Annotated in this window: 97 protein-coding genes and 1 pseudogene (1 of these 98 running past the window's edge); 64 read left to right on the top strand and 34 right to left on the bottom strand. The window is 72.5% G+C overall.

What is annotated here, in order from left to right:
• The 4 genes from ACH4VO_RS27115 to ACH4VO_RS27100 all read left to right on the top strand — a co-directional run.
• Window positions 1-1,082, top strand: partial view of a serine/threonine-protein kinase gene (locus ACH4VO_RS27115; protein WP_360997235.1) — the 3' portion only. It extends 619 nt beyond the left edge of the window; only the last 1,082 of its 1,701 coding nucleotides appear in the window; its start codon lies beyond the left edge, outside the window; it ends in the stop codon at window positions 1,080-1,082.
• A 99-nt stretch (window positions 1,083-1,181) separates the two neighbouring features.
• A complete protein-coding gene (locus tag ACH4VO_RS27110; RefSeq protein WP_360997237.1) occupies window positions 1,182-2,849 on the top strand; it encodes a serine/threonine-protein kinase in 1,668 nt (555 codons plus the stop codon).
• A 151-nt stretch (window positions 2,850-3,000) separates the two neighbouring features.
• Window positions 3,001-4,638, top strand: coding sequence for a succinic semialdehyde dehydrogenase (locus ACH4VO_RS27105; RefSeq protein ID WP_360997239.1), 1,638 nt, complete (start codon window positions 3,001-3,003; stop codon window positions 4,636-4,638).
• A gap of 124 nt (window positions 4,639-4,762) precedes the next feature.
• Window positions 4,763-6,601 (top strand): GMC family oxidoreductase, encoded by a 1,839-nt coding sequence (locus ACH4VO_RS27100; RefSeq protein ID WP_360997241.1) that lies wholly within the window; start codon window positions 4,763-4,765, stop codon window positions 6,599-6,601.
• Between the two features lie 848 nt (window positions 6,602-7,449).
• On the opposite strand, the gene ACH4VO_RS27095 is transcribed toward ACH4VO_RS27100, so the two are convergent.
• Window positions 7,450-7,752, bottom strand: coding sequence for a chorismate mutase (locus ACH4VO_RS27095; RefSeq protein WP_360997243.1), 303 nt, complete (start codon window positions 7,750-7,752; stop codon window positions 7,450-7,452).
• Window positions 7,753-8,067: 315 nt separating this feature from the next.
• Here ACH4VO_RS27095 and guaA point away from each other — a divergent pair, with 315 nt between their 5' ends.
• The 5 genes from guaA (at window position 8,068) to ACH4VO_RS27070 (ending at window position 13,206) form a co-directional block, all read left to right on the top strand.
• A complete protein-coding gene (guaA, locus tag ACH4VO_RS27090; protein ID WP_360997245.1) occupies window positions 8,068-9,660 on the top strand; it encodes a glutamine-hydrolyzing GMP synthase in 1,593 nt (530 codons plus the stop codon).
• Between the two features lie 116 nt (window positions 9,661-9,776).
• Window positions 9,777-10,385: a Uma2 family endonuclease gene (locus ACH4VO_RS27085; protein WP_360997247.1), complete on the top strand. Its 609-nt coding sequence runs from the start codon at window positions 9,777-9,779 to the stop codon at window positions 10,383-10,385.
• A 60-nt stretch (window positions 10,386-10,445) separates the two neighbouring features.
• Window positions 10,446-11,201: a class I SAM-dependent methyltransferase gene (locus tag ACH4VO_RS27080; protein ID WP_360997249.1), complete on the top strand. Its 756-nt coding sequence runs from the start codon at window positions 10,446-10,448 to the stop codon at window positions 11,199-11,201.
• Window positions 11,202-11,330: 129 nt separating this feature from the next.
• A complete protein-coding gene (locus tag ACH4VO_RS27075; RefSeq protein ID WP_360997251.1) occupies window positions 11,331-12,599 on the top strand; it encodes a hypothetical protein in 1,269 nt (422 codons plus the stop codon).
• A 100-nt stretch (window positions 12,600-12,699) separates the two neighbouring features.
• Window positions 12,700-13,206 carry a DoxX family protein gene (locus ACH4VO_RS27070; protein WP_360997253.1) on the top strand — a complete coding sequence of 169 codons (507 nt, stop codon included), beginning with the start codon at window positions 12,700-12,702 and terminating at the stop codon, window positions 13,204-13,206.
• A 156-nt stretch (window positions 13,207-13,362) separates the two neighbouring features.
• Here the strand turns inward: ACH4VO_RS27070 and ACH4VO_RS27065 are convergent, their stop codons facing one another.
• Window positions 13,363-14,694 (bottom strand): PspC domain-containing protein, encoded by a 1,332-nt coding sequence (locus tag ACH4VO_RS27065; RefSeq protein WP_360997257.1) that lies wholly within the window; start codon window positions 14,692-14,694, stop codon window positions 13,363-13,365.
• A 218-nt stretch (window positions 14,695-14,912) separates the two neighbouring features.
• Here ACH4VO_RS27065 and ACH4VO_RS27060 point away from each other — a divergent pair, with 218 nt between their 5' ends.
• Complete coding sequence (locus tag ACH4VO_RS27060; RefSeq protein WP_069171104.1) at window positions 14,913-16,199, top strand: ATP-binding protein; 1,287 nt, start codon at window positions 14,913-14,915, stop codon at window positions 16,197-16,199.
• Entirely contained in the window at window positions 16,196-16,891 is a 696-nt protein-coding gene (locus ACH4VO_RS27055) for a response regulator transcription factor (protein ID WP_360997258.1), read from the top strand. Before ACH4VO_RS27060 ends, ACH4VO_RS27055 begins: the two co-directional genes overlap by 4 nt.
• Before the next feature lie 178 nt (window positions 16,892-17,069).
• Here the strand turns inward: ACH4VO_RS27055 and ACH4VO_RS27050 are convergent, their stop codons facing one another.
• Complete coding sequence (locus tag ACH4VO_RS27050; protein WP_360997260.1) at window positions 17,070-17,831, bottom strand: GNAT family N-acetyltransferase; 762 nt, start codon at window positions 17,829-17,831, stop codon at window positions 17,070-17,072.
• A gap of 41 nt (window positions 17,832-17,872) precedes the next feature.
• Window positions 17,873-18,943, bottom strand: coding sequence for an NlpC/P60 family protein (locus ACH4VO_RS27045; protein WP_360997261.1), 1,071 nt, complete (start codon window positions 18,941-18,943; stop codon window positions 17,873-17,875).
• 365 nt (window positions 18,944-19,308) lie between these two features.
• Between ACH4VO_RS27045 and ACH4VO_RS27040 the strand changes: the two genes are divergently transcribed.
• A complete protein-coding gene (locus ACH4VO_RS27040) occupies window positions 19,309-19,662 on the top strand; it encodes a hypothetical protein (RefSeq protein ID WP_360997263.1) in 354 nt (117 codons plus the stop codon).
• Between the two features lie 138 nt (window positions 19,663-19,800).
• Here the strand turns inward: ACH4VO_RS27040 and ACH4VO_RS27035 are convergent, their stop codons facing one another.
• Window positions 19,801-20,967, bottom strand: coding sequence for an NlpC/P60 family protein (locus ACH4VO_RS27035; protein WP_360997265.1), 1,167 nt, complete (start codon window positions 20,965-20,967; stop codon window positions 19,801-19,803).
• A 764-nt stretch (window positions 20,968-21,731) separates the two neighbouring features.
• Here ACH4VO_RS27035 and pcrA point away from each other — a divergent pair.
• On the top strand, window positions 21,732-24,173 hold the full coding sequence (pcrA, locus tag ACH4VO_RS27030) for a DNA helicase PcrA (protein ID WP_360997266.1): 2,442 nt from the start codon (window positions 21,732-21,734) through the stop codon (window positions 24,171-24,173).
• A 67-nt stretch (window positions 24,174-24,240) separates the two neighbouring features.
• Here the strand turns inward: pcrA and ACH4VO_RS27025 are convergent, their stop codons facing one another.
• On the bottom strand, window positions 24,241-26,031 hold the full coding sequence (locus tag ACH4VO_RS27025) for a peptidoglycan DD-metalloendopeptidase family protein (protein WP_360997268.1): 1,791 nt from the start codon (window positions 26,029-26,031) through the stop codon (window positions 24,241-24,243).
• 334 nt (window positions 26,032-26,365) lie between these two features.
• Window positions 26,366-27,283, bottom strand: coding sequence for an alpha/beta fold hydrolase (locus tag ACH4VO_RS27020; protein ID WP_360997270.1), 918 nt, complete (start codon window positions 27,281-27,283; stop codon window positions 26,366-26,368).
• A gap of 557 nt (window positions 27,284-27,840) precedes the next feature.
• Here ACH4VO_RS27020 and ACH4VO_RS27015 point away from each other — a divergent pair.
• Window positions 27,841-28,254 (top strand): cobalamin B12-binding domain-containing protein, encoded by a 414-nt coding sequence (locus ACH4VO_RS27015; RefSeq protein WP_360997272.1) that lies wholly within the window; start codon window positions 27,841-27,843, stop codon window positions 28,252-28,254.
• Window positions 28,255-28,401: 147 nt separating this feature from the next.
• Here ACH4VO_RS27015 and ACH4VO_RS27010 read toward each other — a convergent pair whose 3' ends face one another.
• Both ACH4VO_RS27010 and ACH4VO_RS27005 read right to left on the bottom strand, forming a co-directional pair.
• Window positions 28,402-30,177 (bottom strand): DUF5691 domain-containing protein, encoded by a 1,776-nt coding sequence (locus ACH4VO_RS27010; protein WP_360997274.1) that lies wholly within the window; start codon window positions 30,175-30,177, stop codon window positions 28,402-28,404.
• 63 nt (window positions 30,178-30,240) lie between these two features.
• Complete coding sequence (locus ACH4VO_RS27005) at window positions 30,241-31,659, bottom strand: SWIM zinc finger family protein (RefSeq protein ID WP_360997276.1); 1,419 nt, start codon at window positions 31,657-31,659, stop codon at window positions 30,241-30,243.
• A gap of 339 nt (window positions 31,660-31,998) precedes the next feature.
• On the opposite strand from ACH4VO_RS27005, the gene ACH4VO_RS27000 reads away from it, so the two are divergent.
• The 5 genes from ACH4VO_RS27000 (at window position 31,999) to sucD (ending at window position 39,454) form a co-directional block, all read left to right on the top strand.
• The gene (locus ACH4VO_RS27000) at window positions 31,999-33,114 is read left to right on the top strand and encodes an AAA family ATPase (protein ID WP_360997278.1); all 1,116 of its coding nucleotides are present in this window, start codon (window positions 31,999-32,001) and stop codon (window positions 33,112-33,114) included.
• Complete coding sequence (locus ACH4VO_RS26995; RefSeq protein WP_360997280.1) at window positions 33,111-35,450, top strand: DUF5682 family protein; 2,340 nt, start codon at window positions 33,111-33,113, stop codon at window positions 35,448-35,450. The genes ACH4VO_RS27000 and ACH4VO_RS26995 overlap by 4 nt, the downstream gene beginning before the upstream one ends.
• Window positions 35,451-35,650: 200 nt before the next feature.
• Entirely contained in the window at window positions 35,651-36,832 is a 1,182-nt protein-coding gene (locus ACH4VO_RS26990) for a VWA domain-containing protein (protein WP_360997300.1), read from the top strand.
• Window positions 36,833-37,341: 509 nt separating this feature from the next.
• Window positions 37,342-38,523 (top strand): ADP-forming succinate--CoA ligase subunit beta, encoded by a 1,182-nt coding sequence (gene sucC, locus ACH4VO_RS26985; protein WP_360997282.1) that lies wholly within the window; start codon window positions 37,342-37,344, stop codon window positions 38,521-38,523.
• 46 nt (window positions 38,524-38,569) lie between these two features.
• Window positions 38,570-39,454, top strand: coding sequence for a succinate--CoA ligase subunit alpha (gene sucD / locus ACH4VO_RS26980; RefSeq protein WP_307125363.1), 885 nt, complete (start codon window positions 38,570-38,572; stop codon window positions 39,452-39,454).
• 204 nt (window positions 39,455-39,658) lie between these two features.
• Here sucD and ACH4VO_RS26975 read toward each other — a convergent pair whose 3' ends face one another.
• A complete protein-coding gene (locus ACH4VO_RS26975; RefSeq protein WP_360997284.1) occupies window positions 39,659-40,954 on the bottom strand; it encodes a helix-turn-helix domain-containing protein in 1,296 nt (431 codons plus the stop codon).
• 125 nt (window positions 40,955-41,079) lie between these two features.
• Between ACH4VO_RS26975 and ACH4VO_RS26970 the strand changes: the two genes are divergently transcribed.
• Window positions 41,080-43,011, top strand: coding sequence for a DUF6350 family protein (locus ACH4VO_RS26970; RefSeq protein ID WP_360997301.1), 1,932 nt, complete (start codon window positions 41,080-41,082; stop codon window positions 43,009-43,011).
• A 16-nt stretch (window positions 43,012-43,027) separates the two neighbouring features.
• On the opposite strand, the gene ACH4VO_RS26965 is transcribed toward ACH4VO_RS26970, so the two are convergent.
• Window positions 43,028-43,969, bottom strand: coding sequence for a hypothetical protein (locus ACH4VO_RS26965; RefSeq protein WP_360997286.1), 942 nt, complete (start codon window positions 43,967-43,969; stop codon window positions 43,028-43,030).
• A 238-nt stretch (window positions 43,970-44,207) separates the two neighbouring features.
• Here ACH4VO_RS26965 and purN point away from each other — a divergent pair, with 238 nt between their 5' ends.
• The 3 genes from purN (at window position 44,208) to ACH4VO_RS26950 (ending at window position 48,121) form a co-directional block, all read left to right on the top strand.
• A complete protein-coding gene (purN, locus tag ACH4VO_RS26960) occupies window positions 44,208-44,864 on the top strand; it encodes a phosphoribosylglycinamide formyltransferase (protein WP_360997287.1) in 657 nt (218 codons plus the stop codon).
• A complete protein-coding gene (purH, locus tag ACH4VO_RS26955) occupies window positions 44,851-46,404 on the top strand; it encodes a bifunctional phosphoribosylaminoimidazolecarboxamide formyltransferase/IMP cyclohydrolase (RefSeq protein WP_360997289.1) in 1,554 nt (517 codons plus the stop codon). The genes purN and purH overlap by 14 nt, the downstream gene beginning before the upstream one ends.
• 172 nt (window positions 46,405-46,576) lie before the next feature.
• On the top strand, window positions 46,577-48,121 hold the full coding sequence (locus tag ACH4VO_RS26950) for a DUF2079 domain-containing protein (protein WP_398441531.1): 1,545 nt from the start codon (window positions 46,577-46,579) through the stop codon (window positions 48,119-48,121).
• Window positions 48,122-48,177: 56 nt separating this feature from the next.
• Here ACH4VO_RS26950 and ACH4VO_RS26945 read toward each other — a convergent pair whose 3' ends face one another.
• Entirely contained in the window at window positions 48,178-48,768 is a 591-nt protein-coding gene (locus ACH4VO_RS26945; RefSeq protein WP_360997293.1) for a hypothetical protein, read from the bottom strand.
• 235 nt (window positions 48,769-49,003) lie between these two features.
• Here ACH4VO_RS26945 and ACH4VO_RS26940 point away from each other — a divergent pair, with 235 nt between their 5' ends.
• The 3 genes from ACH4VO_RS26940 (at window position 49,004) to ACH4VO_RS26930 (ending at window position 52,168) form a co-directional block, all read left to right on the top strand.
• Window positions 49,004-49,876: a bifunctional methylenetetrahydrofolate dehydrogenase/methenyltetrahydrofolate cyclohydrolase gene (locus tag ACH4VO_RS26940; RefSeq protein ID WP_360997294.1), complete on the top strand. Its 873-nt coding sequence runs from the start codon at window positions 49,004-49,006 to the stop codon at window positions 49,874-49,876.
• 18 nt (window positions 49,877-49,894) lie between these two features.
• Window positions 49,895-50,728, top strand: a complete 834-nt coding sequence (locus tag ACH4VO_RS26935) for a DUF3017 domain-containing protein (RefSeq protein ID WP_398441528.1) — start codon at window positions 49,895-49,897, stop codon at window positions 50,726-50,728.
• A gap of 450 nt (window positions 50,729-51,178) precedes the next feature.
• Window positions 51,179-52,168 (top strand): malate dehydrogenase, encoded by a 990-nt coding sequence (locus ACH4VO_RS26930; RefSeq protein WP_360997298.1) that lies wholly within the window; start codon window positions 51,179-51,181, stop codon window positions 52,166-52,168.
• Between the two features lie 99 nt (window positions 52,169-52,267).
• Here the strand turns inward: ACH4VO_RS26930 and ACH4VO_RS26925 are convergent, their stop codons facing one another.
• Both ACH4VO_RS26925 and ACH4VO_RS26920 read right to left on the bottom strand, forming a co-directional pair.
• Window positions 52,268-53,002, bottom strand: a complete 735-nt coding sequence (locus ACH4VO_RS26925; RefSeq protein WP_360996685.1) for an isocitrate lyase/phosphoenolpyruvate mutase family protein — start codon at window positions 53,000-53,002, stop codon at window positions 52,268-52,270.
• A 142-nt stretch (window positions 53,003-53,144) separates the two neighbouring features.
• Complete coding sequence (locus tag ACH4VO_RS26920; RefSeq protein WP_360996668.1) at window positions 53,145-53,657, bottom strand: carboxymuconolactone decarboxylase family protein; 513 nt, start codon at window positions 53,655-53,657, stop codon at window positions 53,145-53,147.
• Window positions 53,658-53,704: 47 nt separating this feature from the next.
• Between ACH4VO_RS26920 and ACH4VO_RS26915 the strand changes: the two genes are divergently transcribed.
• The 3 genes from ACH4VO_RS26915 to ACH4VO_RS26905 all read left to right on the top strand — a co-directional run bounded on the left by ACH4VO_RS26915 (window position 53,705) and on the right by ACH4VO_RS26905 (window position 56,702).
• The gene (locus ACH4VO_RS26915; RefSeq protein ID WP_360996665.1) at window positions 53,705-55,102 is read left to right on the top strand and encodes a PLP-dependent aminotransferase family protein; all 1,398 of its coding nucleotides are present in this window, start codon (window positions 53,705-53,707) and stop codon (window positions 55,100-55,102) included.
• Between the two features lie 134 nt (window positions 55,103-55,236).
• Complete coding sequence (locus tag ACH4VO_RS26910; protein ID WP_360996662.1) at window positions 55,237-55,512, top strand: hypothetical protein; 276 nt, start codon at window positions 55,237-55,239, stop codon at window positions 55,510-55,512.
• A 5-nt stretch (window positions 55,513-55,517) separates the two neighbouring features.
• Complete coding sequence (locus tag ACH4VO_RS26905) at window positions 55,518-56,702, top strand: glutathionylspermidine synthase family protein (protein ID WP_360996659.1); 1,185 nt, start codon at window positions 55,518-55,520, stop codon at window positions 56,700-56,702.
• Window positions 56,703-56,873: 171 nt separating this feature from the next.
• Here the strand turns inward: ACH4VO_RS26905 and rocD are convergent, their stop codons facing one another.
• Window positions 56,874-58,079: an ornithine--oxo-acid transaminase gene (gene rocD / locus ACH4VO_RS26900; RefSeq protein WP_360996656.1), complete on the bottom strand. Its 1,206-nt coding sequence runs from the start codon at window positions 58,077-58,079 to the stop codon at window positions 56,874-56,876.
• A 167-nt stretch (window positions 58,080-58,246) separates the two neighbouring features.
• On the opposite strand from rocD, the gene trpS reads away from it, so the two are divergent.
• Both trpS and ACH4VO_RS26890 read left to right on the top strand, forming a co-directional pair.
• Window positions 58,247-59,260 (top strand): tryptophan--tRNA ligase, encoded by a 1,014-nt coding sequence (trpS, locus tag ACH4VO_RS26895; protein WP_360996653.1) that lies wholly within the window; start codon window positions 58,247-58,249, stop codon window positions 59,258-59,260.
• A gap of 103 nt (window positions 59,261-59,363) precedes the next feature.
• Complete coding sequence (locus ACH4VO_RS26890) at window positions 59,364-59,954, top strand: 2'-5' RNA ligase family protein (protein WP_360996651.1); 591 nt, start codon at window positions 59,364-59,366, stop codon at window positions 59,952-59,954.
• 9 nt (window positions 59,955-59,963) lie between these two features.
• Here ACH4VO_RS26890 and ACH4VO_RS26885 read toward each other — a convergent pair whose 3' ends face one another.
• Together ACH4VO_RS26885 and ACH4VO_RS26880 are read right to left on the bottom strand one after the other, a co-directional pair.
• Window positions 59,964-60,719: a decaprenylphospho-beta-D-erythro-pentofuranosid-2-ulose 2-reductase gene (locus tag ACH4VO_RS26885; RefSeq protein WP_360996649.1), complete on the bottom strand. Its 756-nt coding sequence runs from the start codon at window positions 60,717-60,719 to the stop codon at window positions 59,964-59,966.
• A gap of 149 nt (window positions 60,720-60,868) precedes the next feature.
• Entirely contained in the window at window positions 60,869-62,218 is a 1,350-nt protein-coding gene (locus ACH4VO_RS26880) for an FAD-binding oxidoreductase (protein ID WP_360996646.1), read from the bottom strand.
• Between the two features lie 128 nt (window positions 62,219-62,346).
• Between ACH4VO_RS26880 and ACH4VO_RS26875 the strand changes: the two genes are divergently transcribed.
• On the top strand, window positions 62,347-63,267 hold the full coding sequence (locus ACH4VO_RS26875) for a YihY/virulence factor BrkB family protein (RefSeq protein WP_360996643.1): 921 nt from the start codon (window positions 62,347-62,349) through the stop codon (window positions 63,265-63,267).
• Here ACH4VO_RS26875 and ACH4VO_RS26870 read toward each other — a convergent pair.
• Window positions 63,215-64,468, bottom strand: a complete 1,254-nt coding sequence (locus ACH4VO_RS26870) for a D-alanyl-D-alanine carboxypeptidase (RefSeq protein WP_360996641.1) — start codon at window positions 64,466-64,468, stop codon at window positions 63,215-63,217. The genes ACH4VO_RS26875 and ACH4VO_RS26870 overlap by 53 nt on opposite strands.
• A 121-nt stretch (window positions 64,469-64,589) precedes the next feature.
• On the opposite strand from ACH4VO_RS26870, the gene ACH4VO_RS26865 reads away from it, so the two are divergent.
• From ACH4VO_RS26865 to ACH4VO_RS26855, 3 genes are all read left to right on the top strand, one after another.
• Window positions 64,590-64,829, top strand: a complete 240-nt coding sequence (locus ACH4VO_RS26865) for an SCO4848 family membrane protein (RefSeq protein WP_360996638.1) — start codon at window positions 64,590-64,592, stop codon at window positions 64,827-64,829.
• 57 nt (window positions 64,830-64,886) lie between these two features.
• Window positions 64,887-66,242 (top strand): metallophosphoesterase, encoded by a 1,356-nt coding sequence (locus ACH4VO_RS26860; protein ID WP_398441523.1) that lies wholly within the window; start codon window positions 64,887-64,889, stop codon window positions 66,240-66,242.
• A 261-nt stretch (window positions 66,243-66,503) separates the two neighbouring features.
• On the top strand, window positions 66,504-68,057 hold the full coding sequence (locus tag ACH4VO_RS26855) for an ABC transporter substrate-binding protein (RefSeq protein WP_360996632.1): 1,554 nt from the start codon (window positions 66,504-66,506) through the stop codon (window positions 68,055-68,057).
• 58 nt (window positions 68,058-68,115) lie between these two features.
• Here ACH4VO_RS26855 and ACH4VO_RS26850 read toward each other — a convergent pair whose 3' ends face one another.
• The 7 genes from ACH4VO_RS26850 to ACH4VO_RS26820 all read right to left on the bottom strand — a co-directional run bounded on the left by ACH4VO_RS26850 (window position 68,116) and on the right by ACH4VO_RS26820 (window position 73,788).
• Window positions 68,116-68,880: a TetR family transcriptional regulator gene (locus ACH4VO_RS26850; RefSeq protein WP_360996629.1), complete on the bottom strand. Its 765-nt coding sequence runs from the start codon at window positions 68,878-68,880 to the stop codon at window positions 68,116-68,118.
• Between the two features lie 80 nt (window positions 68,881-68,960).
• Window positions 68,961-69,530 (bottom strand): hypothetical protein, encoded by a 570-nt coding sequence (locus ACH4VO_RS26845; protein WP_360996626.1) that lies wholly within the window; start codon window positions 69,528-69,530, stop codon window positions 68,961-68,963.
• Window positions 69,531-69,704: 174 nt separating this feature from the next.
• The gene (locus tag ACH4VO_RS26840) at window positions 69,705-70,475 is read right to left on the bottom strand and encodes a succinate dehydrogenase iron-sulfur subunit (protein WP_360996624.1); all 771 of its coding nucleotides are present in this window, start codon (window positions 70,473-70,475) and stop codon (window positions 69,705-69,707) included.
• Entirely contained in the window at window positions 70,475-72,229 is a 1,755-nt protein-coding gene (gene sdhA, locus ACH4VO_RS26835) for a succinate dehydrogenase flavoprotein subunit (RefSeq protein WP_360996621.1), read from the bottom strand. The genes ACH4VO_RS26840 and sdhA overlap by 1 nt, the downstream gene beginning before the upstream one ends.
• A gap of 29 nt (window positions 72,230-72,258) precedes the next feature.
• Complete coding sequence (locus tag ACH4VO_RS26830) at window positions 72,259-72,738, bottom strand: succinate dehydrogenase hydrophobic membrane anchor subunit (protein ID WP_360996618.1); 480 nt, start codon at window positions 72,736-72,738, stop codon at window positions 72,259-72,261.
• A gap of 5 nt (window positions 72,739-72,743) precedes the next feature.
• Entirely contained in the window at window positions 72,744-73,124 is a 381-nt protein-coding gene (gene sdhC, locus ACH4VO_RS26825; RefSeq protein WP_360996615.1) for a succinate dehydrogenase, cytochrome b556 subunit, read from the bottom strand.
• 166 nt (window positions 73,125-73,290) lie between these two features.
• A complete protein-coding gene (locus ACH4VO_RS26820) occupies window positions 73,291-73,788 on the bottom strand; it encodes a 2-oxo-4-hydroxy-4-carboxy-5-ureidoimidazoline decarboxylase (protein WP_360996682.1) in 498 nt (165 codons plus the stop codon).
• A gap of 424 nt (window positions 73,789-74,212) precedes the next feature.
• Between ACH4VO_RS26820 and ACH4VO_RS26815 the strand changes: the two genes are divergently transcribed.
• The 7 genes from ACH4VO_RS26815 to ACH4VO_RS26785 all read left to right on the top strand — a co-directional run bounded on the left by ACH4VO_RS26815 (window position 74,213) and on the right by ACH4VO_RS26785 (window position 81,845).
• A complete protein-coding gene (locus ACH4VO_RS26815; RefSeq protein WP_360996612.1) occupies window positions 74,213-75,808 on the top strand; it encodes a family 20 glycosylhydrolase in 1,596 nt (531 codons plus the stop codon).
• A gap of 100 nt (window positions 75,809-75,908) precedes the next feature.
• Complete coding sequence (locus ACH4VO_RS26810; protein WP_360996610.1) at window positions 75,909-76,736, top strand: DUF4328 domain-containing protein; 828 nt, start codon at window positions 75,909-75,911, stop codon at window positions 76,734-76,736.
• A gap of 446 nt (window positions 76,737-77,182) precedes the next feature.
• Entirely contained in the window at window positions 77,183-77,764 is a 582-nt protein-coding gene (locus ACH4VO_RS26805) for a hypothetical protein (RefSeq protein WP_360996607.1), read from the top strand.
• Window positions 77,765-78,106: 342 nt separating this feature from the next.
• The gene (locus ACH4VO_RS26800; RefSeq protein ID WP_360996604.1) at window positions 78,107-78,736 is read left to right on the top strand and encodes an RNA polymerase sigma factor; all 630 of its coding nucleotides are present in this window, start codon (window positions 78,107-78,109) and stop codon (window positions 78,734-78,736) included.
• Window positions 78,733-79,611, top strand: a complete 879-nt coding sequence (locus ACH4VO_RS26795; protein WP_360996601.1) for a hypothetical protein — start codon at window positions 78,733-78,735, stop codon at window positions 79,609-79,611. Before ACH4VO_RS26800 ends, ACH4VO_RS26795 begins: the two co-directional genes overlap by 4 nt.
• A gap of 420 nt (window positions 79,612-80,031) precedes the next feature.
• The gene (locus ACH4VO_RS26790; RefSeq protein WP_360996598.1) at window positions 80,032-80,715 is read left to right on the top strand and encodes an RNA polymerase sigma factor; all 684 of its coding nucleotides are present in this window, start codon (window positions 80,032-80,034) and stop codon (window positions 80,713-80,715) included.
• Window positions 80,715-81,845 (top strand): hypothetical protein, encoded by a 1,131-nt coding sequence (locus ACH4VO_RS26785; protein WP_360996595.1) that lies wholly within the window; start codon window positions 80,715-80,717, stop codon window positions 81,843-81,845. Before ACH4VO_RS26790 ends, ACH4VO_RS26785 begins: the two co-directional genes overlap by 1 nt.
• Window positions 81,846-82,078: 233 nt before the next feature.
• Here the strand turns inward: ACH4VO_RS26785 and ACH4VO_RS26780 are convergent, their stop codons facing one another.
• Entirely contained in the window at window positions 82,079-82,984 is a 906-nt protein-coding gene (locus ACH4VO_RS26780; protein WP_360996592.1) for a L,D-transpeptidase family protein, read from the bottom strand.
• A gap of 248 nt (window positions 82,985-83,232) precedes the next feature.
• Between ACH4VO_RS26780 and ACH4VO_RS26775 the strand changes: the two genes are divergently transcribed.
• The 3 genes from ACH4VO_RS26775 (at window position 83,233) to leuE (ending at window position 86,236) form a co-directional block, all read left to right on the top strand.
• Entirely contained in the window at window positions 83,233-84,813 is a 1,581-nt protein-coding gene (locus ACH4VO_RS26775; protein WP_360996589.1) for a methylmalonyl-CoA mutase family protein, read from the top strand.
• 90 nt (window positions 84,814-84,903) lie between these two features.
• A complete protein-coding gene (locus ACH4VO_RS26770; RefSeq protein ID WP_360996587.1) occupies window positions 84,904-85,512 on the top strand; it encodes a Uma2 family endonuclease in 609 nt (202 codons plus the stop codon).
• Between the two features lie 58 nt (window positions 85,513-85,570).
• Window positions 85,571-86,236, top strand: coding sequence for a leucine efflux protein LeuE (gene leuE, locus ACH4VO_RS26765; protein WP_360996584.1), 666 nt, complete (start codon window positions 85,571-85,573; stop codon window positions 86,234-86,236).
• A gap of 93 nt (window positions 86,237-86,329) precedes the next feature.
• On the opposite strand, the pseudogene ACH4VO_RS26760 reads toward leuE, so the two are convergent.
• Window positions 86,330-86,788, bottom strand: a pseudogene (locus ACH4VO_RS26760) (MarR family winged helix-turn-helix transcriptional regulator).
• Window positions 86,789-86,968: 180 nt separating this feature from the next.
• Here ACH4VO_RS26760 and ACH4VO_RS26755 point away from each other — a divergent pair.
• The 3 genes from ACH4VO_RS26755 (at window position 86,969) to ACH4VO_RS26745 (ending at window position 91,013) form a co-directional block, all read left to right on the top strand.
• On the top strand, window positions 86,969-87,934 hold the full coding sequence (locus ACH4VO_RS26755) for a glycosyltransferase family 2 protein (protein WP_360996581.1): 966 nt from the start codon (window positions 86,969-86,971) through the stop codon (window positions 87,932-87,934).
• A 3-nt stretch (window positions 87,935-87,937) separates the two neighbouring features.
• On the top strand, window positions 87,938-89,284 hold the full coding sequence (locus ACH4VO_RS26750; RefSeq protein ID WP_360996578.1) for a polysialyltransferase family glycosyltransferase: 1,347 nt from the start codon (window positions 87,938-87,940) through the stop codon (window positions 89,282-89,284).
• 580 nt (window positions 89,285-89,864) lie between these two features.
• Window positions 89,865-91,013 carry an acyltransferase gene (locus ACH4VO_RS26745; protein WP_360996575.1) on the top strand — a complete coding sequence of 383 codons (1,149 nt, stop codon included), beginning with the start codon at window positions 89,865-89,867 and terminating at the stop codon, window positions 91,011-91,013.
• 6 nt (window positions 91,014-91,019) lie between these two features.
• Here the strand turns inward: ACH4VO_RS26745 and ACH4VO_RS26740 are convergent, their stop codons facing one another.
• Window positions 91,020-92,369 carry a polysialyltransferase family glycosyltransferase gene (locus ACH4VO_RS26740; protein ID WP_360996572.1) on the bottom strand — a complete coding sequence of 450 codons (1,350 nt, stop codon included), beginning with the start codon at window positions 92,367-92,369 and terminating at the stop codon, window positions 91,020-91,022.
• Window positions 92,366-93,349 (bottom strand): glycosyltransferase family 2 protein, encoded by a 984-nt coding sequence (locus ACH4VO_RS26735; protein WP_360996569.1) that lies wholly within the window; start codon window positions 93,347-93,349, stop codon window positions 92,366-92,368. The genes ACH4VO_RS26740 and ACH4VO_RS26735 overlap by 4 nt, the downstream gene beginning before the upstream one ends.
• Window positions 93,350-93,557: 208 nt before the next feature.
• On the opposite strand from ACH4VO_RS26735, the gene ACH4VO_RS26730 reads away from it, so the two are divergent.
• From ACH4VO_RS26730 to ACH4VO_RS26670, 13 genes are all read left to right on the top strand, one after another.
• Entirely contained in the window at window positions 93,558-94,943 is a 1,386-nt protein-coding gene (locus tag ACH4VO_RS26730; RefSeq protein WP_360996566.1) for a DUF6716 putative glycosyltransferase, read from the top strand.
• Between the two features lie 41 nt (window positions 94,944-94,984).
• Complete coding sequence (locus tag ACH4VO_RS26725; RefSeq protein ID WP_360996563.1) at window positions 94,985-96,226, top strand: acylneuraminate cytidylyltransferase; 1,242 nt, start codon at window positions 94,985-94,987, stop codon at window positions 96,224-96,226.
• 12 nt (window positions 96,227-96,238) lie between these two features.
• Window positions 96,239-97,171: an N-acetylneuraminate synthase family protein gene (locus ACH4VO_RS26720; protein ID WP_360996560.1), complete on the top strand. Its 933-nt coding sequence runs from the start codon at window positions 96,239-96,241 to the stop codon at window positions 97,169-97,171.
• A gap of 11 nt (window positions 97,172-97,182) precedes the next feature.
• Entirely contained in the window at window positions 97,183-98,223 is a 1,041-nt protein-coding gene (locus ACH4VO_RS26715) for a hypothetical protein (RefSeq protein ID WP_360996558.1), read from the top strand.
• Between the two features lie 274 nt (window positions 98,224-98,497).
• Window positions 98,498-99,712, top strand: a complete 1,215-nt coding sequence (locus tag ACH4VO_RS26710) for an amidohydrolase (protein WP_398441558.1) — start codon at window positions 98,498-98,500, stop codon at window positions 99,710-99,712.
• 138 nt (window positions 99,713-99,850) lie between these two features.
• Window positions 99,851-100,903, top strand: a complete 1,053-nt coding sequence (locus ACH4VO_RS26705; protein ID WP_360996555.1) for a BMP family ABC transporter substrate-binding protein — start codon at window positions 99,851-99,853, stop codon at window positions 100,901-100,903.
• A gap of 318 nt (window positions 100,904-101,221) precedes the next feature.
• Window positions 101,222-102,805 (top strand): ABC transporter ATP-binding protein, encoded by a 1,584-nt coding sequence (locus ACH4VO_RS26700; RefSeq protein ID WP_360996676.1) that lies wholly within the window; start codon window positions 101,222-101,224, stop codon window positions 102,803-102,805.
• Complete coding sequence (locus ACH4VO_RS26695) at window positions 102,805-103,923, top strand: ABC transporter permease (protein WP_069171039.1); 1,119 nt, start codon at window positions 102,805-102,807, stop codon at window positions 103,921-103,923. Before ACH4VO_RS26700 ends, ACH4VO_RS26695 begins: the two co-directional genes overlap by 1 nt.
• Entirely contained in the window at window positions 103,920-105,185 is a 1,266-nt protein-coding gene (locus ACH4VO_RS26690) for an ABC transporter permease (RefSeq protein ID WP_360996552.1), read from the top strand. The genes ACH4VO_RS26695 and ACH4VO_RS26690 overlap by 4 nt, the downstream gene beginning before the upstream one ends.
• Window positions 105,182-105,595, top strand: coding sequence for a cytidine deaminase (locus ACH4VO_RS26685; RefSeq protein WP_360996549.1), 414 nt, complete (start codon window positions 105,182-105,184; stop codon window positions 105,593-105,595). Before ACH4VO_RS26690 ends, ACH4VO_RS26685 begins: the two co-directional genes overlap by 4 nt.
• Before the next feature lie 120 nt (window positions 105,596-105,715).
• On the top strand, window positions 105,716-106,993 hold the full coding sequence (locus ACH4VO_RS26680) for a thymidine phosphorylase (protein ID WP_360996546.1): 1,278 nt from the start codon (window positions 105,716-105,718) through the stop codon (window positions 106,991-106,993).
• Between the two features lie 98 nt (window positions 106,994-107,091).
• Window positions 107,092-107,682, top strand: a complete 591-nt coding sequence (locus ACH4VO_RS26675; RefSeq protein WP_360996544.1) for a Uma2 family endonuclease — start codon at window positions 107,092-107,094, stop codon at window positions 107,680-107,682.
• A 52-nt stretch (window positions 107,683-107,734) separates the two neighbouring features.
• Window positions 107,735-108,061, top strand: a complete 327-nt coding sequence (locus ACH4VO_RS26670; RefSeq protein ID WP_360996541.1) for an STAS domain-containing protein — start codon at window positions 107,735-107,737, stop codon at window positions 108,059-108,061.
• 7 nt (window positions 108,062-108,068) lie between these two features.
• Here ACH4VO_RS26670 and ACH4VO_RS26665 read toward each other — a convergent pair whose 3' ends face one another.
• The 4 genes from ACH4VO_RS26665 to ACH4VO_RS26650 form a co-directional block, all read right to left on the bottom strand.
• A complete protein-coding gene (locus ACH4VO_RS26665; protein WP_360996538.1) occupies window positions 108,069-108,383 on the bottom strand; it encodes a hypothetical protein in 315 nt (104 codons plus the stop codon).
• Entirely contained in the window at window positions 108,380-109,369 is a 990-nt protein-coding gene (locus ACH4VO_RS26660; RefSeq protein WP_360996535.1) for a sigma-70 family RNA polymerase sigma factor, read from the bottom strand. The genes ACH4VO_RS26665 and ACH4VO_RS26660 overlap by 4 nt, the downstream gene beginning before the upstream one ends.
• A gap of 97 nt (window positions 109,370-109,466) precedes the next feature.
• The gene (locus ACH4VO_RS26655; RefSeq protein WP_360996533.1) at window positions 109,467-110,186 is read right to left on the bottom strand and encodes a L,D-transpeptidase; all 720 of its coding nucleotides are present in this window, start codon (window positions 110,184-110,186) and stop codon (window positions 109,467-109,469) included.
• Between the two features lie 82 nt (window positions 110,187-110,268).
• Window positions 110,269-111,609: an MFS transporter gene (locus ACH4VO_RS26650; RefSeq protein WP_360996530.1), complete on the bottom strand. Its 1,341-nt coding sequence runs from the start codon at window positions 111,607-111,609 to the stop codon at window positions 110,269-110,271.
• A 62-nt stretch (window positions 111,610-111,671) separates the two neighbouring features.
• Here ACH4VO_RS26650 and ACH4VO_RS26645 point away from each other — a divergent pair, with 62 nt between their 5' ends.
• Window positions 111,672-112,625, top strand: coding sequence for a LysR family transcriptional regulator (locus ACH4VO_RS26645; RefSeq protein ID WP_360996527.1), 954 nt, complete (start codon window positions 111,672-111,674; stop codon window positions 112,623-112,625).
• A gap of 114 nt (window positions 112,626-112,739) precedes the next feature.
• Here ACH4VO_RS26645 and ACH4VO_RS26640 read toward each other — a convergent pair whose 3' ends face one another.
• Window positions 112,740-113,423, bottom strand: coding sequence for an alpha/beta hydrolase (locus tag ACH4VO_RS26640; protein WP_360996674.1), 684 nt, complete (start codon window positions 113,421-113,423; stop codon window positions 112,740-112,742).
• A 185-nt stretch (window positions 113,424-113,608) separates the two neighbouring features.
• On the opposite strand from ACH4VO_RS26640, the gene ACH4VO_RS26635 reads away from it, so the two are divergent.
• Window positions 113,609-114,763 (top strand): adenosine deaminase, encoded by a 1,155-nt coding sequence (locus ACH4VO_RS26635; RefSeq protein ID WP_360996524.1) that lies wholly within the window; start codon window positions 113,609-113,611, stop codon window positions 114,761-114,763.
• Window positions 114,764-114,898: 135 nt separating this feature from the next.
• Window positions 114,899-115,189, top strand: a complete 291-nt coding sequence (locus ACH4VO_RS26630; RefSeq protein WP_360996521.1) for a hypothetical protein — start codon at window positions 114,899-114,901, stop codon at window positions 115,187-115,189.
• Window positions 115,190-115,343 lie beyond the last annotated feature (154 nt).

Here is a 115,343-nt window from a genome sequence, read left to right as displayed (position 1 = left end):
GCGCCACCCTCTACACGGCCGTCGAGGGGCGCTCGCCCTTCCGCCGCTCGTCGCCGATCTCCACCATGCAGGCCGTCGTCACGGATGAACCGCCACCGCCGCTGCGGGGCGGCGCGCTGGAACCCGTGATCACGGCGCTCCTGCGCAAGGACCCGGCGGACCGGCCGACCGCCGAGGAGACGGAGCGGATGCTGCTGGACGCGATGGAGGGCCGCAAGCCCCGCGCCGCGCAGGCCCACGTGCCCACGCAGCGGATGTCCGGGGAGGATCTGCGCGCCGTCTCGTCCCCCGACGGGGCGACGGCCCACCTCGCCCATCCCCTGCCCCCGCCGCCCACCGCCCCGCACACCACGGTGCCCACCACCCGGCGCACAAGGGGCCGGTGGCGTACGGCCGCGCTCGTCGTCGCGGTCGCCGCGCTGATCGGCGGGGCGGCCGGCCTCCTCGCGATGAAGTACGTGGACAACGGCGGGGGTACGGACAACGGCTCGGAGGACCGGTCCGCCGCCGGCCCTGAGAAGCCCGGCCCTTCCCCCTCGGTCTCGGACTCCGGACCCTCGCCGGACGCGTCGGATTCGTCGGGCTCGTCGGGCTTGCCGGGCGGAGACGCGCAGCCCGTGAAGGAGGTACCGGACGGCTGGCACCGGGTGCAGGACCCGGAGGGCTTCAGCATCGCCGTCCCCGACGGCTGGACGCGGCAGACGGACGGCGGCCAGATCGACTACACCCCGGACAACGGGGCGCACCGCATCCGGTTCAGCGTCGATCCGCAGCCCGACTTCGACAACTCGTACATGCACATGCTGGGCATCGAGAAGGACCTCGCGGTGCGGCTGCCCGGCTACCAGCGGCTCACCCTGCACTCCAACGTCTTCCGCGACCGGCCCGGCTCCCTCTGGGAGTTCACCTGGGTCGAGTCCAAGGACCACCCGGGGCCGCGCCACGGGATCGACCAGATGTACTTCGGTGAGACGGGCGGTCCGGAGTACGCGATCTACATGACGGGTCCCGAGGAGGACTGGGCCGAGAGCCGGGAACGCTTCGAGACGATGCTCCGCAGCTGGCAGCCTCCGCCGCAGTAGGCGCACCGGGGCCGTCCGTCGCCTGTCCGACTGTCACGGCTCTGCACCCGGTGAGGCGTCCCTGTGGCAACTCGCGGCCCGTTTCGCCAGGATGTGCCCATGAACCACGATGGGGGACGGGCGAACGAGCCCACCAGCTACGAGCTCCGGCCGCCGCACGCCCCGCAGGGCGGCGCACCGGGGCCGGCTCCGGTGCCGCCGCAGACACCGCCCGGAGCCGCGTACGGGCCCACCCCGACCGTCACCGAACCGCACCCGGAGGGCGCGCCCCAACGTGTCCTGGGCGGCCGGTACCGGCTCACGGGGCGGCTCGGGCACGGCGGCATGGGGACGGTCTGGCGGGCGCACGACGACGTGGTGGACCGCGAGGTGGCCGTCAAGGAACCGCGGGTGCCGGACCACCTGGGGGAGCGCGAGCGGGCCAACGTCTATCTGCGCATGCAGCGCGAGGCCCGTGCGGCCGCCCGGATCGACCATCCCAGCGTCGTCACCGTGCACGACGTGGTGGTCGAGGACGGCAAGCCGTGGATCGTCATGGAACTGGTCAACGGCCAGTCGCTCGGCGACCGGCTGCGGGAGGGCACCCTCGACCCCCGCGAGGCCGCGAGGATCGGCCTCGCCGTCCTCGGCGCGCTCACCGCCGCGCACCGGGCCGGGGTGCTGCACCGCGACGTCAAGCCGGACAACGTGCTGCTCGGGCGTGAGAACCGGGTCGTCCTGACCGATTTCGGCATCGCCCAGGTCGAGGGCGAGCAGCGGCTCACGGAGACGGGCGCCTTCGTCGGCTCGCCCGAGTACATCTCGCCGGAGCGGGTGCTGGGCCGGCTGCCCGGCCCCGAGTCGGACCTGTGGTCGCTGGGCGTGGTGCTCTACGCGGCCGTGGAGGGCATGTCCCCGTACCGCCGTTCCCACACGCCGGCCACCCTGCAGGCGGTCCTCTCGGCGGAGCCGCAGATGCCGGCCCGGGGGGCCGGCGCCTTCGGGACGCTCGTCATGCAGCTGCTCCGCAAGGACCCGGCCGCGCGGCCCGCTCCCGCCGAGATCCGGGCGGCCCTCGAGGCGGTGGCGGCGGCCCCGGCCCCGGAGTTCACCCCGCAGTACGGGGACGGCTCCTCGGGCGGCAGCCGCTGGGTGCCTCCCGTGCTGCACGGCAACCGGGCCGCGCAGTTCGGGCTGGGCGGCGCGGTGCTCGCCGTCGCCCTGGCGCTGGTGCTGCTCCTCGCCAACCCGTTCACGGGTGGCGGGACGCCCGAGGGCTGGCAGATCAGACCGGAGAACGAGGTGCTCTCGGCGGACGTGGCGGTCCCCGAGGAGTACCAGCGCGAGCAGGGGGACGACGGCGACGCCGTCCGGTACAAGGACCCCAGTGGCGTCTTCGAGATCGACTTCCGGCACCGGGGGCTGCCGGACGAGGACGCCATCGGCGCGGACGCGGACGAGCCGGGGGCCGACCCCGTGGCCCGTAAGACGTACTACGAGAAGGGCGGGGCGAGCACCACGGAGATGAAGGACGCCACCGTCACGTCCACGAAGACCGAGCACCAGGGCCGCACGGCCTTCGACATGGTCGTGGAGTACACCCCCTACACCGCGAGCGAGGACGAGCCGCTGCGGTACCGCTTTCACGAGCTCCTGATCCCGGGGAAGACCGAGAGCGATCCGTACTGGCACGTCCGGGTGCGGATGCCCGCGGCGGGCCAGGCGGCGAAGGACGGCGAGGAGATCTACGACGAGGTCACCGAGCGCCTGAAGATTCACGGCTCCTGACCCGCCACCGGCAGATAGCCCCTGATCAGCGGTTATGTAGCCAGTGATCACTGGCCGGGTCGCCGGGGCCGGCGGCGGGGTGTGGCGGGGTCTGTGAAAACCTGTTACCGACGGGTACCCAAAGCGGGCGGGTGGACATACTCTCGCCCACATGACGGACTCGCAGGCCTCCACGACCACCTCCGCCGCCCCCGGCACCCGCGTCGGTACGAACCCGGTGGCCGCCGCCCCCGCCGGCGTGCGCACCGCGGCCGACGTGGTGACACCCGAGGTGGTCGCCCGGCTGACCCGCGGCGTCGTCGGCTCCGGGCGCACGGCCAACCACACCCCCTTCACCGGGGCGAAGCTGGCCGATCTCCCCGAGTCCACCCCCGAGGACGTCGCCGCCGCCTACGAACGCGCCCGCGCCGCCCAGCCCGCCTGGGCGGCGGCACCCGTCCGCGCCAGGGCCGCCGTACTGCTGCGCTTCCACGACCTGGTCCTCCAGCGCCAGTCCGAGGTCCTCGACCTCATCCAGCTGGAGACCGGCAAGGCCCGGCTGCACGCCCACGAGGAGGTCCAGGCCGTCGCCGTGTCGGCCCGGCACTACGGGCGCGGGGCCGCCGCCTACCTGAAGCCGAAGCGGCACACCGGGGTGGTGCCGACCCTGACCAAGGTCACCGAGCTGCGGCAGCCGCGCGGCGTCGTCGGCCAGATCGCCCCCTGGAACTACCCCCTCGAACTCTCCGTCGGCGACGCGCTGCCGGCCTTCGTCTCCGGTAACGCCGTCGTGATGAAGCCCGACACGGAGACCGCGCTGACCGCCCTGTGGGCCCGCGACCTGCTGATCGAGGCCGGGCTGCCCGCCGAGGTGTTCCAGGTCGTGCTCGGCGAGGGCCCGGTCGTCGGCCCCGAGGTCGTCAGGCACGCCGACTACGTCTCCTTCACCGGCTCCACCCGTACCGGCCGCGAGGTCGCCCAGGGTGCCGCCGCCCGGCTCGTCGGCGTCTCGCTGGAGCTCGGCGGCAAGAACGCCATGCTCGTCCTGGAGGACGCCGACGTGGAGAAGGCCGCCGCGGGCGCCGTCCGCGCCTGCTTCTCCTCGGCCGGCCAGCTCTGCATCTCCATCGAGCGGCTGTACGTCCACGAGTCCGTCGCCGACGCCTTCCTGGAGCGCTTCGCCGCCCGTACGAAGGCGATGCGGCTCGGCAGCTCCCTGGCGTACGGCGCCGACATGGGCTCCCTCGTCGGCGAACGCCAGCTGGAGACCGTCACCCGGCACGTCGCCGAGGCCGTCGAGAAGGGTGCCACCCTCGTCGCGGGCGGCGTCGCCCGGCCCGACATCGGCCCGCTGTTCTACGAACCGACGATCCTGGACGGCGTCGAGGCGCCCATGGCCGTCTGCACCCAGGAGACCTTCGGCCCCGTCGTCTCGGTCTATCGCTTCAGCGACGAGAACGAGGCCGTCGCCCTCGCCAACGCCACGCCGTACGGTCTCAACTCCAGCGTGTGGACCAGGGACGCGCGGCGCGGCCACCGGGTCGCCGCCCGGCTGCGGACCGGCACCGTCAACATCAACGAGGGGTACGCGCCCGCCTACGGCAGTGTCCAGTCCCCGATGGGCGGCATGAAGGACTCCGGCCTCGGCCGGCGCCACGGGTCCGAGGGCATCCTCAAGTACACCGAGGCCCAGACGGTCGCCCAGCAGCGGCTGATGCCGCTCGCGCCGGCCTTCGGGATGGACGACGAGAGGTACGCGGCATTCATGAGCCGCAGCCTCAAGGCGATGAAGGCCTTCCGGCTGCGCTGAACCCCGGGACGGGCGTGCCGCACCCTCGGCGGCACCCCGTCCCGCGCCTCATCCGCTTCGGCACCCGCCCGCTCTTCCCCGCATCTTCCTGATCCTTTCTGTCTCTTTCGTACCGAGGAGAGCCATGTCCCAGGACAGCCCTGCCCAGATACCGGCCGGATCCGCCGTCGAGGCGGCCGACGACGACGCGTACGACTTCGACGTCCTCGTCGTCGGTTCGGGCTTCGGCGGCGCGGTCTCGGCCCTCCGGCTGAGCGAGAAGGGGTACCGGGTCGGCGTCCTGGAGGCGGGCCGCCGCTTCACGCGCGAGACCCTCCCCAAGAGCTCCTGGGACCTCAGGAACTACCTGTGGGCCCCGGCCCTGGGACTCTTCGGCATCCAGCGCGTGCACCTGCTCGGCAAGGTGATGGTGCTGGCGGGGGCCGGTGTCGGCGGCGGCTCCCTCAACTACGCCAACACCCTGTACGTGCCGCCTGCCCCGTTCTTCGAGGACCGCCAGTGGGCGGACATCACCGACTGGCAGGACGAGCTGGCGCCGTACTACGACCAGGCGAAGCGGATGCTCGGGGTCAGGCTCAACCCGACCATGACCCCGGCCGACGTCCACCTCAAGGCGGCCGCCGAGACCATGGGCGTCGGCGACACCTTCCACCTCGCCCCGGTGGGCGTCTTCTTCGGCGACGGGCAGGACGCCGACGGCACGGCGCGGGCGAAACCCGGCGGTGAGGTCGCCGATCCCTACTTCGGCGGAGCGGGCCCCTCCCGCAAGGCCTGTGCCGAGTGCGGCGAGTGCATGACGGGCTGCCGCCACGGCGCGAAGAACACCCTCAACGAGAACTACCTGTACCTGGCCGAGAAGGCCGGGGCCGTGATCCGCCCGATGACGTCCGTCGTCGCCGTCACCGACGACCCGGACGGCGGCTACCACGTCTCCACCGTCCCCACCCACCGGCGCAGAAAGGCGCGGCCGGACGTCCTGCGGGCCCGCAAGGTGATCGTGGCGGCGGGCACGTACGGAACGCAGACCCTGCTGCACACCATGAAGGACGAGGGCCTGCTGCCGCGGCTCTCGCCGAAGCTCGGCGAGCTGACCCGGACGAACTCCGAGGGGCTGGTGGGCGCGCAGACGAGCGACCGCCGCTACCGCGCGAAGCACGGCACCGCGAAGGCCGACTTCACCCAGGGTGTCGCCATCACCTCGTCGATCCACCCGGACCCGAACACCCACATCGAGCCGGTCCGTTACGGCAAGGGCTCCAACGCGATGGGCGCGCTGACCATCCTCCAGGTCCCCTACAGCGCCCACCGGGTGCGCAGCTGGTTCGGCAACGTGGCGCGGCACCCGTGGCTGGCGATGCGCTCGCTGTCCAACCGGCGCTGGTCGGAGCGGACCATCATCGGACTCGTCATGCAGTCGCTGGACAACTCGCTGGTCGCCTACCGCAAGCCCGGTGGTGTCGGAAAGGGCCTGCTCACCGCCCGGCAGGGCCACGGGGCGCCCAACCCGACGCAGATCGCCGAGGCGACGCGGGGGGCCACCCTCCTCGCCCAGGAGATCAACGGCTTCGCGGGCTCGAACATCGGGGAGCTGATGGGCACCCCGCTGACCGCGCACTTCCTCGGCGGCTGCGCGATCGGGGCGAGCGCCGACGAGGGGGTCATCGACCCCTACCACCGGGTGTACGGCCACCCGGGCATCTCCGTCGTCGACGGTTCGGCGGTCTCCGCCAACCTCGGCGTCAACCCGTCGCTGACGATCACCGCGCAGGCGGAACGTGCGATGGCGTTCTGGCCCAACAAGGGCGACGCCGACCCGCGCCCGGCGCAGGGCGAGGCGTACGAGCGGCTGGCCGCGGTCGCGCCCCAGGCTCCGGCGGTGCCCGAGGAGGCCTTCGGGGCGCTGAGACTGCCGTTCCTGGGAATGCCCGTGGTGCCGCCGAAGGCGACCGCCTCCGAGTCCTGACCCCTCGGGACCTGCCCGTTCCGCCGATCCGCGACCGGGCGGGGAAACGGCCGACGGTCCTCACCAGCCCCACCGACGGGGAAGCGCCCGGGGGGCTGCACCCCCCTCCGAGTGCAGCCACCCACGCGTGGTGTTCGCCTGCATGACCTGTGAGCCCCGGCAACGGTTGCCCCCGGACGCGCGGATTCCTGATGTGGTCCTCGCCACACACGGAGGACGGCGCCCAGGGGTTGACGACGGCGGCTCCGGACCGGTGCGCGCCGGAACGGGCCGTCCGGCCGAGGAGGCCACGGCCGGCGGGCGGGGGTGCTGGGCCACGGTTCAGGGACGTACGGCGCCGGGGCCGCGGGCACGTCGTCCGCCTCGGGGCGACCGGGAGCACGGGCGTCCCGCTCCGCCTCGCCGGCCGGCGCCTTCACCGGTCGGCGCCTTCACCGGCCGGCCGAGCCGGCGGTCTCCGGCGCCGCGTCGTCGGCCCTGGCCGCGGGCGGTGTACCGGAGGCGGTGGAAGCGGTGGACCGGCGCCCGGAGGCGGCGACCCCGAACGGTCCACGCCGGCCGTCCGAAGACGGCCGGCCCCGGGCGTCCCCGGGACCGGCCGCGGGTGGGTGACCGGACGGCTGTCCCCTGCCGACCGGTCACACGCGCCGGGACGCGGTCCCACGACGCACCTGCGGTACGTCACACGTCCCGGCGGAGCCACGCGTGGATTCCTGCCGGTGCCGCCCCTGGCTGGCACGGCATCCGGACCAACGAGGCCGCCGGGGGACCGGTCACGCGCCGTACGGGTGAGACCGGGCCCGAACGAGGGTGCGGCCGTACAGCCTTCCGCCCGGCGCCGTCCGTCCTCACACCCGGCCCCGGCAGAGTTCCAGCAGCGTCATGGCGAGCGCCGTCCCCGGCTTGCCCAGGGCGTCGCTGTAGTGGGCCAGCACCTCCATCTCGCGCGAGAGGTTCACCCGGCGGCCGCCGGAGGTGATCCTTGCCTCCTGGATGACCGCGGAGACGGCCATCCGTTCCTGGACGAGACCGATGATCCGGTCGTCCAGCGCGTCGATGCGCGCACGGGCTCCTCCGATGAGGGAGGCGGCCTCCTCGGTGTGCGCGCCGGTCCGCTCGGTGGCCGTCTTCATGGGGGCGGTGCTGGTCATCTGTGACTCCCGGTCGGGTCGGTCCCCCGGAGCGACAGGCCCGGAAACGCCAGAACGCCCCGGGCCTGTCGGCCCGGGGCGTCTGGAACGTTGCTCGTCAGTTGCTCACGCAGCACGACCATGACACCCGGCGGGCCGGATGCCATAGGTAAAGACGAAGGTCGTGTGCTGACGCATGGCAGACAGTATGGCCCCGCCCGGGGGCCGCGGACACGGCGGGCCCGGATGGTGAGACGTGAGCCCGGAGGGGGACACCTCCACGGCCGGTAGAATTGGAGGACCGACCCCTCTTCTCCACCGCCGGAAGGCCGCCCCGTGCCAGCAGCACCCCCCGCCGCCGCCGACCCCACCACCGACGTGGTCCTCGTCGTCGACTTCGGCGCCCAGTACGCCCAGCTCATCGCCCGCCGCGTCCGTGAGGCCCGGGTCTACAGCGAGATCGTCCCGTCCACGATGCCGGTCGCCGAGATGCTGGCCAGGAACCCCCGGGCGATCATCCTGTCCGGCGGCCCGTCCTCGGTGTACGCGCCGGGCGCCCCCAGCCTGGACCGCGCGCTGTTCGAGGCCGGGGTCCCGGTCTTCGGCATGTGCTACGGCTTCCAGCTGATGGCCACCACCCTCGGCGGCACGGTCGACGACAACGGCGCACGCGAGTACGGCCGCACCCCCCTCGCCGTCTCCAAGGCCGGCTCGACCCTCTTCGAGGGCACGCCCACCGAGCAGTCGGTGTGGATGTCGCACGGCGACGCCTGCTCCGCCGCTCCCGAGGGCTTCACCGTCACCGCGTCCACGGACGTCGTACCGGTCGCCGCCTTCGAGAACGACGAGAAGAAGCTGTACGGCGTGCAGTACCACCCGGAGGTCATGCACACGACCCACGGCCAGCAGGTCCTGGAGCACTTCCTGTACCGGGGCGCGGGCATCGAGCCGGCCTGGACGACCTCCAACGTCGTCGAGGAGCAGATCGCCCTCATCCGTGAGCAGGTCGGCTCCAAGCGCGCCATCTGCGGCCTCTCCGGCGGCGTGGACTCCGCGGTCGCGGCGGCCCTCGTGCAGAAGGCCATCGGCTCCCAGCTCACCTGCGTGTACGTCGACCACGGCCTGATGCGCAAGGGCGAGAGCGAGCAGGTCGAGAAGGACTTCGTCGCCTCGACCGGCGTCAAGCTGAAGGTCGTCGACGCCGAGAAGCGCTTCCTGGACGCCCTGGCCGGGGTCAGCGACCCGGAGCAGAAGCGGAAGATCATCGGCCGGGAGTTCATCCGGGTCTTCGAGCAGGCCCAGGCGGAGATCGTGGCCGAGGCCGCGGAGGGCGAGGACGTCGCCTTCCTGGTCCAGGGCACCCTCTACCCGGACGTGGTCGAGTCCGGCGGCGGCACCGGCACCGCCAACATCAAGTCCCACCACAACGTGGGCGGGTTGCCCGAGGACATCGAGTTCGAGCTCGTCGAGCCGCTGCGCCAGCTGTTCAAGGACGAGGTCCGGATGGTCGGCCAGGAGCTCGGCCTGCCCGAGGAGATCGTCCAGCGCCAGCCGTTCCCCGGCCCCGGCCTCGGTATCCGTATCGTCGGCGAGGTCACCAAGGAGCGCCTGGACCTGCTCCGCGAGGCCGACGCCATCGCCCGCGAGGAGCTGACCGCGGCCGGCCTCGACCGGGACATCTGGCAGTGCCCGGTGGTCCTGCTCGCGGACGTCCGGAGCGTCGGCGTCCAGGGCGACGGCCGCACCTACGGCCACCCGATCGTGCTGCGCCCGGTCTCCTCCGAGGACGCCATGACGGCCGACTGGTCGCGCCTGCCCTACGAGACGCTGGCCAAGATCTCCACCCGCATCACCAACGAGGTCGCCGACGTCAACCGCGTGGTCCTCGACGTGACGAGCAAGCCGCCGGGGACGATCGAGTGGGAGTGATCCCCGCCCCCTGAGGTCAACGCCGGTGCCGTCGCTCATTCGTTTGGGCGGCGGCACCGTCGTATCCGCTGGGTACGCTGGCCGAGGAGACGAGACTCTGCCCCATGGGAGCCATCATGAGTGCCGCACCCCACGACGAGCTGACCGGGCCCTACCACTACCCGGTGCCTCCGCCCGAGGGCTGGGTGGCGGAGGACCTCGACCGGCTCCCGGATCTGCCGCGGCACACCGAGCTGATCGACGGGAGTCTCGTCTTCATGAGTCCGCAGACCAGATTCCACATGCGGACCATGCGTCTGCTGGAGCACTGCCTTCTTGATCAGGCACCGGACGATCTCGATGTCTTCCGCGAGTTCAGCATCAAGCTGGACAGCCGCAACCGGCCCGAGCCGGACCTCTTGGTCGTCCCCTCGGACGCGGACACGGGCCCGAAGGAGACGTATCTGCGGCCGGACGACGTCCTCCTGGCTGTGGAGGTCGTGTCGGAGGAGTCGGAGGCCAGGGACCGCGACGTCAAGCCCCGGAAGTACGCAACAGCCGGGGTCGTGCACTTCTGGCGGGTCGAGCGGGGCGCCGACGGTCTCCCCGTCGTGTACGTGTACGAACTCGACCCGGCTCTGCGGGCCTACACGGCCACGGGGATCTACCACAACACGCTCAAGCTCGGCGTGCCCTTCCCCATCGACATCGACCTCACCGCGGTCCACCGTCGGCGCATGCGTTGACCGCGGGCCGGCCCGAAATCCGGTGGCACGTCCTCCTCGGCCGTGGAAGGGTGCGCCGACATGTCCACCGAAGAAGTCCGCTCCCTCATGTCCGCCCCCGGGAACGACCGACTCACCTGGAACACCCCGCTCTCCGAGGAGCACGCGGCCCGGCTGATCACCGCCTGCGATCCTGCTCCCGGAGCCCGGATCGCCGACTTCGGCAGCGGCTGGGGCGAACTGCTGATGCGCCTCGTCGAAGCCGCTCCCGGCGCCACCGGGGACGGCATCGAGACGGACCCGGACGCCGTGGCGCGGGGAAGGCGGCTGGCCGAAGCGCGGGGACTCGCCGACCGGGTGCGGTTCTACGAGGTACCGGCCGCCGAACACCGGGAGGACGGCTACGACCTGGTCGTCTGCATCGGGGCCGCGCACGCCTGGCCCGGTGGCACCGCCGACGCCCTGAAGGCCCTGCGCGCCGCCGTGCGGCCCGGTGGCCGGGTGCTGTTCGCGGACGGGTTCTGGGAGTGTGGGCCGTCGGCCGCCGCACTGGAGGGGCTCGGCGCCGCGCCGGACGACTTCGGTTCGCTCCTCGGACTCGTACGGCAGGCGGAGGCCGCGGGGCTGCGGCCGCTCCAGGTCACGGTCGCCGATCGGCGTGAGTGGGACCTCTTCGAGTCCGCCGCCAACATCGGGCGTGGCGAGCGCTGGGCCCTGGCTCATCCCACGCACCCGCTGCACGCCGCGGTCACCGCGGCTGTGGACGCCCGGCGGACCGGATACTACGGGGGTTACCGGGGGACGCTGGGCCTCGCCTACCTCGTTCTGGGCACCTGATATTCGCACATACGGGCTCCGTGTGACCGCGGCCTGCCCCGATGCGGCTGACGCCCGCTCCGTACGGCACAATTCGCAGAAATCAGAGGCGAGTTGGCTGTACGAGTGCGGGAAAGGGCGGCGTTCCCCGTGGCGTTGGACGAGGCGAGGGCGCAAGGCGCGCACGGCGGTGGCTGTACGTGCGGCGACTGCCCGCACGGAGCACGCGAGGGGCACCGGCGCGCGGTGGCGGCCTTCCTCACCAAGCGGGACGAACTGGCCGCGGGCAAGGGCCTGCCCGCCGGGGTCGCCCGGTCCGCGTCCGCGTCCCGGCAGTGGGTGTCGGACGAACTGACGGGGTCGGCCCGGGACGTCGCCGAACGCGGCAGGGAAGCCGGGGACGTCTGGCTCCACGTGGTGTGGCGGCGCACGCTCGCCGTCGTCTGGGGCTGCGTCGCCGTGCTGGTCATCGGTGAGACCGCCACCGCCGTCGGCGCCGGCTGGTCCACCGCCCGGACCGCGGGCCTGATCGCCGGGCTCGTCACCGCGGTGCTGCTGACGGGCGCCGCCCGCCTGCACCGGGCCCGCGGCGGTCTGCTCGCCCCCCTCATCGGCGAGGACAACCGGCTCTCCACCTCACGCACCGTCGCCGCCTCCTGGGTGCTGCTCGCCGTCTTCGCCGTGCTCGTCCTCGCGCTGCAACTGGCCGGTGCCTCCCACCACGCCGACCGGGACGAACTGATCGAGGGCCTGGACCTGGTCCGCTCGGCCGGGGTGCTCACCGTGCTCGCCCTGGTGTGCGCCGTCGCCGTCCTCGTACGCCGTGTGGTGACCGTACGGGTCCTGGCGCAGCGTCTGCAGAAGTTGCGGGCCGACCGGCCGCGCGCAGCCGACCTTCTCACCGACGACTCCGGGCGCGGCAGCTTCACGGACGTGCAGTACGTGCTCGTCAGCACCGTCGCCGTGCTGTTCGCCGCGGTCCGCCTCGCGCGCCGCCCCGAACAACTGCCGGACCTGCCGTGGGGGCTCGCGCTCCTGGTGGCGGTGTCCGCCGCGACGTACTTCGCAGGGAAGTACGCGGAGGGCGGGCGCCCGGTCATCCTCTCGGTCGTGCGGGCCCGGGAGGCGGGGGACCTGGACGCCCCGATCCGGACGGGGGACGACATCGAGATCCGCGGCGCCGGCTTCGTGCCGGCCGGTGCGGGCAGCCCCGACCGGCTGGCGCGGGTGGTCGTCAGGATCGGCCGGGTGCACGTCCACGTGCCGCTGATCCCCGTCGCCGGAGGCTTCGCCAACCCGGCCGACACCGTGCTCACCGTGCCCGTCCCGGTCGAGGTCGAGCCGGGCGTCGTGGACGTGCAGGTCGTCACCGCGGCGGGTGTGGAGACCAACGCCTGCCCGATCGACGTCACGGACTGAACACCCCGGACCGAAGGCCCCGGAACGCACACCCTGGTGAGTCGCGCCCGACCGGCGTACGTATGGTCTGTTCGAAGGGCCGGCGGAAGGCGGGGCAGTGATGCACGGGTACGGCAACTCCTACGGTCTGCGGGAGTCCGGAAGTCTCCGGGACCGGGCGCGGCAGTACGCACTGCTGCCCCTGCGAATCTTCCTCGGCGTCACCTTCGTCTACGCGGGGCTCGACAAGCTGACCGACAGCGCTTTCCTGGCGGCGACCGGCCCGGGATCCCTCGGCGACCTGATGCGCGCGGTGCGCGACACGTCCGCGGTCCCCGCCCTCGTCGACCTCGCGCTGAAGAGTCCCGAGGGCTTCGGGTACGCCCTCGCGTGCGGTGAGCTCGCCGTCGGCCTCGGCACGCTCGTCGGCCTGTGGGCGCGGCCCGCCGCACTCGGCGGCGTACTGATCTCGCTGAGCCTGTGGCTGACCGTGAGCTGGCGGACCGAGCCGTACTACTACGGCAACGACCTGGTCTACCTCATGGCCTGGCTGCCGCTGCTGCTCGCGGGCGCCGCGGAGTTCTCCGCCGACGCCTTCCTCGCGTCACGGCGGCGGCGCAGCAGGTAACTCCCCCACGTCGCCGTGGCCGCGAGCCAGAGGCCCCCGAAGAACACCGGCGCGAAGAACGTCCACGAGGCGTTCCAGGCCCCCGCGGCGTCCGCCGCGTAACCGGCGGCCAGCGCCAGCATGACGACGCCCGCCACCGCGCGGCCGGGCCGGAACTCATGACGCGGCACGGGTGACCTCCACTACTCCGACGCCTACTTCCATGCGCAGTTCGACCGTGCCGGCCGGCGCGCTGCCCTTCACGGGCCCCAGGGTGCGCCGCGTGTGCCGGTCGGCCGCGATGTTCACGTTCGTGCGTACGTCCGACGGCAGCCGGATCTCCCCGACGCCCGCCTTCGCGTCCAGCTTCACCGTCATCCCCCTCGGTACGACGACGAACGCGCGGCCGGCCGAGACCTCGACCCGGGTGTGGAGCGTGCCACCCCGCGGGACCGTCACCCGGGACAGGTCGAGCTTCGCCGTCCCGGTGCTCACTTCGTAGGAGGGACGGACCGCCGCGGCCGAAGCCGGATTCCACTCCGTGCGGACCCATTCGGTGCCGATGTCCTTGGGCACGGCCGACGCGCCCGCCAGGAGACCCGCGGTGACCATCGCCAGCATGACCGTGCCGAACCCGGTGCGGCCGAGGACCGAGGCGGTCAGCAGGCCCGCGCCGAACACCCCGAGCGCGGCGGCGAGTCCGATCTGCAGGCTCGTGCCCAGGGGGTGCGACTCCCAGCTCAGCCCCGTGCCCAGTCCGCCCGCGACCAGGGCGAGCACGAGGACGAGCCCTCCGATCGAGCGCGGACCCCGGGTCCCTGGCGGGCGGTAGGGAGCGCGGTAGGGGGCGTCCGCGGTCGCCCTGCGGGGCCGCGCCGCCGGGTCGGAGACCGCGTCCGCGGGTCCCCACAGGTAGCCGGAGCCCGCCGGGCCCGTCGTACCGTCCTTGACGATCGGGTCCCGCCACCACGACGGCCCACCCGGGGTGGGGGGCGCCTTCACCTCGGGCGGCGCCCCGTGTCCGGCGGGGTGCGCCGCGCTTCCCCCCGGCGTTTGCGCGGCCGCGCCCGGCGGTTCCTCGGGGGCCGCCGCGCGGTGCTGGGTCCAGACGGAGAAGCCGATGACGGCCAGCGACAGCATCGCGGCGAAGGCCAGCATCCCGCCGTTGTGCAGCATCGACAGCAGCAGCCCGCAGCCCACCAGCGCGAGCAGCAGCGCGATCAGCGAGGCGCCCTCGACCCGGCCCGACAGCAGCCGGCGCGCCTCGTTCTCCTCCTCGCCGTCCAGGGGCAGGAGGAGCCAGGCGAAGCCGTAGAAGATCAGACCGATCCCGCCGGTCACCGAGAGGACGCCGAGCACGATGCGGAAGATCACCGGGTCCACGTCGCAGTACCGGCCGAGCCCGCCGCACACCCCGGCCACCACTTTGTGCCGCGGGCTGCGGCGCAGCCGTGGTCTCGGTTCCGGGGGCGGCGTGACGCCGGGGGCGGCGTCCTGGGGAACGGTCATGGCTCCATGGTGACGGCCCGTACGCCCTCCCGGGACCCGCGGCGACCCTGGGCGATCCCTGATATTGCTCCCCGGCGCCCCCTGAGGGCCCCGTCGGCCCCCTCTCCGCGGGGGTGTTTCCGCCCGGAGGACGGCGGCCGGGGCCGACGGCGGGCATCAGGGACGAGTCCGGGGCGATCCTGATGCCACCACCGGCCGGAACGTGTGACGATCGGTCCATGCCGACAGCCACGACCCGAGCCCCGAGCTCCCACGCCCCGGACCCGGAGGAGCCGCCGCTGCGCAAGCTGTACCGCAGCGCCGACGGGCGGCTGCTCGGCGGTGTGGCGCGCGGGCTCGCCGGGCACCTCGGACTCCCCGTCGCCTGGGTGCGGTTCGTCTTCCTCGGGCTGTTCTTCGCGGACGGTCTCGGCGCCCTCCTCTACGCCGTCTTCTGGATCGTCGTCCCCCTCGGGGTGGGTGGTGTGGAGACGACGCGTTCCGTCTTCGAGACGGCCCCCGACGGCCGCCGCAGACTCCGCAAGCCCGACAAGGGCCAGGTCTTCGCCCTGGTCGCGCTGCTCGTGGGCGCCATGGTCTTCGTCGGCAACGTCGACATGGGCAGCGAGGCCGACCGTTACATCTGGCCCATGCTGCTGATCGGCGCGGGCTCGGTCCTGGTCTGGCGCCAGGCCGACAACGCGCGGCGGGCCCGCTGGATCGAGGTCGGCCGCCGCCGCCGCGTGCTGCACCTGGCACGCGGGCTGGCCGGGGTCGCCCTCGTCGGCCTCGGCCTCGCGGTCTTCCTCGTGGTCCGCGGCTCGGCGGCCCAGCTCGGCAACGTACTGACCGCCGCCATCGCCGTGCTCACCGGCATCGCGCTCCTGGCGGGCCCCTATCTCGTACGGATGACCCAGGACCTCTCCGAGGAGCGCCTGATGCGCATCCGGGCCCAGGAGCGCGCCGAAGTGGCGGCGCACGTCCACGATTCCGTGCTGCACACCCTCACCCTGATCCAGCGCAGCGCGGACGACGGCGGGGAGGTCCGCAGGCTGGCCCGCGCCCAGGAACGCGAGCTGCGGAACTGGCTGTACAACCCGGAGGGCACCGGCAAGGACGAGGACGACGAGCCCGCGACCCTCGCCGAGGCGGTCAAGCGGGCCGCCGCCGAGGTCGAGGACAAGCACGGGGTCCCGCTGGAGGTCGTGGTCGTAGGCGACTGCCCGCTCGACGAGAAGCTGGCGGCACAGATGCAGGCCGCACGCGAGGCCATGGTCAACGCCGCCAAGTACGGTGGCGAGGGCGGGGCCGTCCAGGTCTTCGCCGAGGTCGAGGGACGCACCGTCTTCGTCTCGGTACGGGACCGGGGTCCGGGCTTCGACCTGGACGCCGTCCCGGGCGACAGGATGGGCGTACGAGAATCGATCATCGGCCGGATGCAGCGCAACGGCGGTACGGCGCGGCTGCGTCCGGTGCCCGGTGGGGGCACGGAGGTCGAGCTGGAGATGGAGAGGGCGAGCGAATGACCGAGAACACCGAAGCCACCGGGGGCCCGGAGCGCCGGGTACGGGTCGTGCTCGTCGACGACCACCGGATGTTCCGCACGGGGGTCCAGGCCGAGATCGGCCGTACCGAGGAGACCGGCGTCGAGGTCGTCGGCGAGGCAGCCGACGTCGACCAGGCGGTCACCGTGATCACGGCGACCCGCCCCGAGGTCGTCCTCCTGGACGTTCACCTCCCCGGTGGCGGCGGCGTCGAGGTCCTGCGGCGCTGCGCCCCGATGATGGGCGCGGTGGACAACCCGGTCCGCTTCCTGGCGCTGTCCGTCTCCGACGCCGCCGAGGACGTCATCGGCGTCATCCGGGGCGGGGCCCGCGGCTACGTCACCAAGACCATCACCGGCGCCGACCTGGTCGACTCGGTCTTCCGGGTCCAGGACGGCGACGCGGTGTTCTCGCCCCGGCTGGCCGGCTTCGTCCTCGACGCGTTCGCCTCGACGGACGCACCCCCGGTCGACGAGGACCTGGACCGGCTGACCCAGCGCGAGCGCGAGGTGCTGCGGCTGATCGCCCGCGGATACGCGTACAAGGAGATCGCCAGACAGCTGTTCATCTCGGTGAAGACGGTCGAGTCGCACGTCTCGGCGGTGCTGCGCAAGCTCCAGCTGTCCAACCGGCACGAGCTGACCCGGTGGGCGACGGCGCGGCGGCTGGTCTGAGCCCGGCGCACGCTCAGAGCCTGCCGGGTGACCTCCGACCGGGCAGCCACGCCCCGGCACGCACGCTTCCCGCGGTGCCGACATGCCCACATAGCTCCACTACGAGGGCTTTCCGGCGCTGGGGAACCGCACGCCCCGGACCGCGTCCGCTTTCCGGTCCCAGGTCACCGACAGGCTCTCAGGCGGGGTCGAGCGAGATGTTGAGCTTGTCGCCGATCCGGCGGTAGCCGATGCCCGCGTAGATCCGCTCGACGTCAGGGCTGCCGGGTTCCAGCCAGACGGTGCCGAAGCCGCGCTCGAAGGCCGTGCGGGTCAGCCACGCGGAGAGCGCGGCTCCGACGCCCCGGCGGCGGAAGGCGTCACGGACGGCGAGACCGGCGAGTTCGCCGATGCCGTCGACCGGGGTCGAGCAGCCGCCCGCGCCCGCGGGCCGGCCGTCCAGGGTGGCCAGGGCCGATACGCCGCCGCCCGCCGTCGCCCCGCGCAACCAGGCGATCTCGCCGTCGTCGGGGCCGCCCTCGCCGCCGAAGCCGGTGTGCTGGACCGCGGCGGCGGCCGTGAACTCCTCGTCGCCCGTGGGTTCGGCGATGCGCAGCCCCTCCACCGGCTTCGGGGCGCGGAGCGCGTCGGGCGTGCAGGCGAGTACGGGGGCGCGGCTCTCCACGGTGAAACCGGCGGCGACCAGGGCCGGTTCGACGGCCGGTGCCCAGGACGGCAGGAACTCCAGGCGGGGCAGCCGGTCGTGGGCGCGCATCGCCGCCACGAGGTCGGCGACGTCCCCGGCGGAGGGCTCGGCGTCCCGGTCGGGGATGGCGTAGTTCGCGAACTTCAGCTCCCAGCCCGGATTGTGGCGCACGGTGAAGGGGCCGATTCGGTAGTGGTCGGGGGAGAGCAGGGCGAGCGTACGCGCGTAACTCTGGACGGCGGTCTCCGTGGGCACGGCGGGGCCTTCTCTCTGGCGGCGTCCGGTCGGCGCGGAGCCTATGCCACCCGGGTCGCTCCCGCGAAAGGCATATCGCTGATGGAGGCGATGCGGACCGGGGCGCCCGGGCGCGGGGCGTGGATCATCTGCCCGCCCCCGACGTAGAGCCCGACATGGCTGATGCCCGAGTAGAAGAACACCAGGTCGCCCGGGGCCAGTTCGGAGCGGGAGACCCGTCGGCCCGCGTTGATCTGGGTGTACGTGGTGCGGGGCAGCGAGACACCGGCGGCCCGCCACGCGGCCTGGGTGAGCCCGGAGCAGTCGAAGGACGAGGGGCCGGTGGCGCCCCAGACGTACGGTTTGCCGAGCGCCCCGTACGCGAAGGCGACGGCCTGCGCCGCACGGGCGTTGGGGGCGGCGACGGAGCCGCGAGGGATGCCGCGGCCGGCCCGGACGGCGCCGCCGCCGTGCGCGGCGTCCGCGGAGCGCTCGTAGGCGGCCCGCCCGGCGGCGTTCAGCGTGGCCAGCAGCTTCTGGGCGTCGGCCAGCTTGGTGCGGACCGTGTCCTTGCGCTTGCGCAGTTCGGCCCGGTGGGCGGTGAGGCTGGCGAGCTCGTCCTCGGCGCGGGCGCGCAGTTGAGCGATCTCGCCGACCTGCCGGCGCACCCCGTTGAGCGCGCCGGCCTGTCGGTCGCCGGCCCGGTCCAGGTAAGCGGCCCGTTCGAGGTACTGGTCGGGATCGGAGGAGAGCACCAGCCGGACGGCGGGGTCGATGCCGCCGCTGCGGTACTGGGCGGCGGCGAACGAGCCGAGGGCGTCACGCGAGGCGTTGAGGCGCTCGGTCCTGCGGGCGGCCTCGTCGCGCAGGGCTTCGAGGGACTTCGCCGAGGCCGCGGCCTTCTCCTTCGCGCCGTTGTACTGCTCGGTGGCGACCTCGGCGTCGTGGTACAGCCGGTCGACCTTGGCCTTGACCTGCGCGGGGGTGAGCTGGGGCTCGGCCTGGGCGCCGCCTTCGAAAGCGGTCGCGGTCGCCGCTCCGGCGAAGGCCAGGGTGGCTGCGGTGCGGGCAGCAGGACCGGTGAACAGGCGCTGCTTGGGCTTGCGGTGAGCGGCTTTGCGGGGGGCGGCCACGAGGGCGTGGGTCCTTCCGTTCGACTGCCCGTCGGTGGGTGCCGGCGGGCCCGCCCGGTTCCGGCGGCGGGCCCCGACGGGGGAGTGGCCGACCGCCGGATCTTCCTGGCGGGGCGACCGGGGTGCCTCCCCGGTACGGGGCGGCGGTGGAGATCCGGTCACCTGGGAGGGACGCTAGACCTGGCGAACCGCAAAGAGGTGTAATGACGCCTATTGCCCACATGTGACGTTTCGTTGACCGTAAGTGACCGGAAAGTCGTTGCGTGTCCGGCGTTTCGGGCACGCCCGCGCGCAAACGCGGCACTCTCGTAGGGAAGTCGTACCTGGCCGAAGAGTGGTGATATGACCACGGCTAGGCTGCGGCCATGGACGTACTCATCAATGTCTTCGTGGCCCTGCACATCATCGGCATCGCCTCCCTGCTGGGCGGCTTCCTGACCCAGATGAAGGCCATGGGGGCGGGCACGGCCCGCTTCGTGCCCGCCATGCTGCACGGGGCGCTCACCATGCTGGTCACCGGTATGGCCCTGGTCGGGCTCAATCAGGCGGACGACCAGAGCGTCAACAACATCAAGATCGGCGTCAAACTGCTGATCCTGATCGTGATCCTGGCGCTCGTCTACGTGAAGCGGGACGAGGAGAAGGTGGACAAGGGCGCGTTCGCGGCCGTGGGCGGGCTGACGGTCGCCAACATCTTCATCGCCACGCTCTGGACCTGAGCGGCCGGGCCGCTCTCCCGGGCCCCTGGGCTTCACCGGCCGGGCAGGACACTGCCGCCGGACGGGGCGGGAGGCCCCTGCCCGGCCGACGGTCGTACGGTGCGCAGCGGTACCGCGGCCGGGTGCCGGCACCCCGGCCTACGCCGGACGCACGCTGCCGTAGATCGGCATGTAGTAGATCGACTCCTCGCGGACGTTCGCACCCGGCTTCGGCGCGTGGATCATCATGCCGCCGCCCTTGTAGATCCCGACGTGACTGATGTCGTCGTAGAAGAAGACCAGGTCGCCCGGGAGCAGATCGGCGGTGGCCACCCGGGTGCCGACCTTCACCTGGTCCCAGGTGGTGCGGGGCAGGTCGACACCGGCCGCCCTCCACGCGGCCTGCGTCAGCCCGGAGCAGTCGTACGAGGACGGGCCCGTCGCCCCCCAGACGTACGGCTTGCCGATCTGGGCCCGCGCGAAGGCCAGCACCTGGTCGGCCTTGGGCGCGTACCCGCTGTCCGTGCCGGCGCCGGTGCCGCCGCCCGTCGCCGTCCCGGAGCCGGCCCCGCCCTGGGCGGCCTCCCCCTTCGCGGCGCTGTCGGCCTCGGCCTTCGTGGCGGCCTGCCGGCGTGCCAGCTCCTTCGCCTTGCGCTCGGCCTCGGCCTCCTTCCTGCGCTCCAGCTCCGCCAGCCGGGCCTTCTCCTCGGCGGTCAGCTTCGACAGCAGCGAGCGCGCTTCGGTCAGTCTCTGCTGCACCTGCTGTTTGCTGGTGCGCAGGGTGGCCTGCGACTCGGTGAGCGTCTCCAGGCTCTTCGTTGCCTCGACCCGCTTCGCCGCCGCCTCCTTCTGCTGCGTGCGGAAGTCGGCGACCGTCTTCTGCTGGCGGCTGGTCATCCGCCCCATCAGCTGGTCCTGGTCGAAGTACGCCTGCGGATCGTCCGCCAGGAAGAACGTCGCCGTGGGCGCGATGCCGCCGCTGCGGTACTGCGCGGCCGCGTAGCGGCCCAGCTCACGCCGCGTCTCGTTGAGCTTGTCGGCCCGCTCGGCCGCGGCGTCCAGCAGGGCGTCGACCTTGGCGCGCTGGGTGGCGGAGGCGCTTTTCGCCTCGTTGTACCGCTGGGTGGCGGTGCCCGCCTGCCGGTAGAGGGCGTCGACCTTCTTCTGTACTTCCTCGACGGTCGGCTTGGGCTCTGCCGGTACCGCCGTCGCACTCTGCGTGGAGAGCAGGGTGACCGAGGCCAGCGCGGCCGTCGTGAGCCCGAGGGCAGGGGTGGTCGTGCGCACACGGGTGCGCGGCTTGCGATGCGATGCCAAGGCCGGCATCTCCTTCCGTGGACCGTCTACCGGGTTGGCGATGGGGGTCCCTCCAGGCCGTTCAGGGCACTGGGGGGTGGGTTCGGGCGGAACGGAAGGCTGCCCTACGGTCCGGTGGAGAAGGACCGATTCACCCCGGTGCTGCGTGTGGTCCCCGGTTCCGGACCTCCGTGAGGGCGGTACGGATTCGGCGGGGGCGCCCGCGCGGCGTGGTTCGCCTCTCGGGGGTACGGGCCGCCCGTCGGAGCACGCTAGCCAACCGGTGGTGCCCCTGGGAAGGTTGATGTTCGATATGCCCGATACGTTTTCGTGACCTTTCCGGATCGGCGGACCGGCAGGCGGAATCCGGCCCCGGATCCGTACGCACCGTGTGTGCGCGGTCTCCCTGCGCGCACGCGGTGTCCCCTTCGAACCCCCGCGCACGTGTCCCCGTTCCCGGAGCCCGGGGGCGCGTTTCCCCGGGTCCACGCGCGCTCCCCTCGCTCTCGGGACGCGCGCTCCCCCGCGGGAGCGGGCCCGGGCGCCGGCCGGTCCCCCGGCGCTTTCGGCCGGATCAGGCCATGGGGGCGCCGCACGGCCCGAGCGGTAGGCGCTCAGGGCTGTCCCCCGATTCCCGGAGGATCGGCGCGCGATGTCGAAAGCGGTGCGTCACAAGGCGGGCGTATGTCGGCATTCCGTACACCTGCGGATGTTTCCGGCGGGGTGGCGAGCCGTCGTAGCGGTTGTCACGCGCCCCCCGGGAACCGCGGGACAGCCCTTAGACTCGTGAGGCGATGAGCAGCCTCTTTGACGACAGTTTCCTGACCGGCCTCCAGCACGCGGAGGAAGGCCCCCCGCCGCCTCCCGAGGACCACGCGCCCGAACCGGTGCCGGAGGGCCTCTTCGGGGACGTCTTCGACACCCCTCCGCCGCCGCGCGAGACCTACTACCGCGACGGTGCGCCCCGCCCGGTCATCGACTCCGCAGCACTGCTCGACGGGCTGAACACCGAGCAGCGTGCCGCCGTCGTCCACGCCGGTTCCCCGCTGCTCATCGTCGCCGGGGCCGGGTCCGGGAAGACCCGGGTGCTGACGCACCGGATCGCCCACCTGCTGGCCGAGCGGGGCGTGCACCCGGGGCAGATCCTCGCGATCACCTTCACCAACAAGGCCGCCGGCGAGATGAAGGAGCGGGTCGAGCAGCTCGTCGGACCACGCGCCAACGCCATGTGGGTCATGACCTTCCACAGCGCCTGCGTGCGGATCCTGCGCCGCGAGTCGAAGCTCCTCGGCTTCACCTCGTCGTTCTCGATCTACGACGCCGCCGACTCCAAGCGCCTGATGGCCCTGGTCTGCCGCGATCTCGACCTCGACCCGAAGCGCTATCCGCCGAAGTCCTTCACGGCGAAGGTCTCGAACCTCAAGAACGAGCTGATCGACGAGGAGACCTTCGCCGGTCAGGCCGCCGACGGGTTCGAGAAGACGCTGGCGCAGGCCTACGCGCTGTACCAGGCACGGCTGCGCGAGGCCAACGCCCTGGACTTCGACGACATCATCATGACGACGGTCCACCTGCTCCAGGCGTTCCCCGACGTCGCCGAGCACTACCGGCGACGCTTCCGGCACGTCCTGGTCGACGAGTACCAGGACACCAACCACGCCCAGTACACCCTCGTGCGCGAGCTGGTGGGACCGTCGGGCGAGGCCGCCGACGCCCCCGGGGAGCTCTGCGTCGTCGGTGACGCGGACCAGTCGATCTACGCCTTCCGCGGAGCGACCATCCGCAACATCCTCCAGTTCGAGGAGGACTACCCGGACGCCACGACGATCATGCTGGAGCAGAACTACCGCTCCACGCAGACGATCCTGTCCGCCGCCAACGCCGTCATCGAGCGCAACGAGAGCCGCCGGCCCAAGAACCTCTGGACGAACGCGGGCGCCGGCACCCGGATCACCGGCTACGTCGCCGACACCGAGCACGACGAGGCCCAGTTCGTCGCCGACGAGATCGACCGGCTCACGGACGCCGGGGAGGCGAAGGCCGGCGACGTCGCCGTCTTCTACCGGACGAACGCCCAGTCCCGTGTCTTCGAAGAGATCTTCATCCGCGTCGGGCTGCCCTACAAGGTCGTCGGCGGGGTGCGCTTCTACGAGCGCAAGGAGGTCCGGGACGTCCTGGCCTACCTCCGGGTCCTCGCCAACCCCGAGGACACCGTTCCGCTGCGCCGCATCCTGAACGTGCCCAAGCGAGGCATCGGCGACCGCGCCGAGGCGATGATCGACGCCCTGTCGATGCGCGAGAAGATCTCCTTCCCGCAGGCACTGCGCCGCGTCGACGAGGCGTACGGCATGGCAGCCCGTTCGGCCAACGCCGTGAAGCGCTTCAACACGCTGATGGAGGAGCTCCGCACGATCGTGGAGTCCGGTGCCGGGCCCGCGGTCGTGCTGGAGGCGGTCATGGAGCGGACCGGCTATCTCGCGGAGCTCCAGGCATCCACCGACCCCCAGGACGAGACCCGCATCGAGAACCTTCAGGAGCTCGCCGCCGTCGCCCTGGAGTTCGAGCAGGAGCGCGCGGAGGAGGAGGGTGCGGGCACCCTCGCCGAGTTCCTGGAGAAGGTCGCGCTCGTCGCCGACTCCGACCAGATCCCCGACGAGGACGAGGACGGCTCCGGCGTCATCACGCTGATGACGCTGCACACGGCCAAGGGCCTCGAGTTCCCCGTGGTGTTCCTGACCGGTATGGAGGACGGCGTCTTCCCGCACATGCGCGCCCTCGGCCAGGTCAAGGAGCTGGAGGAGGAGCGCCGGCTCGCCTATGTGGGTATCACGCGCGCCCGCGAGCGGCTGTACCTGACGCGTGCGGCGATGCGCAGTGCGTGGGGGCAGCCCGCGTACAACCCGCCGTCGCGGTTCCTGGAGGAGATCCCCGACGCGCATCTGGAGTGGAAGCGCAAGGGCCCCATGTCGGCCCCGGCGGGACCCACGTCCGGGATCACGTCGTCGCTGTCCTCGGCCCGTTCCAGGTCGGGGCCCGCGGGCTTCGCGACCCGGCGTGCCTCGGAGAAGCCGGTGGTCACGCTGGTGGTGGGCGACCGGGTCACGCACGACCAGTTCGGGCTGGGCACGGTGACGGCGGTCGAGGGCTTCGGCGACCAGGCCAAGGCGACCGTCGACTTCGGGGACGAGCGGCCCAAGAAGCTCCTGCTGCGGTACGCGCCGGTGGAGAAGCTGTAGGCCCCGCCGGGGGCAGCCTTCAGGGCTGTCCCCGGGTCTCACCTCACCGGGGCTTCGAGGCCTCGCGTCAGTTGGGGTTGAGCCCGTGGCTGCGGAGCCACGGCATCGGGTCGATCGCCGAGCCGCCGCCGGGACGTACCTCGAAGTGCAGGTGCGGGCCCGTGGAGTTCCCGGAGTTCCCCGAGTACGCGATGACGTCCCCGGCCTTCACCTGACCCGAGCGGATCTTGGTGCTGCTGAGGTGGCAGTACCACGTCTCCGTGCCGTCGGCCGCGGTGACGATCGCCATGTTGCCGTAGGCGCTGTTCCACTGGGTGCGCACGGTGCCGTCGGTCGCCGCCATCACCGGAGTGCCGTACGAGACGGGGAAGTCGATGCCCGTGTGGACGGACATCCAGTTCACGCCCGCCTGGCCGTAGTACGCGCTGAGGCCGTGGCGCGCGACCGGCAGGACGAACTTCGGGCGAGCCGCCTCCCGGCGGGCCGCCTCCTCCTCGCGCTTCTGCTTCTCCGCCGCCTGACGCTCCTTCAGGTCGATGCGCTCCTGCGTGCGGCTGGCACGGTCGGCGAAGTTCTCGGCGTCGGCACGGAGGTTGGCGAGCTGGGTGTCCAGCTTGCTGTTGGCGACGACCGGGGCGACGGTGTCGGCCGCCGCCATGGAGGCGGTGTCGTCCTTCTTCTCCTCGCCCCCGCCGACACCGCTCACGGAAGCGGCGGCGATGCCGGCCACGCTCATGACGCAGGCGGAGGGGACGGCGACGGTGAGGAGGGCGGACCGCTTCGCCGGAGTGCGCCGACGGCCGCGACTGCCGCCGCCGCGCTGCCCGGCACGGCCGGCGGGGCGCGCCGCGACGGAGGCGTGGGTCGTCCTCACCTCGGTGAGGTCGACGGCCTCGGCGTGGCCGACGTCCTCCGAGGCAACGGAGTGGCCGGGGCCGGTCTCCTCCGCCGTGGTGTCGTGGGCGCCGGCCTGCACGGCCGTGCTGTCGTCGTCCGCACCGGAAGGGCCGCCCGAGGGGCCGTGGGAGCCGGGTGCGTCCGCTCCGCTCGGCTCCGCCTCGTAGGGCCGCGCCTCGTACGGCTCGGATGCGTACTGCTCCGCCGGGTACTGCTCCGAGGTGTACGGCTCCGCGCCGTACGTCTCCGCCGGGTAGGGCTCTGCTGCGTACGGTTCCGACTCGCCGGACTCCGCGCCGTACGCCTCGTAGGACGCAGACGGGTGTTCGTATGAGGTCTGCGACGTCTGTTCGGAGGCGTACGCGGGGCTCTCGGGCGTGGCGCCGGTGTTCCAGGCGGTCGCGTCGTAGGCGCCGGTGTCGGGTGTGCCGTAACCGGCGGTCTCGAAGGCAGGGGTCGCGTAGGTGCCGGTGGCGTAGGCGGTGCTGCTGAAGGTCGTGGTGGGGAAGGCCCCGGTGTCGCCGGTTGCCCACTGGTCGGCCGCGCCGGTGTGGTCCCAGCCGACGATGTTCCACTGGCCCGTCGCGTCCGAGGCGTGGCCGGCCGCCTGGGCCGGGAACGCGGCTTCGGGCATCCAGGTGGCGGTGGTGGTGGCGGTGGGTTCGTGCCCCTGTCGCGCCTGCGGGTGGGCCTGGGCGCCGTAGGTGTCGTAGGTGTCGTACGAAGCCTGCTGGTGTGCGCCGGTGTCCCAGGCGCCGGTGTGTGGGGGCTGCTCGGCGGGGTAGGCGTGGGGGTAGCCGCTGTCGGCCCCGTCCCAGGAGGTGGCGTGACCGCCGTCGTACGTCGTGTGGCCGTTGTCGGGGTGACCCGGCAGGGTTCCGAAGAGCGGGTCGGTATCGAAGCTGCCGGTTGAATGGCTGTCGTATCCGACGTACCCGGCGTGGGGGTGCTGGTCGTTCACCAACTTCTCTCTCGCCTCGGCAGCAGGACCTGTCTGGGGTCCGGTGGGGGATCCCCAGGGGGAGCAGTGGCCGCGACTGTACCCGGCGGTACGTGACGACGACAATCTTCGGCAGGTTCCGTTCCCGCAGGAAACGGGCAATCAGCGGTCTTTCGGTGGTCGGCGTGACGAGGCTTGGCTCTATTTTCGATTGTCGTTCGGTTCTCGAGGACCGTCCGGGAACCAGGAGTGGGCCCTCTCCGTCACCGGGCCACCCTCTTCGTCACTCACGGTCACCTCATGTGTCGCTGTCCTGTGCCGGGCCCAGGGTGGCGCGGGGCCGGCGCCGGCATCGTCAGGCGACGGAAGCGGCCCCCGGGGCGTCGATGACCCCGCCGTCGGACTCGAGCGCCTGGCGGATCGCGGCCGCCACGGCGGGGTGGACCGGCAGTGCGAGATGCCCGATGCCGGTGACGCGCACGTTGACCGCGTCGAGATCAGGGTGATCGACGCGCGCCGCCCCGACCGGGACCATCACCCTGTCCAGGTCGCTCCAGAAGCTGACGAAGCGGGTGCTGCAGCCGGGGGCGGGGCGGCGGAGCTCCTCGATCAGGTCGGACCCCGCGCGCATCTGGCGGACGATCGGCAGGGCGGCTGCCAGCGGGGCGACGGCGGTGCCGCCGTGCGGCGTACCGAGGGTGACGAGGGTGCGTACCCGCCGGTCGCCGCCGAGACACTGCACGTAATAGCGCGCGATCAGGCCTCCGAGGCTGTGCCCGACGATATCGATCTCGTGGTGCCGGGTCCGGTCGCAGATCTCCTCGACATGGCGGGCCAGCAGTTCGGCTGCCGTACGGACGTCGCAGGTGAGCGGCGAGTAGTTGAGGGACTCCAGGTGGTGCCAGCCGTGCCGCGAAAGATAGCGGCGCAGCAGGACGAACACGGAGCGGTTGTCGATGAAGCCGTGCAGGAGCACGACGGGTGGGCGGTCACCGGCGCCGCCGAGCGGGTCCGTCGGCAGCGCGGCCGCATCGGCCGAACGGGTGGACCGGGCGGTGGGGGCAGTGGTGCCCCGGGCGGTGGCGAGGGGGGTGTTCGGGGTGTTCCCGCCTGCCCCGGTGGGGGCGTCGGGCGCAGGGTCCGTACGCGTCCCCGGGCCGGGCCGGGCTGCGGAGGCTCGGCGCTCGGGCGTCATGCCGGACGGATAGACCAGTAGGTGCCCGGCGAGCACGGCCAGTTCCAGGACGGTGGCTCTGACCAGTGCGTACGACAACCGGTCCGGCCGCGACGGCAACCGGTCCGGCCGCGACGGCAACCGGTCGGGTTGCGATGAGGGCCGGGCGGGTTGCGGCGGCGGCCGGTCGGGTTGCGATGAGGGCCGGTCGGGTTGCGACGGCAACCGGTCGGGCCGCGGCGACGGCCGGCGCAGCAGGAACGACAAGGGGGACAGGACCCAGGGGGACGGGGCCGTTGTGTCCTTCATGGCCGACCTCCTGCACCGGCATACGGGGAGGCGGCTCCCTGCCCCGTACGCCCACACGGGGTGTCGCTGCCGAGGAGCCGGGCGACCTTCGTCGTCCGGCGATCGAACCACCCGGCCGTGCGGTTGACGGTGCGGTGATACGACGGCCTCGTCACGGCTCCCCTGGCGGCACTCCCCGGGTGGCGGACGGGGCCGCAGGGTGCGGGGGGCGACGCTCGGCGAACATGTCCCATGTGTGATTTCCCCCTCCCCGCCCACCGCGAAACGACACCGTGCGGGATGCTGTGGATAACGTTCGTTCACATCCCCGGGCTCATCCGGTACGGGAAACGCATGTGGAGGCAGTGATGGGTGTGACCGGTCCGATCCGTGTGGTGGTGGCCAAGCCGGGCCTCGACGGCCACGACCGCGGGGCCAAGGTGATCGCGAGGGCGCTGCGGGACGCGGGTATGGAGGTCATCTATACCGGGCTCCACCAGACACCCGAACAGATCGTGGACACGGCGATCCAGGAGGATGCCGACGCCATCGGCCTCTCGATCCTCTCCGGGGCGCACAACACGCTCTTCGCCAAGGTCATCGAGCTCCTGCGCGAGCGCGAGGCCGAGGACATCAAGGTGTTCGGCGGCGGCATCATCCCCGAGGCGGACATCCCTCCGTTGAAGGAGAAGGGCGTCGCGGCGATCTTCACGCCCGGCGCGACGACGGCCTCCATCGTCGACTGGGTGAACGCCCACGTCCGCCAGCCGGCCCAGGCCTGACCCGGGCCGGGACCCGGAAGCGGGGCGGAACCCTGACCTGGGGCGGGCCCCGGGCCAGGGGGCCGCTCCCGAGTAAGGGTTCCGCTCCCGGGTCCCGCCCCCGGACACCCCGGTCGGGTCCCGTCAGGGAGCCCCCGGTTTCCTGGGTCAGTCGCGTGGTGGACCTGTGCCTGGGGCCGGCCGCGGATCTGTGCCCGGGCGCGCGCCCGCGGCCGGATCCGGGGACAGCTCCACCTCGGGCGGTGGGCCCGCGTCCGGCTCGGGGGTCAGCTCCGCGTCCATGACCGCGCGCAGCCGTAGCGTGGAGACCAGCCGCTGGAACGCCTCCGACCAGTAGCCGCCCGCCCCGGGTGACGCGCCCTCCGGTTCGTCCGGGGTGGTGGTGAGCACCTCCAGCCGGTCGGCTTCGGCAGGGTTCAGGCAGCGCTCGGCGAGGCCCATCACGCCGCTGAAGCTCCACGGGTAGCTCCCCGCGTCGCGGGCGATGTCCAGCGCGTCCACCACCGAGCGGCCGAGCGGATCAGCCCATGGCACGGGGCAGACACCCAGCAGCTGGAACGCCTCGGACAGTCCGTGCGCCGCTATGAAGTCGGCCACCCAGACGGCCCGTTCGGCAGGGGGCAGGACGGCGAGAAGCTGCGCCCGCTCCGCCAGGGACGCCGTCCCGGGCCCGTTCGCCGGAGGCGTCGCGGGCGTGCCGAGCAGCGCCCGGGCCCAGTCGCCGTCCCGCTGGCGCACCGCCGCACGGCACCAGGCGGCATGGAGCTCGCCGCCCCAGCCATCGGCGACGGGCAGGGCGACGATCTCCTGAGCCGTACGGCCGCCGAACCGCTCCCGCCAGGCGCCCAGCGGGGTCGCCACCACCAACTGGGCGAGCCACCAGGAGCGTTCGCCCCGCCCGGACGGCGGTGTCGCGGTCACGCCGTCCCGCTGCATCCCGGCGTCGCACTCGTGCGGTGCTTCCACCGCGATGATCACCGCAGGCCCCGTGCGGTCGGGGTTCACACAGGAGGTGGCCCGGTCCGCCATCCGCCGGGCGAGCGCCGACCCCGGCAGCCCGGACAGCAGTTCGGCGGCCGTGGCCCGGACGTTACGGCTGCGGTCCCGGAGCGCCTCCTCCAGGAAGGCCTCGTCGGCGCCGGACAGGCCGGTACGCAGGGAATCCAGGAACATCAGCCGGTCCTCGGCACGCTCCGCCGGCCACGTGGAGGCGAGCAGGGCCCGCGCCGCACCGGGGTCCTGCGCCCGTACGGCTCCGAGCAGGGCGACCCGCTCCGCGAAGAGTCCCTCCTCCCAGAGCCGGTGCACCGCCTGCGGGTCATCGGTGTCCGGCCGTCGGGCCCCGCCTGACGAGGGCCGCAGCGCGAACCTCCACTCCGGGTTCAGGCCGGCCAGCCACAGCCCGCGCGGCCCCGCGAACGCCAGTGCCTGCGGGCGCAGGTCGGTACGCGCCCGGGCCGCGTCCAGCAGCGCGGGAAGCAGCTCGGCCGGGGCACGGAATCCGCGAGCGCCGGCGGTGGCGAGCCACTGGGGGATGAGTTCGGTGAGATCGGGAGCCGCCCCCCGGCGCCCGCCACCGGGAGGGGCTGAGCGGTCGGCCAGCAACTGGGCGAGCCGGCGGCGGGCTGCCGCGGGAAGCGGCGGCCGGGGATCGGCGGGTGCGGCAGGGGGCACGCCTCTCCCGGCGGCCGGCCGCAGTGCGGCCCGGCGTCGCACGGTGTGGACGGCCGCAGCGTCCAGCAAGGCTGTCGGCCCGTCCGCGGGGATGCCGGCCGCCCGTGGCGGGCGCCGGTCGGTACCGAGCAGCGCCGAGGTGACCAGCTCCTCCCACGAGGCGAGCACGGGGCCACCGGCCTCGGCGCAGGTGTGGGAGGAGGAGACGGACGCGGACGCGGATCGGGTGACGGGTGTGGTGGCGGACATCGGTTCCCTCCGGTCGTCGGTGAAGCGCGGGGGTACGGTCGGAGCTCGGGCCGTGCGGCCGCCTCAGCGGAGCGCCACGGTCGCACCCGCCACGACATCTCCGGACGGTTCCCCGGCCCAGGCGGCGAGCGGATCGAATCCCTGGTGCCCGCAGGTGCCGAACACCGTCACCGGACGGCCTCCGGAGAGGGCGACGAGCTTCCACAAGGCCGGCCGGGACAGCGCCCAGGAGGCGACCGGCAGGGCGGCCCCGTCCGCCGCGCCGACCAGCTGCCAGCCGTCCCCGCCCGGCACGGGTATGACCTCGCCCAGGACGACCGGCCAGGAGTCCAGCCATGGATCGTCCCGCAGGGCACGTCCGTACGCGGCGACGGCGTCGGCCGCCGTGCCACCCGGTGGCGGGGAAGCCGTGACGGCGGGCGCCCCGAACCGGCGGCCGAGATCGACCCGGAGCCGGCCGCCGCCCGGATACCGCGTCACCTCGGCGTCGATCGTCGCCCCCACCGGCAGGTCATGGCCGGGGGAGCGCCCCGCCGCTCCGAAGGACAGCAGCAGCGCCGTGCGGCCCGAGCCCTCGCCGTACAGCCAGGTACGGCGGGTGCTGATCTTGCCGTCCGGTGTGTCGTACTGCGCGAGGACCTGCCACCGGTCGCGCAGCGCTGCTCCCTGGGCGGGTGCGGTGAGCCCGATCCGTGTGCGGACCGTCGCCGCCAGGGGTTCCGGCAGCCGGTCGATCCGGAGCCACGCGGTGTCCAGCAGATGCAGCAGCGCGCACTCCTCCAGCAGCCGTACCGGCCAGTTCGGGCCGGACGCCGGAATCGATCCGAGCTCGCGGACCCGGCCGGCGAGCCCCGGTGCCTGGGCGTCGACCATCCGGGCCGCGGTCTCCTCCCACAGCGTGTCGCCCGGACCGCCGACCGCCGCGAGACCGCCCCGCAGCAGGTCGGTGAGGCGCTCCTCCAACTCCTGCGCGCCCCCGGTGATCCGCGCGGCCCGGCGTTCAGCCCGCCGCCTGGCCGCCTCCGGATCCGCCGGGCCCCTCGTGAGGCCGGCGCCCGTAGCGGTCTCCGGTCGCTCGGGCAGGCTGAACTGACGAGCCGTCAGTTGCTCCGTGACCCAGTCAGGAGCGGCACCCGCGCGCAACGCCGGGTCCTCGGCGGCCCAGAGGAGCAGCAGGCCCAGCGCGTGCCCGCAGGGAAGTCCGCGGCTCGGACAACCGCACCGGTACACAGGCTCCTTCGTGTCGATCACCGTGCGATACGACGTGTCGTCACCGTCACCGTCACCGCCACCCCCGCACACCCCCCACAGCACGCCCGCGCCGTCGCAGCCCGCCTCCGACCACCGGCCCCGCGCGCCGAGCTCCCCTCCCGCCGCGCGCGACGCCGCGTCAGGAGGCAGGGCCAGCACCTGCTCCACCGTCCAGCGCACCACCGGCCCGGCGGCGGTACGCGACGCTTCTCCCCCGTGCGACAGCAACATGGCCACGACGTTAGGACGCCCCACTGACAATCGCCCTCGACCTGCGGTTCCGCCCGCGGGCAGGCGTCCTGCCCGCTGCGTTCCGGGCGGCGCGCCGCGACGGACGGAGCGTTCGCAGCGGGAGCCTGGACGGCGATGCGGCGTCGCCCGCACCCCCCACCTCGGACGCACCCGTGCCGCTGTGGACGGCGACGGCGTCGCACCCCGGTCGTCGGCCGACCCGTTCCGAGCCCGCACCCCGGCGGCCCCCGAACGGCCCTGCAGGCGGCCGGGGTCGATTGTCAGTGCCATGGTGCACGGTGGAAACCACATCCGGTCGAACGATCTGGAGGGGGATCCATGACCGCGTTCGCAGACACCGCAGCCGCCGCCGTGGGCGAGGCCCTGAGGCCGCACGCCGAGCGCGCCTTCGCCGACGAGCTCGCGGCCCTCGCCGCTGCGGACGACCGTCCGAGGCCCGCCCGTTGGAAGCTCTCGCCGTGGGCCGTCGCCACCTACCTGCTCGGCGGGACGCTTCCGGACGGCACACTCGTCACCCCCAAGTACGTGGGCCCCCGCCGCCTCGTGGAAGTAGCCGTGAGCACGCTCGCGACCGACCGGGCGCTGCTGCTCCTGGGGGTTCCGGGCACCGCGAAGACATGGGTGTCGGAGCACCTCGCCGCCGCGGTCAGCGGGGACTCGACCCTGCTCGTCCAGGGGACGGCAGGCACCCCCGAGGAGGCCGTTCGCTACGGGTGGAACTACGCGCAGCTACTGGCCCACGGTCCCAGCAGCGAGGCGCTGGTGCCGAGCCCCGTCATGAGAGCCATGGCCGAGGGCATGACAGCCCGGGTCGAGGAGCTCACCCGCATTCCCGCCGACGTGCAGGACGCACTCATCACGATCCTGTCGGAGAAGACCCTCCCCGTTCCCGAGCTGGGACAGGAGGTCCAGGCCGTGCGCGGCTTCAACCTCATCGCCACGGCCAACGACCGCGACCGGGGGGTCAACGAGCTCTCCAGCGCCCTGCGCCGCCGCTTCAGCACGGTCGTGCTGCCCCTGCCCGCGACACCCGAGGCCGAGGTGGACATCGTGTCCCGGCGGGTCGAGCAGATAGGCCGCTCGCTCGACCTGCCCGCCGTGCCCGACGGCATCGCCGAGATCCGACGCGTCGTCACCGTGTTCCGGGAACTGCGCGACGGAGTCACCGCGGACGGCCGTACCCGCCTCAAGTCGCCCTCCGGAACGCTGTCCACGGCCGAGGCCATCTCCGTCGTCACCGGCGGCCTCGCTCTCGCGGCCCACTTCGGCGACGGCGTGCTGCGGCCCGGCGACCTGGCGGCCGGTGTCCTGGGCGCAGTCGTCCGCGACCCCTCGGCCGACCGCGTGGTCTGGCAGGAGTACGTGGAGACGGTGGTCCGGGAGCGGGACGGCTGGAAGGACTTCTACCGCGCCTGCCGTGAGGTGACCGCATGACGGCCCCCGCGCCGGGACCGGGCCCCGAGCCGCCCGGAGGGCCGTTGCTGCTCGGGGTGCGCCACCACGGTCCGGGGTCCGCCCGGGCGGTCCTCGCCGCCCTGGAATCCGTACGCCCGAGCGCCGTGCTCGTGGAGGGCCCGCCCGAGGGGGACGCACTGCTGGCGCTCGCCGCCGACGAGCGGATGCGTCCGCCGGTCGCGCTCCTCGCCCACGCGGTGGACGATCCGGGGCACGCCGCGTTCTGGCCGATGGCGGAGTTCTCCCCCGAGTGGGTGGCGATCCGCTGGGCCCTGGCGCACGGCACACCGGTGCGTTTCGTCGACCTGCCCGCCGCGCACTCCCTGGCCCTGACCGAGCGGACCCAGGACGCTCCGCAGGAACAGGACCGGGGCATCGACCCCGTCGGGATCCTCGCCGGCGCCGCCGGCTACGACGATCCCGAACGCTGGTGGGAGGACGCCGTCGAGCACCGCGCCGGAGGCGGGCACCGGGCGGAGGACGGGGCCCCGGCGGACCCGCTGGCCCCGTTCACCGCCCTCGCCGAGGCCATGACGGCCCTGCGCGAGGCGTACGGCGACGGAGGGCACCCCCGGGACGCCGTGCGGGAGGCCTGTATGCGCCTGCGGATGCGGGCGGCCCGCAAGGAGTTCGGCGAGCACATCGCCGTGGTCTGCGGCGCCTGGCACGTCCCCGCGCTGGCCGCCCGGACGACGGTCGCCGCGGACAAGGCACTCCTCAAGGGCATGCCCAAGGTCAGGGCCGAGCTGACATGGGTGCCCTGGACCCACCGCAGGCTCGCCCGGCACAGCGGTTACGGCGCCGGGATCGAATCGCCCGGATGGTACGGCCACCTCTTCGCCGCACCCGACCGGACCGTCGAGCGCTGGATGACCAAGGTCGCCGGACTGCTGCGCGCAGAGGACCACCTCGTCTCCTCGGCGCACGTCATCGAGGCCGTGCGGCTCGCCGCCACGCTGGCCGCCCTGCGGGACCGCCCGGCCCCGGGTCTCGCCGAGACCACCGACGCGGTCCGGGCCGTCATGTGCGAGGGCTCCGACGTGCCGCTGGGCCTGGTGCGGGACCGGCTCGTCATCGGCGAGACGCTCGGCGAGGTGCCCGACAGCGCCCCCGCCGTCCCCCTCCAGCGCGACCTGGCCAGGCAGCAGCGCGCCCTGCGCCTCCGACCGGAGGCGCAGGAGCGGGAGGTGGAGCTCGACGTGCGCAAGGACACCGACGCGGCCCGCAGCCGGATGCTGCACCGGCTGCGGCTCCTGGACATCGGCTGGGGCGAGCCCGCGGTGGGCCGGGGCAGTACGGGGACCTTCCGGGAGAGCTGGCGGCTCCGCTGGGAGCCGGAGCTGTTCGTCCGGGTCGCGGAAGCCGGCGTATGGGGTACCACGGTGCTCTCCGCCGCGACCGCCCGGACCGTGTCGGACGCGACCTCGGCGGCCTCCCTCGCCGAGGTCACGGTGCTCGCCGAGCGGTGTCTCCTGGCCGGACTGCCCGATGCGCTGCCCGTCGTGATGGGGGCCCTGGCCGACCGGGCGGCCCTCGACACGGACGTGGGCCATCTCGCCGACGCGCTGCCCCCGCTGGCCCGGTCCCTGCGGTACGGGGACGTCCGTGCCACGGACACGTCCGACCTGGGAAAGGTGGCTGCCGGCCTCGCCGAACGCCTCTGCGTGGGTCTTCCGCGGGCCTGTGCCGGTCTCGACGCGGACAGCGCGGGGCGGATGCGGCTGCGGGTGGAGGGCGTGCACACGGCGGTGGGGCTGCTGGCCGGCGCCGTACCGGCGGACGGGCTGCGCGAGCGCTGGGCCGGAGTCCTGGGCACGCTGTCCGCCAGGGACACGGTCGCGGGCGTGATCCGGGGCCGTGCCACCCGCCTGCTCCTGGACGAGGGGCGGCTCGGCGGCGACAGGGCGGCGCGGCTGATGGGCCTGGCCCTCTCGCCGGGCACACCACCGGCCGACGCGGCGGCATGGATCGAGGGCTTCCTCGGCGGTGCGGCCGGCGGAGGCATGCTGCTCGTCCACGACGAGCGGCTCCTCGGCCTCCTCGACGCGTGGCTGACCGGCATGCCGGCCGCGGTGTTCACCGACGCCCTCCCGCTCCTGCGCCGTACGTTCTCGGCCTACGAACCGGGCGCGCGGCGCACTCTGGGCGAACTCGTCCGACGCGGCCGGGGTCCTGACCGGGCGGGTGGCGAGGTGGAGGCGGCGGCACCCGGCTTCGGGGCGGGACTCGACGAGGAGAGGGCGGCCGCGGTGGTACCGGTGCTCCATCTCCTGCTCGGGACCGGCGCCGGAGCGGAACGGGCGGGCGCCCGGTGACCGGCGAGCACGCGGCGATGGCCGGGTTCCCCGGGCGGCGGCCCTCCGGCGACCGGCACCGGAGCGGACCGGACGGGCTTCCGGTGACCCCGGTGAGGGGCGGCCCGGTGACAGGAGGAGACCAGCCGGTGACCGGGGACGACGCGGTGACCACGGGCAGGGCGGACCCCGGGGAAGAACGGCGTGGGAAGGGGAGGGCGATGGAGGCGGCTCCGCCTGACGAGGAGCGGCTGCGGCGCTGGCGCATGGTGCTCGGCGCGGACAGCGCCGAGAGCACGGGGTTCGCGCTCACCGGCCGCGACGCCGCGATGGACGGCGCCCTGGCCGACCTCTACGACGGCGGGAAGAAGCCGGCCGGCCGGGGACGGGCCGAGCGGTCGGCGGGGCTCGGCGCCTCCGCCCCGGCCGTCGCGCGCTGGCTCGGTCACATCCGTACGTACTTCCCCCACTCCGTCGTCCAGGTCATGCAGCGCGACGCCATCGACCGCCTTGGGCTTGCCGCCTTGCTGCTGGAGCCCGAGATGCTGGAGGCGCTCGAACCCGACGTCCACCTCGTGGGCACCCTGCTCTCGCTCACCAAGGCCATGCCCGAGACGACGCGGGAAACCGCCCGCGCCGTCGTGCGCAAGGTCGTGGAGGACCTGGAGAGCCGCCTGGCCGCCCGGACGAGGGCGGCCCTTACCGGTGCTCTGGACCGTTCGGCCCGTGCGAGCCGCCCGCGTTACCGCGACATCGACTGGGACCGCACGATCCGCGCCAACCTCGGGAACTACCTGCCCCTCCCCGGAGACGGCGCGGGCCACACCGTCGTCCCCGAGCGCCTCATCGGGTACAGCCGGGCCGGCCGGTCCGTGAAGAAGGACGTCATTCTCTGCGTCGACCAGTCGGGGTCCATGGCCGCCTCCGTCGTCCACGCGGCCGTCTTCGGAGCGGTGCTCGCTTCCCTGCGCACCCTGGCGACCAGACTCGTCGTGTTCGACACGGCCGTCGTCGACCTCACCGACCGGCTCGACGACCCGGTCGACGTGCTGTTCGGCACGCAGCTCGGCGGCGGTACGGACATCAACCGCGCCCTCGCCTACTGCCAGTCGAGGATCACCCGTCCGGCGGACACCGTCGTCGTACTCATCAGCGACCTCCACGAAGGCGGTATCCGTGACGAGATGCTCGGACGCGTCGCCGCGATGACGGCCTCCGGTGTGCAGTTCGTGACCCTGCTCTCCCTCTCGGACGAGGGCACGCCCTCCTACGACCGGGAGCACGCCGCAGCGCTGGGGGCGCTCGGCGCGCCGGCCTTCGCGTGCACACCGGACCTCTTCCCCGAGGTCATGGCGGCGGCGCTCGAGAAGCGGCCCCTGCCCGTACCGGACACCGGCCGGTGAGTCCGACCGGGCACCCGGGACCGACGGGTCCGAGGGGACCGACCCGTGGCGTTGACGGGGCTGACGGCTCCGGCCCCTGGGCCGGAGCGGCTCCGTGCGACGGGGCTGACGGCGCCGGCCCATGGCGTTGACGGGGCAGACGGGACCGGCCCGCAGCGCTGCCAGGGCTGACGGCGTCGGCCCGCGCGACCGGGCTGACCGTCGCCCTGTGCGACGGGGGCCCTCGGTGCGACCGGGCCGACGGGCTGTCCGGCCCGCCCCGAACCGGACGGCGACGAGCCGTTCCGGCCTCCGCACCCCGGCCCACCAGCGTGCTCTGTGACCGTTATCACCGCTCAGGTGTGATCTGCAATTTAGGGTCCGGAGGAGCGCGGGGATAACCTGCCGGATGGACATGCCGCGTACCGGGTCACCGTGTGCGCCTCCCTAGTGACTGCGCAGTCACGTTGCCCTCGCGGCACGCCCACGCAGAAAACGAACCGCGAGACCACTAAAAGGGACGGACGCGCGTGGACCTGTTCGAGTACCAGGCGAGGGACCTCTTCGCCAAGCACGGTGTACCGGTGCTGGCCGGTGAAGTGATCGACACGCCTGAGGCAGCCCGCGAGGCGACCGAGCGGCTGGGCGGCAAGTCCGTCGTCAAGGCGCAGGTGAAGGTCGGCGGCCGTGGCAAGGCCGGCGGCGTGAAGCTGGCGGCGGACCCGGATGAGGCGGTCGCTCGCGCGACCGACATCCTCGGCATGGACATCAAGGGCCACACGGTCCACAAGGTGATGATCGCCGAGCTGTCCCCGGAGATCGAGGCGGAGTACTACGTCTCGTACCTCCTCGACCGCACCAACCGCACCTTCCTCGCCATGGCGTCGGTGCAGGGCGGCATGGACATCGAGGAGGTCGCGGAGAAGACCCCCGAGGCCCTTGCGAAGGTCCCGGTCAACGCCGTCGACGGCGTGGACATCGAGAAGGCCCGCGAGATCGTGGCCCAGGCGAAGTTCCCGGCCGAGGTGGCCGAGGGTGTCGCCGAGGCCATGGTGACCCTGTGGGACACCTTCGTCGCCGAGGACGCGCTTCTCGTCGAGGTCAACCCGCTGGTGAAGACCAAGGACGGCCGCATCCTGGCGCTGGACGGGAAGGTGTCCCTCGACGAGAACGCCGACTTCCGCCAGCCGGAGCACGACGCCCTCGAGGACAAGGCCGCGGCCAACCCGCTCGAGGCTGCCGCCAAGGCCAAGAACCTCAACTACGTCAAGCTCGAGGGCGAGGTCGGCATCATCGGTAACGGTGCCGGTCTGGTCATGTCGACCCTCGACGTCGTCGCGTACGCCGGTGAGAAGCACGGCAACGTCAAGCCCGCCAACTTCCTGGACATCGGTGGCGGCGCCTCCGCCGAGGTCATGGCGAACGGCCTGGAGATCATCCTCGGCGACGCGGACGTCAAGTCCGTCTTCGTCAACGTCTTCGGTGGCATCACCGCGTGCGACGAGGTCGCCAACGGCATCGTCCAGGCCCTGGAGCTGCTCAAGTCCAAGGGCGAGGACGTCACCAAGCCGCTGGTCGTGCGCCTCGACGGCAACAACGCGGAGCTGGGTCGCAAGATCCTCTCCGACGCCAACCACCCGCTCGTGCAGCGGGTGGACACCATGGACGGCGCGGCCGACAAGGCCGCCGAGCTCGCCGCTGCCGCGCTGTGACGTTGCGCGTCTCCGACACGACAAAGGACTAAGGGACTCCAACACCATGGCTATCTTCCTCACCAAGGACAGTAAGGTCATCGTCCAGGGGATGACCGGCGCCACGGGCATGAAGCACACCAAGCTCATGCTGGCCGACGGCACGAACATCGTCGGTGGGGTGAACCCGCGCAAGGCGGGCACGTCCGTCGACTTCGACGGTACCGAGGTACCCGTATTCGGCTCCGTCAAGGAAGCGATGGAGAAGACGGGCGCCGACGTCTCGGTCCTCTTCGTGCCGCCGGCCTTCGCGAAGGCCGCCGTCGTCGAGGCGATCGACGCCGAGATCCCGCTGGCCGTCGTGATCACCGAGGGCATCGCCGTCCACGACTCGGCCGCCTTCTGGGCGTACGCCGGTTCGAAGGGCAACAAGACCCGGATCATCGGTCCGAACTGCCCCGGCCTGATCACGCCCGGCCAGTCCAACGCCGGCATCATCCCGGGCGACATCACCAAGCCCGGTCGCATCGGTCTCGTGTCCAAGTCCGGCACGCTGACCTACCAGATGATGTACGAGCTCCGTGACATCGGTTTCTCGTCCGCCGTCGGCATCGGTGGCGACCCGGTCATCGGCACCACGCACATCGACGCCCTCGCGGCGTTCGAGGCGGACCCCGACACCGACCTCATCGTGATGATCGGCGAGATCGGCGGCGACGCCGAGGAGCGCGCGGCCGACTACATCGCGAAGAACGTCACCAAGCCGGTCGTCGGCTACGTCGCGGGCTTCACCGCTCCCGAGGGCAAGACGATGGGCCACGCCGGTGCCATCGTCTCCGGTTCCTCCGGCACCGCCGCCGCCAAGAAGGAGGCCCTCGAGGCCGCCGGCGTGAAGGTCGGCAAGACGCCGACCGAGACCGCCAAGCTGGCGCGCGAGATCCTCGGCGGCTGACCGCGCGCCGCGGCGGCCCGTCCGCCCGGCACGTGTGTCACCGCGGGAAACGGCGCGGGTCCGCACCCTCATCGAAGGGGTGCGGACCCGCGCCGTTTCGTTGGTGCCGCGCGACGGACGGCTGCCGATCGACCACCGCCGCCGACCCGGGTGACCAACGGTCAGGAACCGGCCCGTGCGGAGCCGGCCGTCGGTCCCCGGCCGTCAGGGGAGCCCCGGCACCAGCCGCTCCGGCCCGTGCACGAGGGCGCCGCGGAGTGTCTTCTGCAGCTTCAGGTCCTGGGGCGTCAGCTTCTGCGGACCGCCCAGCGGGGGCACGCCCGCGACGCGTGCGGCCGGAGCGATCGGCTGCTCGTACTGCGTCGGGGCCGTGCGCAGGGTGAAGGTGGTGGCGCCGACGAGCAGCACACCGAAGCACAGGGCCGCTCGGGTCCAGAGTTCCGCCCTGCGCTCGCCGCCCGTGCGCACGGCGGGGGCCGACGGCGGTGCCGGCACGTGTTCGGCCAGGGCCAGCGCGCCGAGCCGCTCGTGGAGCAGCGCGGACTGTTCGCCAGGCGTCGAGCGGCCCGCCAGTTCGGGCAGCCGCTCGGTGACGGTGGCCCGCGCGTTCAGGAGCCGGTTGGCCGCGGCCGGGGTACTCGCCTCCGTCTCCGCGGCGGTCTCCGGGAGGTCCAGTCCCACCCCGTCGTAGAGCAGCAGGGTGCGGCGGTGTGCGGGCGGCAGGGCGAGCAGCGCCTCGAGCAGGGCCCGCCGCCCCGGGTCCTCGGGGAGGGCGTCGGGGCGGCGGTGCCCGCGGCGCAGCCGGTGCCAGGGCGACAGGGCGTACTCGTACGCCGCCGCCCGTACCCATCCCGCCGGGTCGCGGTCCCGGGCGACCTCGGGCCAACGCTGCCAGGCGACCTGGAAGGCGTGCTCGACGGCCTCCCGGGAGAGAGCCCGTCGCCCGGTCAGCACATAGGCCTGGCGGACGAGGCCCGGGGCGGTCCGCGTGTACAGGGCGTCGAACGCCTCCTCGGCCGTGGGCCCCACCCGTGCCCGTACGCCTGCGGGCACGGCCGGTCCGGAGGTCGCAGCCTGCCCGGGGGGCGCGGCGGGTTCCGGGGGCGCGGGCGGCCCTGCGGCCCCGGCCGTCGGGGAAGACGGGGACGGGGGCGGGGGCGGGGGCGGCTCGGGGGAGGCCCCGGTGTGGTCCGCGGGGGCGTCGGCGCCGGGCCCGGCCGGGGGCATCGGGGCGCTTCCGGCGGCTCCGGCGGTGGGCGGCGGCCCGTCCGGCGCCGCCGTTCGCGGGGCGGTGGACCCGATCAGCCGGGCGTACGCGACGCGTCGGCGCCCCCGTGGGCTGGTGCGCCCCTTCTCCCAGGCGCGCACGGTGGCGGGGGTGACGCCCAGGGCCGCCGCGACCTGCTCCTCGCTCAACGCGCGGGCCTCCCGCAGCCGACGGCGCTCCTTGGGGGAGGGGAGCCGGTCCGTGGAGGCGGGGCCGGTGGTGCTCCGTGTCATGCCCGGTCCTTCAGGACACTGCACTGGGTGAAAAAGTACATAAACGTATATTGGGCGACACGGCGTCAATTCGCCCGTTACGCGAAATAAGCGCGTGTCGTTGGGACCATGGCCGGGTGACCCAAGTGACCGAGCGCAGCCCCACGTTGCCGGCCGGGCGGAGCAGGTCGGCCGCGTCGGCCCACGCCTTCGTACGCGGGGTGGTCGCCGCAGGGCTCGGCCTCGGCTCGCTGGCCGTCCTCGTCGTGGTGCTGTGGATCATCTCCCCGTACCCCGACAACGGTCCGGACGGGGCCCTGCGGGTGGCGACCGGGCTCTGGCTCCTCGCGCACGGCGCCGAACTCGTCAGGGCCGACACCCTCAGCGGTCATCCCGCGCCCGTCGGGACGGTCCCGCTGCTGCTGACGGCCCTGCCGGTATGGCTGCTCCACCGGGCGGCCCGGGACTCCGCGGAGGCCGACGAGGAACCGGCGGCGCGGCACTCGGCGATCGGTGCGTTCTGCTCGGTCGGGGCCGGCTACCTGCTGGTGGTACTGGCGGCGGCGGCGTACGCGCGGGGCGGCGGACTGCCCGCCGAGCGGGCTTCGCTCGCCTTCCCGCTCGCCGCCGTGGTGACCGGGGCGGCCGGGTCGGGACTGTGGACGGCACGAGGGCGGCCCCTCGGCCCGCTGGCGGCCTGGGCACCGCTGCGTGTGCAGGAGGCGGCCGCCCGTTCGCGCTTCCGGGCCGGGGCGGGGGCCGTCCTGCGGTCGTCGGCCGCCGGCGTCATGACGCTGCTCGGCGCCGGTGCGCTGCTGGTCGCCGCGTCACTGGCGTGGCACGCGGGGACGGCACTGGAGTCGCTCGCGGCCCTGTCCGGCAACTGGGCGGGCCGGGTGTCCGTCCTCCTGCTCGCGCTGGCCCTCGTACCGAACGCGGCGATGTGGGGCGCCGCCTACGGCCTCGGGCCCGGCTTCGCGCTCGGTACGGCGTCCACGGCCACCCCCCTCGCCGTCACCGGGCATCCCGCCCTCCCTGACTTCCCGCTGCTCGCGGCGGTGCCGTCACAGGGCCCGGGTACGGTGCCGAACTGGGCGGCCGTGGCGGTCCCCGCCGTCGCCGCTCTGGTCGTCGCCCGGTTCGTGGCCCGGGCCGCGGCACCCACCGCCGGGGTGCGGGAGGAGGCATGGGAGCCCGGGGGTACGGCCGTGGTGGCAGCACTCGCCGCCGTCGGGTGCGGGGCGGGGGCGGCGGTACTGGCGGCGGCCTCGGGCGGCCCGCTGGGCACCGGGGCGCTGGCGGAGTTCGGCCCGGTGTGGTGGCTCGTGGGTCCGGCGGCCCTGGCGTGGACGGCCGTGATCGGCGTACCGGCGGCGCTGCTGTCCCGTGCCTGGAGGCTCCGGGTCCACCGATGGCAATGGCGGCGCGACGCGGTGCCGACGGGGGCGGGGGCCGGAGCGGAACCGCAGGCCGAGAAGAAGCGGCAGGAGGAGACGCCCCGGCCGGAGGGGGCACCGGGGGCGGTGCCGGGCGCGGAGGCGGATGCGAAGGAAGCGGGCGACGAGGAGACCCGGCCGGGAGCCGGGAAGTGGTGGGGGCGGAGGGCGGCCCGCAGGCGCGCGCGCACGGCGGGGCCGGTGCCCGGGGAACAGGGCGGGGACGTGGCACCGTACGACTTCCTGTCGGCCGATCCGTGGCACGAGGACGGCGCGAGAGCCGCACGGTGGGCCTCGCTCAGGAGGAACTCCGGGGGACTGATGGCGGACTTCCCACCGGATCCCCACCGCGTCACGGCCCCCGCCCCTGCGCCGCCTCCGCCCTCCGCGGCCCCGGCCCCTCCACTCTCCGCGGCCCCGGCCCCTCCGGCCCCGGCCCCTCCGCCCTCTGCGGCACCGGCCCCCGGCGCAGCCCCCGCCCCCGGGCCGGCTCCCGCCTCCGCGCCTGCCCCGGCCCCGTACCCCGGTCCGCCCCCTGCCTCCGCCCCGGACCCCGCGGTCGAGGCCCCTCAGGACGCGGCAACGGGAAGCGGCCCGGTTCCGGATGCCCAGGGGCACCCGGAACCGGGCCGGCAGGACTGACCGGTCGCCGCCCGCGCTACTTCTTCACGCCGAAGAGTGGCCGCAGCGGGTCGGGCAGCTTCTCGTTGCAGGCGAGGGCGCCCGTTTTGGTGAGGGCGTCGTTCACGCAGGTGTAGTAGTCCCGGTAGACCAGCTGGACCGTGTACCCCGTGGCGACGATCGACAGCGCGAGCAGCGCGGTCACCAGTCCGCTCACGGCCGCCGTGGTCTGCTGCCGGCCGCCGGTCTGCCCGGTGCCCGGCGCGCTTCCCGGCGGTACCGGCGCGGCTGCGCGGTCCGGCGTGCCACCGGCTGCGCCCCCCGGCGCCCCCTGCGCGCCGGAACCGGATGCCGCAGGGGTGCGGGGGCCCGCCCGCAGGGCGCTGATCGACCAGTACACGGCGAGGGCGCCGAGGAGCAGGGCGATCTCGGGGAAGTCGAAGAGGGCGAAGAAGAACGCCCACATGCCCCCCAGCAGCGCGTAGCGCGCCCGCCGTTGCACGGGGTCGGTCGGATCCCAGCGCGGGCCGCCGGGCTTGCCCTCCGGACCGCCCTGACCGCCCTGACCGCCCGTGCCGCCGGGGCGGCTGCCGAAACCGCCGTTCTGCCGGCCCGGCTGCTGGTCGCTCCACCGGCCGCCCCAGGCCGGACGGTCGCCGGACGAACCGTCCCCGCTGCCTTCGCCCCCTCCGTCACCGCCGGCGTTCCCCGGCTCGTGGGAGGGGTGGCGGGGCTGCCAGGGCTGGTCGGGCCGGTCCTCGGGCGGCGCCGCGAACGGATTGTCGTCCGAGGGCGCGGAGGGGGAGTCCTGGGAGGAGGAGCCGTCCGAGGAGGAGCCGGAGGCGCGCGGGGACGAGGAGTCGGGCGACGAAGACCCCGGCGACGAGGAGTCCGGCGACGAGGGCCGGTGTTCCCGCATCAGCGTGGATGCCCGCTCGGGCAGCGGGTGGCCAAAGGCGGTGCGGAGGCGGTCCGGCATGTGGTGAACGTCTTCCCCATCTCGTCGTTTCCGTCCGGAGGACGGTTCGCTGTCCCTTGACGCTACCTCCCGGCCGCGCCCCCGTCCCGTGGGGGCCGCCGGGTGTGCCGGTATCGTTGCTGACGGTCGGCCCGTTCGTAGAGTTCCCCGTATGCAGGGGCGAGCTTCTTTCGTACGACCGTACAAACGCATCCCCCGCACATCGCACCTGCCTTACCACGCGAGAAAGGGCCCAGCTGTGGCCTCCCCGCCCTCCTCCGCCGCTCCGGCCCGCCTCGTCGTCCTGGTCTCCGGCTCGGGCACCAACCTCCAAGCACTGCTCGACGCGATCGGCGACGACCCCGAGGGCTACGGCGCCCAGGTCGTCGCGGTCGGCGCGGACCGTCACGGGACGGCCGGGCTCGAGCGTGCCGAGCGCGCCGGACTTCCCACCTTCGTGTGCAGGGTCGGCGACCACGCGACCCGCGAGGACTGGGACGCCGCGCTGACCGGGGCCGTGGCCGGACACCGTCCGGACCTTGTCGTGTCCGCGGGTTTCATGAAGATCGTGGGCAAGGAGTTCCTCGCCGCGTTCGGCGGCCGGATCGTCAACACCCACCCCGCCCTGCTCCCCAGCTTTCCCGGTGCCCACGGGGTCCGCGACGCGCTCGCGTACGGCGTGAAGGTCACCGGGTGCACCGTCCACTTCGTCGACGACGGCGTCGACACCGGTCCGATCATCGCGCAGGGCGTGGTCGAGGTGACCGAAGAGGACACGGCGGAGGGCGAAGCCGCTCTCCACGAACGCATCAAGAAAGTCGAGCGCAAGCTGCTCGTCGAGGCCGTAGGGCGGCTCGCCCGCGACGGCTATCGCATTGAGGGACGAAAGGTTCATCTCGGTCATGTCGGTGAATAAGCCCATCCGCCGCGCCCTGGTCAGTGTCTATGACAAGACGGGGCTCGAAGACCTCGCCCGCGGTCTCCACGAGGCGGGTGTCGAGCTGGTCTCCACCGGCTCCACCGCCGGGAGGATCGCCGCCGCCGGCGTGCCGGTCACCAAGGTCGAGGAGCTCACCGGTTTCCCCGAGTGCCTCGACGGCCGGGTGAAGACGCTGCACCCCCGGGTCCACGCCGGCATTCTCGCCGACCTGCGCCTGGACGCCCACCGCGAGCAGCTCGCCGAGCTCGGCGTGGAACCGTTCGACCTCGTGGTCGTCAACCTCTACCCGTTCAAGGCGACCGTCGCCTCCGGCGCGTCCGACGACGAGTGCGTGGAGCAGATCGACATCGGTGGCCCGTCGATGGTCCGCGCCGCCGCCAAGAACCACCCGTCCGTGGCCGTGGTGACCAGCCCGGAGCGGTACGCCGACGTTCTCGCGGCGGTCAAGGCGGGCGGCTTCGACCTGACCGCGCGCAAGCGGCTCGCCGCCGAGGCCTTCCAGCACACCGCCGCGTACGACGTGGCCGTCGCCTCCTGGTTCGCCGACGGCTACGCCGCCGCCGACGACTCGGGCTTCCCCGACTTCTCCGGTGCGACGTACGCGCGCAAGAACGTCCTGCGCTACGGCGAGAACCCGCACCAGCCCGCCGCCCTCTACACCTCCGGTGAGGGCGGCCTCGCCGAGGCCGAGCAGCTGCACGGCAAGGAGATGTCGTACAACAACTACACGGACACGGACGCCGCCCGCCGTGCCGCGTACGACCACGCGGAACCGTGCGTCGCGATCATCAAGCACGCCAACCCGTGCGGCATCGCGATCGCGGACGACGTCGCCGAGGCGCACCGCAACGCCCACGCCTGCGACCCGCTCTCCGCCTTCGGCGGCGTCATCGCCGTCAACCGGCCGGTGACCGTCGAGATGGCCGAGCAGGTCGCGGAGATCTTCACCGAGGTCATCGTCGCCCCGGCGTACGAGGACGGGGCCGTCGAGGTCCTCGCCCGCAAGAAGAACATCCGGGTGCTCCGCTGCCCCGACGCCCCGGCGGGCGCGGTCGAGGTGAAGCCGATCGACGGCGGCGCGCTGCTCCAGGTCACCGACCGTCTCCAGGCCGAGGGCGACGACCCGGCCAACTGGACCCTCGCCACCGGCGAGGCGCTCTCCTCCGACGAGCTGCGGGAGCTGGCCTTCGCCTGGAAGGCCTGCCGGGCCGTCAAGTCCAACGCCATCCTGCTCGCCAAGGGCGGTGCCTCGGTCGGTGTCGGCATGGGCCAGGTCAACCGGGTCGACTCCGCGAAGCTCGCCGTCGAGCGTGCCGGTGAGGAGCGGGCGCGCGGCGCGTACGCCGCGTCCGACGCCTTCTTCCCCTTCCCCGACGGTCTGGAGATCCTGACCGCCGCCGGTATCCGGGCCGTGGCCCAGCCGGGCGGTTCGGTCCGCGACGAACTGGTCGTGGAGGCGGCGAAGAAGGCCGGCGTGACCATGTACTTCACGGGCACGCGCCACTTCTTCCACTGACCCCACCCGCAGTGACGCACCGCAGGCCGCACCCGTTTCGGGCGCGGCCTGCGGTGCGTCAGGACGTAGGGGATCACTCGCCCCTCTGTTCTAATGAATGGCCTTGCCGGGCAGCAGCCGGGACCGGCGCGGCCGGGCAGTGACCAGTGAGGGACTCCGTTGCGGGGGCATCGTGCTTGACCTGAACCAGAGCGACACGGACGTGCCCGGGAGCGGGGACGGCCCCGGACCCGGCCCCGGAAAGAACGCCCCCGGGGACACGGACGGGCGGCGCGCGGACGAGGCACCGGGCGGGCCCGCCGGGGCCCACACGGCCGACGCGGCACCGCACCCGGTCCCGCCGGGTCCGTACGTGATCACGGCCGTCCTCCTGTGCGCGGTCTACTTCCTGTACTCCTGGCTCCGGTACAGCCACTTCCACTCGCCCTCGTGGGACCTCGGCATCTTCGAGCAGGAGGTGCGCGCGTACGCCGCGTTGAAGGCCCCGGTCGTCGACATCAAGGGTCCCGGCTATCTGATACTCGGCGACCACTTCAGTCCCGTGGTGGCGCTCCTGGTGCCGCTCTACTGGATCTGGCCGTCCGCCCTCGCCCTGCTCCTCGCGCAGGCCGCCCTGTTCGCCGCCTCCGCCGTCGTCGTCGGGCGCACCGCCCAGCAGGTCCTCGGCGGCCGCAGCGGCCTCTGCGTCACCGTGGCCTACGGGCTCTCCTGGGGCCTGCAGGAAGCGGTGAAGGCCGACTTCCACGAGATAGCCTTCGCGGTCCCGCTGATCGCGCTCGTGTGCCGCGCCCTGCTCATGGAGCGCTGGCGGGCCGCCGTCCTGTGGTCGCTGCCCCTCGTCCTGGTCAAGGAGGACCTCGGGATCACCGTCGCGGTCGTCGGCGCACTCCTCGCCGTGTACGGGCGGCGGCTCCAGGGCTTCCTGCTGGCGGCCTTCGGAGTGTTCGCTTTCGCACTGACCGTCCTCGTCCTCATACCGGCGGCCAGCAGCGCGGGAACGTACGACTACTGGAAGAAGATCGAGCAGAACGGTGAGCGGCAGGTCTCCCCGCTCGACTCCGTCCTGGGCGCCCTCGACTCCTCGGTCAAGATCGAGATGCTGGTCTTCCTGGTCGGCGTCACCGCCTTCATGGCCCTGCGCTCGCCCCTGATCCTGCTCGTGCTGCCCACGCTCGGCTGGCGTCTGCTCTCCCAGGACTCCAACCACTGGGGCATGGCCTGGCACTACAGCGCGATCCTCATGCCGGTGGTCTTCCTCGCCATGGCCGACGGCGTCCGTCGCAGCCGTACGTCGAAACGGCCCTGGCTCGTCTCGTACGCGAACGTCGCCGTCCCCGTCGCCACCGCGATCGCCGTGGCCCTCACCCAGCACCTCCCGCTGCGAGACCTGCTGCGTCCCGAGACGTACGCGGCCGATGCCCGCGCGGAGGCGGCCCGGCAGGCGCTGGAGGCGATACCGGCCGGCGCGCGCGTGGAGACGGACATCACGCTGATGGCGCACCTCACGGCCGACCGCACCGTCTACTGGATCGGCGGCGCCCCGGGCACCGCGCCCGACGTCGTCGCGATCAACCTGGACTTCGGCTGGTCACGGCCGATCGACGACCCGGTGGAGTACGCCCGGCAACTCCACCCGGAGGCCCGGTACCGGATCACGCGCCAGGCGGGTTCGTTCGTCGTGATGGAACGGACCACACCGGCGCCCGGAAACGGCTGAAGGCCGTACACCCGCCGGACGAGCGGGTGTTACGGCCTTCGGGCGTTGTGCGCCTGTCAGTACTGGGACCGCTGACGGTTGAACCAGGCGCCGCCGTCGGCCTTCGCCACGAAGACGACGATCAGGATGGCGAGGACCGTGTGGACGAGACCGAAGACGATGAACGGGTAGATGCCGAGGATCGCGGTGATCACGCCGAACACGATGGTCGTGATCCGCAGACCGTTCCCGCCCTTGCCGAACTTGGCGGCGAGGACGACGGCGAAGACGCCCCAGAGGACCGCGAACGCGACGATGCCCCACAGGGCGGCGCCCGAGTAGTCGGCGAGCTGCTGGAACTGGACGTCTTCCTTGAGCGTCTCGTCGTTCCTGGCGGCGTTCACGGCAACGGCGGCGAGGGCGAAGATGATCGCACCGATGACCTGCAGCCCGACGATCACGTACAGCATGACCCGCGCGGCCTTCACCCCTCCGGGCATCTCCGTCGGGGGGCCCGGGAAGCCGTAGCCGCCCTGGACCGGCGGGGCCTGCGGGTAGCCGTACCCCTGCTGGGGCACTCCTTGCGGGGCCTGCTGGGGGTAGCCGTAGCCCGGCTGCCCGCCCTGCTGCTGCTGGCCGTAGGGGTTGTTGGGGTCGCCGAAGCTCATGGCGAGGTTCCTCCGTTGCGGATCTGCGGGGACGACGCGGTCCTGGCGGAGGAGAGTCGCGCATCCGAAACGGCTGGTCCCCCCGACACTGCCCGCGTGCTGCGCGCCTCATCGTTGTCGTGATCTCGACTTTTTGTCCAGTCGATTGCCGAATGTGTTGTGCAAGTGCAACCTTGTGTCCACATGGCACACCTGAATTGGTATGCGGGCGGGGTCATCCGCGAGGATGGGTGTCATGACTGCCCAGATTCTCGATGGCAAGGCCACCGCAGCTGCGATCAAGTCCGATCTGACCGTCCGCGTGGCGGCCCTCAAGGCACAGGGCGTCACCCCCGGTCTGGGGACGCTGCTCGTCGGGGACGACCCGGGCAGCCGGTGGTACGTGAACGGCAAGCACCGTGACTGCGCCCAGGTCGGCATCGGGTCGATCCAGCGCGAACTCCCCGGCACGGCGACCCAGGAGGAGATCGAGGACGTCGTCCGGGAGCTCAACGCCAACCCCGACTGCACGGGGTACATCGTGCAGCTCCCCCTCCCCAAGGGCATCGACACCAACCGGGTCCTGGAGCTGATGGACCCGGCGAAGGACGCCGACGGGCTGCACCCGACGAACCTGGGCAAGCTCGTCCTGAACGAGACCGGCCCGCTGCCCTGCACCCCCCAGGGTGTCGTCACGCTGCTCCGCCGCCACGGGGTGGAGATCAACGGCGCCCATGTGGTGGTCGTCGGCCGTGGGGTCACCATCGGCCGTTCGATCCCGCTGCTCCTGACGCGCAAGTCGGAGAACGCGACCGTCACCCAGTGCCACACCGGCACCCGTGACCTGTCGTCGCACCTCCGGCAGGCCGACATCATCGTCGCCGCCGCCGGTGTCCCGCACCTTGTCAAGCCCGAGGACGTGAAGCCGGGCGCGGCCGTGCTCGACGTCGGCGTCAGTCGCGACGAGAACGGGAAGATCGTCGGAGACGTCCACCCCGGTGTCGCCGAGGTCGCCGCCTGGGTGGCCCCGAACCCGGGCGGCGTGGGTCCGATGACCCGGGCCCAGTTGCTCGTCAACGTGGTCGAGGCGGCCGAGCGCGCCGCCGCCTCCGCCGTATCCGCCGGCTGATCCGGCCGGAAGGAAGTCATGGGTGCTGGTACGAGTCCGGTGGACGGTACGCAAGCGGCCAGGTCGGCCGGGAGCGCGGGGGGGACCGGGGGTGCCGGGACGTCCGTGGGCACCGGAACGTCCGTGGGCACCGGGACCGCTGCCGCGGTCGGCGGCACGGAAACAGCCCGCGAAGAGGCCGCGGACCACGGCAGGGCGGCGGGCCCCGGTGGCGAGGCGGCTGCCCGCGGTGATGCGGTCGGCTCCGAAGGGGAGGCACCTGTCCTTGCGGAGGCGTCCGCCCCCGCGGGGACCCGCGGCCCTGCGGCCGACGCGGTCGACCATGACGGGGAGGCCGAGCCGGAAGGCACGGCCGGGTCCGGGGAGGCGTCAGGCACTGACGCGCCTGCCGAGGCCCCCGACGTCGAAGAGCCGGCCGAAGCGGCCGGCTCCTGCGAGGGCGACGGTTCGACCCGCGCCCGCTCGCGCCGGTTCTCGCTGACCCGGGACACCGCCCGCCCCGAGGGCGGCGGCCGGGCCGCCTCCGGGGACGCGCCCGCCCCCGCCCGGCAGTGGCCGCTGCTCGCGGTGCTCTGCACGGCGGGGATCGGGCTGCTCCTCGTGGGAACCGACCCCTTCACCGAGGCCTTCAGGATCGGCACGATGCTGATCGGTATCGCCCTGCTCGCCGGCGCGGTGCTGCGCTGGGCGGTTCCCTCGGTCGGCATGCTCGCCGTACGGTCCCGGTTCACGGACCTCGTGACGTACGGCCTGATGGGCTCTCTGATCGTGCTGCTCGCTCTCATGGCGCAGCCCAAGCCGTGGCTCGACGTCCCGTTCCTGCAGGACGTGGTCCACTTCACGATCCGTTAGACGCCCCACCCCGTAGTGACGCAGTGAGTGGTGTCCGTCCCCTCCCCCGAGAAGGGACGGACACCTGACGGGGCGTACCGGCGCAAGAACACCCGGAATGCGATGGCTCGAGCGGCCTTGCCCTGTCCTGCCTCAAGCGTCATGGGCATGAGGTATCCGGATCAAGGGAAGCCCGCCGCCTGTGGCACGGAAGTGACCATTCCGCCATCGTGTGATCGTCAGGCAACGACGGCGGCGGCAGCGGTGACCACAGCGGCTGCCGCACCGGAGCGCGGCACGCCGCGGAAGCGGTACGTGACCGGCTGTGTGCGGGACCCCACAGGGGGGCGCGCGGCCAGGAGGGTGCGGGTCCGATAGCCTGACCGCCGGATATCTCTTCACGTCAAGATTCAGAGGTGTCCCGCACCAGGGGCAGGGGCCCCTACCGCCAGCTGTCTAACGGAGACCGCCATGACCCGCACTCCCGTGAATGTCACCGTGACCGGCGCAGCCGGCCAGATCGGCTACGCGCTGCTCTTCCGCATCGCCTCCGGCCACCTGCTCGGCCCGGACGTGCCGGTCAGCCTGCGACTCCTCGAGATCCCCCAGGGTCTCAAGGCCGCCGAGGGCACCGCCATGGAGCTCGACGACTGCGCCTTCCCGCTGCTGCGCGGTATCGAGATCACGGACGACGCCAACGTCGGCTTCGACGGCGCGAACGTCGCCCTCCTGGTGGGCGCCCGCCCGCGCACCAAGGGCATGGAGCGCGGCGACCTGCTCTCCGCCAACGGCGGCATCTTCAAGCCGCAGGGCAAGGCCATCAACGACAACGCCGCGGACGACATCAAGGTCCTCGTCGTCGGCAACCCGGCCAACACCAACGCGCTCATCGCGCAGGCCGCCGCGCCGGACGTACCGGCCGAGCGCTTCACCGCGATGACCCGGCTGGACCACAACCGCGCGATCTCGCAGCTGGCCGCCAGGACCGGTGCCGCCGTCTCCGACATCAAGCGGCTGACGATCTGGGGCAACCACTCGGCGACCCAGTACCCGGACATCTTCCACGCCGAGGTCGCGGGCAAGAACGCCGCCGAGGTCGTCGACGACCAGGCGTGGCTGGCCGACACCTTCATCCCGACGGTCGCCAAGCGCGGCGCCGCGATCATCGAGGCGCGGGGCGCCTCGTCGGCCGCCTCCGCCGCCAACGCCGCCATCGACCACGTGTACACCTGGGTCAACGGCACCGCCGAGGGCGACTGGACCTCGATGGGCATCCCGTCCGACGGCTCCTACGGCGTCCCCGAGGGCATCATCTCCTCCTTCCCCGTCACCACGAAGGACGGCGCGTACGAGATCGTCCAGGGCCTGGACATCAACGAGTTCTCGCGTGCGCGCATCGACGCGTCCGTCAAGGAGCTCACCGAGGAGCGCGACGCGGTCCGCGAACTCGGCCTGATCTGACCGGATGCCCGGCCCCGGCCGGATCCGTACACGCACCACGCGGGGGCGCCTCCCGGCGGTGATACCACCGCCGGGAGGCGCCCCCGCGTGTGCAAGGGGTCAGTGGCCGCGCAGCCGGTCGGCGATACCGCGCACGGCGTCCGCCGCCCGCCGCTGGAGCTGCGGACCGTACGTGATCCGGGCCGCTCCCAGCTTGGCCAGCCGCCGGGCACCGGACGGGTCGTCGGGTGTGCCGAGGGCGTTGACCGGGACCGGGACGGCAGCGGCCAGCCGGGGCAGGTCGGCGGCCGGCGCGGTGATCGGGAAGACGCAGTCGGCACCGGCGGCCGCGTACAGCCGGGCGCGGGTGACGGTTTCCTCGACCACGTCGGTACCGGCCGGGACGCCCGTGAGGTACGTGTCGATGCGGGCGTTGACGAAGAGGCGTCCGCCCGCCGCCTCGCGGACCGCGGCGAGGCGGTCCGCCTGGCGCCGCGGATCCTGCAGGACGCCGTCGGCGGAGTCCTCCAGATTGCAGCCCACCGCGCCCGCTTCCAGGAGGCGCTCGACGAGTTCGCCGGCGGACAGCCCGTACCCGTCCTCGACGTCCGCCGACACGGGCACGGACACGGCCCGGGTGATCCGGGCCACGGCCGCGAACATCTCGGCCGCGGGGGTGCGCCCGTCCGTGTGGCCGAGGGACGCCGCGACACCGGCGCTCGGGGTCGCCAGGGCCGGGAACCCGGCCTCCTCGAAGACGCGCGCGCTCGCCGCGTCCCAGGGGCCGGGCAGGACCAGCGGGTCGCCGGGGGAGCGGTCGTGGTGCAGGGCGCGGAAGACGGATACGGGCTCGATTCGGGGCTCCGGGGTCGGCGGAAGGCAGGGGCACGCGGGGGAGCCGTCGTACGGGGGTCCGCCGGCCCCGGGACCGGCGGACCCCGGTGTACGGGCCCGGAGGGACCAGGGGCTCGGCCCGGCGCCCCGGGGTGACGGGTCTTCAGCGCTTGATGTCACCGGGTGCGTAGTGGCCCGGGACCTGACGGGTGGACACCCCGAAGCGGTTCCACGCGTTGATCACCGTGATGGCGGCGATCAGCTGGGCGAGCTCCGCCTCCTCGAAGTGCTCGGCGGCCTTCGCGTAGACCTCGTCCGGCACGAAACCGTCGGTCAGTACGGTCACGGCCTCCGTCAGCTCGATGGCCGCCAGCTCCCTCTCCGTGTAGAAGTGCAGCGACTCCTGCCAGGCGTCGAGCTGGACGATCCGCTCGACGGATTCGCCCGCCGCCAGCGCGTCCTTCGTGTGCATGTCCAGGCAGAGCGCGCAGCGGTTGAGCTGCGAGGCGCGGATCTTCACGAGTTCGGCCAGTACCGGGTCGAGACCCTTGGTGGCGGCGATGTCCAGGCGGACCATGGCCTTGTAGACCTCGGGGGCCAGCTTCGCCCACGGCAGGCGGGCGGGGTGCTCGGGGGCGTGCTCGGCGGATGCGTGCGAGGGCGTGATCGTCGTCATGGGTAAGACGCTACGGCGCCGGTGGCGCACCGGTATGGTCCATTTCCATGACGGATTCCTGGGCCACTTTCGGTGCCGACCTGCACATCGAACCGGTCGGAGCCGGCGTGCGCAGCGGCCTGGTGAACGCCCTGCGGGACGCGGTGCGCGGCGGCCGGCTGGCGCCCGGCACCCGGCTTCCCTCCTCCCGGACACTCGCCACCGACCTCGGGGTCGCCCGCAACACGGTCGCGGACGCCTACGCCGAACTGGTCGCGGAGGGCTGGCTGACCGCACGTCAGGGCTCGGGGACCTCGGTCGCGCGGCGGGCCGTCCCGCCTCGGGCGGCCACGCGGCCGGTACGGTCCCGTCAGGAGCGGCGCCCGGTCCACAACCTGATGCCGGGGTCGCCCGACCTCTCGGCCTTCCCGCGCGCCGCGTGGCTGAAGGCGTCCCGGCGCGCCCTCACCGCCGCCCCGGACGAGGCATTCGGGTACGCCGACCCGCAGGGGCGCGTCGAGCTGCGGACCGTACTGGCGGACTACCTGGCGCGGGCGCGCGGGGTCTACGCGGATCCCGAGCGCATCGTGGTCTGTTCCGGCTTCGTCCACGGGCTGACGCTGATGGGGAGCGTGCTGCGGCGGCACCGGGTCCGGGAGGTGGCAGTCGAGTCGTACGGGCTCGACATCCACCGGAACCTCCTGACCGGGGCGGGACTGCGCACCCCGTGCCTGCCGGTGGACGGGTTCGGTGCGCGGACCGGCGAACTCGGCGGTATGCGGGGCGTGGGCGCGGTGCTGATGACCCCCGCCCACCAGTTCCCCACGGGCGTGCCGCTGCGTCCGGACCGGCGGGCCGCCGCGATCGACTGGGCGAGGTCGGGGACGGGGCTGATCCTGGAGGACGACTACGACGGCGAGTTCCGCTACGACCGGCAGCCGGTGGGCGCCCTCCAGGGCCTCGACCCGGAGCGGGTCGTCTACCTGGGGACGTCCAGCAAGTCCCTCGCGCCAGGGCTGCGGCTGGCCTGGATGGTGCTGCCGCAGCGGCTGGTGGGGGAGGTGTGCGAGGCGCAGAACGGCGTCGGCGGCGTGCCCGGGACGCTGGACCAGCTGACGCTCGCGGAGTTCATGAGGTCGGGGGCGTACGACCGTCATGTGCGCTCCGTACGGCTGCGCTACCGGCGCCGCCGCGACCAGCTCGTCGAGGCGCTCGCCGAACGGGCGCCGGACTGCCGGGTGAGCGGGATCGCGGCCGGGCTGCACGCGGTGCTCCGGCTCCCGGAGGGAACCGAGCAGTCGGTGGTCCGGGCGGCGGCCTGGCAAGGACTCGCCCTGGAGCGGCTCTCGCGGTTCCGGCACCGGGAGGCGGAGCCGGTCCGTGACGGCCTCGTGATCGGTTACGGCTCGCCCTCGGAGAGCGGCTGGGCCGGTGCGCTGGACGCCCTGTGCCGGGTACTGCCGTGAACCGTGGGGGCCGGACAGGGCGGCACCGTCGTACCACCGGGTTTCGGCCCCACCGACCGGCCATCTAATCTGACTGCACGTCCGGGTGGTCGACGGACGGGCAAAGGCGTGCCGACGGACGGGGGACGGACAACATGATCAGACGCAGGCTGCGGTCGACCACGGTGGTGCTCGGCGGCGTGGGGATGCTCGCGGCGACGCTCACCGCGTGCGGCTCGGACCCCGACAGGCGGTGTGTCGACCCGGTGACCCGGGAGGAACTGCCCTCCTACGAGTGCCGGGACAGCAGCGGTAGCGGCTCGTACTACTACGGGGGCAGCAGCCACCGGGGGAAGGTCTCCGGCGGAAGCTTCGACAAGTCCGCGGTCGACCGCGGCGGTTTCGGCAGCTCCCACAGCGGCGGCGGCTGAACCCGGTGGAGCGCCGCACCATCGAGCCACGTCCCGGCTGGCAGAGGACCGTCGAGGAGCAGGGCCTCATCTACCCCCTGACCCGCTACCCGGACGGATCGCTGCGCCCGTACTGGGACGAGAGCGCCTACTACGTCTTCTCCCTGCCCGAGGTCGAGGCACTGGAGGAGGTCGTGGAGGAGCTCCACACCATGTGCCTGGCCGCGGCCGCGCACATCGTCGCGCACGACCGCTTCGCCGACCTCGGCGTCACCGACCGCCGGCTCGCGGGACTGATCGCCGAGTCGTGGCGCCGCCGCGACGAACTCCCGTCGCTGTACGGCCGCTTCGACCTGCGGTACGACGGGTCGGGTCCGGCCGTACTGCTGGAGTACAACGCCGACACCCCCACCTCCCTCGTGGAGGCGGCCGGCCCCCAGTGGTTCTGGATGGAGGAGCGCTTCCCCGGCGCCGACCAGTGGAACTCGCTGCACGAACGCCTCGTCGACGCGTGGAAGCGGCAGGCGTCCCTCCTGCCGCCCGGCCCGGTGCACTTCGCCCACTCCGACGGTGACGAGCTCGGCGAGGACCTGATGACGGTCGCCTACCTGCGGGAGACCGCCGAACAGGCCGGCATCACCACCGAGGCCCTTTCCATGGAGCGGATCGGCTGGGACCGGCTGACCGGCCGCTTCGTCGACGAGCACCTCCGCTTCATCCGCAGCTGCTTCAAGCTCTACCCGTGGGAGTGGCTGACGACCGACCGGTTCGGGCCGCACGTCCTGGACACCCTCGACAACGGCGGCGGTACCGGCTCCACCTGCTGGATCGAGCCCGCCTGGAAGATGCTCCTGTCCAACAAGGCGCTGCTGGCCGTCCTGTGGGAGCTGTACCCCGGGCACCCCAACCTGCTGCCGGCCTACCTCGACGGTCCGCGCGAACTGGCGGACGGGGCGGCGGGCTACGTGTCCAAGCCGCTGCTCGGCCGCGAGGGCGCCGGGGTCACCGTGCACGCACCGGGCAGCCCGCCGGTGATCCGCGACGAGGCCTGCTGCTACCAGGAATGCGCGCCGCTGCCCGACTTCGCGGGCAACCGCGTGGTTCTCGGCGCCTGGGTGGTCGGGGACGAGGCGGCCGGGCTCGGCATCCGGGAGTCGGCGGGGCCGGTCACCGACGAGTACGCCCGCTTCCTGCCCCACGTCATCCTCTGATCCGGGCCCGGGCGGCCTGAGCGCGGCGCGCCGGAGCCCGGGCGGCCGGGGCCGATCCCGGTTCCTGGGTCCAGGTCCCGGCACCGCGCTCAGGCCGGGCGGCGTGAGCGCCGCGCCGGAGCCCTGGTCCCGGGCCCGGGTCGCGGGCTGATTCCCGACGCGTGCCGGCGCTCAGCCGCGCAGGACGTCCCGGAGCTGTTCCAGCCCCCAGTCCAGGTCCTCCTTGCTGATCATCAGGGGCGGGGCGATCCGGACCGTGGAGCCGTGGGTGTCCTTGACCAGGACCCCGCGCTCCATCAGCTTCTCCGAGATCTCCCTGCCCGTGCCGAGGGCCGGGGCGATGTCGACGCCCGCCCACAGACCCCGTCCCCGTACGGCCTCGACCCCGCCCCCGTCGGCCATCAGCGCCAGCTCGCGGTGGAGGTGGTCGCCCAGCTCCGCCGCCCGCTGCTGGAACTCGCCCGTGCGCAGCATCGCGATCACCTCCAGCGCGACCGCGCACGCCAGCGGGTTCCCGCCGAAGGTCGACCCGTGCTCGCCGGCGCGGAAGACACCCAGCACGGCGGCCGACGACACCACGGCGGAGACCGGCACCACACCACCGCCCAGCGCCTTGCCCAGCACGTACATGTCGGGCACCACACCCTCGTGCTCGCACGCGAACGTCCTGCCCGTACGACCGAGACCCGACTGGATCTCGTCGGCGACGAACAGGACGTTCCGCTCGCGGGTCATCTCGCGCACCCCCGCCAGGTAACCGGGCGGCGGCACCAGGACCCCGGCCTCGCCCTGGATCGGCTCCATGAGCACCGCCACGGTGTTCTCGGTCATGGCCGCCCCGAGCGCGGTCAGGTCCCCGTACGGCACGATCTCGAACCCGGGTGTGTACGGACCGAAGTCGGCCCGCGCCTCGTGGTCCGTGGAGAAGCTGACGATCGTCGTCGTCCGGCCGTGGAAGTTGCCGGCGGCGACGATGATCTTCGCCATCCCGTCCGGCACGCCCTTGACGCGGTACCCCCACTTGCGGGCGGTCTTCACCGCCGTCTCCACGGCCTCCGCGCCGGTGTTCATGGGCAGCACCATCTCCATGCCGCAGAGTTCGGCGAGCCGCGCGCAGAAGTCGGCGAACCGGTCGTGGTGGAAGGCCCGGGAGGTGAGCGTCACCCGGTCGAGCTGGGCCTTGGCCGCGTCGATCAGACGCCGGTTGCCGTGGCCGAAATTGAGTGCTGAGTAGCCGGCGAGCATGTCGAGGTAGCGGCGGCCCTCGACATCGGTCATCCAGGCCCCGTCCGCCGAGGCGACGACGACCGGCAACGGGTGGTAGTTGTGCGCGCTGTGCGCCTCGGCGGAGGCGAGGGCGGTGTCCGTGGTCGGCACGGGGTCTCCGTTCGTCGTGCGGCGGGGGCGGGGTGTGCCCACTTTGTATCGTCGGTCGGATGCCGCACCGGGAAACCTCCGGAGCGCGGCGCGCCCCGCACACCGTCTCCCGCCTCTTTCCCGCACCGCTCGGCGGAGATCGGCCCGGCACCTGAGACAATGAGTGCATGGCCTCTGATCGACCCCGCGTGCTCTCCGGAATCCAGCCCACAGCAGGCTCGTTCCACCTCGGCAACTACCTCGGTGCGGTCCGCCAGTGGGTGGCCCTCCAGGAGTCCCACGACGCGTTCTACATGGTGGTGGACCTGCACGCGATCACCGTGCCGCAGGACCCCGCGGAGCTCCGCGCCAACACCCGGCTCGCCGCCGCCCAGCTGCTGGCGGCCGGTCTCGACCCGGCGCGCTGCACGCTCTTCGTCCAGAGCCATGTCCCCGAACACGCCCAGCTCGGCTGGATCATGAACTGCCTCACCGGCTTCGGCGAGGCCTCCCGCATGACGCAGTTCAAGGACAAGTCCGCCAAGCAGGGCGCGGACCGCGCCACCGTGGGCCTGTTCACCTATCCGATCCTCCAGGTCGCGGACATCCTGCTGTACCAGGCCGACCAGGTCCCGGTCGGCGAGGACCAGCGCCAGCACATCGAGCTCACCCGGGATCTCGCCGAGCGTTTCAACGGCCGCTACGGGCAGACGTTCACGATGCCGTCGCCGTACATCCTCAAGGAGACGGCGAAGATCTTCGACCTCCAGGACCCGGCGGTCAAGATGAGCAAGTCGGCGTCCACGCCGAAGGGCCTCATCAACCTCCTGGACGAGCCGAAGGCCACCGCGAAGAAGGTCAGGAGCGCGGTCACCGACACCGACACCGTGATCCGCTACGACGCCGAGAAGAAGCCCGGTGTCAGCAACCTCCTCACCATCTACTCCACCCTCACCGGAACCGCCGTCGCGGACCTGGAGCGGAAGTACGAGGGCAAGGGGTACGGCGCGCTGAAGACCGACCTCGCCGAGGTGATGGTGGAGTTCGTCACTCCGTTCCGCGACCGCACCCAGGAATATCTGGACGACCCGGAGACGCTGGACTCGCTCCTGGCCGAGGGAGCCGAGAAGGCCAGGACCGTCGCCGCCGAGACGCTGGCGCAGGCCTACGACCGGATGGGCCTTCTGCCCGCCAAGCACTGAGTCCAAGGACCCTGGCGGGAGCACGGCCCGAGGCGGCACACTGGCGTCGGGACGACTGCCGGTCGCGGCCGGAAATCGACCACCGAAGATTGAGGAGAACGATGTGGGGACCGTAACGCTCGGCGTTTCGATCGCGGTCCCGGAGCCCTACGGCAGCCTGCTCCAGGAGCGGCGCGCGAGCTTCGGGGACCCTGCCGCGTACGGCATTCCCACCCACGTCACCCTCCTCCCGCCGACCGAGGCGGCGGCGGCCGTCCTGCCCGCGGTCGAGGCGCACCTCGGCCGGATCGCCGCGGCCGGCCGCCCCTTCCCGATGCGGCTGTCCGGTACGGGCACCTTCCGCCCGCTGTCCCCGGTCGTCTACGTCCAGGTCGTCGAGGGCGCCTCGGCGTGCTCCTGGCTCCAGAAGCGGGTCCGGGAACCCTCGGGACCGCTGGTCCGCGAGCTGCAGTTCCCGTACCACCCGCACGTCACCGTGGCGCACGGCATCGCGGAGGAGGCGATGGACCGCGCGTACGAGGAGCTCTCCTCGTACGAGGCGGCCTGGACCTGCGGCTCCTTCGGACTCTACGAACAGGGCGCGGACGGCGTCTGGCGCCAGATCAACGAGTTCCCGTTCGGCGCCGGCGGCGGCGCGGCGGCCGTGCCGGCCCAGGGCGGATGGACCGTGGAACACCCCTCGCTGCGCCCCTGACCGGCCGTGTCACACCGGCAGCCGCCGGAACAGCGGGCGCGGCACGTGCCGCAGGGCCGACATGACCACCCGCAGCGCACCGGGTACCCACACCGTCTCCGAGCGGCGCCGCAGGCCCGTCACGATGGCGTCCGCGACGGCGCCGGGTGTGGTGGAGAGCGGCGCCTCCTCGCGCCCCGCCGTCATCCGTGACCGTACGAAGCCGGGGCGTACGACCATCACGTGCACTCCGGTCCCGTGCAGCGCGTCCCCGAGTCCCTGGGCGAAGACGTCCAGGCCCGCCTTGCTGGAGCCGTAGATGAAGTCGGCGCGCCGGGCCCGCTCACCCGCCACCGACGACAGCACCACCAGCGATCCGTGGCCCTGCGCCTGGAGCGCGGCGCCGCACACCAGACCGGCCGAGACCGCGCCCGTGTAGTTGGTCTGCGCCACCCGGACCGCGGAGAGCGGTTCCTCCTCGTCGTGCGCCTGGTCGCCGAGGATGCCGAAGGCCAGCAGCACCATGTCGATGTCGCCGTCGGCGAAGAGTTTGCCGAGCACCTCCTCGTGGGAGGCGGTGTCGAGGGCGTCGAAGGCGACGGTACGGACGTCCGCACCCAGTTCGCGCAGCTCGGCGGCGGCGCGCTCCAGAGCGGGCGAGGGCCGGCCGGCCAGCCGGACCGTGCGGGTGCGGCGGGCGATCAGCCGGCGCGCGGTGGCCAGGCCGATCTCGGAGGTGCCGCCGAGGACGAGCAGGGACTGCGGGGCACCGAAGGCGTCCTTCACGGGAAACTCCTGGCGACGAGAACGGGACAGGCGGACAGGCGGACAGGCGGACAGACGGCCGGCCGGACGGGCAGGGTGGCCGAGCCGGCGGGCGGGTGCTCGTGGGAACCGGTCGGCGGCCGGACAGGCGACCGGGGCCCCGGTGGAGGTCAGAGCGCGAGGCGGCGGGACAGGTCCGACCGGAAGGCCCCGGCCGGGTCGAGCTCCTCGCGCAAAGCGCGGAACTCGGCCAGCCGCGGGTACATCGCGGCGGCGACGTCCGGGCGCAGCCGGGCGTCCTCGGCCAGGCAGACCCGGCCGCCGGCCGCCGCCACCTCCTCGTCGAGGCCGTCGAGGAGCCGCGACAGACCGGGCAGGCCGGCGGGCAGCCCGAAGGAGAGCGTCCACCCGGGCACCGGGAACGACAACCAGCCGGGGCCCGGGTCACCGAACCGCTTGAGGACGGCCTGGAAGGCGGGACAGCGGCGGGCGGAGAGCCGGCGGACGACGCGGGCCACCGTCTCCCCGTGGCCGTGGCCGACGGCGAACTGGTAGCGCACGAAACCGGCCCGCCCGTAGAGGCGGTTCCAGTGGGGCAGGGTGTCCAGCGGGTGGAAGAAGGCGGAGATCCTCCGGAGCTCCCCGGACCGCGCCACGGGGGCGCTGCGGTGGCGCAGCTCGTTCACGAGCGCCGCGGAGGTCCCCCCGAGCAGAGCGGCAGGCAGCAGCGGGGCGGCGGCGGGCAGCTGCCCGGTACGGAAGGTGAGCGGGGTGCGCCGGGCGCGCGCCGGAAGCGCCTCCAGGGGTGCGTGCTCCCCCCGGGTGAGGACGGCGCGGCCGGTCGCCTTCCCGTGCGCCAGGAGATCGATCCGGGCCGCCGCGTACGGGGCGGCCTCGCCCCACGTGGCGAGCCGGGCCATCGCGTCGTCCAGGCAGGTGGCGCGCTCGGTGTCGACCGCCATCAGCGAGGTGGCGACGCGGCGGAAGGCCAGCGTGGCGGAGAGGATGACACCGGTCAGGCCGAGGCCACCCGCGGTCGCGTCGAACAGCGGGGTCCCCGGCAGCACCGTGCGCACCTCGCCGTCGGCGGTGAGCAGGTCCAGGGAGCGCACGTGGCGGGCGAAGGAGCCGGCGGAGCGGTGGTTGCGGCCGTGGACGTCCGAGCCGATCGCGCCCCCGACGGTGACATGGCGGGTCGCGGGGGTGACCGGCACGAACCCCCCGAGCGGCAGGAGCACCCGCATCAGGTGGTGCAGGCTCACCCCCGCCTCGCAGACCACCGTGCCCCCGACCGCGTCGACCGTCCGGATACGGTTCAACGCGGTCATGTCCACCACGGATCCGCCCGCGTTCTGCGCGGCGTCGCCGTGGGCGCGGCCCAGCCCGCGGGCGACGACCCCTCGCGGCCCGCGGCCCCGCACGGTGACGACGGCCTCTTCGTACGTACGGGGGCGGAACCGCAGTGCGGTGGTCGGGGCGGTGCGGCCCCAGCCGGTCATGGACACCGTGTCGACGGACATGGGGGTGACCGTATCGCCCGGGAAAACCCTTTTGAGGGATTTGTTACAGCACTCACCGAAATGGGTGATCGGCCACCGCGGAGGCACGGCGCCTCGGTTTTCCGGCCCCGGGAGGGTACGCGTACCGCATGGACTGGCTGACAAGACTCCCCGTCATCGGGCCGCCCCTCGCGCGGCTGATGGAGACGCACGCCTGGCGCTCCTACGAGACCCTGGAACGGGTCCACTGGGCCAGGCTCGCCGCGGCGATCACGTTTCTCAGCTTCCTGGCGCTCTTCCCGCTCATCGCGGTCGGGGCGGCGGTCGGTGCCGCTCTGCTCTCCGACGACCAGCTGCGGACGATCGAGCACAAGCTCGCCCAGCAGGTCCCGGGCATCTCCGACCAGCTCGGCATGGACAACCTGGTGGCCCACGCGGGCACGGTCGGTCTGGTCGCCGGTGCGCTGCTGCTCTTCACCGGTATCGGCTGGATCGGCGCGATGCGGGACTGCCTGCGGGCCGTCTGGGAGAAGGACGACGCGGACGACGGCAATCCGGTGATCAGCAAGCTCAAGGACGCCGGACTGCTGGTCGGGCTCGGCGGCGCGGCACTCGTGACGCTCGCCGCTTCCACGGGCGGTTCCATCGCCATCGGCTGGACCGCCGACCTGCTCGGCGTCCCCGGACACGGCGTGGGCGGTGTGCTGCTCCAGGTGGCCGCCCTCGCCGTGGCCGTGTTCGCCGACTTCCTCCTGCTCCTCTACCTGCTCACCCTGCTGCCCGGGGTGGAGCCGCCGCGGCGGCGGCTGACGGTCGCGGCACTCCTCGGCGCCGTCGGCTTCGAGCTCCTCAAGCTGCTGCTCGGCGGCTACATGAGCGGCGTCGCCTCCAAGAGCATGTACGGCGCCTTCGGCGTCCCGGTCGCGCTCCTGCTGTGGATCAACTTCAGCGCGAAGCTGCTGCTGTTCTGCGCCGCCTGGACGGCGACGCCCAGCAGGACGAACGGGAAGGGGAGCGTCAGCGACGCGGCAGACGGCGCACCAGGTCCGGCAGCGGCCAGCGCCGGTTGACGAGGAACACCCCGCCGGCCAGGACCACCACCAGCCCCCCGACGACCGACAGCGCGATCCCGATTCCGCCGGATCCGGCGGCGACGGGGGCCGCGACGACCTTGGTGGCCCCCGCCCCGGCCGACTCCTCCCCGGTGGGCTGGGCGCCCTTGCCGGTCCCGGGGCCGATCTCGGCCGACTTCGGCGGCACCAGCTCGCCGATCGGCATCACCTTGCCGCTCGCCGCGAATCCCCAGTCCAGCAGGCCGGCCGCCTCCTTGTAGACGGCGTGGCTCACGTCGGACGACGGGTTCATGACGGTGACGAGGAGCACCTTGCCATCGCGCTCGGCGACCCCGGTGAAGGTGTTGCCCGCGTGGGTGGTGTAGCCGTTCTTGACCCCGGCGATGCCCCGGTAGGGGTCCACCCCGATGTCCCCGGTGATCAGGCGGTTGGTGTTCTGGATCTCGAAGCTCTCGCGCTTCTTGCCCTTCTTCTGCTCGCCGGGGAACTCCGCGCTCGCCGTGGCGCAGTACTCGCGGAAGTCCGCCTTCTGCAGCCCACTGCGGGCGAAGAGGGTCAGGTCGTAGGCGCTGGAGACCTGCCCGGGGGCGTCGTAGCCGTCGGGGGAGACGACGTGGGTGTCGAGCGCCTGCAGTTCGTCGGCGTGGCGCTGCATTGCCGCGACCGTCGCGTCCACCCCGCCGTACATCGAGGACAGCACGTGCACCGCGTCGTTGCCGGAGCGGAGGAACACCCCGAGCCACAGATCGTGGACGGTGTAGGCGTGGTCCTCCTTGAGGCCCACCAGGCTGCTCCCCTCGCCGACCCCGGCGAGCTCCTGCTCGGTCACCGTGTGGGTCATGCTCTTCGGCTGCAGGGCGGGCAGGACCGTGTCGGCGAAGAGCATCTTCAGCGTGGAGGCCGGGGGCAGCCGCCAGTGGGCGTTGTGCGCGGCGAGGACCTGGCCGTTCTCGGCGTCCGCGACGATCCACGACCGGGCGGTGAGGTCCTTCGGCAGGACCGGCGCGCCGGGGCCGAGAGCGACTTGGGTGCCCATCTCGCCGAGGCGCTTGCCGCCCACGGTCGACATCGGCCCGGTCGGCTTCGGCTGCGTGTCGTCGGTCTTGTCCTTGTCGGCCGCCACCCCGGGACTGACGACACTTACGGACAACAATGCGGCAGAGAGGACCGTCATCACGGTCTTTTTCAGAGCAGGCACGGTCGGAAACGTACAGGGCATTGCTGGGGAGAGAAGCACGGATGCCCTGACCCGCCGCGCGTACCGCCGGTACGGCCCACCCCGCGCGACCCGCCCCGGGCGTGGCGGCGATACTGATTCCATGAAGCTCAGCCGCCCCGTCTCCTGGTTCCTGCTCGCCTTCGGGGTGTGGAGCTGGTTCATCTGGGTCACTTTCGTCAAGAACCTCTGGAAGGACGGCAGCGGGCTCGCGTTCGACGACGCCGGCGACCCGACCGCGTACTTCTGGGTCCATCTGCTGCTCGCCGTCACGTCGTTTCTTCTGGGGACGGCCGTCGGAGTCATCGGGTTCCGTGGCGTCAGGGCTTCGCGGCGCGCGTGACACATCCGGCCCGCGCGTGAGCGGGCGGCACAGGTACCGGAAAGCGGGGGAACGTACGTGGTCGTGGTGTTCGTAGGAGTGGCGGTCGCGGTCCTCGCGCTGCTCGTCGGTGCGCACCGTTACGTGTGGCGCAGGCTGATCGGTGACACGACGGCCCGGGGCGGCCTCGCGCGCCGCGCCGGTACGGCCGCCGCGTTCGTCCTGCCGCTCCTGAGTCTCGGCGCCCTGGTGTCGGGCCGTGCGGGCTTCCCCTTCGTGGTGCAGCAGGCGCTGGCCTGGCCGGGGTTCCTCTGGCTGGCCGCGCTCCTCTACCTGACTCTGGCCCTGCTCGTCGGCGAGGTCGTACGCCCCGTGCTGCGCCGTCTGACGGCCCGTCGGGCGGGCGCTGCGGCCGGACCCGTTACGGACGGCGCGGAGGCGGAGGCGGTCACGGGGAGCCCCGCGGACACCGGAGCGCCCGCGCGTGCGGAGAGGGCCGCGGGCACCGCCGCCGACGCGCCCGGCGCCACCGGTACGTGTACGGCGACCCCGCCCCGCACGGCGGCCCCCGAAGCCCCGCCGGCCCCCGGAGCCCCCTCGGCCGCCGATCCCTCGCGGCGGCTGTTCGTCGCGCGCGCGGTCGGCGGCGCCGCCGCGCTCGCCGGGCTCGGCACCGTCGGGTACGGCACGTACGGAGTGCTGCGCGGACCCCGGACCAAGCGGATCACCGTGCCGCTCGCGAAACTGCCGCGCTCCGCGCACGGCTTCCGGATCGCCGTCGTCAGTGACATCCACCTCGGCCCGATCCTGGGACGGGCGCACACCCGGCGGATCGTCGACTCGATCAACGCGGCACAGCCCGACCTGGTCGCCGTCGTCGGCGACCTCGTCGACGGGTCGGTGGCCGACCTGGGCTCCGCCGCCGAACCGCTCGCCGGGCTGGAGGCACGGCACGGCAGCTACTTCGTCACCGGCAACCACGAGTACTTCTCCGGTGCGGCCCAATGGGTCGACCACGTGCGCGAACTGGGGCTGCGCCCGCTGGAGAACGCCCGGGTCGAGATCGCCGGGTTCGACCTCGCGGGGGTCAACGACGTCGCGGGCGAGAGCGAAGGCCAGGGCCCCGACTTCGGCCGTGCGCTCGGCGACCGGGACCGGGCCCGCGCCTCCGTCCTCCTCGCGCACCAGCCCGTCGTCATCGACGACGCCGTCGCGTACGGGGTGGACCTCCAGCTCTCCGGCCACACGCACGGCGGGCAGCTCTGGCCCGGCGACCTGCTGGCCGAACTGGCCAATCCCACGGTCGCCGGGCTCGAACGCTACGGCGACACGCAGCTCTACGTGTCGCGCGGCGCGGGCGCCTGGGGCCCGCCCGTGCGGGTGGGCGCGCCCTCCGACATCACCATCGTGGAACTCGCCTCCCGCCAGGCCTGAACGGGCCGCGTTCCCGCTCAACTGCCCGCGATATCAGAGGAGTCACCCGTCACCGCCCCACCCGGCGGAAGAATCGCCTGCGGAGGAGTCGTCTCGCCGCTGATTCGAGCTCTGAGCGTGCCGCTTATCGAACAAGTTGCTGCGAGTGCCCCATTTGCTCTTCCAGATGTGAATATCGTGTGATTAGGTGAGGTGAACATGCGGCGGTGTGCGTTCTGAGCACATGAGCCGAGGTGGGGCTGGTAAGGGAGAGCACGGCACATGCGGTCGGTCCGGGTACGGATTCTCGCGATTCTCGCGGTATTGGTCATCGCAGGCGTCGGTGCCTGGCAACTACTCCCCTCCGAAGAGGAGAACACCCACCCGGTCACGGTCGGAACCTCGGACGAGGTCACGTCCCTGGACCCGGCCGGCGCGTACGACGCCGGTTCCTGGGCGATCTACAGCAACCTCTACCAGTCCCTTCTGACGTTCAAAGCCGGAGCGATCGTGCCGGAACCGGACGCGGCCGAGCGTTGCGGCTTCGTGGGGCAGAAGCTCCAGACCTACCGGTGCACGCTGCGGGACGACCTGACCTTCTCCAACGGGAAAAAGATCACCGCCGGGGACGTCAAGTACTCCTTCGAGCGCATGCTCAGGATCAAGGCGGACGCCGGGCCCTCGGTGCTCTTCCCGAGCCTCGACACCATCGTGGCCGAGGGCCGCACGATCACGTTCAACCTCTCATCCCGGGACGCGACCTTCCCGCAGAAGCTCGCCACGGGGGCGGGATCCATCGTCGATCCCGCCCGGTACCCGAAGGGCAAGCTGCGCACCGGCGACCAGGTCGACGGTTCGGGTCCGTACCTCCTGAAGTCGTACGAGCCCGGTGTGCAGGCGGAACTGGTGCCCAACACGGCGTACAGGGGTGCGCTGACGAAGACGGGCGGGGCGGTGAACGTCCGCTACTTCGGCGGTTCCGACGAGCTGCAGAGGGCCTGGGACGCAGGTGACGTCGATGTCACGCACCGTCAGCTGCCAGCGGACAAGCTGGCCGGGCTCGACCCGGGGGCCACCGAGCAGCGCGTCACCGAGGCCGAGAGCGCCGAGATCCGCAACCTCGTCTTCAACGTCCGGCCGGACTCGGCACTCTCCGACAAGAGGGTCCGCCAGGCCATCGCCTGGATCATCGACCGGGGGCCGCTGGTCTCCGACGTCTACAAGAGCACCGTCGCCCCGCTCTACTCGCTGATCCCGCAGGGCTACATCGGCCACAGCACCCCCTTCTTCGACGCCTACCCGCAGCCCGACCCGAAGAAGGCCAGGAAGCTGATGGAGGAGGCCGGTGTGGACATCCCGCTGCACATCACCCTCGGCCACCGCGACGACGACGCGAACAAGGACGAGACGGCCGAGCTGATCCGCCAGCTGGAGAAGGACGGGCTGTTCGAGGTCACCGACAAGGCCGTGGAGTGGCAGGCCTTCCAGAAGGGCTACGCGGCCGGGAAGTACGACGCGTACACCGTCGGCTGGCTGCCCGACTACCCCGACTCCGACACCTTCAGCCAGCCGCTGGTCGGCCGCGGCAGCAGCCTCCACAACGGCTACGCCAGCACGAAGATGGACGCCCTGATCTCGGCCACGCAGCAGTACGGCGACCGCAGCCGGACCTCGGCCGACTTCAAGGCACTGCAGGAGCTGGTCGGCGAGGACGTCCCGCTCGTCCCACTGTGGCAGAAGAAGGACTACGTCGTCAGCAAGGCGACCGTCTCCGGGTCCCAGTACCTCTCCGACGGCACCGGCCTCTGGCGGCTGTGGGAACTCAGCTGGATCTGACGGCAGCCGCCCCCGGCGGGGCCCCGCGCGCGGGACCCCGCCGGGGGACGGATCCGCGTCAGCCGGATCCGGCGCCGGCCGCCGGGCGTGCCGCGGCCCCGGGCATGAACTCCACGAGTACGGCGTGGATCTGCCGCACGAGAGGGCGCAGCACCCGGAAGCGGGACAGCGCGATCGCCCGCGCGGCCAGCGGCGCCGTGCGCTCGACGAGCCGTCTGCTGCGTTCGGCGCCCTCGGACCGGTCGTGGACCCAGAAGAGCACCAGACCCATCTGCATCAGCCACATCAACTGCGGCAGTATCTGCTCGAGTTCGGGGTCCGGACGGGTGGAGGCGCCGGCCAGGCACCGCCGGTGGATCGAGATCGCGGCCTCCCGTGCGGCGACCGACTCCGGCGAGAACGGGGAGAGCGGGCTGTCCGGGTCGGCGGCGTTCTTGAAGAACTGGGCACCGAACCGGTGGTAGGGGCCGGCCACGTCCAGCCAGCCGAGCAGCACACCGCGGATGCGTACGGCGAGGTCCGGGTCGCCGGCCAGGACCGGCAGGACGGCGGCCTCGTGCTCGGCGGCGATCCGGTCGTAGAAGCCCTGGACCAGATGTTCCTTCGACGCGAAGTAGTAGTACGCGTTCCCGACGGAGACCCCGGCCTCCTGGGCGATGGCCCGCATCGTCGTACGGTCGTAGCCCCGCTCCGCGAAGAGCCGCAGCGCGGTCCCCAGGATCAGGGTCCGGGTCTGCTCGCTCTTCGGCGCCTTCGCCGGCCGGCCGTCCCCGGCGGGCCGCGCCCCGTCCGGACCCGGGGGGCTGTTCTCGTCCTTCACCACAGGCCCCAGGCTATCCGGGGGACCCTCCCGCCGGATCCGGCACCCGGCGGCGGAAGGACCGGGCAGGGCCGGGTCCGGGCTCAGGCGCTCATCGAGCGGGCGGTGTTGACCTGCGCCATGACCATCTGGAAGGTCTCCGGACCCGTCGCCGGGATCATCGTCGAGTGGTGCCGGCCGCTGCTGGTGACCGTGACCTGGACGAAGCCCGTCGTCCGCTTCTCCTTCATCAGCAGGAAGAGCAGGCCGACCAGGCAGAACAGCGCGAAGACGACGGCCAGCACGATGCCCACGGTCGGGATCTTCTCCTCGGTGCGCGACATGTCGGTCGCCGTCCACACCGCACCCTTGAGGGGCATCGTCCCCGAGGGGGTCACGATGCCGTCGTTCATGACGGTGATGTCACCGAACGAGAGCATCGGTACGCTGCCGGGCTGACCCGCGGGCTGGACCGGACCGCCGCCCGGGTAGCCGTACCCGGGACCGGGCTGGGTGGCGGACTCCGGGATCGGCTGCGGGTAGCCGTACGCCGGTGCGGCGCCCGGCGCCGGGTAGCCGTAACCCTGGCCGTCCGGCATCGTGGGCGGGTTGCCCGGCGGCTGGGGCGGGCCCCACTTGTACGAGTCGTCCGCGTACGGATTCGGATCGCTCACGACGTTCCCCGTTCTCCATCAAGCCCTGCGCCCCCGTGCCGTGCTGCGCCGGGGGAGGCGAGCCGGCGTCCGGCCCCGCCCGACCGTACCCTCCCGGCCCCGCCCGACGCACCAAGAGGCCCCGCCTTGCGCACGGCCGGTGCGCAGGACGGGGCCTGTGGGGTAACCCGTGGGTCAGAAGCGGCGGGTGATGAGCGCGCGCTTCACTTCCTGGATCGCCTTGGTGACCTCGATGCCACGGGGGCAGGCGTCCGTGCAGTTGAACGTCGTGCGGCAACGCCACACACCGTCACGGTCGTTGAGGATCTCCAGGCGCTGCTCGCCGCCCTCGTCACGCGAGTCGAAGATGAACCGGTGCGCGTTGACGATGGCCGCCGGGCCGAAGTACTGGCCGTCGTTCCAGAACACCGGGCACGAGGACGTGCACGCGGCGCACAGGATGCACTTGGTGGTGTCGTCGAAGCGCTCGCGGTCCTCGGGGGACTGCAGGCGCTCACGCGTCGGCTCGTTCCCCTTGGTGACGAGGAAGGGCATGACGTCGCGGTAGGCCTGGAAGAAGGGGTCCATGTCGACCACGAGGTCCTTGAGGACCGTGAGGCCCTTTATGGCCTCGACCGTGATCGGCTTCTCCGGGTTGATGTCCTTGATCAGCGTCTTGCAGGCGAGCCTGTTCTTGCCGTTGATCCGCATCGCGTCGGAGCCGCAGATGCCGTGCGCGCAGGAGCGGCGGAACGTCAGGGTGCCGTCGAGCTCCCACTTGATCTTGTGAAGGGCGTCGAGTACACGCTCCTTCGGGTCGATCGAGATCTGGAAGTCCTGCCACTCGACCTCGTCGGAGACCTCGGGGTTGAACCGGCGGATCCGGAACGTCGCCGTGATGTACGGGGTGTCGGCGAAGCCGGCCTCGGGGGCCTTGTCCGACTTCTCCAGGGTGGGGGTAGCCATCAGTACTTACGCTCCATCGGCTGGTAGCGGGTCGTGACGACCGGCTTGTAGTCGAGCCGGATCGACTCGGTGCCGTCGTCCGCGACCTCGCGGTACGCCATGGTGTGGCGCATGAAGTTGACGTCGTCGCGGTTCGGGTAGTCCTCGCGGTAGTGACCGCCGCGGGACTCCTTGCGGGCCAGTGCGGAGGTCGCCATGACCTCGGCCAGGTCGAGCAGGTTGCCCAGCTCGATGGCCTCCAGCAGGTCGGTGTTGAACCGCCTGCCCTTGTCCTGGATGGACACGTCGAGGTAGCGCTTGCGCAGTTCGGCGATCTTCTCGACCGCCGTCTTGATGGTCTGCTCGGTGCGGAACACCATCACGTTGGCGTCCATGCACTCCTGCAGCTCCGTGCGGAGCGCGTGGACCCGCTCGGTGCCCGTGGAGTTGCGCAGCCGCTCGACCTGCTCCTGGACCAGCTGGGCCGGGTTCTCGGGAAGCTCGACGAAGTCGTTCTTCGCGGAGTACTCGGCGGCGGCGATACCCGAGCGGCGTCCGAAGACGTTGATGTCGAGCAGCGAGTTGGTGCCCAGACGGTTGGCGCCGTGCACGGAGACACAGGCGACCTCGCCGGCGGCGTACAGGCCCGGGACGACGGTGGTGTTGTCGGCCAGCACCTCGCCCTCGACGTTGGTCGGGATGCCGCCCATGGCGTAGTGCGCGGTCGGCTGGATCGGGATCGGGTCCGTGTAGGGCTCGATCCCGAGGTACGTACGCGCGAACTCCGTGATGTCGGGGAGCTTCGCGTCCAGCTGCTCCGGCGGGAGGTGGGTGAGGTCGAGGTAGACGTGGTCGCCCTCGGGTCCGCAGCCGCGGCCCTCACGGATCTCCGTGTAGATGGAGCGGGACACGACGTCACGGGACGCGAGGTCCTTCATGACCGGCGCGTACTTCTCCATGAAGCGCTCGCCGTCCTTGTTGCGGAGGATGCCGCCCTCACCGCGGGCGCCCTCCGTCAGCAGGATGCCCATGCGCCAGATGCCCGTCGGGTGGAACTGGAAGAACTCCATGTCCTCCAGCGGAAGACCCCGGCGGTAGCAGGCGGCCTGACCGTCACCGGTCAGGGTGTGCGCGTTCGACGTCACCTTGAAGAACTTGCCGGTGCCGCCCGAGGCGTAGATGACCGCCTTCGCCTGGAAGACGTGGATCTCGCCGGTGGCCAGCTCGTAGGCGACGACGCCGGCGGACTTCTTGACGCCGTTCTCCTCGACGACCAGCTGGTCCAGGACGTAGAACTCGTTGAAGAACTCCACGCCCTCCTTGACGCAGTTCTGGTACAGCGTCTGGAGGATCATGTGGCCGGTGCGGTCGCCCGAGTAGCAGGCGCGGCGGACCGGGGCCTCGCCGTGGTTGCGGGAGTGACCGCCGAACCGGCGCTGGTCGATCTTGCCCTCAGGAGTACGGCCGAACGGCAGGCCCATCTTCTCCAGGTCGAGGACGGCGTCGATGGCCTCCTTCGCCAGGATCTCGGCGGCGTCCTGGTCGACCAGGTAGTCGCCGCCCTTGATCGTGTCGAAGGTGTGCCACTCCCAGTTGTCCTCCTCCACGTTGGCGAGCGCGGCGGCCATGCCGCCCTGCGCGGCGCCCGTGTGGGAGCGGGTGGGGTAGAGCTTCGTCAGCACGGCGGTGCGGCTGCGCTTGGTCGACTCGATGGCCGCGCGCATGCCGGCCCCGCCGGCCCCGACGATGACGGTGTCGTACTTGTGGATCTGCATGGTTTCCTCTGGTCCCTCTGTCCCGGCGCCTAGCGGATGTTCGGGTCGAAGGTGAAGATCACCAGCGTGCCCAGCAGGACGGTGAACACCGTGGCGGTGTACAGGAGCATCTTCAGCCAGAAGCGGGTGTTGTCCCGTTCGGCGTAGTCGTTGATGACCGTACGGAGGCCGTTCGCGCCGTGGAGCATGGCGAGCCACAACATCGCCAGGTCCCAGACCTGCCAGAACGGCGAGGCCCAGCGGCCCGCCACGAAGGCGAAGCCGATCTTGGAGACGCCGCCGTCCAGCACGAGCTGGATCAGCAGGTGGCCGATGACGAGAACGACCAGCACGATGCCCGACAGGCGCATGAAGAGCCAGGCGTACATCTCGAAGTTGGTGCGCGAGCCCTTGGGGGTCTTGCCCGTGCGCTTGCGCGGGGGCTCGATCACCGGGGCGGGGTTGTCGGCGTCGTACAGGCTCACGCCGTCGACGTCACCGATCGCGGAAGTGGGTGTCTCGGTGGACATCGGCCTCAGCTCCCGAAGACTTCGCGTACGGCGTGCCCGAGGACGGGGTACAGGGCCCCGGCCATCAGCACGATCCAGATGCCCATGACGGTCCACAGCATCTGCTTCTGATAGCGGGCGCCCTTGTCCCAGAAGTCGACGGCGACGATGCGGAGACCGTTCAGCGCGTGGAAGAGGATCGCGGCCACCAGGCCGTACTCGAGCAGCGCCACGAGTGGGGTCTTGTAGGTGGCCACGACGTCGTCGTACGCCTCGGGGGAGACACGCACGAGAGCGGTGTCCAGGACGTGTACGAACAGGAAGAAGAAAATGAGGACACCGGTGACTCGATGAGCCACCCAGGACCACATGCCTTCCCGGCCGCGGTACAGCGTTCCAGCCGGCACGGAAGAACCCTCCGGGAGCGGGGATTGGGGTCGGCCGGCTTGACTGTCGGTCTGACCCGGCCGGGTACGGTCCACCGGCCCCGGCCATCGTAGCGACGCTTTGTCGGTTCCATGGCGGCGGGGCCTCTGGTGTGATCAATGTGGCAATCAAAGAGGCACGGACGGGCTATCGCGGACCCGCCGCGAGGGGTCGGAACGGATCACGGTCCCGGCCCGCCGCCGCCACCAGTTCCGTGATGCGGGCCCGGGCGAGTCGCCGGCTCTCCTCCGCCGTGAGCGCCCGCTCCTCGTCCGGGTCGTGTGCCAGCCGGGTGCGGATGGCCGCCAGCACCTGGTCCACGTGCTGGGAGGGCGGCAGGCCGTCCAGGCAGATCACGAAGACGTGGCCGAAGCGGCTCTCGTACGCGGCGTGCGCGGCCCGGAGCGCCAGATGGGCGGTGCGGGGCGCGGCGTGGTGCAGGCAGGTGGCGCTCTCCGCGGCGAGCGCCTCGGCGATGTCGGCGGGCGCGAGGTCGTACCCCGCCTCGTCGGACGCGGCGAGCAGGGAGCCGAGGTCCGGGTACGGGCGGTGGGCCGCCATCCGCAGCGCCCAGCGCCGGCTGCCGCAGCACTCCAGCAGGGCCGCCTCGGCGAACTCTTCCGGCCAGGCGTTGAAGCTGTCCAGTCCGCTCGAGTAGGCGTTTACGCGTCCGCTCCCCGAGACTGGTTCCGGAACCCGGGGCTCCGTCGGGGTCTCCCCCGAGACCTGCGCGGGGCCACGGCTCTGGACGGGCAGGGCCGGCCGGGGTCGCTCCGGCAGGCCGGCGTGGGGCTCGCTGGACCTGGACAGCGGGGACTCCTCGAAATCAATGACGGCTGTGCCCGGGGAGACGGGCCGGAAAGCGGCGAGGTTGCGTGGGGCGGGAGTGAAGGCCGGAACGAATGTGCCGTAACGCTAACGAGACCGGGCGACCAGCGCCCGAATCATGCGCGAAATTCACCCGTACGGGAGAGTTTCGGAACGCTTGATGGACGAACTAATGGGAAGATTGCCCGACTTTCTCCCCATCTTTGATCTCTTTCTCCCTCGATCCGGAGGATTCTGACCGATGTCGCCCTCACGTGGAGCCCTGGTGGCCGGCGCGGCCGTCACGGCGGTAGCCGCCGTCACCCTCACCGTCGTCGTCTGGCCCGATGGCTCCGGCTCCGGGCCCCGGAACGGCGCGGTGTCCTCGTCGTCCACCTCCGCCTCGCCGTCGCCCACCCGGAGCTACCCGCTCTCCACGGCGCCGCGGACGATACCGGCGGTTCGCGAGCACACCCCCGCGCGCGGCCCCGGCTGGAAGCCGGCCGGTGACAGCGGCGTCGTCGCCGCCGACCCCCAGCTCGCCGACGAGGCGCAGCTGCTCGCCAAGGAGCTGAAGATCCGCTACCGCGGCGAGACCGCGGCCCGGGCCGGGGACGTCGAACTCGCGCTCGGCACCCCCGGCCGGGGCGCCCCGGAGTCCTACACCCTGAAGACCGAGGGCGGCCGGGTCACCATCAGCGGCCCCGACGAGGCGGGCGTCTTCTACGGGACCCGCACCCTCCGGCAGTCGCTGAACGCCGACGGCACCATGCCCGAGGGCGTGGTCCGGGACGCCCCCGACCGTCCCCAGCGCGGGCTCAACCTCGACATCGCGCGCAAGCACTACAGCGCCGCCTGGATCGAGGACCGGCTGCGGGAGATGGCCGATCTCAAGCTCAACCAGCTCGGCCTGCACTTCTCCGACGACCAGGCCTTCCGCATCGAATCCGACTCCCACCCGGAGGTCGTCTCCGCGGAGCACCTCACCAAGGCCGAGGTCCGCCGGATCCTGAAGCTCGCCGCGAGCCTCCACATCACGGTCGTGGGCGAGATCGACTCGCCCGGACACCTGGGCGCCGTCCTGCGGGCCCACCCCGATCTCCAGCTGCGCAACACCCAGGGCACGGCCCGGCAGGGCGCCATCGACATCTCGAAACCCGAAGCGGCCCGGATCGTCGACGACCTGCTGCGCGAGTACACCGAGCTCTTCCCGGGCCGGTGGTTCCACGTCGGTGCGGACGAGTACCAGGCGCTCACCGTCAGCAGTCCGCAGGCCTCCTACCCGCAGCTCGCCGCGGCCGCACGTGCCGAGTACGGGAGCGGCGCCACCGTGCAGGACCTGGCGGAGGGCTGGCTGAACGACCGTGCGGCAGTCGTCCGCGCGGCGCAGAAGATCCCCAAGGCATGGAACGACGGGTTCTTCACCGGTGGCACGGTCACCGCGGACCAGGGCATCGAGGTCGAGTACTGGACGGGCAAGGAGATCGGGGCCCGGCCGCCGCAGGAGTACCTGGCCGAGGGCCGCAAGGTGATCAACCTCAACGACGAGTACCTCTACTACGTGCTCGGCCAGCCCAACGACTTCGTCTACCCGACGGGGCAACGGATCTACGAGCAGTGGACCCCGCTCGTCCTGCGCGGTACCCAGCCGGTGCCCGCGCGGTACTCGAAGCAGATCCTCGGCGGCCGGTTCGCGGTCTGGGGGGACTTCCCGAACGCGCAGACGCCGCAGCAGGTGGCCGACGGCATCCGCATGCCGCTCAACGCGGTCTCCCAGAAGCTGTGGGACCCGCGCAAGCCGAAGCTCAGCTGGGCGCAGTTCACCCAGCTCGCCGACAGCACCGCGTCCTCCGGCTGAGCGGGCGCGAGTACGCTCCTGACGTCCTGCGTGCCGCGCGCCCTGGGGAGGGTGCGCGGCACAGCGCCGAAATCACCTTTTTCCGGGGGGCTCCACCATCATGCTGTGCACCACGTGCGGGACCAGACCCGTCGTCGGCGCGGACGGGCGCTGCACCCGCTGCTCCGCCCTCCACCGGGGGGCTCCCGGCGGGCTGATGCGGCCGGCCGCGGTGCCGCCGCCCGAGGCGTGGCAGCGGCTGCGCTCGCCCGTCGCGCTCTCGAAGGCGGTGGCCGCCCTGCTGTCCGCCGTCGTGCTGACGGACCTGCTCGACGTGGCCGCCGGCCTCCACCTCCGCGGCGCGATCGGCGACGGCGTGGTGCAGTGGACGAGGGCCGACCTCCTGTACGGCAGGGCCGGTTCCCTGCAGGCGGTCGCGCTGCTGGGCACCGCCGTGGTCTTCATCGTCTGGTTCCACCGGGTACGGCGGAACGCCGAGGTCTTCGACGCGGGTCTGCAGCAGATGAAGCCCGGCTGGGCGATCGGCGGCTGGTTCGTGCCCATCGGCAACTTCTGGCTGCCCCGCCGGGTCGCGGGGGACGTCTGGAGCGCCAGTACGACGCCGAACCCGGACGGCAGTTGGCGCCCGGTCTCCACGGCGCCGCTCAACCTCTGGTGGGCGGCCTGGGTCCTCTCGCTGCTCTTCGGCCGCTTCGCCTCCGGGCGGTACGCCGCGGCGGACGGGCCCCAGGAGGTCAAGGACGCCGCCGGCCTGGTCGTGGCGGCCGACGTGCTCGACATCCTCGCCGCGGTCCTGGCGATCGTCTTCGTACGCACGCTGACCCGGATGCAGGGCGAGCGCGCGGGCCGCGGCCCCCACCTGTCGCAGGACCGGCCGGCGGCGGCCAGGTCCTGGCCTGGAGCGCCGCCGCGGGGCGCTGCTGAGTGATCCGCGCAGCGGGTGGCACGTCCTTTTCCGGCCTGTCGGTTTCCGGTCCGCCGGTCCCACCCTCTCCGGTCCTTCCGTCCCCGGTCCGTCTTGGCCACGTCCCCTTCCGGCAGGTCCCCTACCGGCACGTCCGGCTCGGGCCCTCCGGCAGGGCGGAAACCGGTCACCGTGTCTTTCGTGGGCCTCGGCCGCCCTCCTGTCCGGTGGTGAGCGTCCGGAGATGTCCACCGGGCGAGGATTTCCGGGCCTCACCGGCCTGATCGGGGCGCGGCGAGTCCGTTCGGGCGCCTTCCGCGGTGCCTTCCGTGACACCTTCCCGTGCCGCGCGAGTGACGCTTTTCAGCCATCCGGCGCAGTACGCGGTAACAGGAAGCACAGCGTCCCGCTGTGTTCCGGCCGTGTCGGTCCCCCGACGGAGCCGGCTTCCGGACCGAGGGGAGACGTCCATGAGCCTGCTGGAGCTGATCGCTCTTGCCGACGAGCGAGGGCTGGCCGCGAGCGGGCTCGCCTGTCTGGACCGCTGCCTGCCCCTGCTCACCGACGGCGAGGCTCCGGAACCTCTGCGCCCGCTCTGGGCGAGCTGCGAGGACGGTCAGGAGTGGGCCGCCCGGCTGGTGGCCGTCCGGGAGGCGTTGGAGGGCGTGGACATCACGGACGGGGCGGCCGTTCAGGTCCGCGCGATGCTCGGAGCCGCGCCCTCCGACTTCGCGGCGGGACCGCTGCGGGAATGGGCCGACGCCTGCTCGTCCGTCGCCCTGGACATCCACCGGCAGTTCGACTTCCCGGGCGTGGGCGCGGCCGAGGACGGTGCGGCGCTGCTCAGCCGCTGCCGCGGGGGCGACGACGAGGGCGCCGGCCCGCTCGTCACGGGCGAACTGCGCCGTCAGATAGGGATCCTGGACATGCTCGCGGAGACCTCGGGCACGCCCGGCAGCGGAGCGGGTCTGCTCCGGGTGCTCGACCTGTCGACCGAGGGCCGGCGCGTGCTGCGCGCGGTGATGGCGCGCCGGACCCGCGGCCGGTCCTGAGCCCGGGCCGTGCGCCCGGCGGTGGGGGACCGGAGCCCCCCGTGTCAGGGCGGGGGGCTCCGGTGCCTGGGGTGTTCGGCAGGACGCGGGGGTGTACCGGCCGGGGCCGGTGAACGACGACCCGTTGTATCCAGCGACGTCAGGGGCCCCGGCGTCACACGCGCCGTGCCGCCCGGCGGTGTACGCGGGCCGTCGGGCCCCGGCGCGGCAGTGGGCCTGTGACGTTTCCGCGCGTCCCGGCGCAGAGGGTAATAGGTCGCGGAGCCAACGGAGTTGGGGTGGCGCCGCAGGGCCGTACGACGGCACGGTGACGGTGCCGGACCGGGTTCTGAGTGGGGTTGTGTGGGCAAGGCGGGGGAGCACTGTCGCGGGCGGGCGTACGACGCCGAGCTCACCGCTGCCGTCGAGCGGGCTCAGCAGGGAAACGAGGAGGCCTTCACCGCCGCCTACCGCATGGTGCACCCCGGCCTCCTCGTCTACGTACGCGGGCTCGTCGGTGAGGACGCCGAGGACGTGGCCTCCGAGGCCTGGCTGGAGATAGCCCGGGACCTGGGACGTTTTCGCGGGGACGGGGCCGGCTTCCGCGGCTGGACCGCGATGATCGCCCGGCACCGCGCGCTCGACCACCTGAGGAAGCAGACACGACGGCCGCGTACCGGGCTGCTGGAACAGGACGTGCTGCAACTGCCGGGCGGGCACGACACAGCCGCCGCGGCGCTGGAGATCCTCTCGACCGAGGCGGCGCTGGCGATGATCCGTACCCTGCCCCGGGAGCAGGCCGAGGCCGTCCTGCTCAGGGTGGTCGTCGGCCTCGACGGACCGGCTGCGGCACGCGTGCTCGGCAAGCGTTCGGGGGCGGTACGCACCTCCGCGTACCGCGGACTCAAAAGATTAGCCGAGCAGTTGACGCCCGGCAGCGGACCGGGCGATGTGACGAACGACGAGCGCCGTACGCTGGGTGAGGAGCCATGACATACGCGTCTCAGCCATCGCCGGATCCGGAGGAGCTGCCGGACACCCCCGCGTTGGCCGCGTTGCTGGCAGCCGCGCAGCGCGCCGAAGCGGTCCGCCCCGAGGACGAGGAGCGGGCGCTCGGCGCGTTCCGTTCGGCGCGGGACGGCGGAGCGTACGCCGCCCGCACGCCACTGTGGCGCAGGCGGCGCAGGCGCGACGACTGGCGGCCCGGGTCCGCGCGCCGCGTACGCCCGGTCCGGATGCTGCTCGGCGGATTCGTGCTCGCGGCGACGCTCGGCGGGGTGGCGGTGGCCGCCAACTCGGGCGTCCTGCCGAGCCCGTTCGGTCGGCCCGATCCGCAGGAGCCCGTACGTCCCGTCCACAGCGCCCCGGCGACGCCGGCCGCACCGCCCCGGGGCGCGGACGGTTCCGCGAAGCCGCCCCTTCCCACGGCGCTTCCGGGAGCGGGGCGGCCCACCGGGGGTCCGGACCGGGGACGGGGCGACGGCGCGCTCTGCGAGGCGTACCGCAAGGCCGGGAACAGCGGGAAGGCCGCCGACTCCACCGCGTTCGACCGGCTGGAGACGGCTGCGGGCGGCCCCGCGGCGGTCCTCGCGTACTGTGACGCGCTGCTCGGGCAGGCGCCCCGGGAGAAGACGGGAGGCGCACAGCGCGGGAAGGGCACGACCGGTCACTCCGCGCGGCCGACGCCGGGGAGCGGCAACGCGAACAGCAATGCGAACAGCGGGTCGAGCGGGAGCGCCGAGGCGAACGCCGGGTCGAACGGGAGCGCCGGCAGCAACGCGAACGGCAACGCGAGCGGCAACGCGAGCGGCAACGCGAACGGCAACGCGAGCGGCGGGCCGAAGGGCGGCAACGCCGCCTCCGGTTGATCCGCCGGCCCCGGCGGAAGCGGAGGACTCCAGCGTCCGGTGCTCACGCAGGCGGGGCGCCTGGGGAGCTGCGACCGGGGCCGCCACGCCGACCGGAGCGCGCCGCTCGGCCACGCGCTGGTCATTCAGGCGTTCCCTCACCCGGGTCCTGCCGGACATGAGGGGCAAGGGACGACGACCGGGGCCGCCACCCCCCACAGGAGAGGCCCCGGCCGTCTTCCACGGAGCCGCAGTGCGACCCCGTACTCATGTCAGCGCCACGGGTGCGTTTTCTGTCACACCGCGCTGCGTCAGGAGACGGTTGCGGGTTGTACAAGTCATGGACGCGGCACCGTCCGACCACGTAGCGTGCTGAGTCGCGCAGGGTGGCGCGGCAGTGATGACCAGCTGCGATACGGATCAGCGGGGCGGGTTGAGGGAGTGCTGGGGGACGACGCGGAGCTGACCGCCGCGGTGCTCGCGGCACAGGACGGGGACGAGGACGCCTTCCGGACTGTGTACCGCGCCGTGCACCCGCGGCTGTTGGGCTACATACGGACGCTGGTGGGGGAGCCCGACGCGGAGGACGTGGCGTCCGAGTCCTGGCTGCAGATAGCCCGTGACCTCGAAAAGTTCAGTGGGGACGCCGACCGGTTCCGCGGCTGGGCGGCCCGCATCGCGCGCAACCGTTCGCTCGACCACATACGGATGCGGGGCAGGCGCCCGGTGTCCGGCGGCGACGAGAGCGAACTCGTCGAGGAGCCCGCCGCGTCCGACACGGCCGGCGAGGCGATGGAGTCCCTCGCCACCGGGCGCACCCTCTCCCTCATCGCCCAGCTGCCCCAGGACCAGGCCGAGGCCGTCGTCCTGCGCGTGGTCGTCGGGCTGGACGCGAAGAGCGCCGCCCGGACCCTGGGGAAGCGGCCCGGTGCGGTGCGTACGGCCGCGCACCGCGGGCTGAAGCGACTGGCGGAACTGCTCGGCGCCGAGCATCCTACGGAGGACGGGATTCCGGCAGGGGCGGCCGAGCTCGGTGCCGTGCCCGCCCAGCGCCCCGGCCGCGACGGTGCGGCGGCGCCCGCCGGTGTGACGCATTCGCGTCCGTGGACGCAGAAGGACATGTGATGGCCGACGAGCGGGACGAGTGGCTCGACGCGGACGCGGCGGAGTCCTTGCTCCGCGGTGAGTCCGTCGAACCCGTCGACGATCACGCCAGGACCGGCAGCCGGCGGCTGGAGGCAGCACTGCGCGGGGTCCGCACCCCGCGCCCCTCCGGTGCGGAACTCCCCGGTGAGGCGGCCGCCCTGGCCGCCTTCCGCGAGGTGTCCCGGGCCGGTGGGCGGGACGCCGCAGTGAGCCCCGACGGTCCGGCGGGCAAGCACGGCGTTCCGCAGGCCGTACGGATCGGCGCGACGCGTACGGCGCCGTCCCGGCGCCCCCGCTGGACCCGCCCGGTGCGCTACGGCCTCGCGGTGTCGCTCGCGGGGTGCGCTCTCGGTGGTGTGGCGGTCGCCGGCGGCACGGGGATGCTGCCCGCGCCCTTCGGCGGCCATGACGGGCCGGCCCCGGCCGCATCCGTATCCGCGGCGGCCTCCCCGGAGGAACTGGGCGCCGACGCGTCCGCCTCCGCCGGGTCCTCCGCCCGTCCGGCCGACCCGCCCGGCATCTCCGGCCCGCCCGACGCCCGGGCCACGGACGGCCCGGCCGCTCCGGACAGCGAGGAGTCCGGGCCCGGCCACGACCCGGCCGAACGCGAACAGGACACCGGCACCACGGATGCGGGGCCGGACCCGGACGGCTCCTCGGGCACCGGCGACGGGCGCGGGAAGCCCGACGGCTCCACCGGTGAGAGTGCCGCCGAGGCGTACGCGAAGTCGGTTCGGGCCTGCCGGGCCTACCGTGACGACGACCTGAGCCGTGAGGAGAAGCTCCGCCTCGCCGAACTGGCGCAGGGCGAGCGGAACCTGGAGCGCTTCTGCGACCGCATTCTGGGCAGCGGCAGCGGCAGTGGCAGCAACGGCAGTGGCAGCGGCGACAGGAACAACGGCGGCGAGGCGAACGGATCCGGTGGCCCGGCAGGTGACGGTGGCAGTGACAGTGCCCAGGAACGTGAGGGACCGCTCCCCTCGGTCTCCTTCCGCAGGACCCCGCCGCTGGGCACCGCGGAACGGGAGACGGACCCTGGCGTGGACCCTGGGGCCGCAGTCGGCGCGGAGACGACCGACCCGCCCGCCTCGGTGACACCAGCTCGCTGACCTGCGCATATGCGGTCTGTGGTGCGCTCGTGGTCTCCGGGTGTGACATTTCTCGGCGCCCCGGCGCAGTACAGAGTGAGCCGACTGGTCATCGGCCGCGCAACGAGCCGGGGTTCCCCCCGTACCTTCGGCTCAGCGCACCGGCGCGGGCGGGACACGTTCCCCCGGTCCCGTCCGCGCCACCCCCCGCTGGGGGCAGCCGACCGGACCCGGCGCCGGTACCGTCCGGCCGGTCACCCGTGGACGACGACCTTGTCGCCCTTCTTCACCTGGGCGAAGAGCGCGGCGATCCCGCCCTCGTCCCGGACGTTCACACAGCCGTGCGAGGCGCCGGCGTAACCGCGGGCCGCGAAGTCCGACGAGTAGTGCACCGCCTGGCCACCGCTGAAGAACATGGCGTACGGCATGGGCGAGTCGTAGAGCGTCGACACGTGGTGGCGGGACATCCAGTACACCGAGAAAGTCCCCTCGCGGGTGGGGGTGTACTGCGAGCCGAAGCGCACGTCCATCGACGACACGACCCGGCCGTCGATCATCCAGGACAGCGTGCGGCTGTTCTTGCTGATGCACAGGACCCGGCCCGTCATGCAGCGCGGGTCGGGCGCCGCCGCCGGCTTCGCGGCCGGCGGAGCCAGCTCCCGCGCCGTCGGCTTCCGCGTCATCGCGAGCAGCCGCTCCCAGGTCACGGTGTCGGTCCCGCCTGTCCGGGACAGGCCCCGCCTGCCCTGGAAGGACCGCACCGAAGCCACCGTGACGGTGCCGTAGTAGCCGGTGGGGACGCGGTCGAAGTGGCCGATCTGGCGCAGCCTGGCCTGGAGTTCCCGCACCCGCCCGCTCCGGTCCCCTGATGACATCAGGGTCTCCGGTCGCGGCGAGGGCCGCGGGCCGGCCGTCCCCGTGGGGCGGGCGGACGGTGACGGGGAGGGACTCGCCGTGCCGCCGCCCGGCTTCGCGTCGTCCGTCGGGCTCGCGGCCGTGGCCAGGGCCGTCGGCGACGCGGGGGGCCCGGCCGCCCCGACGCCCTCCACGCGGCACCCCGCGGTCAGTGCGGCGACCGCCAGCACACAGGCCGCGGCGGCCGTCACCGTAAGCGCTCCACCCGTCCGGCTCTTCACCCGTGCGTTCCGTACGCGTCTCATCCTCGGCCCCCTGGCTCGCCCACAGCCGTCCCGGTGGTGGCGTGGTATCCACAGACATGGATTCCCTCCCTGCCCGGTTGCCGAATCCCGCGCATGAGGGGAGACACGCGGCCGGACATCGGGAGCGTGCTGTGCGCCATGCTGTGAGCAAGGTCCCAGCGAGCGGCTCACCCCGGCCCGGCCGCCGCCGCTAGAGTCCGTCGCGAGGACGTGTTACCGATACGTAGCGTGAGCGGGAGGCACAGGACATGACGCGTGAGTCCGAGTCGGGACTGCCCATCGAGCCGGTGTACGGGCCGGATGCCCTTCAAGGCTGGCGGCCCGAGGAGAAGCTGGGCGAGCCGGGTGCGTACCCCTTCACGCGCGGTGTCTACCCCACGATGTACACGGGTCGGCCGTGGACGATGCGCCAGTACGCCGGGTTCGGCACCGCCGCCGAGTCCAACGCCCGTTACCAGCAGCTGATCGCCAACGGCACGACCGGCCTGTCGGTCGCCTTCGACCTGCCGACCCAGATGGGGCACGACTCGGACGCCCCCATCGCCTCCGGCGAGGTCGGCAAGGTCGGCGTGGCGATCGACTCGATCGACGACATGCGCGTCCTGTTCGGCGGCATCCCGCTGGACAAGGTCTCCACGTCCATGACCATCAACGCCCCCGCCTCGCTCCTGCTGCTGCTCTACCAACTGGTCGCCGAGGAACAGGGCGTGTCGGCGGACCGGCTGACGGGCACCATCCAGAACGACGTCCTCAAGGAGTACATCGCCCGGGGCACGTACATTTTCCCGCCGAAGCCCTCGCTGCGGCTGATCGCCGACATCTTCAAGTACTGCCGTGCCGAGATCCCGAAGTGGAACACCATCTCGATCTCCGGCTACCACATGGCCGAGGCGGGTGCCTCGCCCGCGCAGGAGATCGCCTTCACCCTGGCCGACGGCATCGAGTACGTCCGGACCGCCGTCGCCGCGGGCATGGACGTGGACGACTTCGCCCCACGGCTCTCCTTCTTCTTCGTCGCCCGTACGACGATCCTGGAAGAGGTCGCCAAGTTCCGTGCGGCGCGCAGGATCTGGGCGAAGGTCATGAAGGAGGAGTTCGGCGCCAAGAACCCCAAGTCCCTGATGCTGCGCTTCCACACCCAGACCGCGGGCGTGCAGCTCACCGCCCAGCAGCCCGAGGTCAACCTCGTACGCGTCGCCGTGCAGGGCCTGGGCGCGGTGCTCGGCGGGACGCAGTCGCTGCACACCAACTCCTTCGACGAGGCCATCGCGCTGCCCACCGACAAGTCCGCCCGCCTGGCGCTGCGCACCCAGCAGGTCCTGGCGTACGAGACGGACGTGACGGCGACGGTGGACCCCTTCGCCGGGTCGTACGTCGTGGAGAAGATGACGGACGACGTCGAGGCCGCCGCCCTGGAACTCATGCTCAAGGTCGAGGACATGGGCGGCGCGGTCGACGCGATCGAACGCGGCTTCCAGAAGGGCGAGATCGAGCGCAGCGCCTACCGCATCGCCCAGGAGACGGACAGCGGCGAGCGCGTCGTCGTCGGCGTGAACCGCTTCCGCCTCGACGAGGAGGAGCCGTACGAGCCGCTGCGCGTCGACCCGGCGATCGAGGCCCAGCAGGCCGCGCGTCTGGCGAAGCTGCGTGCGGAGCGCGACCAGGGAGCGGTGGACGCGGCGCTGGCGAGGCTGAAGAAGGCGGCCGAGGGCACGGACAACGTGCTGTACCCGATGAAGGACGCGCTCCGGGCACGGGCGACGGTGGGCGAGGTCTGCAACGCGCTGCGGGAAGTCTGGGGCGCGTACGTCCCGACGGACGCGTTCTGAGCGGCCGGACCACGCGCACGGGTGATCTCTCGCCGATCGGCCGCGTCCGTGGATAGGCTCGTGAACAGTGGGCTCCGAAAGGAGGATGCCGTGGCTGTGATACAGCACGAGGAGCAGGTGACGACGATGCAGTCCGAGCTGACGATCGGCGAGGCGGCCGAACAGGCCGCACGCTCGCTGCCCGGTCATCGCGTGGAGATTCTCCAGGGGAGGCTCACTGTGACACCACCGGCCGACGGAGCGCATGCGCTGGCACTGTCCTGGCTCGGCGAGGAATTCGGTGCCGGGGCGCGCGCGGTCGGGCTGAGACTGGTGCAGGCGGTCGGACTCTGGCTGCCCACCGGTCCGGACGACTACGCGATTCCCGACCTGTCGGTCGTCGAAGCCGACTTTCGCGACGCCCATGTCATGAAGAACTGTTACGCCCCCCACGTCTTCCGCATGGTTCTGGAAGTCACCTCCACCAACTGGGCGGACGATCTCGGCCCCAAGGTGGAGGACTACGCCCAGGCGGGCATCCCGGTCTACGTGGTGGCGGACCGCAAGCACGACCAGGTGCTTGTCTGCACCGACCCGCGGGGCGGTGAGTACCGGACCCGGACGTCCCACAAGCGGGGGACGTCCTTCTCCGTGCCGGAGGTCGTCGGCCTGGAGATGGAACTCCCCGTGGACCGGCTGCTGGACGGCGACGAGGACTGATCCGCCGCATTCCGGACCACCCCAACGGAGTGTCGCACTCGCGTGCGACACTCCGTTCATGCTGGGTGTCACCGACCTTCCGACCTATCTCGCCGGCCTCGTGATGATCATTCTGCTCCCGGGGCCCAACTCGCTGTACGTGCTGTCCGTCGCGGCCCGGCGCGGGGTGCGCACCGGCTATGTGGCGGCCGCCGGGGTGTGGACCGGGGACGCGGTCCTGATGACGCTGTCCGCGCTGGGCGCCGCCTCGCTGCTGCAGACGACGCCGCTGCTCTTCGCCGTCGTCAAGTACGCGGGCGCCGGGTATCTGACCTGGATGGCGATCGGGATGCTGCGCGCCGCCGTGTCGATGTGGCGGGAGCGGCACCGGCGGGTGGCCGAGCTGACGGACGAAGGTGCCGCCGCCCCGGTGCCGTCGTCCCAGGAACGCCCCTACCGGCGGGCGCTGGTGGTGAGCCTGTTCAACCCGAAGGCCATCCTGTTCCTGATCTCCTTCTTCGTGCAGTTCGTCGACCCGGGCTACGCCTATCCCGCCCTGTCGTTCCTGCTGCTGGGCACGCTGCTGCAGATCGGCAGCTTCCTCTACCTCTCCACCCTCATATTCGGCGGCACCCGCCTGTCCGCCGCGTTCCGCCGCCGCAAGCGGCTGTCGGCCGGAGTCACGTCGGCGGCCGGGGTGCTGTTCCTAGGCTTCGCGGCGAAGCTCTCGTTCAGCAGCGTCTGAGAGCCTGCCGGGTGGCCCGGGAGGTCACCCGACAGGCTCTGAGGCGCAGGGACGGGACGGCGAGGCGGCCGCACGGGGCCGGGCCGGACCCGCTCAGTGGTGCCAGGCCGCGCCGCCGACGTTGTGGATCACACGCTGGAGGGCCTTGAGGGCGGCGACGAACTCCCCGTCCGTGAATGCCGTCGTGGATCTCCGCCCGCGCCCTGCTCACCCGGTCGTACGCCTTCTCGCGCAGGGCGTGGCCCTCGGGTGTCAGCCGCAGACGGCCGGCCGGGTCCTGGTCGGCCAGACCGTTCGTGACGAGAGCGTCGATCTCGGGCTCCAGCGCGTCCCCGACGTTCGGATAGCCGCGGAGCACCGCGACCACGTCGGCGCGCGGGCGCCCGTCCCATCGGCGTCGACGAGCTGGTTGAGGACCCACCAGGGTGGCTGGGGCAGGCCGTGTTCGGCCAGGGCCGCACGGATGTGGGTCACGGCCGCCCGGTGGGCGGCCCCACTCCAGTAGCCGATGGGCTGCCGGGCACGTCCCGCGTCGTCGTGTGAGTAGTCCATGTGCTGGAACGTAGAACCTCGGGAGGACGTGAGGTCGAGCGTGTGCGGCCGGAGGGTGCGGCCCCGGCCCCGGTCACCTCACGGCTGCCCAGAGTTCACCGTTCGTCGGGCCGGGCGACACCCGCTCCTCCATCTGGCTCACTAGCGTGTGCGGACCATGATCCGAAGGCGAGGGCCCGCGTGCCGAAACTGTCCGTTGTCGTACCGCTCCACAATGTCGCTCCCTTCGCGGACGCGACGCTGGGCAGTCTCGCCCGGAACGCGGATCCGGACATCGAGTTCCTGCTGGTCGACGACTGCTCCACGGACGACACACCGGCACTCGTCGACCGCTGGGCCGACCGGCTCCCGCAGGCCCAGGTCATCCGGCACGAGACGAACGTGGGTATCGCGGCGGCCCGCAACAGCGGCATCGACGCCGCCCGCGGTGACTTCGTCACCTTCCTGGACGGCGACGACTGGTACGCCCCGGGCCACCTGACCCGGCTGCTGCACGCCGCGCGGGAGCTCGACTGCGACTTCGCCCGCACCGACCACGTCCAGGCCACCGGCACCAGCCGTGTCGTACGGCGGGCCCCCGCCCGGCTCCGCGACACCGTCATGGACCCGCGCGAGGGCATCGCGTCGCCGGAGTGGGAGACGATGGTGGACTACCCCTTCGTCTGGGCGGGCATCTACCACCGCCGGCTCTTCGAGGACGGCGGCCAGCGTTTCGCGACCCGGCTGCGGACCGCCGAGGACCGGCTGTGGATCTGGCAGCTGCACCTGAACGCCCGTACGTACGCGGCCCTGAACCTGTACGGCATCTTCTACCGGCGGGGCGTCACCACGTCCCTGACCCAGATCAAGGACGCCCGGCAACTGGACTTCTTCCCGGCGTACGACACGCTGCTCGACCAGCTCCGCGAGGACCGCGACGCGGAGATCCTCCTGCCGAAGGCCGTCCGCACCTACTGCGCGATGATCGCCTTCCACAATGAGAAGGCCGACGCGTACGAACCGGGCACGCTCCGGCGCCTGCGCCAGGAATCGACGGCCGCGCTGCACCGCATGCCGCAGCCCGTGCTCGACCAGACCCTCACGATGATGGACACCAGGCGCAGCATTCTGCTCAATCGCCTGCGTGACAAGCAGAAGGCCGCCTGACCCATGTCCACGCGTACCCAGATCTTCCAGGTCTCCACCCTGTACGGGGCGGCCACACTCGCGGCGGCCCTGGACGCCGGCCAGTTCGGCCCGGGCCAGGACAGCCACCGCGTCCTGCTCGTCTCCAACAACGCCGAGATCCCCGAAACCGCCCTCCGGCTCGAGGAGATGCGCGGCTACGGAGACATCGCCGCCCGCTTCGACTCCGTCGTCGACTGGAACGAGGCGATCAGCCCGCACCACCCGAGTGGCTGGGGCCCCCGTTCGGAGGAGACCGAGCTGTGGCAGCGGGCGTTCCGCCTCGCCTGGGGGATAGCCCCCGGAGAGCCCGTCGATCTCGCCGTCGAATCGATCCAGGTCAATCCGGCCCGCGCACTGGCCGCGATCTTCTCCGAGAGCGCCGTGCACGTCTACGCCGACGGCCTGATGAGCTACGGGCCGACTCGCAACAAGGTCCCCAGGTCCATCGCCTGCCGCATCCAGCGGGTGCTCCACCTGGACCTGGTGAACGGGCTGAAACCGCTGCTGCTCGCCGAATCCGGTGTCGAGCCCGAACTCGTGCCCGACGACGCCTTCCGCAAGGTGCTCGGCGAGATCGCGCGCGCCGCCGACGGCGACCGCCGGCTCGCGGCCGTGGAGGCGGAAGCGCCCACCGCCGTACTCCTGGGCCAGTACCTCGCCGCCCTCGGCATCCTCACGCCCGAGGAGGAGGAGGACCTGCACCTGCGCATGCTGCGGGGAGCGGCGCGCGCGGGCCACACCTCGATCCTCTTCAAGCCCCACCCCACAGCACCGGCCCGCTATTCCCGGGCCCTGGACGACGCCGCCGCCGCGGAGGGGGTACGGCTGACCACGCTGGACAGCCCGCTGCTCGCCGAGACCCTGTACGAGCGGTGCGCCCCCAGCCTCGTCGTCGGCTGCTTCTCCACCGCGATGTTCACGGCCGCGGTGTACTACGGCATCCCCGTCGCCCGGGTGGGCACCCGCCTCGTCCTGGGCCGCATCACCCCGTACGAGAACAGCAACCGCATCCCGCTGACCATCGTCGACCACCTCGTCCCCGACCTGGACGAGCAGGGCGGCGAGCCCGTCGAGGCACTGCCCGCCACCGCGCCGGACACCCTCGGGCCGCTGGTCCGCACGATCGGCTACTGCATGCAGTCCGGTCTCCACCCGGCGCTCCGTCCGGAGGCCGAGGCCTGGCTCCGGGCCCACCTCGACGCCGGGACGCAGTACTACTTCAAGCGCCGCAGGCTGCAGAAGCTCACTCTGCCCGGCGGCGGGCCGCGGGGAGCCGCGGTGCGGCTGCGCCGCACCGTCCGGCGTACCCGCAGCAGCCTCGGCCTCTGACGCGGCCCCGGCCGCCGCCCCGGGGCGGCCACTCATCACAGCACGGGGGAACGAGCACGGGCCGGCCCCTCGCGGGGCTGCTCAGGGCGGTGCGGTGGAAGGCGGTGCGGGCAGCCCGCCGCCAACGTGTTCGACGGCCAGAGCTACCGCCGGAGCGCTTCGCGGCCTCCCTGCGGACCCTGGTCCAGCGATCGTCAGCCCGGTCTCGCACCCCGAACCGGCCTACTCTCTCTCCTCCATCGAGCGGCCCGACCGGGGTGTCTCCGTCCACGATCGGGAGCTCGGCGCCCGCCTCGCCGAACGGGCGTCGGCGGTGCTCGACGACCACCCGGCGGCCGTGGCCGACGTCCATAGACGGCGGGAACGCCTCTGGGGACACCCGCGCCCACCTCGCCGACCTGAGGGGCGTCCTCGGCCTGCCGTCTCCCCTCTTCCTTCTCCCGCCTCCCCGGAGCGTCGGGCGCGTACCGGAACCCCACCCGAGCGACACCTGGGCGACCTGACTGTTCACGCGGACGAAGCGACTGTTCATCCAGGCGGAGTTCACCCCGTCGCCGCCCGTTCATAGTCTGCGAGGACCATGCCATCCTCAGCCTCCCCGCCCTCCTCCGCAGCCTCCCCGCCGCCCTCCGCGTCTCCGGACGGATCAGCGGCCCCCACCCCTGTCACACAGCCGGCCGCCGCGGAGGCGGCCCCGGCCCCGCGTGAGCGCCGCGAACACCGGTACGACATCGACCTGATCCGGCTGCTCTGCTCGATCGGTGTGATCCTCTGCCACACCGGCTCCGCCTTCGTGAACACGGTGGGCCGCGAGGCCTCGAACGGCCCCGGCACCTACTGGGCCGGCCTGGTCGCGGACTCCGCAGGCCGTTTCGCCGTCCCGCTGTTCTTCGCGATCGCCGGATGGGTGGTGCTCGTCGGCGCCCCGGTCAGGGACGGCCGGCAGCTGTGGCGGCGGATCGTACGGATTCTCGTCCCCCTCGCCGTGTGGACCGTCCTCTACCTGGCGTGGGGCCGGCTGCGCGGGACCAACGAAGACCCCGTCGGCGACCTGGCACTCGACTCGCTGTTCGCCTCGGTCCGCCCCGCCTACCACCTCTGGTACCTGTACGCCTACATCCCCGTCATCATGCTGCTGGCCTTCGCCGCCCTGGTGAAGTCCGGCAGACGTCCCTGGGGTCTCAGCGCCGGCCTGCTCGTCCTCGGGGCGGCTCCGTCCTTCCTCGGCGACCTGTCCACGCTCACGGACCTCGATCTGCCGCGCTTCGGCTGGGGTTTCGGCCCCTACCAGCTCGTCTACGCCGTGCTCGGCGCCCTGCTGCTCGCACTGCCCGCCGGCAGGCCCGGCAGGCTCCGCCTGCTGTGGCTCCTGCCGGCGGGGGCCGCGCTGGCCGCGATCGTCGCGTACCAGCACGGGGTGCACTACACGATCCCGTACGCGAGCGTGCTGGTCGCCGTGTTCAGCGCGGGATTGCTGCTCGCCCTGCACCGGCTGCGTGTTCCGGACCGCCTGGTCCCGGCGCTGAACCGGCTGGCGGGAGCCTCGTTCGGCGCGTACATGGTCCACGTGCTGGTCCTGGGCGTCCTCACCGACGCACTGGTCACGGCGGATCTGGCCTGGCCGGTGGCCGCCGCCCTCGTGGTGGGCGTGACGGCCGCCACGACCGCGCTCTCCTTCGCCGCGGCCCTGCTGTGGACCCGCCTCGGGCTGACCCGACTGCTGGGCTGAGAGCCCTCAGCGGCGGGCCGCGGCGCGGGCCCGCCGCGCGAGGCGCCGGAGTGTGGTGCTGCGGCGGACGAAGGCGAGGCGGGAGGGGACCACGCCGGGCAGCGCGAGCGACGCCAGACGGCGGCGTTTGAAGTAACGCCAGGTAGCGGCGTCCAGATGCTCCGACAGGTAGTCCTCGGCGGCCGGGCGAAGGCCGGGCAGGACCCTCGGTTGCATGGCGAATCCGACCGCCGGCAGCAGGCCTCCCAGCGCCCGGGACACGTCCGCCGCAGTGGGCGGCGACTGGCCGGCGACGGCGGCCGGGTCCGCCAGGCCGGGCAGGAGGGCGTCGGCGATCGTGACCGCGGTCCGCGCCGGGTTCTCATACGGGGTCAGGCGCTCCAGCAGGGTGCCGGTGCCCGTCCTGGCGACGGGCAGCCCGTACAGGGTGGCCGCGGTGAACAGCGCGGTCGCGCAGCAGCCGACGACCAGGGCCGGGCGTATCCGCTCGTAGAGGGCCTCCGGGAGGCCGGGCCCGCCGGGCGATCCGGCGTCCAGCACGGTGAGTTCGGCACCGAGGCGGGAGGCCTCGGCGACCAGGGCCGTGGACCAGGCGACCGGTTCCTGTGCGGGCGGGACGAACAGCAGACGCCTGTGGCCCAGGGCCACGGTGTCGCGCACCATGCGCAGATGAACCTCCTCCTCCTCGGCCGGGGAGACCAGCCCGGCGGCGGAGAGGCCCTCGCCCAGGAGGAGCGCCGGGTTGGCGGGCAGGACCGACGACCGCGTTCCGGCCGCCAGTTCGCCGAGCACCGTGCGCAGCGCGTCGGCCGGGAGCGGCCCGGGCTCCACCCCGAACTCGTGCAGCAGCAGCGGACGCAGGCCGGGCACCAGATCCGGGACGAGCAGCCGCGTCACGCGGGTGCCGATCAGTGGAGGGAGTTTGCCGCCGGTGGGGCCGTAGGCGCCGATCCCGTCGGCGTAGACGGTGACCGGGCCACCGGTGAGGATCTGGGCGAGGGGCAGGGCGGGGGCGGTGTGCGGCGAGGGGAGTACCAGCTCGACCTCGTCGTCCCCGAGGTGCCAGGCGCGCCGCAGGTGGCGTTCCCACAGGGGGACGTCGTCGGCGCGCGGCGTCCAGGCGGCCGGATGGTGCGGAGAGATGGCGTCGTTCCAGGAGCGGACCTCGTCGAAGCGCGTGCGCAGCGCCTCGAATCCGGGCAGCGCGTCGACGGGCGGTGCGGCCTCCGGGACGGCCGCGTTGTCGCTGAGCAGCAGGACGCGGCGGCCGGCAGTTTCGAAGCGGCCCGCGTCCACGGCGGCGGCGAGCGTCGCCGTGCCGTACAGGGAGGTGGCGAGGAAGATCTGGATGGTCACGCGGAAGCCGCCTCCTTCGCGGCGGCCGGCCGGCGGCGCAGTCTGCGTAGCAGGGTCGCCCGTCGTACGTCCATGGAATCGAGGGTGTCGTCCAGCAGGTGCTGGGGCATTTCCTGAAGGGCCGTCGCGCAGAGGGACTTCAGCGTCCGTGCCAGGGACGGCTCGAATTCTCCGATCGCCCCGACATGGTGGGCGATGACCGCGCAGTACGTACGTACTGCTTTCGGCAGCAGGGCATCCGCGTCCCGGTCCGCCGCCGTCTCACCGAGAAGCTGGTGGTAGGCGCGGACGAAATCCAGTCGGCGCTCGTCGCCGATCCGGGTGAGTGACGTGGCGACTCCGCGCCGGTAGAAATGGCCCAGGGTTCCCAGGACCGCGAAGGATTCCGCCTCCCGGTGCAGTCGCCAGATCCACGGCCGGTCCTCGGCGGTGCGCAGCCCGTCGGGGAAATGGAGCAGTCCACGCTCCAGCAGGGTGCGGTGGTAGAGCCCGGCCCAGGCGAACGCGTAGTCCACCGAGGTGGTGCGGTCGGCCGGCAGGATCGCCTCCCGGGGGGAGCTCACCTCCCCGCGCCTGCCGTGCGGGACGCGGTGCACCGTGCGGGACCTGCCGGTGACCTGGACGTGGTCCGTGCGGACGAACTCGCAGGCCAGTGCCTGTGTTCGGGCGAGCAGCCGGGTGTAGTGGCCGGGTGCCAGCCAGTCGTCCCCGTCCAGGAAGGCGATGTACTCCCCGCGGGCCGCGTCCAGACCGGTGTTGCGGGCCGTGGCCAGTCCGGCGTTGCGTTCGTGCCGGAGGACGCGCACTCCCGCGATCTCGTCCTCGGCGCGGCGCAGGAGCTCCGGTGTCCCGTCGGTCGAACAGTCGTCGACGAGAAGGAACTCGAAATCCTCGCGGGCGTTGGAACGCAGGCTTCTGAGGGTGTCGGGGGCGTATGTCTGCACGTTGTAGATCGGCACGATGACGGAGAGCTTAACCACCCGCGTCACGCTAGACGCGGCCCCGGCATGCGCCTTGTCCCCCGCACGTACGGAAAGTGAACGGGGTATGCCGGAAAGGTGAATCGGGCCGAATCCGGGGGTGGTTCACCCGATCGAGGAGTCGATTCGCCAACCGTCGGCGGGCTGTTAACCATCTGTTGCCACCACGTTGGGCCGCGGCTCGGAAAGCCTTCCTACGTTTTACGGCGTGCCCCCTCGTACCAGTAACGCGGCCGCTCCGGCCGTCGCCTCAGCAGCCGACAGCACGGCGTTGCGTATAGCCGTGCTCGCCGACTCCGACACCCGGTGGAAATGGGGTGCGCTCACCGCACGCCGCCTCGCCGGGGCCGCCGACGCGGGACCGCCCGAGCGGCCCGTCGAGATCAGCGGGCTGCTGCTGCGCGGCCGGGCCACCCCCACCCCCCGGCAGCTCGCCGAGGTGGGAGAGGTCGGCGTGGACGCCGGCCGGGTGCGGGAGGTGACCGCCGTCGAGTTCCTGCACACCGTGCGGGACGAGGCGTACGACGTCGTCGTCCTGGCCCTCGTCGGCGGCGCCGTCCAGGCGATGCTGCACGGCCTGGCCGCCCTCGGCCTGCCGCGCAGGCCCGTCGTCGTCACGGGGTACGTCGGGGTCGTCTACGAGAAGCTCGCCGACGGGCTGCTGCTGCGGCACGGAGCCGACGTCGTCCTCGCCAACTCCCGCCACGACGCGGAGCGCTTCCGCGCGGTGTACGAGGGAGTCGGCGCCGACGCGTCCGCCGTCACGGAGGCCGCCCTGCCGTTCCTCGGCGGAGAGCCGCACCGGGCACAGGAGGGCCGCGACACCGTCGTGTTCGCCGCCCAGCCCTCCGTACCGGCGTCCCGCGCCGAGCGCACGTACCTGCTGCGCCGGCTCGTCGAGCACGCCCGGCTGCACCCCGGCCGCGAGGTTCTGCTGAAGCTGCGCTCCAAGCCGGGCGAGCACACCACTCACATCGAGGAGCTCCCGTACCAGCGCCTCGCGGAGCGGATCCCAGGCGGTCTGCCACCCAACTTCCGCCTGGTGTACGGCCACATGGGCGAGGTCCTGGACCGCACCGACCTGCTGGTCACCGTCTCCTCGACCGCCGCGCTGGAATCCCTGCACCGGCGGATCCCGACCGCGGTCCTCTCCGACCTCGGCGTCCGCGAGGCCCTCGGCAACCACCACTTCATCGGTTCCGGGCTCATCACGTCCTGGGACCACCTCGACGGCGGGTTCCGCCCTGAGCCCGACGAGGAGTGGCTGGCCGGCCAGGGCGTCGCCGCGGACGGCTCGTACCCCGCCGCATACGACGCCGCCCGCGCCCGGGTCGGCGACCTGCTGGCCGGCGGCCCCCTCCCCGCCCTCGCCCCCTACTACACCCCCGCCACCGCCCCCGGATACCTCCCCGGCATCCTCGCCCGCCACCACCTGGGCCCCGACGGCCACCCGCTGCCGGGCGCCGCCGCACCCAGGGAGACCGGCCGGGTCAGGGGAGCGGTGCGCGAGACCGTCCGCAACGCGGCCCGCGGTGCCTACCGCCACGGTGTCCAGCGCGTCGCCCCGGTGATCCGCCGGATGGGCGAGCTGTGACCGCCCGTACCGCCGCCGCGCCCACCCCCTCAGGAGCAGCCATGCCACCGACCCCCACCGTGCTCGCGGTGATCCCCGCCCGCGGCGGATCCAAGGGCGTCCCCGCCAAGAACCTCGCCCAGGTCGGCGGCGTCCCCCTGGTCGCCCGCGCGGTCCGTGCCTGCCTCGCGTCCCCCGAGGTCACCGACGTCGTCGTCACGACCGACGACGGGGCCATCGCGGAGGCGGCCAGGGCCGCGGCGGAGACGCTCGGCGACGCGGCCCGGCTGCACTGCGTGCAGCGCCCCACGGCCATCGCGGGAGACACCGCGACCAGTGAGGCGGCCGTCCTGCACGCCCTGGACGCGTACGAGGCCCTGCCGGGCGGCCGGCCGGCCGACGTGGTGCTGCTCGTCCAGTGCACCAGCCCCTTCCTCACCCGCGAGGACATCGACGGCGTCGCCGCCGCCGTCGCCCGGGACGGCGCCGACACGGCCGTCACCGTCGCCCCCTTCCACGGCTTCGTGTGGCGCGACGGCAGCGCGGTCGAGGACGGGACGTACGGCGTCAACCACGACAAGGCCTTCCGCCCCCGCCGGCAGGACCGTCCCCAGGACTACCTGGAGACCGGTGCCGCGTACGCCATGGACGTCACCGGCTTCCGCACCCACCGCCACCGCTTCTTCGGCCACACCGCGCTCGTGGAGACCGATCCGGCCCGGGTGCTGGAGATCGACGACCCGCACGACCTCGCCCGCGCCCGCGCCCTCGCACCCCTCCTCGACCCGTCACCGCTGCCGGTCCGCGCGGACATCGACGCCGTCGTCCTCGACTTCGACGGCACCCAGACCGACGACCGCGTGCTCATCGACTCCGACGGCCGCGAGACCGTCGCCGTGCACCGCGGCGACGGCCTCGGTATCGCCGCCCTGCGCCGGGCCGGCCTTCCGCTGCTCATCCTGTCCACCGAGCAGAACCCGGTCGTTGCCGCCCGCGCCCGCAAGCTCCAGGTCCCCGTCCTGCACGGCATCGACCGCAAGGACCTGGCGCTCAAGCAGTGGTGCGAGGAGCAGTCGATCGACCCGGACCGCGTGCTCTACGTCGGCAACGACGTCAACGACCTGGCCTGCTTCGGCTTGGCGGGCTGGCCCGTCGCCGTGGCGAGTGCCCACGACTCGGTGCGCGCCGCGGCGCGCGCCGTCACGACCACCCCCGGCGGCTTCGGCGCCATCCGTGAGATCGCGGCCTGGCTCCTGGGCCCCACCCTCACCACCGAAACCCCTGCCCCCACCCCCGTCCCGTAAGGAAGCACCACCATGAGCAGCACCTCCCGTGTCCGTACCTTCGGCTCCCGCACCGCGGGCCCCGGCCACCCCGTCTACGTGACGGGCGAGATCGGCATCAACCACAACGGTGACCTCGACAACGCCCTCGCGTTGATCGACGTGGCCGCCGAAGCCGGCTGCGACGCCGTGAAGTTCCAGAAGCGCACCCCGGAGATCTGCACCCCGCGCGACCAGTGGGACATCGAGCGCGACACACCCTGGGGCCGGATGACGTACATCGACTACCGCCACCGCGTGGAGTTCGGCGAGGCCGAGTACCAGGCCATCTCCGAGCACTGCGCCGAGCGCGGCATCGACTGGTTCGCCTCCCCGTGGGACACCGAGGCCGTCGCCTTCCTCGAGAAGTTCGACGTCCCCGCGCACAAGGTGGCCTCCGCCTCCCTCACCGACGACGAGCTGCTGCGCGCCCTGCGCGCCACGGGCCGCACCGTCATCCTCTCCACCGGCATGTCCACCCCGCGCCAGATCCGGCACGCGGTCGAGGTCCTCGGCAGCGACAACATCCTGCTCTGCCACGCCACGTCCACGTACCCGGCGAAGGCCGAGGAGCTCAACCTGCGGGTCATCAACACCCTCCAGCAGGAGTACCCGAACGTCCCGATCGGCTACAGCGGCCACGAGACCGGCCTGCAGACCACGCTGGCCGCCGTCGCCCTCGGCGCCACGTTCGTCGAGCGCCACATCACCCTGGACCGCGCCATGTGGGGCTCCGACCAGGCCGCCTCCGTCGAGCCCCAGGGCCTCACCCGCCTGGTCCGCGACATCCGCACCATCGAGGCGTCGCTCGGCGACGGCGTGAAGAAGGTGTACGAGTCGGAGCTCGGCCCGATGAAGAAGCTCCGCCGGGTCGCGGGTGTCGTCGCCGAGAGCGACAGCGCCGCGCCCGAGCCGGTCGCGGTCTGACGGGCCGACCGGTGAACCTCGCCTTCGTCGAGAGCCCGGTCCAGCTCCTGAACGTCCTGGAGTGGACCCACGCCAGGGGAGGACCCGGCACCACGGTCGTCGTCCTCCCCCCGGTCGACCCGATGTCGCGCGGCCAGCTGCGCAGGATGGCGGAGCTGGCCCGCGACGAGGGCGTCACCGTGCGCTGGCAGGAGGCGCGCGGGGAGTCCGGCGCGCCCCTGAAGGCCCTGCGCGCCTTGACCGCACTGATCCGCAAGGCCGATCACATCGTGATCGGGGACCCCTTCTCGCGGTACGTGCAACTGCTGCTCAGCCTGGTCCGCACCCGCCGGATCACGGTGGTCGACGACGGCACGGCCACCATGGAGTTCGTTGCCCAGCTGGCCGGCGGCGAACGCCTGGTGCGCTGGCACCGCCGGGGGAGCCGGGGCCCGCGTGAACTACTGCTGGCCCCGGTCACCTCGGCGGCCCGCCGCAGCTTCACGCCCTCGGCGACCCGCACGGTCGAGGTGTTCACCGCGATGCCGGTGGAGGCCCCGGAGGGCGTCGAGGTCACCCCCAACACCTTCGCCTGGACCCGGGAGCGGTTCGGCCCGCCCTCCGTCACCAAGGGGGCCGACATGGTCGGTACGTCGCTGGTGGAGACGGGGGTCGTCGACCCGGCCCCGTACGAGGACGCGGTCACCGCCCTGGCCCGTGCCCACGGCGCCACCCGGTACTTCGCCCACCGCCGCGAATCCGCCGAGAAGCTCCACGCCCTGGAAGCCGCCACCGGCCTGGAGATCGTCCGTCCGGACCTGCCCCTGGAGCTCATCGCCCGGCGCGGCCCCATCGGCCACACGGTCCTGAGCTTCCCGTCCACGGTGGTCCACACCCTGCCGCTCGCCCTGGCGGGTACGGGGGTGAAGGTCGCGGTGTGCGACATAGCGCCCGAGTGGCTGCGCGACACGGTCTCCCCGCGCGCGCACGGCTTCCTGAGCGGGGTCACGGAAACGGCCAGGGACGTACAGCGGCTGGCCCCGTGGCGGGCGACGGCGGTGGCGGAGGGCTGACCCCGTCGAGTGCCCCCGCCGCGTGCCCGCCGCCGGTGCGTTCCGGTCGGGGTGAGGCGGGGGACGCCAGGATCGGGCGAAACGCCCGCGTAGGGGTCCGCAGCCTCACAACGGCCCAGGCGGCGGGCAAGGCGGAGAAGACGGCGGAGTCTACCCACCGCCTGCGGCCGTTACACGCCGCGACGCCCCTTTTCGTTCCGCTGAGCGGCTGAAGTTTTGTTGATCTGTGGTCAGTTGGGGGGTGAAGGGGCCTACCCTTCACTGGGTGAACCACGTGAAGCCCCGCGCCCCCCACGCCGAGGCCGCCATGCCCGGCATCCTCTCCGACGAGCTCCGTGCCGAGCTGATCGCCTTCCGGCGTGACCTGCACATGCACCCAGAGCTCGGCAACCAGGAGTTCCGCACCACCGCCGCCATCAAGGCGCGGCTGGAGAAGGCGGGCCTGGCGCCGGAGGTGCTGCCCGGAGGCACCGGCCTGATCTGCGACGTGGGGGAGTGGGACGGCGTCACGCCCATGCTGGCGCTGCGCGCGGACATCGACGCGCTGCCGATCCCGGACACCAAGGCGGGGGTCTCCTACCGGTCCACCGTGCCGGACCGCGCGCACGCCTGCGGACACGACGTGCACACCGCCTGCGTGCTGGGCGCCGGGCTGGTGCTCAGCGAGCTCGAACGGCAGGGGCGGCTGCCGCACGCCGTGCGGCTGCTCTTCCAGCCGGCCGAGGAGGTGCTGCCCGGCGGAGCGGCCGACGCGATCGACGCCGGGGTGCTCAAGGGCGTCGGGCGGATCATCGGGGTGCACTGCGACCCGAAGGTCGACGTGGGGAAGGTCGGGCTGCGGATCGGCGCGATCACCTCCGCCTGCGACCGTCTGGAGATCTCCCTCGACGGCCCCGGCGGGCACACCGCCCGCCCGCACCTGACCACCGACCTGGTCACCGCGGCGGCCCGGGTGGCCCTGGACGTGCCCGCCCTGCTCGCCCGGCGCGTGGACGCCCGGTCCGGGCTCGCCGTCACCTGGGGCCGGCTGGTAACCGGGCACGCGCCCAACGTCGTCCCGCAGCACGCCGAGCTGTCCGGAACGGTGCGCTGCCTGGATCTGGAGACCTGGCGGCAGGCGCCCGACATGGTCCACGCGGCGGTCGACGAGGTGGCCGGAATGCACCGGGCCAAGACGGTGATCGACTACGTCCGGGGCGTGCCGCCCGTCGTGAACGACGCGGAGTCCATCGGCCTGCTCGACGCCGCGATGACCCTGCGCCGCGGATCGTACGCGATCGAGGACACCGAGCAGAGCCTCGGCGGAGAGGATTTCTCCTGGTACCTGGAGCACGTGCCGGGCGCCATGGCCCGGCTCGGCGTGCGTACCCCCGGGGACACCCGCGGTCTGGACCTGCACCGCGGCAATTTCGACGTCGACGAGGAGGCGATCACCGTGGGGGTGGAGCTCTTCACCGCCTCTGCGTTGCTCGACGGCAACCGTTCGTAACCGGCCAGGACACCTCCTGTTCGCGACGATCCGATAACGGCTTCCGTACAGGTCCTTATCTGACATCTACGCGCGTTACGATCGCGGCGAAACCAGCGCCGGAAGAGGCGCTTCGGTCAGGTTTGAAGGAGCCTTCCCTTGCGCCGGATCACCAGGATTGCCACCGTGGGCGTCATGTCCGCGGCACTCGCGCTGAGCGTATCGGCGTGTGGCGAGTCGTCCTCCTCGTCTAGCAGCAGTTCCGACTCGAAGGCCGCCAAGACGGCCCTCGCCTACGACATCGGCGGCCGTGGCGACCAGTCGTTCAACGACGCCGCCTACGCCGGCCTGGCGCGGGCCCAGAAGGACCTCGGCGTCAAGGGCACCGAGGCCGAGCCCTCCGAGGGCGAGTCGGACGCGGACAAGGTCCAGCGCCTCACCTCGCTGGCCCGCGCCGGCAACAACCCGGTGATCGGTGTCGGCTTCGCCTACGCCCCCGCGATAAAGAAGGTCGCCCCGAAGTTCCCGAAGACCACCTTCGGCATCATCGACGACGCCTCGGTGACCGGCGACAACATCGCCAACATCGTCTTCAACGAGGAGCAGGGCTCCTACCTCGCGGGTGTCGCCGCCGCCAAGGTCACCAAGACCAAGACGGTCGGCTTCATCGGCGGTGTCGAGACCCCGCTGATCAAGAAGTTCCAGGCCGGCTTCCAGCAGGGCGTCAAGGACACCGACCCCTCGGTGAAGGTGCTCCCGCAGTACCTGACCCAGCCGCCGAACTTCGACGGCTTCTCCAAGCCGGACCTCGGCAAGGCCGCTGCCCAGGGCCAGCTCGACAAGGGTGCCGACGTGGTCTACTCGGCGGCCGGCCTGGCCGGCTCCGGAGCCATCGAGGCCGTCTCCAAGGCCGGCAAGTGGAACGTCGGCGTCGACTCCGACCAGTACCAGCAGGAAGGGCTCGCCTCCTACAAGGAGTCCATCCTGACCTCGGTCACCAAGGACGTCGAGGACTCCGTCCTCAACCTGATCAAGTCCGTCCAGGACGGCAAGCCGCAGTCCGGTGAGGTCCGTTACGGCCTCGCCAAGGACGGCGTCGGCCTGGCCATGTCGAACCCGGCCTTCACCAAGATGACGGACGTCATCGCCGCCGTGGACAAGGCGAAGAAGGAAATCGTCGACGGCACGATCACGGTCAAGACCGCCCCGTAACGACTCAGGTCGTCACCTCGGTCACCCGTGGGCCCGGAGCGCGCACCGACGCTGCTCCGGGCCCACCGGGTACCCCGCCGCCAAGGATCCTTCGGCGCCGCGGGGCCCGCGTGCCCGTCGGAGAAGACCTGACGAAGAACCCGCAAGAAGAACCCCGGAGAAGATCCGCCCGTCGCAGTGTCCTGCTCGCACGGCACCCGGACCATGGGTCCGGACCGTGCTCGGTGCCCACGCTTTACGATTCGGCAGCGCTACGCGTGTAGACAGCCCGAGGCGCGATAACTTCACCCCCGCCCCTCTGCCCCTGTGCCCCCGCTCCTGTCCGGCCAAGGAGAGTGCGTCATCAACGCGTCCAGCAGTCCCCCTGCCGTAGAACTGCACGGCATCACCAAGCGCTTCCCCGGTGTCGTCGCCAACCACGACATCAGCATCACCGTCCGCAAGGGCACGGTGCACGCCCTCGTCGGTGAGAACGGCGCCGGCAAGTCCACTTTGATGAAGATCCTTTACGGCATGCAGAAGCCGGACGAGGGGACCATCGCCGTGGACGGTGAGGAGGTCTCGTTCGCCAACCCGGGCGACGCCATCGCGCGCGGCATCGGCATGGTGCACCAGCACTTCATGCTCGCCGACAACTTCACCGTCCTGGAGAACGTCGTCCTCGGCGGCGAGAAGCTGCACGGCATCGGATCGGCCGCCCGCAAGAAGATCACGGAGATCTCCGACGCGTACGGGCTGGGCGTCAGGCCCGACGCGCTCGTCGAGGACCTCGGAGTCGCCGACCGCCAGCGCGTGGAGATCCTCAAGGTCCTCTACCGCGGTGCCCGCATCCTCATCCTGGACGAGCCGACCGCCGTGCTCGTCCCCCAGGAGGTCGACGCGCTCTTCGCGAACCTCCGCGAGCTCAAGGCCGAGGGGCTCACCGTCATCTTCATCTCGCACAAGCTCGGAGAGGTCCTCTCCGTCGCCGACGAGATCACGGTGATCCGCCGGGGTACGACGGTGGGCACCGCCGACCCCGCGAACACCACGACCAAGCAGCTCGCCGAGCTGATGGTCGGCAGCGAACTGCCCTCGCCCGAGACGCGTGAGTCCACGGTGACGGATGTGCCCATGCTCCGCGTCGAGGGTCTCTCCCTCGGCGTGACGGACCCGGACGGGGCCGTCCGTGACGTCCTGTCCGGTGTCGGCTTCACCATCCACAAGGGCGAGGTCCTCGGGATCGCGGGCGTCGAGGGCAACGGCCAGACCGAGCTGATCGAGGCGCTCATCGGGATGCGGACCCCGGACAGCGGCGTCATCACCCTGGACGCCGAGGACATCTCGCGCGTTCCCACCCGCAGGCGGCGCGAGAGCGGCATCGGGTACATCCCCGAGGACCGCCACCGCCACGGTGTGCTGCTGGACGCTCCGCTCTGGGAGAACCGCATCCTCGGCCACGTCACCGAGAAGCCCAACAGCCGCGGCTTCCTGCTGGACCCGAAGGCGGCGCGCGCCGACACCGAGCGCATCGTCCGCGAGTACGACGTCCGCACCCCCGGCATCGAGGTCACCGCCGGCTCCCTGTCCGGCGGCAACCAGCAGAAGCTGATCGTCGGCCGCGAGATGAGCCACGCCCCCAAGCTCCTGATCGCCGCCCACCCCACGCGCGGCGTGGACGTCGGCGCCCAGGCGCAGATCTGGGACCAGATCCGTGAGGCGCGCCGCGAAGGGCTCGCCGTCCTGCTCATCTCCGCGGACCTGGACGAGCTCATCGGGCTCTCCGACACCCTGCGCGTCATGTACCGGGGCCGGCTCGTCGCGGACGCCGACCCCGCCACCATCACCCCCGAGGAACTGGGCTCGGCCATGACCGGCGCCGCCGCCGGTCACCTCGAAGCAGCACCGGAGGACGAGGCCTGATGAAGAAATTCGACAAGGACCGGATCGTCCTGGGATTCGCCGGGCCGGTACTGGCCCTGGTGGTGGCCTTCGCGCTGACCACCGTCGTCCTGCTCATCTCGAACCGCGATCCGTTCGAGCTGTACCGGCTGCTGTTCGAGCAGGCCTCGTACTCCGACGTGCAGGTGCTGATCGTCAACCAGGCCGGTACGTACTACCTCGCGGCTCTCGCGGTCGCCATCGGCTTCCGGATGAACCTCTTCAACATCGGCGTCGACGGGCAGTACCGTCTCGCCGCGATGATGGCCGCCCTGGTCGGTGCGAGCGTGGACCTTCCCGGCCCGCTGCAGATCTTCCTCATCGTGATCGTCGCGATGCTGGTGGGCGCCTTCTGGGCGGGCATCGCCGGGTTCCTGAAGACGACCCGCGGAGTGAGCGAGGTCGTCGCGACGATCATGCTCAACTCCATCGCCACCTCGCTGATCGCCTGGCTGATCCTGCCGAAGAACTTCGGCGAGCAGGCAGCCGGCTCCAACAACCTGACCACGGGCGACATCCCGGAGTCCGGCTGGTTCCCGGGCCTCTCCCTGGGTGCCGAGGCCGGTGAGATCTACGGGTTCACCTTCGTCGCCGCGGGGTGCGGCCTCGTCTACTGGTTCGTCCTGAACCGCACCCGCTTCGGCTTCGACCTGCGGGCCACGGGTGCCAGCGAGAGCGCTGCCCAGGCCTCCGGCGTGGACGCCAAGAAGATGATCCTGACCTCGATGCTGATCTCCGGCGCCGTCGCCGGCCTGGCCGGGATGCCCACGCTGCTGGGCGACACCCACACCTACAGCCTCGACTTCCCGGTCGGCATCGGCTTCACCGGCATCACCATCGCGCTGCTCGGCCGCAACCACCCCGTGGGCATCGCCCTCAGCGCCCTGCTGATCGCCTTCCTCGACAAGGCCTCCTCGTCACTCGACCAGTTCGGGTTCGAGAAGGAGATCGCCACGATCATGCAGGGCCTGATCGTGATCTCCGTCGTCATCAGCTACGAACTGGTCCGGCGTTACGGGACCCGCCGTCAGCAGCAGAAGGTCGGCGAGGAGCTCGCTGCCGGCCACGCCCTCACGACCGAGAAGGAGGCGGCCCTGTGAGCACCAGCGATGTCTCCGCCGCACGTGTCGCCCCCCGGAAGGGCGGCGGCCGACGCAAGCTCTCCCTGCCCGTCGTCCTCCTGATCATCGCCGGGGCGCTGGCCCTCGTCTCGCTGGTCCGTCTGATCAGCGGGGCGGACGACGTGACCTCCGTGGGCCAGGTGCGCGGCGCCCTGGAACTCGCCGTGCCGATCGGTCTGGCCGGCCTCGGCGGCCTCTGGGCCGAGCGGGCCGGTGTCGTCAACATCGGACTCGAGGGCATGATGATCCTCGGCACCTGGTTCGGCGCCTGGGCCGGCTTCCAGTGGGGTCCCTGGACGGGCGTCCTGTTCGGCGTCATCGGTGGCGCGCTCGGCGGGCTGCTGCACGCGGTCATCACCGTCACGTTCGGCGTGAACCACATCGTCTCCGGTGTGGCGATCAACATCCTCGCCGTCGGCGTCACCCGGTACCTGTCCAACTTCACCTTCGCCGAGGAGCCCGGCGGTTCCTCCAAGCAGTCCCCGCGTCTGGAGGAGATCGACAAGATCACCGTTCCCGGGCTGTCGGACTGGATGCAGGACCTCCAGCAGCACCACTGGTTCTTCGTCTCCGACCTCGCCGGCATCATCGGCGGCCTGGTCACCGGCCTGTCTCTGCTGACCGTGGTCGCCCTGCTGCTGATCCCCGTCACCTGGTGGGTGCTGTGGCGGACGGCGTTCGGTCTGCGCCTGCGCTCCTGCGGTGAGAGCCCGGTGGCCGCGGAGACGCTCGGCGTCAACGTCTACAAGTACAAGTACATCGCTGTCACGATCTCCGGCGGCCTGGCCGGGCTCGGCGGCGCCTTCCTCGCCCTCGTCGCCACCAGCATCTACCAGGAGGGCCAGACCGGCGGCCGCGGTTACATCGGCCTCGCCGCGATGATCTTCGGTAACTGGATGCCGGGCGGCATGGCGCTGGGCGCCGGGCTCTTCGGCTTCACCGACAGCCTCAAGCTGCGCGGCGGTGCCGAGAACGTCCACGCGATGCTGCTGCTCCTGGCGATCCTGCTGGTGATCGTGGTCTTCTGGCAGCTGTACCGGAAGAAGTACGTGGCCGCGGTGGTCTCGGCGGCCGTCTCCGCGCTGCTGTTCACCTGGTACGCGCTGACCGACCAGGTCCCGAGCCAGTTCGTGGACGCCGCCCCGTACGTCACGACGCTGCTGGTGCTCGCACTGTCGGCGCAGCGGCTGCGGATGCCCAAGGCGGACGGCGTGCCGTACCGCAAGGGCGAGGGCAAGTGACGCCCGCGCCCGCGGGTCCGCCCGCGCCCGTGGACTGGGACGCCCTGCGCGAGGCGGCCCGGGACGCGATGTCCCGGGCGTACGCCCCGTACTCGGGCTACCCGGTCGGGGCGGCCGCTCTGGTCGACGACGGGCGCACCGTCGCCGGCTGCAACGTCGAGAACGCCTCCTACGGCATCGGCCTGTGCGCCGAGTGCGGCCTGGTCTCCCAGCTGGCCGCCACGGGCGGGGGCCGCCTGACGCACTTCACCTGCGTGGACGGCGCCGGCGCGGTACTAGTGCCGTGCGGCCGGTGCCGGCAGCTGCTGTACGAGTTCGGGGGGCCCGGGCTCCTCCTGGAGACCCCGGACGGTCTGCGTACGCTCGACGAGATGCTGCCGCAGGCGTTCGGGCCGCAGCACCTCGGATAACGATCGACCGCCGTGGCCCTCCCGACGACCGGGAGGGCCACGCCCGTATTTCCCCTCTATGCGCGTAGAGTCAGTGAGGACTCTGCGTAGCGCATTTCTGCCGGAAGGACACCCAGGACCATGGACGCCATTTCCGTCATCCGCACCAAGCGGGACCGCGGCGAGCTCAGCCCCGAGCAGATCGACTGGGTCATCGACGCGTACACCCGCGGCGAGGTCGCCGACGAGCAGATGTCGGCGCTGGCCATGGCGATCCTGCTCAACGGCATGAACCGCACCGAGATCGCCCGCTGGACCGCCGCCATGATCGCCTCCGGTGAGCGGATGGACTTCCACACCCTCTCGCGTCCCACCACCGACAAGCACTCCACCGGCGGCGTCGGCGACAAGATCACTCTTCCGCTCGCCCCGCTGGTCGCCGCCTGCGGCGCGGCCGTGCCGCAGCTCAGCGGCCGGGGCCTCGGTCACACCGGCGGCACCCTCGACAAGCTGGAGTCCGTCCCCGGCTGGCGCGCCCACCTCTCCAACGCCGAGATGCTGGACGTGCTGGACACCACCGGCGCCGTGATCTGCGCGGCGGGCGACGGACTGGCCCCCGCCGACAAGAAGTTGTACGCGCTGCGCGACGTCACCGGCACCGTCGAGGCGATCCCGCTCATCGCCAGCTCGATCATGTCCAAGAAGATCGCCGAGGGTACCGGCGCGCTCGTCCTGGACGTCAAGGTCGGCTCCGGCGCCTTCATGAAGACCATCGAGGACGCCCGCGAACTGGCCTCCACCATGGTCGCCCTGGGCACCGACAGCGGTGTACGCACCGTGGCGCTGCTCACCGACATGGCGACGCCCCTCGGCCTGACCGCGGGCAACGCCCTGGAGGTACGCGAGTCCGTGGAGGTCCTCGCCGGCGGCGGCCCGAAGGACGTCGTCGACCTGACCCTGGCGCTCGCCCGCGAGATGCTCGCCGCCGCCGGGCTCAAGGACGCCGACCCGGAGAAGGCCCTCGCCGACGGCTCCGCCATGGACGTGTGGCGCCGCATGATCTCCGCCCAGGGCGGCGACCCGGACGCCCCCCTCCCCGTCGCCCGCGAACAGCACGTGGTCACGGCCCCCTCCTCCGGCGTACTGACGCGCCTGGACGCCTACGGCGTCGGGGTCGCCGCCTGGCGTCTCGGCGCCGGCCGCGCGCGCAAGGAGGACCCGGTGCAGGCCGGTGCCGGTGTCGAACTGCACGCCAAGCCCGGTGACCTCGTGACGGAGGGCCAGCCGCTGCTGACCCTGCACACGGACACCCCCGAGAAGTTCGGGTACGCGCTGCAGGCGCTGCCCGGCTCGTACGACATCGCCCCGGCCGGCACGCCGTTCACCGTCACGCCGGTCGTGCGGGAACGTATCGCCTGACCTGCGGATCTCCTCTTCGGGTGAACGGGACCGGTGGACCGCCGCCGGTCCCGTTCGGCATGCTGATATCGGTGACGCACCGATAAGAGGAGACCGCCATGGGCGCACTCACCGTCGATCCCGTGCCGGGTCACGGCCAGGACTGGGACGACCTCGTCCGGATCTGGGAGGAGACGGACGCACCCGAGGGCTGCAAGGTGGAGATCATCGAGGGGATCGTCACCGTGTCGCCACCTCCGTCCAAGGACCACAACACCACTGCCGAGCTGCTTCAACGCAGGCTCTACCCCGTGATCCCGGAGGACTGGGGGATCTACCAGACGCTCGGGGTGTCCGTGCCGGGACGGGCCGGGCTCTACATTCCCGACCTCGTCGTCGTGCCGCGCGCCGTGGTCGGCGGCCCCGGCAACCGCGTACCGGCGGAAGAGGCCCGGCTCGTCGTCGAGATCACCTCACCGGCCAACGCCAACCACGACCGCATCGGCAAGGTGCACGGATACGCCAAGGCCGGTGTCGCGCTGTTCCTGCTCCTCGACCCGTGGCACACCGGCCGCCCCACCGCCACGCTGTACGGGGAGCCGAGCGACGGCAGCTACCGGGTCCTGGACGCGGTGGAGTACGGGGAGACGCTGACGCTTCCGAAGCCGTTCGGGCTGGAGCTGGACACCGGGGTGTTCCCGACGGGCTGAGCCACGCACGCCGGTCCGATGAGTTCCGGGCACCACGCCGGTCCATGGGGGTGTGAACGCCACTCCGAGCGCCCTCGTCCTCACCGGCCGTGTCACCCGGGCCGACGTACCGGCACTCTGCGCCGAGTTGGAGGACCTGCTGAGCGGAGCCCCGGAGGCCGCCGCGGTCGACTGCGACGTGGGCGGGGTGGTGCGCCCGGATCTGGCCCTGGTCGAGGCGGTGGCGCGGCTCGGGCTCGTCGCACGACGGGCCGGGGGCGTCGAGCTGCGGCTGCGCAACGTCCCGGCCGGATTCAGGGCGTTGCTCGACCTGGTGGGCCTGGCCGACGTGGTGAATCCGGCCGACGTGGTGGCCGACGTCCGGCCCGCCCCCGAGTGACCGGCGCTCAGCGGGCCCAGGCCTGGTCGCGGATCACGTAGGTGGCGCAGTCGCGCTGCTCCACCCGTCCGTACGAGTATCCGTCCGGGACCTCCTCCTTCGACGGCGTGGCGCTCGCCGAGTACGAGGGAGCCGCCCTCGCCGCATCGCACGGGCCGCCCTCCGGCTGCGGTCCCGGCCCGGGGTTCTCGCCGGGAGAGACGGCCGTGGGGGCGGTGCCCGGACCGGCGGTGGCGGACGGTTCACCCAGCCACAGCGTGGCCGCCCAGCCCCCCACCACCAGGAGGGCCCAGCCGATCACCACCAGGCGGCCCGCTCTCATGACGCGCTCTCTTCGAGACGGTCGGGAAACCCGAACAGCGGGAACCAGCGCGGAGTGTCCAGGAAACAGTGCATGCCGGTGATGGCACCGCCCGAGATGTCGATGACCTGCACCGCCCACGGCACGAACCCCGTGCCGTCCGGGTCCGGCTTGTAGTGCGCGAAGGCCGGAGCGCCGTTGGCCTCGGTCGCCACCAGCCGGGAGCCGGCGCAGCCCGCGCCGATGGTGAGCATGAAGCCCGTGATGTCCTCGTGCCCCTGGAGCCAGAGGTCGAACGGCGGCATGGTCATCACGGCGTCCTCATGGAGCAGCGCGGTCAGCGCAGCCATGTCATACCCCTCGAACGCCGCCACGTACCGGTCCAGGAGCTTGCGCTGCTCCTCGTCCAGCGGGTCGGCGGTGTCCGGCGGCGCGCCCTCCCGCTGCGCGATCGTCGCCCTGGCCCGCTGCAGGGCGCTGTTGACCGAGGCGACCGTCGTATCGAGCAGCTCGGCGACCTCGCTCGCCTTCCAGGCGAGTACCTCGCGCAGGATGAGCACCGCACGCTGCCTGGGCGGCAGATGCTGGAGAGCGGCGACGAACGCGAGGCGCACCGATTCCCGGGCCACGGCGGCCTCGGCCGGGTCGGCCGTCGAGGGCAGGACGCGGCCGTCCGGCACGGGTTCCAGCCAGGTGTTCTCCGGGCGCGGGCTGAGCGCCGCCTGCGCCAGGGGCGTCGGGCCGGTCAGATCCACCGGCCTGGCCCGCTTGTTGCCCGCGTTCAGCATGTCCAGACAGACGTTCGTCGCGATGCGGTAGAGCCAGGAGCGCAGCGAGGAACGGCCTTCGAACCGGTCGAAAGCGCGCCAGGCACGCACCAGCGTGTCCTGGACGGCGTCCTCCGCCTCGAAGGCCGAGCCGAGCATCCGGTAGCAGTAACCGGTCAGCTCGACCCGGTGTGCCTCCAGACGGCTGTCGAGGTCCGCCGTCGCTGTCCGCTCACCCATCGTTCCACCCCTGTTGCGCTGTGACACCGCTCACCCGGCACTGCGGAAGCTACCCCAGGGCACTGACAACGGGGTCGCGAGGCGGCAACGTCGCAGCTCAGGTGCCAGGCTTGCGTCCGTACACGAAGACGTCGTCACCGTTCTTCAGCAGGTTCCAGTATGACTTCGCGTCCGCGGGCCGCATGTTCACACAGCCCGCCGAGCCCGGGTTGTTGTACATGGACTTGGTGACCGAGTGGAACGCCTGGCCGCCGTCGAAGAACTGGGCGTACGGCATCCGGACGTCGTAGAGGGTCGACCAGTGGTTGATGTTGCGCCAGTAGATCTTCTTCGCGCCGGTCCGCGTCTCCGCCCCGTCGCGGCCCGTGCGGACGGGCACCGGGCCGAACTTCAGCCTGCTGCCGTCCTGGATCCAGCTCAGCTGCCGGGTGAGGTCCACGCACGCGATGCGCCCCTTGTTCGTGGGGCACTTCTTCGCGGCGTTGGGGTTCTTGCCGGCTGCCTTCTGCGCGGTGATCGTCTTCATCGTGCGCCAGGTGACGGGCCCCGCGTACCCGGCGGCGGGTGTGATGCCCTTCGCCACCTGGAAGGCGCGGATCGCCGTGCAGTCGGCCACGGACTGGCGTCCGTCCACCGGTCGCTTCAGGTAGTTCTCGACCTGCTTCTGGTACGGCCCCTTCGACGCCGTGCAGGAGGCCGCCTGGGCGGCCGTGCCGGTGCTCAGCACCAGGGCCGGTACGGCCATGAGACCGGCGACGGACAACGCGGCCGTCCGCCGCGTCGTCACGCCGCCGCGTGGGTTCCCCGAGATGCGCATACGCCTGCTCCCCTTCGCGCGCGATGTGGTGACTCGCTTGTTGGACGCGCGTGGGGGAGCGGCGGTTGTGCGGTGGGAGGTCTCAGTTGTGCACGGCCGCCACGGGCCTGGCCCGGAGCCGTTCGGTCCTGGCCGCCCTCGTCCCGTACAGCGTGATCGACACGACGCCGAGGACCGCGAGGAGGCCCAGCGTGACCGTGCCCGCCCAGCCGCCGGCGTGGAAGGCGACCGCGCCGAGTGTGCCGCCCGCGCTGGAGCCCAGGTAGTACGCCGACTGGTAGAGCGCCGACGCCTGGGCGCGGCCGGTCGTCGCCGTACGGCTCACCGAGGAGGAGGCGACCGCGTGCCCGGCGAAGAAGCCGGCCGTGATCAGGACCAGGCCCAGCAGGACGGCGGCCAGCCGGTCGGCCAGGGAGAGCAGCAGGCCCGCGGCCGTCGTGGACACGGCGAGGTAGAGCGCGCCCCGGCGGCCCAGCCGGGCGACCAGCCGGCCGGCTGCGGCGGAGGAGACCGTACCGACCAGGTAGACGAGGAAGATCGAGCCGACGATGCCCTGCGGGAGGCTGAACGGTGCCTCGACGAGCCGGTAGCCGATCACGGTGTAGACCGCGCCGAAGACCGTCATGAACAGGGCGCCGATCGCGTACAGCCGGCGCAGCAGCGGGTCGGCGAGGTGCCCGGTGACCGTCTTCGCCAGGGCCCGGGGGTTCAGCGAACCGGGCGTGAAGTGCCTGGCCTTGGGGATCATGAAGTGGAACACGGCGGCGCAGACGACGGCGAGCAGCCCGACGGCGCCGAGCGCGGCCCGCCAGCCCCACAGCTGGGCGACCCAGCCGGTGAGGATGCGGCCGCTCATGCCGCCGATGCTGTTGCCCGCCACGAACAGCCCGATCGCGGCCACCAGCGCCTTGGGCCGTACCTCCTCGGCCAGGTACGCCATCGCAGAGGCGGGCAGCCCGGCCAGTGCCGCGCCCTGGACCGCGCGCAGCGCGATCAGCCAGCCGAGCGACGGGGCGAACGGGACGAGCAGGCCGACCAGCACGGCGACCGTCAGGGACGCCGTCATCATCTGCCGCCGCCCGAAGCGCTCGGAGAGCGCGCTCAGCGGCAGGACGCACAGGGCCAGCGCCCCGGTCGCCGCGGAGACCGTCCAGCTGGCCTGACCGGCCGTCGCGCCGAAGGACGCGGACACGGCGGGCAGCAGGGCCTGCGTGGAGTAGAGGAGTGCGAAGGTCGCGACCCCGGCCGCGAAGAGCGCGAAGCTCATCCGGCGGTAGCCGGGGCGGCCCGGCTCGAGGCGGTCGGGCCCGCTGGGGGCCGGGGCCGGCCCGGAGCGGGCCGGGGTGACCGGGGAGACGGCGGCGGACGAGAGAGCGGAGGCGCCCAGCACGATGGTGGACGCCCCGGTACTGGCAGGAGGCATACGTCGAACGTAGGCTCCCCGGTTTCATGCGTCCAATGCATGAAACAGTCATAATCGTTCCCATGGCGCATCACTACAGTTCACAGCCCCGCCTGTCACCGAGTAGTTACGAAGAAGACATCCGCGCCGTGCTCGCTCCCCGCCTCGCGTACTTCGAAGCGGTGGCACGCCACGAGCACGTCACCCGCGCCGCGCACGAGCTCGGTGTTCCCCAGTCGACGCTGTCGCGGGCCATGGTGAGGCTCGAACAGGACCTGGGCGTCGCCCTGTTCGCCCGCAGGGGACGCACCGTCTCACTCACCCCCGCGGGCCGTACTTTCCTGGGATCGGCCGAACGCGCGCTGGCCGAGGTGGAGAAGGCCGCCGACTCCGTCCGGGCCGACGCCGACCCGGCCGCGGGCAAGGTCGCCTTCGGCTTCCTGCACACCATGGGCTCGGAGACCGTGCCCGCGCTGCTCCGCGCCTTCCGCGCCGACCACCCCCGGGTCCGCTTCCAGCTCGTGCAGAACTACGGCGAGGCGATGATCGAACGCCTGCGGGCGGGCGGTCTCGACCTCTGTCTCACCTCTCCCGTCCCCGACGCCCCCGGCCTTGTCGCCCGCCGCCTCGACGAGCAGCGGCTGCGTCTGGTGGTACCCGACGACCACCGCCTCGCCGGGCGGCGGCGCGTACGCCTCGCCGAGGCCGCCGAGGAGGCGTTCGTGACCCTGGAGCCCGGTTACGGCCTGCGGCGGATCACCGACGACCTCTGTGCGGAGGCCGGGTTCACCCCGCGTGTGGCGTTCGAGGGCGAGGAGGCCGAGACGCTGCGCGGACTGGTCGCCGCCGGGCTCGGGGTGGCCCTGCTCCCGCCGCCCGCCGTCGCCCGGCCCGGCGTGGTCGAGCTGACGGTCACGGCGCCGCGCGCGGCCCGGGAGATCGGGGTCGCCTGGCTGGACGGCCACCCCGACACCCCGCCGGTGGCCGCGTTCAAACGCTTCCTGCTGTCACGCCGGGGGAACCTGCTGCCGGACTGAGCCCTGGGCGGAGGGCCCGGGGCGGGAGCTCCCAGCAGAGCGCCCTGCGGCCCGAAGGCCCCTCCACGCGTCACTTCCCTGCACGGCGTGGGGGCCGATCCGCCACCGGGCCGCTCAGTGCCGCAGGGACTGTCCGAAGCCGGCGGCCAGCGGCATCCGCAGCCCCAGCGGCGGCGGCGCCGCGAAGGCGTCGGCGACCGGGCGCGCGTACGACCGGGCGAAGAGCGAGCCCCGCACGAAGTCCGCCGCCAGCGCCGTCACTTCGGACCGGTGCTGGCGCAGCGCGTGCCCGTCCGAGTGGACCTCGAACCGGCAGGTGTCCCGGTTGGACTTCTTGGCGCGCTCGGCCAGCCGGTAGGAGAGCTCCGGATCCGTCCGGGCGTCGTTGGTGCCGTGCACGATCAGCACCCTGCGCCCCGCGAGGTGCTTGACCGGCTCGGGCCCGGGCTCCGGGGCCGCCGCGCCCTCCGGCAGCCACGGGGCCATCGCCAGGACCGACGTGACGGCCGTGTGCCCGCCCGCCCGCAGGGCGGCCCGGCCGCCCATCCCGTGCCCGGCCAGGCAGACGGGGACGTCCCCGTAGCGGCGTACGACCTCGTCGGCGGCCCACTCGGCGTCGGCCGCCGGGTCCGCGCCGGTGTTCCAGCCCCGGCTGCGGTAGCGCACGACGTGCACGGCGAGGCCGTCCCCCTGTGCCGCCCGTGCCAGCGTGCGCGCGAACGGCAGCTGCCGGGCGTAGGAGAGTGCGGAGGGGCGGCGCCGTGAGGCGGTCTCGCCGTCCGGGAGCAGCAGGACCACGCCGCTGACCTCGGATGGTGCTCCGGCCGTGTGGACGGCCCGTCCCAGCCTGGCGGCAGGCAGGGGAAGTTCGCGCTGTGCCATGACAGAACAGTGTCAGAAGCGCAGATGGATTCCATCCGGATTCACGGTCACTGTTACGCATCGACGCCCCACTCTACGCGCGTAGGCGTTAGAGTGCCCAGATGACGAGCCAGACCCAGAGCGTCCCCGACCACGACCAGATCCGCCGCGCGCCCAAGGTGCTCCTCCACGACCACCTCGACGGAGGGCTGCGCCCCGGCACCGTTGTCGAACTGGCGCTCGCGCAGGGCTACGACGCCCTTCCCGAGACCGAACCCGACAGACTCGGCGTGTGGTTCCGCGAGGCGGCGGACTCCGGCTCCCTGGAGCGGTACCTGGAGACGTTCGCCCACACCTGCGCCGTCATGCAGACGCGTGACGCCCTGTTCCGGGTCGCGGCCGAGTGCGCCGAGGACCTCGCCGAGGACGGCGTCGTCTACGCGGAGGTGCGGTACGCGCCGGAGCAGCACCTCACCGCGGGCCTGACCCTGGAAGAGGTCGTCGAGGCGGTCAACGACGGCTTCCGGGAGGGCGAGCGCCGGGCTCGTGCGAACGGCCACCGCATCCGCGTCGGCGCCCTCCTCACGGCGATGCGGCACGCCGCGCGGGCGCTGGAGATCGCCGAGCTCGCCAACCGGTACCGCGACCTGGGCGTCGTCGGCTTCGACATCGCGGGCGCCGAGGCGGGCTTCCCCCCCACCCGGCACCTGGACGCGTTCGAGTACCTCAAGCGCGAGAACAACCACTTCACGATCCACGCCGGCGAGGCCTTCGGGCTGCCGTCGATCTGGCAGGCGCTGCAGTGGTGCGGGGCCGACCGGCTCGGTCACGGCGTCCGCATCATCGACGACATCGAGATCGCCGAGGACGGCACGGTGAGGCTGGGCCGGCTCGCCTCCTACGTACGGGACAAGCGCATCCCGCTGGAGCTGTGCCCGACCTCCAACCTCCAGACCGGCGCGGCGGACTCGTACGCGAAGCACCCCATCGGGCTGCTGCGCACGTTGCACTTCCGTGCCACCGTGAACACGGACAACCGGCTGATGAGCGGGACGAGCATGAGCCAGGAATTCGAGCGGCTGACCGAGACTTTCGGATACACGCTCGATGACATGCAGTGGTTCACCGTCAATGCGATGAAGTCGGCGTTCATTCCTTTCGATGAACGTCTGGCGATGATCAACGACGTCGTGAAGCCCGGGTACGCGGAACTGAAATCCGAATGGCTCTTCCGTCAGACCGTCACGACCAGCGGTTCTTCGCCCTCGGCGGGCTGAGGCGAGTGCGTGGGAAACGGCCGGGGACCTCGGGATCCCGGCCGTTTTCCGTGTCCCGGCATGTTTGCGGGTGGGGCGAAAGGCTGACTACGTTGCAGAGCCGCTCCCCTCCCCTTCCCCAAGGATGAATGTCCTATGAAGCAGACCGCTGTCAGGACCCTCGGTGTCGCCGCTCTCGGCGCCGCTTTCGCCGCCGCCGGCGCGGGCAGTGCCTCCGCCGTCGCGCTGCCCGTCGACTCGGTGGCCGGCATGCTGCCCGCGAACATCGCGCTCGACTCCGTGGCCGACGCCCTGCCCGCCGTCCAGAAGGCCGCCGGCGGCCTCCTCGACCAGCAGGGCGGCCACGCGGTCACGACGCAGGGCGGCAACCTGCTCGGCGGCATGCCCGCCGGCGGGCTGACCGGCGTCCTGCCGCTGGGCCGCTGACCGGCCTGTCCGCACGCACTGTGGGGGGGGGGCCCCCCCCCCGGGGGGGCCCCCCCCCCGCCCCCCGCCCGCCCCCCCCCCGCCCCGCCCCCGCCCCCCCCCCGGCCCCGGGGGGGGCGGGTGCCCCCCGCGCACCCGCCCCCCCCCCCCGCGG

Origin of the sequence: Streptomyces sp. NPDC020780 (genome assembly GCF_044334475.1) — a bacterium.
Classification (GTDB): Bacteria; Actinomycetota; Actinomycetes; order Streptomycetales; family Streptomycetaceae; genus Streptomyces.
Note: the sequence above shows the minus strand (reverse complement) of the source record. Positions and strands in the feature narration are given on the sequence as shown.

Bases quoted from the DNA above. Each gene is read 5' to 3' on its own strand.
- ACH4VO_RS27110 (WP_360997237.1), top strand. From the start codon at position 1,182: ATGAACCACGATGGGGGACGGGCGAACGAGCCCACCAGCTACGAGCTC.
- ACH4VO_RS27105 (WP_360997239.1), top strand. From the start codon at position 3,001: ATGACGGACTCGCAGGCCTCCACGACCACCTCCGCCGCCCCCGGCACC.
- ACH4VO_RS27100 (WP_360997241.1), top strand. From the start codon at position 4,763: ATGTCCCAGGACAGCCCTGCCCAGATACCGGCCGGATCCGCCGTCGAG.
- ACH4VO_RS27095 (WP_360997243.1), bottom strand. From the start codon at position 7,752: ATGACCAGCACCGCCCCCATGAAGACGGCCACCGAGCGGACCGGCGCG.
- ACH4VO_RS27085 (WP_360997247.1), top strand. From the start codon at position 9,777: ATGAGTGCCGCACCCCACGACGAGCTGACCGGGCCCTACCACTACCCG.
- ACH4VO_RS27080 (WP_360997249.1), top strand. From the start codon at position 10,446: ATGTCCACCGAAGAAGTCCGCTCCCTCATGTCCGCCCCCGGGAACGAC.
- ACH4VO_RS27070 (WP_360997253.1), top strand. From the start codon at position 12,700: ATGCACGGGTACGGCAACTCCTACGGTCTGCGGGAGTCCGGAAGTCTC.
- ACH4VO_RS27065 (WP_360997257.1), bottom strand. From the start codon at position 14,694: ATGACCGTTCCCCAGGACGCCGCCCCCGGCGTCACGCCGCCCCCGGAA.
- ACH4VO_RS27060 (WP_069171104.1), top strand. From the start codon at position 14,913: ATGCCGACAGCCACGACCCGAGCCCCGAGCTCCCACGCCCCGGACCCG.
- ACH4VO_RS27055 (WP_360997258.1), top strand. From the start codon at position 16,196: ATGACCGAGAACACCGAAGCCACCGGGGGCCCGGAGCGCCGGGTACGG.
- ACH4VO_RS27040 (WP_360997263.1), top strand. From the start codon at position 19,309: ATGGACGTACTCATCAATGTCTTCGTGGCCCTGCACATCATCGGCATC.
- ACH4VO_RS27035 (WP_360997265.1), bottom strand. From the start codon at position 20,967: ATGCCGGCCTTGGCATCGCATCGCAAGCCGCGCACCCGTGTGCGCACG.
- pcrA (WP_360997266.1), top strand. From the start codon at position 21,732: ATGAGCAGCCTCTTTGACGACAGTTTCCTGACCGGCCTCCAGCACGCG.
- ACH4VO_RS27015 (WP_360997272.1), top strand. From the start codon at position 27,841: ATGGGTGTGACCGGTCCGATCCGTGTGGTGGTGGCCAAGCCGGGCCTC.
- ACH4VO_RS27010 (WP_360997274.1), bottom strand. From the start codon at position 30,177: ATGTCCGCCACCACACCCGTCACCCGATCCGCGTCCGCGTCCGTCTCC.
- ACH4VO_RS27005 (WP_360997276.1), bottom strand. From the start codon at position 31,659: ATGTTGCTGTCGCACGGGGGAGAAGCGTCGCGTACCGCCGCCGGGCCG.
- ACH4VO_RS27000 (WP_360997278.1), top strand. From the start codon at position 31,999: ATGACCGCGTTCGCAGACACCGCAGCCGCCGCCGTGGGCGAGGCCCTG.
- ACH4VO_RS26995 (WP_360997280.1), top strand. From the start codon at position 33,111: ATGACGGCCCCCGCGCCGGGACCGGGCCCCGAGCCGCCCGGAGGGCCG.
- ACH4VO_RS26990 (WP_360997300.1), top strand. From the start codon at position 35,651: ATGGAGGCGGCTCCGCCTGACGAGGAGCGGCTGCGGCGCTGGCGCATG.
- sucD (WP_307125363.1), top strand. From the start codon at position 38,570: ATGGCTATCTTCCTCACCAAGGACAGTAAGGTCATCGTCCAGGGGATG.
- ACH4VO_RS26975 (WP_360997284.1), bottom strand. From the start codon at position 40,954: ATGACACGGAGCACCACCGGCCCCGCCTCCACGGACCGGCTCCCCTCC.
- ACH4VO_RS26965 (WP_360997286.1), bottom strand. From the start codon at position 43,969: ATGCCGGACCGCCTCCGCACCGCCTTTGGCCACCCGCTGCCCGAGCGG.
- purH (WP_360997289.1), top strand. From the start codon at position 44,851: ATGTCGGTGAATAAGCCCATCCGCCGCGCCCTGGTCAGTGTCTATGAC.
- ACH4VO_RS26945 (WP_360997293.1), bottom strand. From the start codon at position 48,768: ATGAGCTTCGGCGACCCCAACAACCCCTACGGCCAGCAGCAGCAGGGC.
- ACH4VO_RS26940 (WP_360997294.1), top strand. From the start codon at position 49,004: ATGACTGCCCAGATTCTCGATGGCAAGGCCACCGCAGCTGCGATCAAG.
- ACH4VO_RS26935 (WP_398441528.1), top strand. From the start codon at position 49,895: ATGGGTGCTGGTACGAGTCCGGTGGACGGTACGCAAGCGGCCAGGTCG.
- ACH4VO_RS26930 (WP_360997298.1), top strand. From the start codon at position 51,179: ATGACCCGCACTCCCGTGAATGTCACCGTGACCGGCGCAGCCGGCCAG.
- ACH4VO_RS26920 (WP_360996668.1), bottom strand. From the start codon at position 53,657: ATGACGACGATCACGCCCTCGCACGCATCCGCCGAGCACGCCCCCGAG.
- ACH4VO_RS26915 (WP_360996665.1), top strand. From the start codon at position 53,705: ATGACGGATTCCTGGGCCACTTTCGGTGCCGACCTGCACATCGAACCG.
- ACH4VO_RS26910 (WP_360996662.1), top strand. From the start codon at position 55,237: ATGATCAGACGCAGGCTGCGGTCGACCACGGTGGTGCTCGGCGGCGTG.
- trpS (WP_360996653.1), top strand. From the start codon at position 58,247: ATGGCCTCTGATCGACCCCGCGTGCTCTCCGGAATCCAGCCCACAGCA.
- ACH4VO_RS26880 (WP_360996646.1), bottom strand. From the start codon at position 62,218: ATGTCCGTCGACACGGTGTCCATGACCGGCTGGGGCCGCACCGCCCCG.
- ACH4VO_RS26875 (WP_360996643.1), top strand. From the start codon at position 62,347: ATGGACTGGCTGACAAGACTCCCCGTCATCGGGCCGCCCCTCGCGCGG.
- ACH4VO_RS26865 (WP_360996638.1), top strand. From the start codon at position 64,590: ATGAAGCTCAGCCGCCCCGTCTCCTGGTTCCTGCTCGCCTTCGGGGTG.
- ACH4VO_RS26855 (WP_360996632.1), top strand. From the start codon at position 66,504: ATGCGGTCGGTCCGGGTACGGATTCTCGCGATTCTCGCGGTATTGGTC.
- ACH4VO_RS26840 (WP_360996624.1), bottom strand. From the start codon at position 70,475: ATGGCTACCCCCACCCTGGAGAAGTCGGACAAGGCCCCCGAGGCCGGC.
- sdhA (WP_360996621.1), bottom strand. From the start codon at position 72,229: ATGCAGATCCACAAGTACGACACCGTCATCGTCGGGGCCGGCGGGGCC.
- ACH4VO_RS26830 (WP_360996618.1), bottom strand. From the start codon at position 72,738: ATGTCCACCGAGACACCCACTTCCGCGATCGGTGACGTCGACGGCGTG.
- ACH4VO_RS26815 (WP_360996612.1), top strand. From the start codon at position 74,213: ATGTCGCCCTCACGTGGAGCCCTGGTGGCCGGCGCGGCCGTCACGGCG.
- ACH4VO_RS26810 (WP_360996610.1), top strand. From the start codon at position 75,909: ATGCTGTGCACCACGTGCGGGACCAGACCCGTCGTCGGCGCGGACGGG.
- ACH4VO_RS26805 (WP_360996607.1), top strand. From the start codon at position 77,183: ATGAGCCTGCTGGAGCTGATCGCTCTTGCCGACGAGCGAGGGCTGGCC.
- ACH4VO_RS26795 (WP_360996601.1), top strand. From the start codon at position 78,733: ATGACATACGCGTCTCAGCCATCGCCGGATCCGGAGGAGCTGCCGGAC.
- ACH4VO_RS26785 (WP_360996595.1), top strand. From the start codon at position 80,715: ATGGCCGACGAGCGGGACGAGTGGCTCGACGCGGACGCGGCGGAGTCC.
- ACH4VO_RS26780 (WP_360996592.1), bottom strand. From the start codon at position 82,984: ATGAGACGCGTACGGAACGCACGGGTGAAGAGCCGGACGGGTGGAGCG.
- ACH4VO_RS26775 (WP_360996589.1), top strand. From the start codon at position 83,233: ATGACGCGTGAGTCCGAGTCGGGACTGCCCATCGAGCCGGTGTACGGG.
- leuE (WP_360996584.1), top strand. From the start codon at position 85,571: ATGCTGGGTGTCACCGACCTTCCGACCTATCTCGCCGGCCTCGTGATG.
- ACH4VO_RS26750 (WP_360996578.1), top strand. From the start codon at position 87,938: ATGTCCACGCGTACCCAGATCTTCCAGGTCTCCACCCTGTACGGGGCG.
- ACH4VO_RS26745 (WP_360996575.1), top strand. From the start codon at position 89,865: ATGCCATCCTCAGCCTCCCCGCCCTCCTCCGCAGCCTCCCCGCCGCCC.
- ACH4VO_RS26725 (WP_360996563.1), top strand. From the start codon at position 94,985: ATGCCACCGACCCCCACCGTGCTCGCGGTGATCCCCGCCCGCGGCGGA.
- ACH4VO_RS26720 (WP_360996560.1), top strand. From the start codon at position 96,239: ATGAGCAGCACCTCCCGTGTCCGTACCTTCGGCTCCCGCACCGCGGGC.
- ACH4VO_RS26695 (WP_069171039.1), top strand. From the start codon at position 102,805: ATGAAGAAATTCGACAAGGACCGGATCGTCCTGGGATTCGCCGGGCCG.
- ACH4VO_RS26680 (WP_360996546.1), top strand. From the start codon at position 105,716: ATGGACGCCATTTCCGTCATCCGCACCAAGCGGGACCGCGGCGAGCTC.
- ACH4VO_RS26675 (WP_360996544.1), top strand. From the start codon at position 107,092: ATGGGCGCACTCACCGTCGATCCCGTGCCGGGTCACGGCCAGGACTGG.
- ACH4VO_RS26665 (WP_360996538.1), bottom strand. From the start codon at position 108,383: ATGAGAGCGGGCCGCCTGGTGGTGATCGGCTGGGCCCTCCTGGTGGTG.
- ACH4VO_RS26660 (WP_360996535.1), bottom strand. From the start codon at position 109,369: ATGGGTGAGCGGACAGCGACGGCGGACCTCGACAGCCGTCTGGAGGCA.
- ACH4VO_RS26655 (WP_360996533.1), bottom strand. From the start codon at position 110,186: ATGCGCATCTCGGGGAACCCACGCGGCGGCGTGACGACGCGGCGGACG.
- ACH4VO_RS26650 (WP_360996530.1), bottom strand. From the start codon at position 111,609: ATGCCTCCTGCCAGTACCGGGGCGTCCACCATCGTGCTGGGCGCCTCC.
- ACH4VO_RS26645 (WP_360996527.1), top strand. From the start codon at position 111,672: ATGGCGCATCACTACAGTTCACAGCCCCGCCTGTCACCGAGTAGTTAC.
- ACH4VO_RS26635 (WP_360996524.1), top strand. From the start codon at position 113,609: ATGACGAGCCAGACCCAGAGCGTCCCCGACCACGACCAGATCCGCCGC.
- ACH4VO_RS26630 (WP_360996521.1), top strand. From the start codon at position 114,899: ATGAAGCAGACCGCTGTCAGGACCCTCGGTGTCGCCGCTCTCGGCGCC.